This window comes from Roseiflexus sp. (assembly GCF_057785375.1).
In genome coordinates this window covers 1-115,343 of the sequence record NZ_JBYNRX010000058.1, presented here as the reverse complement: position 1 = coordinate 115,343, position 115,343 = coordinate 1, and the positions used below count along the sequence as shown (strand labels likewise).

The following is a 115,343-nucleotide window of genomic DNA, read 5'->3' as shown; positions in this document are numbered from 1 at the left end:
CTGCGAATTCCGCCGGGTAATCGCCTTGAGACTCTGAAAGGTGATCGACAGGGACAATATAGCATTCGTATCAATGAACAATATCGGATATGCTTCATCTGGACCGAAGCGGGTCCAGAGCAAGTGGAAATCGTCGATGATCACTGAACGGATGAGGTAACGCAACATGGTACGAGTTCCGACCAACCGAGAACCAACCCATCCAGGAACGATTCTGCGGGACGAATTCTTGCTGCCGATGGGCATCACGCAACGCGAGCTGGCAGCCAGCATCCACGTTCCTTATCAGCCTATTAACGAACTGATCAATGGCAAACGGGGCGTCACGCCGGGTACGGCGCTGCGGCTGGCGAAGTATTTCGGGACAACGCCGGGATTCTGGATGAATTTGCAGTTGCGTTGGGATCTGTATCAGGTGCAGCAGAAGGAAGCCGACGAATTGGAGAAGATCGAACCGCGATCGGTTTCCGTGTGAGTTGCCAGGAAGAACGCCGATGACCATCAAAGTGACGCTCGATCTGCCGCCCGATGTGGAAATAGAACCGAGGAAGAGCATCGCTCAGGGTGATAGCGACCGCGTGCGGCAATTGCTGGCGCACGCACTGACGCCAACGGTTGAAGCGCTCTTTCGACAGGCGGCTGGCACTGAACTTGATCCTGGTGAACGAGAACAGATCGCAGAACGCCTGATCGGTACGTTTACGGCAGCGCTGCCGTCAGCGGAAACTGACTGTTAGTTCAACGTCGCGGGCGTACAGGTGCATGATGCTCGCCTGGTTGGATCATGCGCGTTTACGCTCTAACACACATTCTCACATTACAATACCGATGATTTTGCTCGTTATTCAAGTATTGGCATCATAGCGATTTCTCCAGTCAACATATAAGTCGGACTACCACAGAGGAGATGAATATTCAGGAAGGCATGCGATGCAGCGCGTGAATGTGGAAGAAGTCACCAGGCGCCTACCCGACTTGATCGATGCTGCGCTGCGAGGCGAAGTCATCCTGATTGCCGCCAACGACTCATAACCATGCCGAAGATTGATAGCTCATGATAAAATACAACATCATCATCCTGCCAGGCGCCGATATCGATCTGACGCATTTTCGCGCGCACGAGCGGCGGATTATTTTGAACGGGATTGCCGCACATTTGACCTATGACGCTACTACAGAAAACAAGCGTCGCAAGCAACTCCGCGCCAATCCGATTGCTCCATGGGAATTGCGCATTGATCACTATCGCATATTCTACAAAATAGAACACGATGCCGTAATCAAGGTAGTGGCAGTAGGTTACAAAGTGCATAACGATCTCTACATTCGTGGAAAAAAGGTGGATCTATGATAACCGTTGATCTGCGAGTCCAACACTTCACCGTAGACGAACTCTTCGAAGCGGCCGCATCAGAAGCCGTGCGCGTCATTGCGAAAGATGGAACGATCTATATACTGGAAGCCGCAGACGACTTTGAGCGCGAGGTCGCGCAACTCGGTCAAAGCGAGCGATTCATGGCGTTTCTGGCGGAACGGGCGCAGGAGACAGGCGGCATCTCGCTTGAAGAAGCAATCAAGCGTCTCGATACTGAAGAGCAGCAAGCCGCCAGTGAAGGATAGTACGAGAGGGATACACCAGGACTTCTCTGCGATGCGCACGCAGCAGGACATCTGCATGGACGGGATGTCCTGCTGCGAGTGGTGAACTCCCCAAGGGTCGGTATGTGCGGCTATGACAGTCCTGCGGAGCCGCTCTACCGAAACGCGACGCCCCAACACCACAACCCGCAGGTCATGGTACAATCCTGCGTGTATCGATCATCACGAGGGGTTATGACGCAACCAACGATCCTTGCCACCGACCTGGAGGGGGTGCTGGTTCCCGAGATCTGGATCGCGGTCGCCGAGCGCACCGGCATCGAGCGGCTGCGGCTGACGACGCGCGATATTCCCGATTATGACGAACTGATGCGCGGGCGGCTGGCGTTGCTGCGCGAGCATCGCCTGACCCTGGCGGATATTCAGCGCGTCATCGGCGCCATCGACCCGCTGCCCGGCGCGGTCGAAGCGCTGGCGCGACTGCGGGCGCAGGTGCAGGTGATCATTCTGTCCGATACGTACTACGAGTTCGCAATGCCGTTGATGGCAAAACTCGGCTGGCCCACGCTCTTCTGCCATTCGCTCGAAGTCGATGCGCAGGGAGTGATCACCAATTACCGCCTGCGTCTGCCTGACAGTAAGACGGCTGCGGTGCGCGCGCTGCGCGAACTCGGCTTCCGGGCGCTTGCAGTCGGCGATTCGTACAATGATGTGGGGATGCTCGCCGCTGCGGACGCTGGCGCGCTGTTCGATCCGCCGCAGAATGTCGTCGCCGATTTCCCGCACTTCCCGGTGCTGCGCGGCTATGACGACCTGCTGGCGTTCGTCGAGAGGGAAATGCAGCAGTGATAGGGCCGGCTTACAAATAGGACATCTTGACGCAAAGATGCAAAGGCGCAACACGTTTCAGAACAGAGGGATGTGTATTGCTCCATCGACGGGTACAACAGAGCAGGCGTTGCTCAACATTCAACCTTCAACCTGCAACTTTCTAACCTTCAACAGCCATGACTGCTGAGACGCTCTCCATTCTCGCTACTGAAGCAGACTCCGACACCCCGCACCGCTGGCCCTTCAGCATCAGCGTCGTCATTCCGGCGTTCAATGAAGGACCGCGGGTGGGGAGCGTGGTGCGCGCAGTGCGGGCGCAGATTCCTGATGCCGAAATCATCGTCGTTGACGACGCATCGACCGATGACACGGCGGATCAGGCGGCTGCCGCCGGGGCGTGCGTCATCCGTCGTCCGCACAATGTGGGAAATGGCGCCGGGGTGCGCACCGGGATCCGCGCCGCCAGCGGCGATGTTGTGATTGTGATCGACGCCGATGGGCAGCATAACCCTGCCGACATTCCGCGCCTGTTGCAGCATCTCGACCGATACGACATGGTGATCGCCACACGCCCGGATCGCGACAGCCACGAGAACCTGGTGCGCTGGTTCGGCAACAGCGTGCTGAATGCGCTGGGAACGTACCTGTCCGGCTTCCCGATGAGAGACCTGACGTCGGGATTCCGCGCGTTTCGGCGCGATGTGATGCTCGAGTTTCTGCATCTGCTGCCGAATACCTTTGGCTGGCCCATGACAAGCGCTATGGCATTCGCAAAAGCGGGCTACCACATCCGGTTCGAGCCGGTGGCGATGAACAAGCGCCAGGGCGGGCGCAGCACTCAGAAATTGTTCAAGAACGGCGTGCGCAACATTCTCATCATGCTGCGCATGGTCTCGATGTTTGCGCCGCTGCGCGTCTATTTTCCGGTGGCAGCGGCAATGTTCTTGCTGAGCCTGCTGTCGTTCGCTATCAGTTACTTCATTACCGATGTCGGGCGTTTTCGTGTGCCAAACTCGTCGGTGGGCCTGTTCGTCGGCGCAATTGTTGTATTCATGTTCGGTCTGCTGGCTGAGCAGATTGCCGGACTGCGTTTTCAACGGCGCGATCTGTGAAACCTCTTCTCCGCTGGTTGTTGCGTCTGATCGGTCCTGCGCTGCTCGTTTTTTTTCTCTGGCGTAGCGACCTGAACGCCCTCGGTGCGGCGCTCGCCGGCATCGATCTCGCTCCCGCACTCCTCTCGCTGGCGCTGATGCCGGTGTTTGTCTGGGTGAAATCATGGCGCTGGAGCATCATTGTGCGTGAGCAGGGATACACGCCGCCTTCGCTGAACTATCTGGCGGCGCTGTACGCGATCGGGCTGTACGCCGGCGGCATCACCCCTGGTCAATCGGGCGACTTCATCAAAGCCTGGTATCTGCGCGAGCGCGGAGTGCCGCTGGCGCCCGGTCTGCTGAGCATTCTGCTCGACCGCCTGTTCGATTTTGTCATCTGGGCGGTAATGGCGGTGCTGAGTCTGGCGGCATTCATCGATGTGTTCCCTGCCGAAACGCGCGGCGTGGTGCAACTGGCGACCATCGGCTTTGCAGCGGCGGTGCTGATCGCCACACCTGGGTTGATGGCGCGCACGCCGCGGGAATGGGCACTGGGGCTGGTGCTGCCGCTGTTGCGCGGGCGCCTGCGCGCGGCGATCGAACGCCTGCGCGACCAGTTCGCACCGCTCAGCCTGCGCTTCACCCCGCTGGCGCTGCTGCTGATCAGCACCCTCGGTTCGGCGACCTCGACGTTTGTGCGCATCTACCTGATGTATCTGGCGCTGCGACTGGGCGATATTCCGGTGCTCGAAATCCTGGCAGCCACCGGCTTGATCGCCATTCTCCAGGCGCTGCCGATCAGTTTCGCCGGCGTCGGAGTGCGCGATGCCGTGTTGATCGCCATGCTGCAACGCCACGGACATCCTGCCGAGATTGCGCTGAGCCTGTCGGCGCTGTTCCTGCTCATCAATATTCAGCATATTCTGATCGGGTTTCTGGTTTCGTTGCGCTACCCGCCGGGCGAAGCGCCCCCGGCGACAATCGCGGAGATGCAGCGGAGAACTGAGAACTGAGAACTGAGAACTGAGAACTGAGAACTGAGAACGAAGAACTCTGCGCCTTTGTGTGAGTCTATTCGTCAAGGTCAGGAGAGCGTGTTTAAGAACTTCGCCCAATGGCGCGCGCTGGTACGAATACTGCCGCTTGTCATTGCCGGCATGATTGTCGGTGCGTGCAGCGCAACGCCAACTGTCGTCGAGGAACGAGTTGTTGATGGTCTGACAGTTGCCCTCGAACGACCGGCGCAGCCGGTGGCGCTGCACGACTATTCGTTCACGGCGACGATTACCGACGCTGCCGATCAGCCGGTCGATGCAGCGCTGGTGTATTTCGACTTTACCATGCCGCAGATGGAAATGGGCGTGCATCAGCCGATCGCCGACCGGCTTGGTCCCGGTAAATATGGGGTTCGCACGATTTATTCAATGGAGGGCGACTGGCGCATTACCATCGTTGCAACGATTGACGGGCGCGAGGTGCGCGCCTGGTTCGACCACCCGGTTCTTCCGCCATAGCATGTGAGCACAAAGGACGTCATATGACTGGCTCACCCATTCGTTGGGGCATTCTCAGCACCGGGCGCATTGCCGGCGTTTTCGCCGAAGCATTGCAATCGCTCGATGACGCACGCCTGATCGCCGTTGGATCACGCAGCGCCGATGCCGCCGCCGCGTTTGGCGACCGCTTCAACGTACCACGCCGCTATGCTTCGTATGAGGAACTCGCCGCCGATCCCGATGTTGACATCATCTACGTCGCAACGCCGCACGCGCTGCACGCTGAGAACTGCCTGCTCTGTCTGCATCACGGGAAAGCGGTGCTCTGCGAGAAGCCGTTTACGATCAACGCGCGCCAGGCGGCGGAGGTCATCGCCGTTGCCCGTGAACGCGGCCTGTTTCTGATGGAAGCGATGTGGACGCGCTTCCTCCCGGCGATTGTGCGCTTGCGCGAACTACTGGCAACCGGCGCGATTGGCGAAGTGCGCATGATCGCCTCCGATTTTGGTTTTCGCACCGGCGTCGATCCGCGCAGTCGCCTGTTCGATCCGGCGCTCGGCGGCGGCAGCCTGCTTGATGTAGGCGTCTACCCGGTGTCACTCGCCTCGATGATCTTCGGCGGCGAACCGGAGCGGATTGCGACCCTGGCGCATCTTGGCGCAACCGGCGTCGATGAGGAGGCAGCGATGATCCTCGGCTACAGCGGCGGGCGGATGGCAGTGCTGTGGAGCGCCATTCGCACCGAGACGCCACACGAGACGACGATCATGGGCACGGACGGCATGATCCGCGTCCACCCGCAGTGGTGGCGCGCCACAACGCTGACGCTGATCCGCAGCGGACATGCCGATGATGTGATTGAAGCGCCGTACAGCGGCAATGGCTACCAGTACGAAGCGATCGAAGCCATGCGCTGCCTGCGCGCCGGCCTCACCGAAAGCCTGGTCATGCCGCTCGATGAGACGCTCGGCATTATGCGCACGCTGGACGCCATTCGGTCGCAGTGGGGGCTAACCTATCCAATGGAATGAGGAGCACGACCATGCAGTATGGTCACGTCGCCGGAATCGACAAACCAGTCTCGCGCCTGGTCCAGGGATCGGTGATGATCTCGACGCGCAATCTGGCAGAAAGTTTTCGCCTGCTCGATGCGATTTTCGCTATGGGATGCAACACGTTCGATACCGCGCATGTGTATGGGCAGGGGGATAATGAGCGTGCGATGGGGCGCTGGGTGAACGAACGCGGCATCCGTGATCAGGTGGTGATCATCGGCAAAGGCGCGCATCATAACGCCGACCGCAAACGTGTCACACCTTTCGACATTACTGCCGATCTGTTCGACTCACTGGCGCGATTCCAGTTCGACTCCATCGATCTCTACCTGCTCCATCGTGATGATCCATCGGTTCCGGTCGGTCCAATCGTCGAGGTGCTGAATGAACATCTTGCCGCCGGGCGTATCCGTGCATTCGGCGGGTCGAACTGGAGCCATCGACGGATCGCCGAAGCCAATGAGTATGCCGCCGCTCACGGATTGACACCGTTTGTGGCAAGCAGCCCGAACTTCAGCCTGGCAGAGCAGTACCGTGAACCATGGGAAGGGTGCATCAGCATCAGTGGACCGCAGAATGAAGAGGCGCGCGCATGGTATGCCGCACAGCGCATGCCGCTCTTCACCTGGTCGAGTCTGGCAGGCGGCTTCTTCTCGGGACGGCTGCGGCGCGACAATCTCGATACGTTCGAGGACTATCTCGATAAACTGGCGGTCTATTCCTATGCCGGTGAAGCGAACTTTCGTCGCCTGGAGCGTGTGCAGCAACTGGCGGAAGAAAAAGGGATGAGCATCCCGCAGATCGCGCTGGCATACGTGATGAGTCAGCCGCTCGACATCTATGCCCTGGTTGGATGCCGCACGCCGGAAGAGTTTGCCGCGAACCTGGCAGCGCTGGATGTGCGCCTGACGCCGGAGGAGTGCGCCTGGCTCGACCTGCGGAGCGATGAGCGGTAAAGGTAACCGTTGTTGCTAGAGCCTGTTATGCACTTCAGAGATACACGTGGTATGATTTCAGTATGACACGTAAACCCTATCCAAACGATGTGAGCGACGAGGAGCGGGCCTTCGTCGCTCCCTCCCTGACCTTAATGACCGAAGACGCCCCGCAGCGCGACCACTCGCTGCGCGAGGTCTTTAACGGATTGCGCTGGATCGTCCGCACGGGAGCGCCCTGGCGTATGATGCCCAACGCTCCACCGCCGTGCGCCGTGGGGCGCCGTCTATCAGCAAACCCAGCGCTGGCTGAAGGCCGGGGTCTTTGCGACGCTCGTCCATGATCGGCGCGCGCGGTGATCTTTGACGCGCGCACGATGCAATCGCCCTCCCCGGCCCCCCCCCCCCCGCGGGGGGGGGGGGCGCAGCGCGCGCCGGCGATGACGGGCATCAACGTCCCCCCCTTTCCCCCCCGCATGCGGGTGGGGGAAAGGGGGGGCGGCAAGGTCCACGTGGCTGAAGCGGTTCATTACCGTTATGCTCGAAAGTACATAACAGGCTCTAGAGCGGCATCCCCGGCGCTGAAAGAAAATGCGCTTCATGGTATTCCCCTTCGTGCGCTTCGTGTCCTTGGTGGTGAAGCCTTCCATGACTTCACGGCAACAAGCAACCACGAAGGTCACAAAGAGACACAAAGGAAATGCGCTTCATGGTATTCCCCTTCGTGCGCTTCGTGTCCTTGGTGGTGAAGCCTTTTTGCAATGGACTCTGAAGATGGTATGACCACGCATCATCATCAGCAGCCCCGGCGGGGCTTTCACTTGCGGTGAGCGCAGTCGAACCGCGTGCAGTGAGCATGGTCGAACTGCGTCCTCAGCGCGGGCGTTCGCCCGCAGCGCCCCGGCGTCCCGCTGCGCCGCGCCACGGCAGTATGGTACGAATGACCGCGCATTCGTATTAGCGACGCTTCTCCGCGCCGCCCAACCGTCATCCCCGTTCTCCAGGTGTGGTATCATATCCTCCTGGTTTACTCGAAATCGTCCATATCGGTCAACTGCCACACGAGGAGTTTCATGACGCGAAAGTGTGCTCTCATTACCGGCATTACCGGGCAGGATGGCTCGTATCTGGCGGAATTTCTGCTCGAACAGGGGTACGAAGTCATCGGGATGATCCGGCGTTCCAGCACCGTCAATTTCGAGCGCATTCGTCACATTCAGGATCGCATTACCCTGACCCCCGGCGACCTGCTCGATGAAGTCTCGCTCATCCATATGCTGCGCGAGTATCGGCCAGCCGAGGTCTACAACCTGGCGGCGCAGAGTTTCGTACAGACCTCGTTCTCGCAACCGGTGTTCACCGGCGAAGTGACAGCGCTCGGTGTCACGCGCCTGCTCGACGCCATTCGGATTGTCGATCCAGAGATCCGGTTCTACCAGGCCAGTTCGTCCGAGATGTTCGGCAAGGTCGTTGAAGTGCCGCAGCGCGAAACCACTCCCTTCTACCCGCGCTCGCCATACGGCGTCGCCAAGGTCTACGGGCACTGGATCACCGTCAACTACCGCGAAAGTTACGGCATGCACGCGAGCAGCGGCATTCTCTTCAATCACGAATCGCCGCGTCGCGGGCTGGAGTTTGTCACGCGCAAAATCTCACACGGCGCAGCGCGAATTGCACTCGGTCTCGACAATGAACTGCGCCTGGGCAACCTCGAAGCGCAGCGCGACTGGGGATTCGCCGGCGATTATGTTCGCGCTATGTGGCTCATGCTCCAGCAGGACCAGCCTGGCGATTATGTCGTCGCCACCGGGCAGACGCACTCGGTGCGACGGTTCTGCGAACTTGCATTCGGGTACGTTGGGCTGGACTATCAAAAGTATGTCGTGGTCGATGAGCGGTTCTTCCGTCCAGCCGAAGTCGATTTGCTGGTCGGCGATCCTGCGCGCGCGCGCGAGACGCTGGGGTGGAAGCCAGAAGTGTCGTTCGAGCAACTCGTCGAGATGATGGTCGAAAGCGACCTCCGCATGCTGCGCGGATGACGGTTATTTCTTCTGCTTCAACTGATCGGCATAGATCCGGTCGAGGCGGTTCATCTCGCGGACAGCGATGGTCTCGATAAAGCGTGGCATGTCGCGCACCGGCAACACCGCCTTATACCCGACGCGCAGGAAGCGGTGGATATCGCTCATGCCGAGCATCTCCGCCAGACCTTTCGAGCTATCCAGAGCAATACCCATCAGCGGGTTGCGCGTCAGGCGCGCGACATTATAGAGCGACTGGCGCACCAGTTCGATCTGGCGCACCCGGTCGGCGTAATTATCCGCCAGCCGATAAGCGCGTTCATACGTTGCCATATCGAAGTCGAGCGGCGCACCAATTGCAATCAACTGCTCGACAACCTCATCATCCAGGCGATTCGTCAGGTCGAGCAGGTCGAGCACCTGCTCGACATCACGGATCATTACCCCTGGGAAACTCTGGACGAGCAGGTGCAGACGGCGCGCTTGCGTATCACGCGCAGTAAAGTCGCGTGGACCGTACAGTTCGGTAAAGAAGAACTCGCCAACCAACCGATACTGTGGTTCGGCGGCGAGGTCCGCATAATCGCGGCGAAGGCGATCGGATTGCAGCGCCTGGAGCGCAACCCGATACGGCGCACGGTGTGGCATGGCAACAGGTGATCGCGGAGCATACGCTCCACGCCTTGCTAGGACGCCAGCGCCTCCTCGAAGATGCGCACAGCGTCGTGAATCTGGTCTTCTTCGACAATCAAGGGCGGAATGAAGCGAATCACATTATCATATGGGCCACAGGTCAGCAGAAGCAGGCCACGGTTGCGACATCCGGCGACGACACGTTTCGCCAGCGCGGCATCGGGCATTCCATCCACCGTCATCAGTTCGACGCCGATCATCAACCCCAATCCGCGCACATCGCCGATCGACGGGAACTGCGCTTTGATGCGCAGGAGTTCCGCCTTCAGCAACCTGCCCTGACGCGCTGCGTTTTCGACCATGCGTTCCTCGCGCATTGCCCGGATCGTAGCGACGGCAGCAGCGCACGCGACAGCGTTGCCGCCATAGGTGCCGCCATGGGACCCGGGTTGCCAGCGTTCCATAATTGCACGCCGTGCAATAATACCAGAAAGCGGCAATCCTGATGCAATGCCTTTGGCGACGGTCATAATGTCGGGCACGACGCCAAAATGTTCGATGGCAAAAAAGCGTCCGGTGCGCCCAAAGCCACTCTGCACTTCGTCGGCGATCAGCAGGATGCCATACTGATCGCAGATCTGGCGCAATCCTCGCAGAAATAACGCCGGCGGGACGATGTACCCACCCTCGCCGAGCACCGGTTCGACCAGGATCGCCGCGACATTCTCCGGGGTTGTTTGCGTATGGAGGATATGCTCAAGCTGCCGCAGCGGATGGCCGCAGCATCCGGCATCATCAGGAGCAGCCGCAGAGATAGCCGCTGGATCGGCGCCCGCCGCGCGCGCGACAGCGCAGTGAAAACATGCCGCATACGGTGCAAAGTGAACACCCGCCGGCAAAGGCGCAACGGCGTAACGATACTTCCCCTTGCTGCTGGTGAGCGCCAGCGCACCTGCCGTGCGCCCGTGAAACCCGCCCTCGAAGGCAATGACGTCACTCCGCCCGGTTGCCTGACGCGCCAGTTTGATCGCGCCCTCAACCGCCTCGGCGCCGCTGTTGCTGAAGAAGAAGCAATCAAGTTCGGGCGGAACGATGGTGCGCAGTTCGGCGACCAGTTCCAGCATCGGACGGTGATAGACGATGTTCGCCTGACCGTGAAGCAGCAATCCAGCCTGCTCGCGGATCGCCTCCACCACGTGCGGATGGCAGTGACCGGTATTCGTCACGCCGATGCCGCAGGTGAAATCCAGGTAGCGCCGTCCTTCGACATCGTAGAGATAGACCCCTTCGCCGCGCTCAACCAGAATATCACTGTAGCGCGCCCAGACCGGCGACAGATATGCTGCCTGCTCACGCAGCTCCGTTGCTGATAATGTCATCATTGTCCATTCCCTGTGTCTAGCGATCGCTCAGGCGCGCCAGCGCTGCACGCGCCTCGCTTGCCCAGAGTGCGTCATCACTCTGATTGGCGACCGTCTCAAACGATTGCATTGCCGCGTTCAGATTTCCAATCTGTTCTTCTGCACGTCCCTGATAATACCGCGCTTCGGGGTAATTGCCGTTGCGCCGATTAACAGCCTCGCGAAAACGGTTGATGGCAGCCTGAAAGTTCTGCTGCGCAAAATAGACCCGTCCCAACCAATAATGCGCCTCGGCAAAGTTGGGCTCCAGGCGCGTGGCGATTTCGAGATCATCACGCGCCTCGCCCAACCGGTCAACGCGGATCAGGAGCAGCGCTCGACGATAATGCGGTTCAGCCAGCCGCGGATTGACATCGATAGCCCGTTTATAGGCTTCGAGCGCACGCGTACTGAAACCCTGCCGTTCATAGATTTTCCCCAACAGCAAGAATGCCTCAGCATACCGCGGACGTTGTTCCAGTGCAACACTAACCTCGTGCAACGCCTCTTCCGCCAGCCCCTTGCCAAACTGCGCCTGCGCCAGTCCGAAGTGCGCCTCTGGGAACTCAGAGCGCAGTTGCAGCGCCTGCCGATACGCACTGATGGCGCCATCAACATCACCGAGTCGCACCCGCGCCTCACCCAACCAAAGCCAGGCATCAGCAGACTGTGAGTCGCCCTGAATGGCATTCAAAAAGTGCCCGGCGGCAATCGACCAGTCGCCGCCTGCCGCAGCCACGCGCCCAAGCCCGATATGCGCCGCTGCCAGGACCGGATTCTGCTGAAGCGCTGCGCGATACTGTTGCCCGGCTTCGGCCAGATTGCCCCGTTGGAGCGCAATATCCCCCAGCACGATCAGCGCTTCCGGGTAGATCGGCTGCCGCTCCAGCGCCCGCCGCGCCGACACATCGGCAGCGTCGAGTCGTCCAGTCCCCAGATATGCCAGCGCCGCCTGATAACGGAATGGCGCGTGGTCTGGTTGCAGCGCGATTGCACGCTCATACGCGGTCACTGCGGCATCATATTCGCGCAGTTCAAGCAGTGTGGCGCCAATCTGTTCGAGCATGGCCGGGTCGCTCGCGCCGGCGTCGAGCGCATCTGCGTAGCGTCGCGCTGCAGCGCGGTCACTTCCGGCGCGTCGCTCCAGGTGCGCCAGCATCAGATGGGAAGGAACATGCCGGGGATTCGCATTGATTGCCGTCTCAAACTGACGCTCGGCGCGGTTTATCTCCCCCTGATCGATCAACACCAGCCCAAGTTCGTAGGCGAGGTCAGCAAATGCTCGTGTGCTACGGGCAGTGTTCTGCTGTCCGCGTTCCAGCACGTTCCGCGCCGCATCGAGCCGACCGGCAAGGCGGTAGAGTCGGCTCATCTCGATAATCGCAGCGGCATGGTTGCGATCCACCAGCGGCATCAGCAACTGTTCCGCTTCCGCATACCCCTCTGATCCGCTCAGACGAAGGGTGCGCGCCAGCGCCAGCGTTTCACCGACGCCAGCGCGATATTCAGCGAGCCAGCGCCGTTGCACAAGCGCATCCTGCCAGCGCTGTTCTTCCTCTGCCAGTTCAGCCAGGCGAATACGCGCCGGGAAGTAGGATGGATCGCGCTGCAACGCCGCTTCGAGCAACTGCCGCGCCTGATCGCGATTCTGTGATAACGCTAGCATTGCCTGATGAAACAGCGGCTCTGGACGCTCCGACGCCAGCCGCGCCGCCGTCTCGAAGGCGGTGCGTGCGTCGTTCACCTGGTTGTTCACCAGGAACGCCCGACCGCGCAGGATTGCCAGGTCCACATTGCCCGACTGGACCTTCTCCAGCGTCTCAATCTGACGTAACGCATCGGTTGCAGGCGACAATGCGCCCGTCAGTCCGACCCACACCGCCGCCAGACCGGTTGGCGCGCGCATATCGCGCAGGCGCGCAAGTTCCACCTCAACCACAGCCAGCCAGAAACGGGAGCGACGGATGGTCAGTTCGGCGCGGCGCATCTGATGCATGGCGACGCTTCCATCGATCAGACGCTGCTCGGCATCGGCGGCGGCGGCGCGCTTGTTCCACTCCTGATTGAGCGTTGTGGCTTCGCGGAGCGCCAGCGAAACATCGCCGAGAATCTGATCCAGATCCGCCTCATAACGTGATCGTTCCGCTTCCAGGGGCTGCGGTGCGCTGTCCAGCTCCCAGAGCAATGGACCACGTGCATCAAGCAAGCGCGTCATGCGCAACAATGCTCGCTCGTTCTGCACGCTTGCCCGCAGACGGGCATTCATCAGCGAACGGAGATCGAATGGCACGATACGGTCATCGGCGCTAATCTGGCGGGTAGCAGCGTTGAGCGTCTCCGACGCTGCATCGAGTTGCCCGCTAAGACGATACGCCTCGGCGAGCGTCACGAGCAGCGGCGTCGATGGCGGCAACAACCGCCGCGCCTGTTCGAGCGATACAGCAGCGGCTGCCGGATCACCCGACCGCAATTCTTCGAGTGCCAGATTGTAGCGTAGTTCGCCAAGGTCCTGCCCCTGGAGGAGTGCAATCGCCTGATTGAACGAATCACGCGCCGCCGGGTCGCCCATATCGTGCTGAACAGCGCCCAGCGAGACGTAGAGGCGCGCCAATTCGTCAGGCGGCGCATCGGGCATGGCAGCAATCGCGCGGCGAAATTCAGCCGCCGCTTGCTCATAGTTGCCGCGCGCCCACCAGGTCATTGCGCGCAGCGTGCGCAGCAAGCCGGGACGCAACGCCGGTTGTTCTCGCTCAAGATCATCGAACGCTGCAACCGCAGCGCTGTACTGCCCGTTGTTATAATCCGCCAGCGCACGCACCAGGCGCGTGAGCACAACGCGACCGTTGACCGGCTGCGTGGCAAGAGGGTAGACCGCTGGCAACGCAAAGCGCCCGGCAAAGCCATCGAGACTGACAAACGCCTGGATTCCACCCGGCGCATAGACAAGAACCGGCGTCAACGTTGCTGCATCGAGCATCCCGCCAGGCGCTATCTCACCCACAATGATGGCATCGGCACGATTCGCTTGCAGCAGCGCCAGCGCCGCCTGCCGGTCCGCAGGCGCTGTATCGATCAATCGAACAGTCACCCCCGCTCCAACCGTTGCCGCCAGTGCGTCCGTCAATTCCTGCGCCGCCGCTCGGCCTGTGGCGCCAGGAACACCGCCTGGCTCGGAGAATGGCGCAACCAGCACGATCAATTCATCAGCGCGCGCGCTGGGAAGCAGGCGCGGCAATCCCACAAGGATGAGCGCAACAACGAGTACGCCGGCAAGAACCGTTTGCGGACGCACACCGGTCCATCGCACGCGGAAGCGTTCGGTCCAGGGCGAGCCGGCGCGCACCGCATCAGGCACAACGATCTCCTCACCGGAACTGCTGATGACCGTTGCGCTGCGCACCAGTCTGGCGCGCCGCAATATCGCCGCATGGACTGTTTGCACCCAAATTCGCATTTGGGCGCGCAGCGGCGCCAACAGCGCCAGCGCAGCGACCACAATCACGAGCAATGCCAGACTGACGATCAATGCCTGCATGGTCTTACGAGATCTCTTGCGAAGCGCCACGCACCTCGACGATTCGCGCGCACAACTGGTTGTTATCGAAGGGTAACGGCAGGATGCACCTGACAGCGCCCGGCGCAATCAATCCAGAAGCCTGCTGATCGGCAAGCGCAATCACCGGCAGATCCGGCTGATGTTGCGCCAGACTCTTACAAAAATCGCGCACCTGATTGCCCACACGCGCATCGACGATCACCAGCGCCGTCTCGGGATGGTACGCAAGCAACCGTTCGGCATCGAGCACAGTCGGCGCATCGAGCGCGCGCAGATCCATCTCGTTGAGCAAGGGCACGATAATATCGCGCAGGGATGCATCGGCAGACACGATCAGCACCGGCGGCGGAGCGGAGCCGCGGCGATCCCGCTCGACAGCCTGTTCACTGATGCCGCGAATATCCACGGCGTAGGTGCTGCCGGGCAATTGCTTGGCATACTGCTTCATCTCCGCTGCAATCCGGCTGACTTCCTCATAATCGGCAAAGCGACGGCGTCGATTGGTGACCACCCCAATCGAGATGGTGGTGATTGGAAAGTTCCGTGGCACCCCCTGGCGATCCACGCCGCGCAGATAGCCGCGCACCAGGTCTTCCGGGTCGTAGAGATCGCGCACCCGCTTATCGAACAGCGCAATGATCCCCTGGCAGATCGCATCCAGATGATCCGGCATCGTCAACACTGCGAAGTCGTCTCCGCCGATATGCCCGATGAAATCGCTGGCAGCGCCGTGCTGTTGAACGACCGCCGACAGCACCTCGGCAACCAGTTTGATCAACCGGTCGCCACGCGCCGGACCATAGGTGTCGTTGAACGCTTTGAAATTATCGAGGTCTACGTACAACAGCGCAAAAGGGGTATTGTTGCGCAGGCGATACTTCAACTCCTCGGTCAGGAGCACATTCCCTGCCAGACCGGTCAACGGATTATGGACCGGCGTCTGCGCTGCACGACGAAGATGCGCTCGAATGCGCGCGAGCAGCTCAGGGATATTGAAGGGCTTGGTCACATAATCATCGGCGCCGGTATCGAAGCCGGTCACAACATCTTCAGCCGTCGAACGCGCGGTAAGAATGAGCATTGGCACATGGGCGGTGCGGGTGTCGTTCCGCAGCTGGCGAATCGCTTCATAGCCATCCATTTGCGGCATCATCAAATCGACGATGACCAGATCCGGAATCCACTCCTGCGCAGTGCGCACGAGTTGGTCGCCGTTCTGGGTTACGAACACATCATATCCCTGCGACCGCAACACCAATTCGAGCAGTTGACGCACTGCCGGTTCATCATCTGCAATCAGGATACGTTTGGTCATAGAATATGCCGCAAACCACAGGATGCGCAGGCCCTCGGTGCACAGGACGCCTGTTCAACTGCCAGAAACCCGAGAACACAGATACTTGCTTCAAATAACGAGCTGCGCATACAGGATTTCCAGTGTCAGGTCCTGGCGCACCGTATCGGGCGACTCGAGCGTCAGCGTGGCTGCGCTCACTCCCAGGCGCACCGCTTCGTCAATCGGAATATCGTGGAGCAAGGCATAGACCACTGTTGCAGTCAGCGCATCACCTGCGCCGGTTGGATCGACGATTTCGACATTGATTGCCGGGATGTGCCCGCTCGACGATGGCGTTGCGTACACCAGCCCCTGTTCCGCCAGTGTGACAATGGCAATCTCGACCCCTTCAGCAGTCAGGCGGCGCGCCGCCAGGATCGCCTGCGCCACATCCGTCACGTGCATGCCGGTCAACGCTTCGGCTTCAATGGCATTTGGCGCCACGAGTGAGAACGAACCAATGAATGGCCGATACCGCAGCGCCGGAGCATACGCCACCGGATCGAGCGCCACCGGCACACCCGCAGCAGCACAAATATCGAGTAATGTCTTCGCGCTTTCAACTGACACATTCGCGTCCATAACCACCATTGGAGCGTGCTGAAACAACGCGCGATGCCCGGTGATTACCGCTGGCGTGAGCGCGGCAACCGCCTCGGTATCATCCACACCGGTGATTAACCGGCCTTCGGGCGAGAGCAGAGCGACATAGGCAGGAGAGTGATAGTCGCTCACCCTGATCACGTGGTCGGTGTTCACCCCGGCGCGCGCCGTCTGCTGCACAATCGCCTGCCCGAAATCATCATCACACACCACGGCGACCAGCGTCGTCGGGTAACCGAGGCGCGCCAGGTTCTCGGCGACATTCCGGGCGCATCCGCCAACACTGATGCGCACATCCGCCGAATTCGAAGTGCTGGCGAGTACATCGCCGCGCAGGCGACACTTCACGTCCAGGCATGCCGCCCCCACGACGACCACCGGTTCGTATGCATGGTCATTGTTTGGTTGCATTGCCGGGCTTCGCTCCTCTATTCCCTGGACTGTCGCTCGAGGGCTTTGACGCAGGGGGTGGCAACAGTGGCTCGATCTCGCCTGTCCACTCAGGGATCAACAGCGCCCCGATGATTTCGGGCGCGATCTCGATGCCTTCCTCCCGCAACACACGCACGATATGACGAATGCGTTCGGCTTCCGCCTGCGCTTCGGCTTTGCTCGTCTCCAGGATGCGTTTGACTTCCTGTTTGACCGGACCATCCGGATCGGGGGAGCGAAACCGATCTTCCGGCACGCTGAAATAATCAATATCGACCCGGCTGACGATGACGCCCCAACGTTGGGTAAGTTCGTTCAACCGGCGAAAGACTTCTCGTGAAATGTGCAGTCGTTTCTGGTAGGCATCAGTCGCACTTTTCGTCTCGGCAAAGATCACCTCGCGGACGATATCATCAACTTCGTGGGTAAGCTGGCGCGCCAGCAATTTTTCCCAGAATGCCACATCGAGACGCGCTTGTTCGAGGTCACGCCCCATCTCGCGCGCCACCTCATTCTGAATCTGCCCTCGGTTGGGAATATTGGCCAGGGCAAACTCCGGGTTCTTCACGCGATAGCGCAAATGAACCTCTACTTCGTCAATACTGTGCGACCCGCCCGTATTAATTTTTGCGACCTTCACATCGTGGCTCAATTCGTAGAGCGGTATGGTCGCAACCCGCCTTTCCAGCAGCGGAATGAGCGGCGGCGCCAGCGGCGGTTGGAGGCGATAGAGCGAACCGCTGTAGAACCGCGCAACCATAATTGCGTGATCTTCGGGCACTACGACGGTGTGGCGCGAAATCCAGCGAAAAATATAGAGCAGCACTCCAATCCACAGCAGCGGAAACAGAATGCTGCCGGTGTCGCCGAGCACATCGCGCCCCAAAAAGTAGGATGCCATCAGCGAGGTTAACGCTGCAAACGCCGCCATCATGCCGATCTCGTTCCAGGTGCCGTTCAGCGTAATAAGCAGGCTCACCGCCATGATGATCACGCAGAGCAGCGTGACGGTATCGTTCTGGGGCACGGACAGGTAGATGACCACCAGTGACACGAACATCAACCCCAACGCAAGAGAAGCCGCAGCATACCGCGCCGATTGATCGTTTCGCCCAAATATGCCCTTCGATGCCATCTACACCTCCAGCAACACTTTCAATCGACCCGCTGCGGCGGCAAAAGCCCGCAAGCCGTCCTGGAGCGGAAAGCGCGCTGCAATGAGCGGCGCCGTTGTGATCAATCCGCCATCCAGCGCGCGCAGCGCTGCCTCGAATGGACCGCACCGCGACCCGATCAGGCGAATCTCATCAACGACCAGCATGGTCAGATTACATTCCGACTCGGCGGCAAATGTGCTTTTCATCACCAGGCATCCGCGCGGTCGCACCAGCTGACGCGCCACACGAAACCCGTGCGGATGCCCGGTGCAATCGATCACTACATCGAACCGCGCCTGATAGGCGCCATCAAGTTCATCACCATGCACGGCGTGAATCGCCATGCCTTCCAGAAACTCCCAGCGCTCCGGATGCCGCCCAACCAGCGTGACGTCGCAACCGGGAAGACGCACCGCCTGGACGCAGAGCAAACCGAGTTTGCCATCACCGACCACCGCCACCTGATCCGTCGGACGCACATGGATCTGCTGCAAAATCTCGAACGCCGCTGCCACAGGTTCGGTGAACACTGCCACCGAGTCCGGCATTCGGTCCGGCACACGGTGAAGGCAGGCTATTGGGAGGCTGAACAATTCCGCCATGGTGCCGTCCCGCCGATCAATGCCGAGCGTCGTGCGGTTGGGGCAATGGCTCTCGTCGCCGCGCCGGCATACCTCGCAGGCGCGACATGCCGCATTGATTTCACCAACGACGCGCTGACCAATCCACGCCGCGTCTTCGCACGCGACGACCACGCCGACGAATTCGTGCCCCAGGACGCCGCGAAAATGCATGTAGCCGCGCGTGATTTCGATATCGGTGTTGCAGATGCCAACCAGAGTGGGGCGAATGAGCGCTTCGCCAGCACGCAGAACTGGCCGAGGATAATCGTCGACCTGACGCAGTTTGCCGTCATACACAAGTGCATGCATGGGCGACTTGCACCCTCTTGGTGTGCGGTGCACGCCTTTCTGACCAGAATATTTGCACCGCGCCAGCGTCACTCCGATGTATTATACTACACGCTTCATGGGCTGTGCAATACGAGTGCTGCTCAATAAATTGTACGACCAGGCACGATCCGAGGTGCACATATGCCATTACGAGTCATCTTTCTTGGCAGTCCAGCCTTTGCCATTCTCCCGCTTGAACGCCTGGTCGCCGATCCCAGGTATCAGGTGGCAGGCGTCGTGACGCAACCGGATCGTCCGGCCGGTCGGGGGAAGATGCTGGTGGCGACGCCGATCAAACAGGCGGCGCTCCGCCTGGGCTTGCCGGTGCTGACCCCCGAGACATTACGCGATCCTGCCGCCGTTGCAGCCCTGGCAGAACTGCGCCCCGATGTCGGGGTCGTCGCCGCATATGGTGAGATCCTGCGCCGTGATGTGCTCGCCATTCCACCGCTGGGATACGTCAATATCCATCCCTCGCTCCTGCCGCTCTACCGCGGTCCCTCCCCCGTCGCCGGCGCGATCCTCAACGGCGACGCCGAAACCGGCGTGACGATTATGCTGATTGACGCAAAAATGGACGCCGGTCCCATCCTGGCGCAGCGTGCCGTGCCACTCCCCCCTGATGCACGCACCGGTTCCCTGACGCATGAACTGTTCGCAATCGGCGCAGACATGCTGGTCGAGACGCTGGATGCATACGCGGCTGGCGCTATTACGCCCCAACCGCAGGATCATACCCGCGCCACGTTCACGAAATTGCTCTCCCGCGAGGATGGAATCATCGACTGGTCGCAACCCGCTGCCGTTATCGAACGAATGACGCGCGCCTACGATCCGTGGCCCGGCGCCACGACGACCTGGCGCGGCGCGCCGCTCAAGATCATTGCCGCGCGCGTCATCACCGACCGGCGCGGCGATGCGCCCCCTGGCACGCTCCTGGATACGGCGGAAGGTCCCGCAGTGACAACCGGCGAAGGGTTGATCCTGCTGGAGACAGTCCAACCGGCAGGCAAGCGCCCAATCCCCGCCGCCGACTGGCGCCGCGGTTTGCGCTTGACCAGCAGTGAACGGTTGGGAGAGTCATCGGAGCATTAATTGCAGCAGCAGACGTTGCAATGTTCAACGTTCCAACACCCACCGCGCTTCACGTTCCACTACCAACGCGAAACGACTGTCGCGCGGGAGATTCTGCCATTCATCGAGGGTGTACACCAGCAGATCAACAGGAACGGGAATCTGGCTTGTGTCCCACACGGCGGCACGCTGCTCGAAGGGAAGGTCAGACTGCGCAACGATCAGCACCACGTCCACGTCGCTGCCGACTCCCCAATCGCCCCTGGCGTAGGAACCAATGTACCCGACGCGCACCACACTCGAATGTTGTTCAGCCAGCGCCTGCGCCCATGCTCGCAGTGCGCGCTCAACCGTCTGCGCGTCAGGCCATTTCATGACGGACGAATTCAACGATCTCGCGCGCATACGCGATTGCCTGTTCACTCTGAAGAACGCCGTAATGCTCATAGGGCGCACCTGCCGGATGTCCATTGGGATAACGGGTCGGGATGTAGAAATTGTCCAGCACGCGCCCTTTGTCAATCAGATCGGGCGGAACATTCAGCGGCAGATCGGCGAGCAAACGGGCCACGACGTGTCCCCAGGCTTCCTGCCGGTGCGCGAGATGCAGCGCTTTGACGGCTTTTTCCGCCGACTGATGCGCAGCGAAACACGCCCATTCGTGACGTCCGGCGCGCTGTGAATCAATCGCCTGCTCCAGGTCGCGTTCCGCCTGTTTGAACCAGTCCTGTGAGCGATCCGGCATGGCGTGCGCCTTATTGCTGCACGTATTCGCGCTCGAAGACCCAGTGCACCTGTGATTGCGCCTCCGTATCAGAGGAGCGATGCGTCCACTCGTCAAAAGTGTAGACTGAGAGGCGCGCAGGAAGCGGCAGCGGATGTGCGCCCCACGCAGCGGCGCGCTGATCGACGGAGAAGTCAGACTGCGCGACAATGAGCAGCACATCGATCTTGCCGCCTGCCTGTGTCGGGTCATCAACATATCCGACGCGCGCTATGTCGGGGTGCTGTTCCGCCAGCGCCAGCGCCCATTCCCGCAGTGCAGGCTCAACCATGCGGTCACCAGCGGTTCCCACACCCGACGAGGCGCCACGCGCGCGCCGACCGTTCAGAAGAAGGTGGAGCGGCGGCAACGGTCGCACGGCAAAGATGACGGCGCCCTCTTCCGGCACCGGGTCGTACCCGCCCTGCGCCCACGGGTGGCACCGCAGAATGCGACGAATGCCCAGATAGGTCCCTTTGAGCGCACCATGCCGTGCAATCGCCTGGTAGGTGTATTTCGAGCAGCTCGGCTCATAAATGCAACTCGGCGGCAGCGCCGGTGAGATGAAAATCTGATAGAAACGGATGAGTTTGAGCAGTATCCAGCGAATCACAGCAGTTCCTCGAACGCTCTAGGCGTTCAGCGTATGGTTTCCCACACCAGATGCGCCAGTTCCGGCAGGATGAGCTTTTCCATCCCCAGGCGCACAGCGGCGGGCGAACCGGGCAGACAGAAGATCAGCGACCGTTGAAAGACGCCAGCCGTGGCGCGCGAGAGCATCGCCGCGGGCCCGATATCCTGGTACGACAGCATGCGAAAGATCTCGCCGAAGCCGGGCATGCGTTTTTCGAGCAACGCATCGATCGCCTCGAACGTGCTATCGCGCCGGGCGATGCCGGTGCCGCCGCTCGTGATGATCACCTGGCATCCGGCAGCGGCGAAATCGCGCACGTGCGCGACAATCTGCGCCGGCTCATCCTTAACGACGATATAGCGCAACACGGTATGCCCTGCGCCTTCGAGACCGGCGCGGATGAGCGCGCCGCCTGTATCGGTCTCCGGCGCGCGTGTGTCGCTGATGGTAATAATGCCGCAGTTCACCGACGAAACGGCGGATCGGGCGATCTTTTCGTGTTCCGAATGGCTCATAAGCGCAACATATTGGCAACATCGGATCTGATGACATTATACCATTCCTGCACTATCGTGCGCCTCAGCGCTCTGGCGCGCTCGCATTCACCATACGCCGACCGCTCTGCGCCTGCCGCAGGATGATGATCACCCATCCAATCACAACGACACTGATAATTGCATTGGCGGTCCCCTCCGCCACGGGCGAGGCGCTGACGAAGTCGAACGTCCCATGCCACAGGGCGACCATCAGAATGCTGTTCCCGCTCCCGCGATAGATCCACGCCAGCAGGATCGACCCCATCACGATGCTGATCAGATAACCCACGAAACCGCCCATGCCGAGAGCGATGAAATTGTCCTTGTAGAAGAAGTATGGCAGATGCCATGCTCCCCACAGCACGCCAATGATCACAGCCGCGCGAACCCACCCGCCGGATTGCAGCCGGTGCAGTGCAAACCCGCGCCACCCAATCTCTTCGCCAAACCCATAGGTTGCGATCCACAACCCCAACGCCGCCAGCACGCCAATGTTTCCCAGATAGTCCACCTCGCCAAACAGCGCGATATCCGGCAGCGCGCCCTGCTCAATCGCATAGACCACGGCTGCGACGATGCCGAGAGCAAGCGGCGTTCCAACCGCGACGAGCCGCCAGCGCAGACCGACATCGGCACGAATGACGCGCCGCCACAATTCCGCCAGACCTGCGCGCCCATCGAGCGCAGCGGTGACGGCAATCGCCGCAATCATCGGACCGAATGCGCTCACATAGTGCAGCCACGCTGGCGCCATCACAAAGCCGTGATAACTGGCAATCAACACGCCGCCGATCAGCCACGAAAAGGCATAGGCGACCAGGAAATATGCACCGACCGGGTTGGTGTGGATCAGCCCCCGCTTCGACGAATGGTCCCGGGCTAAAGCAGGCACGACGATTTCTCCCTTCCTACACGCGGCGATCACATCGGTTAGACGCATCGTATACCCTTGATAGTTGCCCCATCATCGGGTCCGTTTCCGCACGATTCAGGCGGCAATCTCCTGCCCAACGAAGGGCACGGCAGCGCCTTCGGTAACGACCATTCTTGCCCCTGCCTTGAATTTTCGCTATAATGGCAACTCGTGGAAAGAAGACCATCGAAGCGCATTGAGCGAGCGAGCGCCAGAGCAGTGAGTAACCGATGACCGACACGATCACATTGCATGTGCCAGAAGAAGCGCACACCGCGCATTCGCGCGACACAACGCCGCGTGAGCACCGCTACTATGTCTGGACGGTCGGCTGCCAGATGAACATGTCCGACTCCGAACGCCTGGAAGCGGCGTTGCAAGGGGTCGGGTACGCCCCCGCCGAGCGTCCGGAGGAGGCGAGTTTCATTGTGCTCAACTCGTGCAGCGTGCGCGCGTCCGCCGAGGAGCGCATTCTGGGCAAACTGAGCGATGTGCAGCGCATCAAGCGCACCCATCCCGAGACGAAGATCGTTCTCTGGGGATGCATGGTCGGTCCGGGCAACCAGTCGATCTTTCAGAACCGCCTGCCGATGGTGGACCATTTTGTCTCGCCTTCGGCAGTTGATGAAGTGTTGGCGCTGGCGCCCAATCCGATCTATCAACTCGATGAGCCGGCGCTGCCGGTGGCGCGCTGGGATCACCCGCCGGTTTCGGTGCATGTGCCGATCCAGTACGGTTGCAACATGGCATGCTCGTTCTGCGTCATCCCGCTGCGGCGCGGGCGCGAACGCAGCCGTCCGCTCGAGGAAATCGTCGAAGAATGCCGCCGGATTGTGGCGCGCGGCGCAAAAGAGATTACGCTGCTTGGGCAGATTGTCGACTCGTGGGGGCACGATCTCCCTGGACGACCCGACCTGGCAGACCTGCTGCGTGCGGTTCATGCAATCCCCGGCTTGTTGCGGCTGCGCTTCCTGACATCGCATCCGGCGTGGATGACCGATCGCCTGATTGCGGCGGTAGCGGAACTACCGCGCTGTATGCCGGATATCAACCTGCCGGTGCAGGCGGGTGACGATGCGCTGCTCAAAATCATGCGGCGCGGCTACACCGTGCAACGCTACCGCGAACTGATAGCGAAGATCCGCGATGTCATCCCGCGTGTGTCGCTGACGACCGATGTCATCGTCGGGCATCCGGGTGAAACGCGCGAACGGTTCGAGGGCACAAAGCGACTGCTTGAAGAGATCCGGTTCGACAAAGTGCACATCGCGGCATTCTCGTCGCGCCCCGGCACACGCGCCGCCGAAATGGAACTCGACCCGACCCTGGCAGTGCCCGAGGGCGAAAAACAACTGCGGCGCATCGAACTCGAGCGCCTTCAGGAACAGATCGCAACCGAACGCAATGCACACTTCCTGCATCAGACCGTCGAAGTGCTGGTCGAAGGCGAACACAAAGGCAAATGGCGGGGGCGCACGCCGGGCAACAAACTGGTCTTCTTCAGCGACCCGCACGACTGGACGGGACAGTTGGCGCGGGTGCGCATTACGCACACCGGTCCCTGGTCGTTGCAGGGTGTTCTGGCACAGCCCGCAGAAACGCTGCTGGCGCTCAACGGCGCTTCTGAAACACGGGATGCCGTCTCACCAATGCATGGAGCAGTCGCCTGATGAATACGCTCGATGCACCAGCGCCGCATTTGCCGCTGCGTGTGACGCCGCGCGCTGCAATTGGCGCACTGGTGGCGGATCTGCTGATTGCAATCGGCGCGGCGCTGTTCCTCAGCGTGGCGGTCGTTGGCATGCTCCTGGCGCTGCGCGCTGCACAATCCGGGATCGAACTCGGCGCCATTGGTCAACTGAATACACAGGAGATCACCCGGCTGATCGGCGCCGATGGCATGGTAGCGCTGCTGCTGCTGCAAAACCTGGTCTTTATCGGCGTCGCCGTTGTGCGAGTGCGGGTGCTGCGCCGCGAGCCGCTCTCGGTGCTGGGATTCAGCGCCTCACGCCCCTTACGTCTGGTGCTGATCGGTATCGGGTTGGGATTGCTGGCGCTCCTTTTGAACAGCATCGCCGGCATTCTGTTCGTCAGTTCCGGCATTCGCCAGAACCAGGCGGCGCTCTACCCGCTGTTTCCGGGAGATTACGCAGGGCAGGCGCTCTTCTTCCTCGGAGCGGCGGTGCTGGCGCCGATCGGCGAAGAAGTGCTGTTCCGCGGCTATCTCTTCGGCTCGCTGCGACGGCTCGCAGGCGACTCGCGCACCGGCATCGCCATTGCCTACGGCGTTAGCGCCCTGGTGTTCGCCCTGTCGCACTCGCTGGCTGCCACTGAGGGCCTCGTCGGGCTGCTTGTACCATCGTTCCTGATCGGTCTGGTGTTTGCCTGGGGGTTCGATCGCAGCGGCAGCCTGATCCCGGCGATTGTGGCGCACGCCATCAACAATGGCATCGCACTGGCTGCACTGCTGACGTGCGTCAATAATCCGGGCATATGCCCGCAAATGTAACAAGGAGATGGCATTGACAAAGCAGGATGAAAAATTTCGGTTGCAACGCCGTCTGCAGAACCAGGCGGTCGAACTGGCAGCGAACAGCCGCTGGGAAGAGGCGGTGCAGGTCAACGAAAAACTGATCGGCCTGGCGGAAACGACCGAAACCTACAATCGTTTAGGCAAGGCGTACTTCGAGCTGGGCCGTCTCACGGAAGCGCGTGACGCCTATCGCAATGCGCTGCGCCTCACGCCGAACAACCGCATTGCGCGGCGCAACCTCGAACGTATCGAGGAACTGCTGGCGCGCTCGGCATCCCTTTCTTCCGTTTCGCTGAAAGCCGGGCGGCAGCTCGTCGATCTGCGGCTGTTCGTCACCGAAGTCGGGAAAACCGCGCTGACATCCCTGATCGACGTTCAGCGCGGGCCCGCGCTGGCGGCGATTGTCACCGGCGAGAAGGTGGAATTGCGTCCCGAAGGGCGCGGCGTGGCGGTCTATGACACATCCGGCGCGCTGATCGGGCGCATCGAGCCGAAACTGGCGCAGCGCCTGAACGAATTGATGGCGGGCGGCAACCGGTATATCGCCGCAGTAGCGCACATCGACGGGCGCCAGGTGCGCATTATTATTCGTGAAACCTACCAGGCGCCATCGCAACGCGGGCGTGTGTCCTTCCCCGGCAAACTGAGCGAGAGCGCGCTCCGCGGCGCGTTCGTCAGCGGCGCGCAGTTCGACGAATTTGGCGAGGAGTTGCTCGAAGAAGAGGAAGGGGTCGAGGTGCGCGAGGATGTGGACGAGGAGTCCTTCGGCGGCGAAGACGAAGAACTCGGACTGGAGGAGATCGAACCGGATATCGGCGACGACGAGGATTTGATCGAAGAATAGGCACAATGCCTATTGGCATGTAGCGCTGCCGTACTATTGCCATCCAGCCCGGTTGTCATCTATACTGAAACCAGACGTGCATCATGGCGTCTGGTTTTCTGTTTGTCGACGACATGTTGCCCGCCTCTCGCCCGCCGCCTGATGGAGAGCAAGCGCTATGGAAGTACGGATCGACGAAAAAGGCAAGTTCTTCACACCACGGATCACCAAAGACGCCGTGACCGCCTTCGTGTGCACGCCGGGGAAAATTATCATCGGATCAGTCTACGTCCGACCAGGCAATCGCCTGACCGACGAGATGAACAGCGATCCGTCCGCTTTCCTGCCCATAACCGATGCGCGCGTCTACCGGGCGGATGACGAAAGTTTTCTGCTTCAGACATCATTCCTGCTCGCTGCGTACCGCGAAATTCTCCTGATCGGCGAACTCGACGCGCTGGCGACGATCCGCGATGTTCCCTGGAGCAATCAGGCTGCCGAACCCACACCGCTGATTCGGGACGATGAGGATCTGGGGGTGCACGTGAATGAACGCGGCAAGTATTTCACGGTGCGCACTCCGAAGGATGCGGTGTTGTGCGCGGTGCGCGGCAGCGACCTGGCAGTGCTCGGCTACCTGTACATTCGTCACGACCGGCGGCTGAAAGACGAGTTGAACGACGAACAGGCGCGCTACCTGCCGATGACCGATGCCCGCGTCTTCCGCGTCAGCGATAATATGCTGCTCTACCACGCCAGTTTCCTGCTTATCGGTCGTCAGGCGATCGATCTGGTCGCACCCATCGATTCCGTCGTTAGCGCCCGCGATGTTCCGTGGCTGCCAGTTCGTTCGACGGAGGAGTCGGTATGAGCTTCTTCTCGCAACAGTTCGCAGACAAACACCGCCCTACGGCTTCTCCGACCGGCGCCGGCAGCGTTGCCATCCCGCCCGAACCGACGTCGGTCGAAGAAACCGGTCTCAGCATGGGGTTCTTGAACGACTTGGTGTTGAAAGTCGTCTACTTTCACGGCAATATCACCGGGCAACAGATCGCCGAGGTGACGAAACTGCCGTTCTTCGGCGTGCTCGATAAAGTGCTCGAGTTCCTCAAACTCGAAGAGTATGTCGATATCGTCGGCGCACAGGGCGGCTTCAACGAACGATCGTTCCAGTATGTTATCGCCACCAAAGGACGCTTGAAAGTCCACGAGGTGCTGGATCGTTCGCAGTACGCCGGACCGGCGCCTGTTCCGCTTGATCAGTACATCGCAATGGTCAATCGCCAGTCGGTTGGCGACATGGTGGTGGATGCCAAAACCGTGCGGCAGGCGTTCGCGCACCTCGTCGTGAGCGACCGCATGCTCGACCGCATCGGTCCCGCCGCCAACTCGGCGCGCTCGCTGTTCCTCTACGGGCCTCCCGGCAATGGCAAAACGACGATTGCCGAAGGAATCGCCAACATGCTCGGCGGCAATGTGCTGATCCCGTATGCTGTCGAGGTGGACGGGCAGATTATCAAACTCTTCGATCCGCTCAACCATCAGGTGGTCGAGCAACCGACCGCCGTACCCGCACGTGAGCCGGCGGTCTCGTTCGAGGGGCGTCCAATCGCGGATTCGCCGTTGCCCGACCGACGCTGGCTGGTCTGCAAACGACCGCGCGTGATGGTCGGCGGCGAGTTGATCCTCGAACAACTCGAACTGATCTTCGACCCGATTGCGAAAGTGTACGAAGCGCCCTACCAGATGAAAGCCAATGGCGGGTTGTTCCTGATCGACGACTTTGGCCGGCAAAAGTGTCGCCCGCAAGACCTGCTCAACCGCTGGATCGTGCCGCTGGAGAAGAAGGTCGATTTTCTCGCCCTTCAGACCGGCAAAAAGATTCAGGTGCCCTTCGATGTGCTGATCGTTTTCTCGACCAACCTCTCACCGCAGGACCTGGTAGACGACGCCTTCCTGCGCCGCATCCGGCACAAGATCGAAGTGCCCAATCCGTCAGCCGAGGAATTTCGCGCCATCTTTCAGCGGGTTGCGAAAGCGAAGAACATCCCGTACAGCGACGAAGGGCTGCGCTATCTGATCCTCGAGCGGTACAAACGCGATGGGCGCGACCTGCGCTCCTGTCACCCGCGCGACCTGTGCGACCAGATCCTCGATGAAGCCAAATATCGTGGCATACCGCCGTCGATGTCGCGCGAACTGCTTGATCGCGCATACGATGCGTACTTCGTGAAACTCTCATAGCGCTGGAGCAGAACCATGTCGTTACTGAAGCGAATTGGCGGGTCTCAACCGCAACCAACATCCGACACCGCTGCACCGGTCAGCGCCCCCGCGCCATCGAGCGCAGCCGACCATACGCCAGTGCCGCGGACAGGACAATCGACGATCACCGCCGGCAGCGAGATGTCGCAGCAGCGGATGCTGGAATTGTCGCTTTGGATCGTTGATCGTATTCTGAGTTCGCTCGGCAATCAGCAGGAACTCAAGCGCTCCCCCGAAATGGAGCGTCAACTACAGGAAAAGTTCACCCTTGCCTACCGCCAGAGCGGCGTCAATCTTACCGATGATCAGACCAAACAGCTCTACGACATGGTGATGGACGAGTTGTTTGGGTTCGGTCCGATCGAGCCGCTGCTCCGTGACGATAGCATCACCGAGGTGATGGTCAACGGCCCGCGCGCGGTTTATGTCGAGCAAAAAGGCAAGATTACCCTGACGCAGGTGCGATTTGCCAATGATGAGCATGTGCTGAAAGTCATTGATCGCATCATTCGCCCGCTAGGGCGACGCATCGACCGCAAATGGCCCATGGTCGACGCGCGTCTGCCCGATGGTTCGCGCGTCAATGCGATTATCCCGCCATGCGCCATTGACGGGCCATCGATCACCATCCGCAAGTTTGCCAAGAAAAAACTGACGGTCGAAGACCTGATTCGCTTCGGTTCGATGACGCCCGAAATGGCGGAGTTTCTGCGCGCGTGCGTCGTCAGTCGCCTGAATATCATCGTTTCGGGCGGCACCGGCTCCGGTAAAACGACGCTGCTCAATGTGCTCTCGAACTTCATTCCGCCTGATGAGCGTATTGTGACCATCGAAGACAGCGCCGAACTGAAACTCGGACAGGAACACGTGGTTCGCCTGGAGTCGAAGCCGCCAGAGATCGACGGCACCGGGCGCGTAACGATCAACGACCTGGTAATCAACTCACTGCGTATGCGCCCGGAACGGATCGTCATTGGCGAGTGCCGCGGCGGCGAAACCATGGCAATGCTCCAGGCAATGAACACCGGTCACGATGGTTCGCTTTCGACCCTCCACGCCAACTCGCCGCGCGACGCCATCGCGCGTATGGAGACGATGGCCATGATGGCGGGCATGGACATGCCGCTGCGGGTGATCCGCGAGCAGATTGCGTCCGCTGTTGACCTGATCGTCCAGCAGACGCGCCTGGAAGACGGCAGCCGCAAAATCGCCTATATTACCGAAGTGCAGGGAATGGAAGGCGATGTGGTGGTGTTGCAGGATATTTTCCTGCTGCATATTCTCGGCAAGACGCCCGAGGGCAAGATTATTAGCGAATTACGCCCCACCGGCACACGCCCGCGTTTCACAACGCGCCTCGAAGCGCATGGCTTTAAGCTGCCGCCATCGATCTTTGGCGCAACGGCGCCCGGACAGAAACGGCAGTGGTGATGAGGAGGCACGAGGTGCGAGGCGCGAGGTGCGAGGCGCGAGGTGCGAGGCACGAGGTGCGAGGCAAGAGGCGTGAGGCGCGAGGCAAGAGGCAAGAGGCGTGAGGCGCGAGGCACGAGGTGCGAGGTGCAAGGCGTAAGACGGAAGGTTAAGGGTAGTAACTTGAACATTGCCAGCAGGACTCTCCACCTGTGAGCCGCATGACCGGACCCTGTCGCTCATGCGCAGGTTCAGGTCAAGGTTGTTCGTGCAGCTTCGTGTGCGTTCGTGTCCTTCGTGGATCACAAGCCAGTCGTTGTCAGCGGTGAGACAAGGGCGTCCGCCCCCGGCTACGCGCCAGCGCCAGCGCATACACCGCGCGCGCGCCGCCGGCGCGCAATGCTGCTGCGCAGGCATTGACCGTTGCTCCGGTTGTCAGCACATCATCGACCAGCACGACGCGCGCTGGCGGCGCAGGACCTGTCCACGCAAATGCATCCGCCACATTCTCGATACGCCCCGCCACGTCCAGCAGTGCCTGTTGATGGGTCGCTTTGACCCTCACCAATGGTCCCACAATCAGCGGAACGCCGGTCGCTGCTGCGACTTCGCGCGCCAGCAATTCCGCTTGATTGAAGCCACGCTCCTTCAGACGCTTCGGATGGAGCGGCACAGGAATGAGGGCATCGCACGGCAACGGATGGGATTGCAGGTGTGCCGCCATTAATCCGCCAAGCGGACGCGCTACACGCCGCCGTCGATGGTATTTGAGCTGGTGCAGCGCATGGCGCAGCGAACCTTCAAACACATATGCGATGCGCACATCGGTCAACTGATCGGCAACTCGTGGCAGATCGCCATCATACACGACGAGCCTGTGACGGCACTCATCGCACAGCAATGTCCCCAACCGGCCGCATCCGGCGCAACGGTCGGGGAAGAGCAGACTCAGAAGGGTGTCGATGAACCTGGCGAATGGCATGGCTTCCTCGGCGCGACGTATCCTGTGGACAGGATACGCCACTACGCCGCGCCACGCCATCACCCGCAGGTCTGTGTTGCGCCAGACGTTCTGCTGGCGATGAAGCAGTCCAAAAGCAACAGCGGATCGCCGAATCTGTGACAGTAGACGGGTGCAATCATGGTCTGTCGGGAACCGCGGCGCTTCGTCTGCCGCGCCTCGCCGCCGAATCCCGACCGGCGGCCGCGCGGACGTAAACGCCCGCGCTCCCGGCGCAGCCAACCCCCGCGTGCGCGCGGCTGACCGTCGGCAGGCGAGACGCCCGCGCTCCCGGCGCAGCCAACCCCCGCGTGTGCGCGGCTGACCGTCGGCGGGCGAGACGCCGCGCTCCCGGCGCAACCAGCCCCCGTATGCGCGCGGCTGACCGTCGGCAGGCGAGACGCCGCGCTCCCGGCGCAGCCAACCCCCGCGTGCGCGCGGCTGACCGTCGGCGGGCGAGACGCCCGCGCTCCCGGCGCAGCCAACCCCCGTATGCGCGCGGCTGACCGTCGGCGGGCGAGACGCCCGCGCTCCCGGCGCAGCCAACCCCCGCGTGCGTGGGGCTGACCGTCGGCGGGCGAGACGCCGCGCTCCCGGCGCAGCCAACCCCCGCGTGCGTGGGGCTGACCGTCGGCGGGCGAGACGCCGCGCTCCCGGCGCAGCCAACCCCCGCGTGTGCGCGATTGACGCGCGATGCCCACCTATGCCGGAGCAAGGGCATGAGCGCCCCTCGTGCCGCCAGGCGACGGTTTAGCGCGGGTTGCGCAGCGCGCTGCCGCCTGACAATTCATGCCCGGACCCACAGTTAGAGAGTTTGTACAGAACGACCGATGTGAAGCCGAACATCGGGGGCGCGCCTGGGGATACAGAGACTACGCCGCCTCCATCTTTTTGCGCCAGTAGCGCACCAAGCCATGCCAGCTCATCTCGACAGCGCCCGCCTGCGCATACTGCTGACGCGCCGTTTCGTCCACATCCCCGAGTTCTGCGTCCGCCAGGGCCACAAGACGCGCTTCCGCAGCAGACTCGTCCTCGCCACGTTCGAGACTGGCGCGCACGGTATCAGCCCAGCGCAGCACGTGGTCCCACATTTCGGCAATATGTCGCTCAGGGTCGTGCGCCGGACCAAAATGCGTGAGCAAAAGGATGCGCGGCTTAAGGCTCAAAAGCGTATCCAGCGTGTGACGCCATGCTTCCAGGTCAATATCCGGCGGCGGCGTCGCGGGACGGACGTAGATGTGCCCGGGCATCCGTAGACCGGTAGTGTCTCCCACCCATGCTGCGCCGGTCGACTCATCGAGGTAGATCAGGTGATGCGAGGCGTGACCGGGGGCATCAAAAATCCGCAGCGTGCGCCCGCCGACACGAATCGTTTCGCCGCCGCCGAGGGTTACAATGTTATCTGCCGGCACCGGCAGGAACTCGCCCCACAAATAATCCATCTGACCACCATAAATGCGCGTGGCGCTGCGCAACAACTTATCGGGTGAAATCATATGGGGAGCGCCGCGATGATGGACATACACCTTCAGATGGGGGAAATAGCGCACCAGCGATCCTGTCGCGCCGGCGTGATCCAGGTGAATGTGCGACAACACAATACCGTGCAGGTCGCCAAACGACAGACCAATCCGCTTCAAACCGGCTTCGAGATTGGGCAGCACGCTGGCAGGACCCGGATCAACGATGACCGGATCATCGCCCAACATCACATATGTTCCCACAACCTGCGAACGACCGAGGTGCAGATCATCGACCAGTGCAATAGTTTCCGGCAAGCCATAATGGGGATCGGCCATACAGTCACATCTCCGTGGTTTCAGTGAGGCGTCTGAATATCAGGCTTCTATGATACCGGCAGCGGTTACGTCTGTCGAACACCGGTTGATGCGGGTATTAAGGCATTTCTTGTCCGGCTGCCGGGGAAGCCTGCCGCAGATTCAGAGCCTGCGGCAGGGCTGGCTACCAGAGGAGACTGACATTTCTCTCAGCCCTGAATAAAAAGATATGCCCCTCACGGGTTCAGTTCCACCATACGCGCATGAACCAGATAGACCACCCGTTCACCGATGTTGGTTGCGCGATCAGCGACCCGCTCGAGATAGTGCGCTACAAACAGCAACCCGGCAACCCACGGCGCCGTCTCATTATCGATCATCTGGGCGGTCAGTGCGGTTTCTACCCCGGTGTAAAGCGCATCGACCGCATCATCGTCGGCAGCCAGCATTTCAGCTGCGGCGCTATCGCGGTTGATGAACGCATCGAGCGCCTTCTGGAGCATTGCAATTGCCAGATGCGCCATCCGCTCCATTTCGCCGGGGAGAGCAGGCGGCGGCACAGGTGCATCGCGCAGCGCCATCCGCGCAATACCCTTGGCGTAATCCGCAATTCGCTCGAGTTCGCCGGCGACTTCGATAGCGACGATTAACCGGCGCATATCGGATGCAACCGGTTGCTGCGTGGCGATCAGACGCAGCGCGTGCGCTTCGATGTCGCGCTCGGCCTGATTGATATCCCTGTCGTGCTCGACGACATGCCGTGCGCGGTCAGCGTCACGCTCGCGCAAAGATCGAAACGCTTCCTGGACTGCCTGAACGACCATCTTGCCGAGGTGTTGCACTTCTCCGGTCAGACCGGACAGATTGTCATCGAAATGGAATCGCGTTCGCATCACTCACCTCCTGAGCGCGCGGGGAAATGTGCCGTGCTGCACCCCTCTTTGTTTCTCGCATGTCACATCATACACCTGTAAGCATCGTTTGCCCGAAAACGCTTCGCTACACCTCGGAAACATCCGTTGACCAGGCGCCGCAGCCTTTCTGCCTCATCAGCATCCACAATTTACCCCTAACCCTTATAGAGCGATCAACTAAAACCCGGACAATCAAGGACGCGAAGCGGCGGACGTTGGCTGCGACAGGCTCAGCCAACGTCCGCCGCAAGACGGTCAATACGAGCAATGATTGTGCGAACATCTGGTTGATCGCTCTATGAGCCTCCCCCGCGGTTGTGAAACTGATCACTTTTCGTCATTAAACCGAACGTCCACAGTAGCGCCTTTTTGCTACACTCTGTTTGTGCGATTGCGAATAAGTCTGCCAGCGTCGGCATACCATGCAATGAGGCAACCACTGTTATGGACACCAACAATCTTCGCGCATTTCAGTCACATCCCGAACTGCGCGTTCTTCTCGAAGAGCGCGCCCGCGCATTAGCAGCACAGGACGCCAGCGACATCGCCGCCGGCGGCGATCTTATGATCCGCTTCCGCCTTGGCGACGAGCGGTTTGCACTTCCGGCGCGCTCCGCCCGCGAAATTCAGCCGCTCAGAGCGTATACGCCACTGTTCAGTGTGCCGCCATGGATCGTCGGTCTGATTAATATGCACGGTCGATTGCTGACGTGCATCGATCTGCGTCCGCTGCTCGACCTTCCGGTCAGCCCTCCCGCTCCGGGATCGTTTTTGATCCCGGTTCAGGAGGGAGGGAATGAACTCGTGTTGCTGGCGGACAGCATTCTGGGGATGACAACCGATGCGCTTGAACTCAGCCCATCGCCAGTCGTGGTGTCAAACTCCCCCACGACATGGATCCGCGGAGTGGACCGAGACCTGTCCCTCGTGATCGATCCGGCTGCATTGTTTGCCGATCCGCGTCTGATCGTTGAATACCGAGCCGTCGCCTGAGCAGCGACAGATGTGCCGTCCTGCCGCCCTGTTATGCGGTGCATAACGGGGATTCAATGCATGAACTCATGTGCTGAGCGAGGATGCTATGAAACTCTCGATCCGTCTCAAACTCCTCGGCGCTTCTGGTCTGACCCTGCTGCTGATGATTATTCTGGGCATTATTGCGCTGTATCAAATGGAACATATGAACGGTCGCGCCCATCATTTGAGCAATAACATTGTTCCCGCAACCCGCACAAGCAGCGATATGCGCCGCATCGTCACCCGTCATCGCAGCCTGGCGGCAGTGCGCATCGCCGATCCGCGTCCCGAACAGTTGACGCGCACCAACGCCGAGCGCCGCGAACTCGAATCCGAAATGGACATACTGGTACGAAAATATGAACCCTTTATCGTCACCGATATCGAGCGTGATCTCTATGCGCGCATCCGTGAGAACTGGACCGCCTATGTAGAGGAGATGAGCAAAGGCGTTTTCGCCGTCGATGATCCGCAATCTGCGCTGGCATCGTTTAATAGTCTCAAGCCGCTCTTTGATCAGTTGAGCCAGGATACGACCGCGCTCGAACAGGAAAACAATCGCCAGGCGCTCGAGGCGACGGGCGCAGTCCAGGAAGCCTATCGCAATGCGCGCACGACGATTACCAGCCTGCTTCTTTTTACGCTGGCGATTTCCGGGATAACCGGCTTTGCCCTCTCAACGATGATTGCACGCAGCCTCGAACGACTGACCGAGGCGACGAACGCCGTCGCCCGCGGCGATCTGTCGCGCAACGTCGAAGTGACATCAGGCGATGAGATCGCCATGCTCGCCGTCGCATACAACCAGATGGTCGCCAGCCTGCGCGCCAGCCGCGCCGCAGAGGCAGAGGCGCGCGAAGCCGAAGCAAAACTGCGTCAGGCGGAAATCGAAAACCGCCGGATGCTGGAAGAAACGGTCGCCGAGTACCTGGCGTTTACCCGGCGTATTGCCGATGGCGATCTCTCGCAACGCCTGGAAGTCCGTCAGAATGGGGCGCTTGGTCAATTGGGCGAAGGGTTGAATGCTATGGTCGCCAGTTTGCACGCCATGACCCGCCAGATCCAGCAGGCAAACGCCGCTATCGCCTCGGCGGCCGCCGAAATCCTCGCCGCCACCACGCAACAGGCAGCATCGGCTACAGAACAATCGGCCGCCATTACCCAGACGTCAACCACCATCGAAGAAGTCAAGGCGATTGCGCTCCAGACAGCCCGCCAGGCAGCGCAGGTGGCGCAGGACAGTCAGACGGCGCTCCAGCTGGCGCGTCAGGGCGCCAAATCGGTGGAAGAGACGATCAACGGGATGGGGCAGATTCGTGGGCGCGTTGAAAGCATTGCGCAGACAATCCTTTCACTGGCGGAACAAACACAGGCGATTGGCGCGATTACCACAACCGTCGCTGAACTGGCGGATCAGTCCAATCTGCTGGCGCTGAACGCCGCTATCGAGGCGGCACGCGCTGGCGAACAGGGCAAAAGTTTCGCCGTCGTCGCCCAACACGTGCGTGATCTGGCGGAACGCTCGAAAGCGGCGACCGTTCAGGTGCGCGAGATCCTGAGCGAGATTCAGCGCGCCACCAACGCAGCGGTGATGGTGACGGAAGAAGGGACGAAAGGGGTCGAGCAGGGTGTGACCCTGGCGACCCGCGCCGGGCAGGTGATCCATCAGATGTCCGGCGAAGTTGAAAGCGGGGCGCAGGCGAATGTGCAGATGGCCGCCGCTGCCCAACAACAAACGGCAGGGATGGATCAGATTGCGCAGGCGATGACCGCGATCCAGCAGGCGACAACCCAGGCATTGGCAAGCACCCGACAGGCGGAGCGCGCAGCGCAAGACTTGCATACGCTCGCGCAGTCGCTTCAGCAGACGATTGCCCGGTATCGGCTGTAGCAGGCAGGTGCGGCGATATGGAAACCGACGATGACATCATGGCGCAGGTGTTCGCCGCTTTTTGCGAAGAACAGGCAGAGCACTGCGCTGCCATCGCATCGTTGCTGCTCGAATTGGAGCAGCATCCCGATCATTCCGACGCCCGTGAGATGATCGACCGGCTCTTCCGCGCGGCGCATAGCCTGAAAGGCGGCGCGCGCGCCGCCGGCTTGCCCGACATCGAGCGGATCGCTCACGCGATTGAGGACGTGTTCGCCGCTGTTCGTCAACAGCAGGCGCATATCACGCCTGCACTCTGCGATCCGATCTACGCGGCGCTGGAGATGATCAGGCAGCTGGTCGATCAGGCAACCGCCGGTCAATCTTCCGATGCCACATCGGTGGAGGCGACGGTGCGCCAGTTGCGCGCCGCGCTGTCGCTCTCACCGACAGACGACGAGCAGCCGGAACACAGCGATGCCCACGACCCATCGCCCTCTTCGCCGGACGCCCCCGCATCGGCAGTATCGTCGCGGAGTGCAGCAGGCGATGGTGCGCCGCCATCGGGCAGCGGAGATATGACGACGATTCGGCTGTCCATTGATGTGCTGGACACGCTGCTCAACGATGTCGGCGAATTGATGACCGGGACCATGCGCATTCGTGATCGACTGCGCCAGGCGCAGGAGATCGCCAGTCTATCGGCGCGCTGGAAGCGTCTCTGGCGTCAGGTTCGTCCGCTTGCGATTCGCGCTCAGGAACGGAGCAACGGATCAATGGCGCCTCACATCAAAGCGCCGCTCGCTCCGCGCTCAACGCCGGCGACGCTGAATGGACAGGAAGCGCGCGCGCTCACCGATGCGCTGATGCAGGCGGCGGAACTGATCGACGACCTTGAGCAGCGCATGACAGCATTCGTGCGTGACCTGAATGGCGATCAGGCGATGCTCAGCGCTGTAACCGATCGCCTGCACACCCGGGTCCGGCGCACCCGCATGCTGCCGCTGCACACCATCTTTCAGTCGTTGCGCCTGGTTGCGCGCGATGTCAGCCGGAGCGCCGGCAAACCGGTCGACCTGCTGCTCGATGACGGCAACGCCGAAGCCGATCGGCAGGTGCTCGAGATACTGCGTGATGTGTTGACCCATCTCCTCCGCAATGCCATTGATCATGGCATTGAGGCGCCGGACACGCGTCGCCGCTCCGGCAAACCGGAACGCGGGCAGGTGCGCCTGACGGCAACCGTCGCGGGAGACTGGCTAACCGTCGAGATTGCGGACGATGGCGCCGGACTGGACGATGCGGCAATTCGGCGCCGCGCCCTGGAGCTGGGACTGCTGACCGCGACTGATCTGGAGCGCATGAATCCGGCTGATATTCATCATCTGATCTTTCTGCCCGGTTTTTCGACGCGCACCAGTATCAGCCATCTTTCGGGGCGCGGCGTCGGACTGGATATTGTGCATTCGCATATCGAGCGCATGCAGGGGCGCATTCAAGTGCAAAGCACACCCGGCAAAGGATGCCGTTTCACCCTGAACATACCGGTGTCGCTGACCAGTTCGCATGGCTTGCTGATCCGCCTGGGAAGCCAGACCTGTGCGATACCGCTGGAGTCGATCCAGCGTATCATTTCGGTTGCACCCGGTGATGTGCATATCCTGGAAGGGCGCGCGGTCGTTTTCGTCGATGAGCGACCCATCATGCTGGTGCATCTGGCAGACCTGCTCGGCGCCGATGGTGGGACCGCGCTGTTCACCGAGGGCATGATGCGGCGCCAGGCGCTGGTGCTGGGCAGTGGCGCGGAGCGCCTGATAGCGTGCGTCGTGGACACAGTGACGGGCGAACAGGAGTTGGTGATCCATCGTCTGCCTTTCCCGTTGAAGCGTGTGCAGTTTGTCGCGGCTGCGGCAATCCTTCCCGACGGGACCGTGGCGCCGATCCTGGATACTGTGGACATCGCGCGGGCAGCGTCTGGCGCGCAGCGCGCTGTGATCGCCGCATTGCCGGAGAACAGTGCGCAGCAACGCACACCGCAGATCGTCGTGGTTGATGATTCCCTGACAACCCGGATGCTGGAAAAAAACATCCTCGAAGCAGCGGGATATCGAGTGCATCTGGCAACCGACGGCATGGAGGCGCTGGACCTGATGCAGCGTCTGGCCGCAAATGGCGGGTGCGATCTTGTGATCAGCGACGTTGATATGCCGCGACTGAACGGGTTTGAATTGACCGAGAAACTGCGCATGAGTGAGCGTTTCAAACATCTGCCGGTCATCCTGGTCACATCACTCGACGCGCCAGAGCATCGTGAACGCGGGGTTGCCGTCGGTGCAGACGCCTACATTGTCAAGCGTTCATTCGATCAGCAGACCCTGCTCGATACCATCGCTCGTTTGATCTGAGGAGGCTCAAGGTATGGCGCCATATGTCTTGCTGGTGGAAGATAGTCGGACACAGGCGTTGCGCTTCCGCCTCGAACTGCAACGCTGTGGTGTGCGCGTCGATGTCGCACACGATGGTATTGAAGGTCTGGAGCGCGCGCGTGCGCGCACCCCGCACGCGATTGTGCTCGATGTGGACCTGCCCGGCATAGACGGGTATACGCTCTGTCAGCGTTTGAAGCAGGAGGGTGACACCGCCGCCGTGCCGGTGATCATGCTGACGCACCGCGATGATGTTCGCAGCACGCAGACCGGTCTCGAATCCGGCGCCGATGATTACATTCCCAAAGACGAGTTTGCCGAACAGAATCTGATCGAGTCGCTGCGCGCCCTCGGCGTGTTGCAGCAAACGTGAGGGCGCTATGATACACTCGACGCTTTCTGATGCACGAAATGTGCCTGTGGTATCGGGATATGATGTGGTGCTCGTTCGTCAGCATGTGCGGCAGATGATGCGCCAGGCCGGTTTCTGCCTGACGTCACAGGCGCGCATGACGGCCATCGTCAGCGAGATCGCCCGCGCAGCGGTCGAACGTCACTGGAACGCCAATTTTCTGTTTCGTCTGATTCCGCACCACCACGGACGATATGAAATCGAAGTAATCTGCTGTTCCGATCACTTACAGCGCGACGCAGAATATCTCGCGCAGTTCAAACGCGGGGTGCAGGAACTGACAGGCAATGCCGGGTTGACCGTACAGCAGCAGTCAGGTCAGTTAATCCTGCGTTTCCATCTGTAGTTGACGGCTATGAATCACGTGCCATCCTCCGCGCATGTCTGGCAAACGCTGGTCATCTGCCGCATTGGCGCGCAGGATTATGCGTTGCCGCTCGATGCAACACTGCGCGTGGTGCGTCTGCCGGCGCTCACCATCCTGCCCGACAGCAAACCAGAGGTGTGCGGGTTGCTCAATCTCAATGGACGTCACCTGCCAGTGATTGACGGACGGCGACTGGTCGGTGAAATGCCGCACTATGATCTCAGCAATCAGATCGTGATTGTCAACGCCGGCGCCGATGCTGTTGACGTTCCCGTGCTGGGGCTGCTGGTTGATGAAGTGTACGGACTGGCGTTCGCCGATATTCATGCGCTGGCCAACCCGTCTACCGGCAGGCTCTTTACCGGCGTCGTCTCGCTGGACAAACGTTCATGCCCGATCTTCGACGTTGCTGAACTGCGAAGGATGGCGGCGTGAGCAGTGCTGCGTCGCCGATCCGTGTGCTGCTGGTCGAAGACTCGCTCAGCCAGCGCGAGTTGCTGGTGCGGCTGCTCAACGCAAGCGGCGCTTTTGTGGTAGTTGGCGTTGCAAGCAACGGGCGGCAGGCGATCCAGGAAACCCTGCGCCTGCGACCGGACGTCATTGCGATGGACATCCATCTTCCTGTGATGGACGGCTACGAAGCGACGCGCGAAATTATGCGCCGCTGCCCGACTCCTATTGTGCTGATCAGCGCCAGCGCAAGTGAGAAGAAGTCGATTGATGCGCTGGCAGCCGGTGCGCTGACCGTCATCCGCAAACCCGGCGGGCGACATACCGACCCTGCCGACAGCGAGGCTTTTCTTAAGACCCTGCGGATCATGGCAGGCGTGCGGGTAGTCACCCGTTTCGCGCCGCGTCTCCGCCCTGTGTCGCCGCCCAACCAGGCGCCCCCGGCGCCGCCGACATTCACGCCCGGCAGTGCGCAGGTGCTGGCGATTGCGGCATCGACCGGCGGACCGGCAGCCGTTCAGACAATCCTCAGTGGATTGGGAGCGCAGTTCCCGCTGCCGGTGTTGCTGGCACAGCATATCGCACGCGATTTTACGCCTGCGCTGCAGGATTGGCTTCAGCGAACAACGCCGCTCTCCATACGGATCGCCACTCACGGCGAGCGAGCGGCGCCCGGCCATGTGTATCTGCCGCCAGACGGCTTTCATCTGCTGGCGGGCAGGAATGGCATTGTTGCATCGCGCCCGGCGCACCCCGACGACCGGTATTGCCCCTCAGCCGATCTCCTGTTTCAGTCGGTGGCGCATGCATACGGCGCACGCGCCATTGGCGTCATTCTGACGGGCATGGGTGATGATGGAGCGCGTGGTTTACGGGAACTGCGCGATTGTGGCGCAGTAACGATTGCGCAGGACGAGGCAAGTTGCGTGGTGTACGGCATGCCGCGCAGTGCTGTCGAGGCTGGCGCTGCGGCGCAGGTTGCGGCGCTCGATCAGATTGCGCAGCATATCCTGGCATTGGTAAGCGCATGAAGACGCCATTGAGCGACGATCTCTTTCGGCGATTTCGCGATCTGCTGTTGGCGCGCAGCGGGATCTACTTCCCTGACCATCGGCAGGGTGACCTCTACCACAACCTGTCCATGATTCTGCCCGCCACCGGGTACGCCTCGTTCGAAACACTCTACGCCGCTGCCAGCGTTGATGAACGGGTACTGCATACCGTTATTGAAGGCGTAACGGTTGGTGAAACGTATTTTTTTCGCAATGCATCACAGTTCGCCGCCTTGCGGGATGGCATTCTTCCTGACCTGATCGCCCGACGCGCTGCGATTCGGTCGTTGCGCTTCTGGAGCGCCGCTTGCGCCACGGGCGAAGAACCGTATTCGTTGGCGATCCTGCTCCGCGACGTTCTTCCCGATCCTTCTTCCTGGCAGATTACCATTCTGGCGACTGACATCAATACAACGTTTCTGGAACGGGCGCGCGCCGGCGTGTATGGCGCGTGGTCGTTCCGTGAGACAGACCCAGCGGTGCGGGATCGCCACTTTGAGCGTGTCGAAGGTGAACGCTGGCGAATCCGCTCTGATCTCCGCCATCAGGTGCTGTTCACCCGCTTGAATCTGGTCGACGATGCGTACCCCGCAGTAACGAACGGCACCACGATGCAGGACCTCATTCTCTGTCGCAATGTGCTGATCTATTTCAATGACGACACGATCCGCGCAGTTGTGCGCCGATTGTATCGCGCCCTTACTCCTGGCGGCTGGCTGATCGTCGGGCATGCCGAAGCGCGTTCCGATTTCTTCGCCGGCTTTGAGGTCGTCAATTTCCCTGGAACGGTGGCCTACCGCAAGCCATTGAACGCACCGCTCTTCGATGAGACGGACGCGCTTCCGCAGGCGCCTGCGCAGCGGCGGGAAGGCAGTACGCCACGCTCCGGCGCTGTGAGCGCTCCGGCTGACGCACCTCTCCTGTTGCCACCCGCTCCCGCCGCACCATCGTCAGCCTGTCCCCCTGAGGCTGCGGTGAGCGCGACGATTGCTGGCGACGACGCGCCGGACACCTGCACAGCAGCGCGTCGGGCTGCCGATCATGGCGATCTGGAAACGGCGCTGCGCCTGTGCACAACGGTGATCGAACAGCAACCGCTGCACACCGAAGCGCATCTGCTCACCGGGCAAATCCTGGAACAACAGGGACACCTCGAGGAAGCGCTTGCCGCCTACCGACGCGCCCTCTACCTCGATCACACCCTCCACCTCGCTTCTCTGGCGATAGCCGGCATCCTGCATCGCACCGGTCATAGCGCCGATGCCCGTCGCGTCTACCGGCGGCTGCTGCGCGCTCTGGCAGCGCTTCCGCCCCATGCGCCCGTTCCTTCACTCGAAGATGCGACTGCGGCAGAACTTCAGGCGTTCATTCAGCGTCAGATGGCGGCGCTGAACGCCCTGACGCCTGATGCTGACGGATGCTGAATCTGTGCTCCCCTGCACGGCGAGATGGTGAAGAAGAAGAGCGTGTCTGAAAAAGTCAATCGGGTAGGCGAAGGCAATGCCTTCGCCTACCCGACGAGCTTTTCCCCGGATAGGCTCTTCGTATGAAAAAGTCGATCGGGCGGGCGCAGGCGGCAGTGCCTGCGCCCGCCCAGCGCTGAGCGCCCGACAATGCACGGCTGAAAGGCTGAATAGCACTGCGCAGGTTCTCGTGTACAATAGTGCCTGGACACATGATGTCGTATCCGCTTCTGTGGTAAGAGGTTCCAATGCTTTCCTATCACATGCGGCTCCCCGGTCCCTGGGAATTTCGTTTCGACGATCAATCCGACTGGCGCTCGATAGCGGTTCCTGGATGCTGGGAAGACGCTGGTTTTCCGAAGGATTGCGCTGGTCCGGCATGGTATCGCACATCCTTCGTTATTCCTCACGAACTGGAAGGACGACGCCTCTTTCTGCGCTTCGGCGCGGTCAGTTATCACTGTGAAGCGTTCATCGCGCGTGATTCGGGCGATATGCAGCGTATCGGCGCGCATACCGGCATGTGGGATGCGTTCGATCTCGAGATCGGCGATACCGCAGCGCCAGGTGAGCACGTGACACTACTGGTGCGGGTCGAGAAACCAGCAAGCCTGACCGGCGGACCGGACTCGGCATCGCTGCGAGGGCGCTTCCCATTGCGCGAAACGCTCGCCGGGTTTCTTCCCTACGTCTGGGGGCATAGCCACGGCGGGATCTGGCAGGATGTCGCCCTGATCGCCAGCGGCGTAACCCGGTTTCTCGATGCCTGGGTGCACGGCACGCCCGATGGTCACGTGTTCGTCGAGGCGGAACTTGATGGTCCGGCGCGAGTGACGCTGGAACTCTACCGTCCAGATGGGAATTTCATTCTTTCCGCAGAAGAAGACGCCGTGCGCGTGGAAACAGCGACCGGCATTCGCTACCGGTTGCACATGGATGGCCCAACCCCCGACCCGCACCCCTGGTCGCCGACCGACCCGGCGCTCTACCGCGCCGTGCTGCGCGCCGGTTACGATGATCAGGTTGAACGCCGCTTTGGGCTGCGCACATTCGAGGCGGATGGCGCAACGCTGCGGCTCAATGGCGCACCAATCTACCCGCGCATGATCCTGTCGTGGGGCTGGCGCTGGGAGACCTTCACTCCCAATCCGGGACCGGATCGTGTCCGCACCGATTTCGAGCGCCTGAAACGCCTGGGGTACAACGGCGTCAAGTGTTGCCTGTGGTTCCCGCCACAGTACTATTTCGACCTGGCGGATGAGATGGGCATGTTGCTCTGGATCGAACTGCCCATGTGGTTGCCCCGCGTCACCGACCACTTTCGCCATCAAACGCCGCTCGAATACGAGCGCCTGGTGCGCCAGGCGCGGCGGCATCCGTCGGTGGTCATCTACAGCCTGGGATGCGAACTGGGAAAGGATGTCGGCGCCGACATCCTTGGCTCGCTGTACGCAATGACCCGCAGTATGTGCGGCGACGCCCTAGTGCGCGACAATAGCGGCTCTGGAGAAGCCTACGGCGGGCTGCTCAACGAATTCGCGCAGTACTATGATTACCACTTCTATGCCGACCTGCACTTCTTCCGCGGTCTGCTCGACACCTTCTCACCGCGCTGGCGCCCGGTGCAACCCTGGTTGTTCGGCGAATACTGCGACTACGACACATTTCGTGATCTGCGCCGCTATCGCCTGGCGGACGGGTCGCGCCCCTGGTGGTTGAGCGCCGATCCCGCCGTCAATCCCACCGGCACGCGCTGGGCGAACGAAGCGCCCTTGCTCGAAGAGCGGCTGCGCGCCCGGGGGCTATGGGAACGCAGCGCCGAACTTGAAGCGTTCTCGTATGCGCATGGTTTACTCCACCGCAAATGGACTATTGAGACAACCCGCACCTATGGCGAAGTGTCGGGCTATGTCATCACCGGCGAGGCGGACACGCCGATCACCAGCGCCGGCATGTGGGATGCCACCGGCGCCCTCAAGTACGACCCCGCTGAGTTCCGGCGCTTCAACAACGATCTGGTCGCGCTCATCGGCTGGGACCGACGGCGCGACTGGGTGCGCGGCGGCGACCGCCCGGCGTTCTGGGATGTCTGGAGTTACAACGCCGGGACGCTCGTTCGCGCACACGTGCTCGTATCGCACTATGGGGAGCAGAGCGGTCCGGCGCACGCTGCCTGGAGCGTCGCCTTCGATGACGAAGCGCCGTTTGCGTCCGGAGAAATCGTGACCAGCCGTGATGTCGCGCCTGGCGATGTGCGCGAAGTCGGAGTTGCAGAATTCATCGCGCCCAATGTCAGCGCGCCGCTCCACGCAACGCTGCGAGTATCGCTCGGCGTGGGAACACAGAAGACGGAGAATGCGTGGCCACTCTGGTTCTTCCCTGCAAGTCCATGGGCAACCGTGCGCAACATCGCAATCTACGACCCGCTGGGGCGACTGCGCGACCTTGCCCGGCTGGCGCCGCAGGCAGTCGAGGTGACGCACGCCGATCTGCGGGGTGAAGCCGGGGCGCGCGTCGATCTGCACGCAGCGCCGTTCGTTGTGGTTGCCAGCGCCTGGACGCGCCCGTTATCGGCGTACACCCGCAGCGGCGGACGGGTGGCGCTGATCCAGGATGGCGATGGTCCGCCGGGACCAGTTGCGACGGCGGCTATGCCATTCTGGCGCGAGGCGCTGCGGATCTGCGAGCCACATCCGGCGTGGGGCGATTTTCCGCACGACGGATGGGCAGGTCTCCAATTCTTCGGCTGCGCCACCGACTACGCACTCGACACACAGCCATTTGGCGCGCTGGCGCGCCCCATTCTTCGCCGGATCGACACGCGCACAGCGCACGTGCACGACTATGCCGCCGAGATGACATGGGGCGAAGGACGATTGATCGTTAGTACCCTGCGCATCTATGGCGGCGCTGGCGAACAGCCTTCCGGGATCGGACGCAATACCGCCGCAGCGTATTTGCTGCTGTGCTGGGTGAAGTACCTGGCGAGCGAGAGGGGTGAGGGGTGAGGCGTGAGGCGTGAGGGGTGAGGGGTGAGGGGTGAGGCGTGAGGCGTGAGGCGAGAGGGGTGAGGCGTGAGGCGTGAGGCGTGAGGCGTGAGGCGTGAGGCGTGAGGCGAGAGGGGTGAGGGGTGAGGCGTGAGGCGAGAGGGGTGAGGCGTGAGGCGTGAGGCGAGAGGGGTGAGGCGTGAGGCGTGAGGCGTGAGGGGTGAGGCGTGAGGGGTGAGGTGTGAGGTGTGAGGCGTGAGGCGTGTGGCGAGAGGGGTGAGGCGCGAGGGGTGAGGCGTGAGGCGTGAGGCGCGAGGGGTGAGGCGAGAGGGATGAGGGGTGAGGCGTGAGGCGCGAGGGGTGAGACCTGCGACAGACCTATCTTTTTCGTGCTTTGATGAGACCACCCAACATCTTCCCGATCTCTTCGCATTCTTTGTCAAGGTATGCCCATTGATCGTCTGTGAGCAGATCAGCATGATACGCAATATCAAGTTGCGTTCGCAGTTCGGCGAGCGAACCCTTAGCGATATAAAAGTACTGTACTGCTTCACGGTCGGTCTGGCGTTCATCTCCTTCGGCGATATTGCCTGGAACACTAACAGCAGAGCGATGGATTTGTTCGATCAAGCCGTTGGCAGAGCGCCGATGCTGGTACGGGAATAGGCGATATAACTTGATCGCCAGATCTCGAGAGCGTTGCCATACAATTAATGAGCGAAATCCTTCTTGTCCCATAACAGTGCTCCCCGCGATTTTCTCTATAAACCGCGTGATCTGACAAACAGATACGATGAGTAGCAAGGTCTGTTTGTCCTGTATGTCATCCGCCCCTTCTGTCACCTCCCACCTCTCCCCTATCGCCTCTCCCCTATCGCCTCTCCCCTCCCGCCTCTCCCCTCTCCCCTCCCGCCTCCCTCCTCTCGCCTCTCCCCTCCCCCCTCTCGCCTCTCCCCTTTTCTATGCTATAATGCCTCGTCGAAGGAAACGAGCGCAACACAAGGGACGAGAGCGATGCGGTGCCCCTACTGCCAGCACCCCGACAGCGACGTTATCGATACACGCAAACTCCACAATGGCGAAACAATCCGCCGGCGGCGCAAGTGTGAGGCGTGTGGACGGCGCTTCACCACCTACGAGCGTGTCGAGACCGTCAGCATTACTGTCGTCAAGAAGAATGGCGAGCGGGAACCGTATGATCGGGAGAAGGTGATGCGCGGTGTGCGCACCGCATGCTATCGCCGTCCTGTGCCAGCGCAGGCGCTCGAAGCCCTGGCGAACGATATCGAGGCGGAATTGATGGCGCTCGACGAGCCAGAAGTGCCATCGTCGCTCATCGGCGATATGGTCATGCGACGGCTGCGTGCCATCGATGACGTTGCCTACATTCGTTTCGCTTCGGTCTATCGATCATTTGCTGACATTGGCAAGCTACGCGAGGCGGTCGACGAACTGCTGGAGCAGGGGCGCTGAAAGAGACAACGATAGATGAGCATCGACGTGTCCGATCAACCAAAGACGACAGCGCAAGAAGAGCGCCGGGCCAGTCCGGTTGCGCGCTTTTTTGGCGAGATACGCACAGGGTTACGCGAGATTCGCTGGATCATCGTCCTGCTGTACGCCGTCGCCGGTGGTCTATTAATGCCGCTCTCACTGACGGCGGGCGGCATCGCCGGATTTATGGCCGGCATTGTGCCGGTCGGCGTCGGGCTGCTGCTGGCGCGCAATGTGTCAGGTCACTACGCCTTGCACGGATTTCTGACCGGCACGCTGGCATCGGTGGTGGCCGCGGGCATGCTGTGGTACTTTATCTTCCAGACGCAGTTCGGCGTGAGTGGCGCAGGCATGGTCGAACCCGGCACGCCGCCGTGGGACGCCTGGATGGTGCTCAGCGGATTCTTCGGGTTTTCATTGATCGTTTTCTGCACCTTTGGCGCCAGCACTGCCGGACGCATAGAAGAGCGCAATCGTGCGCTTCGTGAAGAGATCAAGCAGCGCGGCGGCGCCCTCGAGCGCCCTGGCGCTATCCGTGAGCCGGACGATATTCGCGGGCTGTCGTTGCCGCAACTCGGCCACTACGTCAACAACCTGTTCAAAAAGCACGGGTTCACCTTCAAGGATTACCGTTTCCTGCACAAGGACAAGTACCTGGATATCTGGCTCGAATACAAGGACGAACCGTGGCATTTGCGCCTGTCGGTCGCCGACAAAGTCGCCCCCGGCGTGATTGAGAGCCTGCTTCAGGACATGAAGCGCGAGGGATGCACCAAGGGCGTGGTCATCACCTCGACGGAGTTTACTCCTGCCGCGATTAAGGCGGCGAAAGATCGGCCCGTGGCGCTGATTGACGGCACAACGCTGTATCAGATAGCCGAGAAGTGACAGGTTGACCGGAGCATATCCATGCAGATTGCGCTCAAAGACAAAATTGCGGTCGTCACCGGAGGATCGCGCGGGATTGGACGGGCCATTTCGATGACCCTGGCCGCCGCCGGGGCAACGGTTGTCGTCAATTATCAGCGGAATGCTGCTGCTGCTGAAGAAACGGTCGCTGCGATCATCGCCGCCGATGGCGCTGCAATCGGCATGCAGGCGGATGTGAGCCTTGCCGAGGATGTCGAGCGCATGTTCAAAACCGTGATCGAACGGTATGGCACGGTCGATATTCTGGTCAACAATGCCGGCATCACCCGTGATACGCTGCTGCTGCGCATGAAAGAAGACGACTTCGATGCCGTCATCGACACCAACCTGCGCGGGGTCTACCTGTGCACCAAGGCGGCGTTGCGCCCCATGACAAAGGCGCGCAGCGGACGCATTATCAACATCACGTCGGTGGTGGGACTGATCGGCAATGCGGGGCAGAGCAACTACGCTGCGGCAAAAGCCGGAATCATCGGCTTTACCCGCGCCGTCGCCCGCGAGATGGCATCACGCAACATTACGGTCAATGCCGTGGCGCCGGGCTATATTGAGACTGAGTTGACCGCCGGGCTTGGCGATCAGGTGCGCGCCGCCATCCTCGAAGCCATCCCGCTCGGGCGCCTCGGCACGCCGCAGGATGTGGCCAACCTGGTCTGCTTCCTGGCATCCGATGCAGCCGCGTATATCACCGGGCAAACCCTGACCGTCGATGGCGGCATGGTTATGATCTAGCGCCTTGACGCTGAACGTGAAAGACAGTAGAATACCACGTCGAAGCGCGAGCATCTGGAGGGTCACGCAATTGTGTCGCAACCGTCGGGGCATGTAACGGTCGCTCCTCCCGTCCTGCTTGCACTGGTGCGCGCTGCTCTCCGCGAAACGCCTGGTGTTGTGCGCCTGACCGATGTTCCATCCGTTCAGGGAGAAGCGCCGGTGATCGCCGGTCCTGGAGCAGCAGTGACGATCGGCGCAACAGGCGTGCATGTCACCTGCGCGATTGTCGCGGCGCAGAGCGTGCGCCTGGCGCAAGTTGCGGCGACGGCGCAGGCGGCAGTTGCAACTGCGCTGCGTGAACTTGCTGGTGTGGACATTGCCACAGTCGACGTCTCGATTGTAGATGTGGCTACGACAGAAAAGACGCGCGACCATGGCTAGTCTCCGGCGCCGAGTGCGTACAATCGCGCTCCAAATTTTGTTTGAACTCGACGCAACTGACCATCCGCCGGATCAGGTGGTGGGGCGGCGGCTCGAGGAAGAACGCCTACCGCCAGAAGGCGAGCGTTTTCTGCGGCATCTGGTCTTCGGCGCATGGGAACATGCGTCGTATCTCGACCGGATCATCGAAGAGGCTGCGCCAAACTGGCCCGTCAGTCAGATGCCGGGAGTGGATAAAGCGATTCTGCGGATCGCCCTCTTCGAGGTCCTGATTGATGAAGAGGAAAAAACGCCGCTGAAGGCGATCATCAACGAAGCGGTGGAGCTTGCCAAGCAGTATGGCAGCGACAACTCGAGCCGCTTTGTTAATGGCGTTCTCGGCACGGTCGTCAGTCGCTACCGCGAGCGACGCAAGGCGTAGCTCGCGTTCGTCAGGCATTCGCTCATCAAGGCTGTCGAAAGGAGTACGTGCATGCCCTCGCCTGAAATGGAGGCTCGGCTCAAACAGATCGTTGCAGAGCAACTTGGAGTCGACGAAAGCAAGATCGTGCCAAATGCACGGTTTACCGAAGATCTCAATGCCGACTCGCTCGATCTGGTCGAAATGATCATGGAACTCGAGGAGGCGTTTGGCGTCGAGATTCCCGACGAGGATGCCGAGAAAATCATTACAGTGCAGGACGCGCTGAACTATATCGAGCAAAAGTTGCAGGCGGCCTGAGGAATGATGGCTGTATGCCGCGCCACAGCGGGCCGCCCTTCGTTCAGTCCAGTGATCTGGTCTGGCAACCAGTGGTCTGCTGTGGCGCGTTTGTGTGTCTGAGGCAGCACAAGAGGCGAGAAATCAGACAATGGAACTGTTAGGAGTCGGACCGGGCGAAATCCTGCTGATCCTGGTGATCATGCTACTGGCTTTCGGTCCGGAACGTCTGCCTGAATTCGCACGCCAGGCCGGGCGCTTCATCGTGCGGGTGCGCGACTGGATTCAGCACTCACCCGATGCGGCGATGGTGCTGCGCGCACGTGCGGAACTCGAGAGTGAATTACAGGCGATTCGCGCCGAACTGACGCGCGAGGTCGAAAGCGTTCGCCAGGACTTGCAAAATGTGCGATCCGACCTGGCGGACGCCGGAAAATTGATCGAGCAGTCGGCGCAGGAGGCTGCCAGCGCCTCGACAATCGAACTGCCTGAGGTGACGAGCGAAGAAACGCCCTCCATCCATCCGCCTGCATCTGCAACGGCTGATCAGTCGCCTGTGCCAGCGCTTCAGAGCGCTGACGGCGCCGCTATGCCAGCGACTCAGGGGGCAGACGGTATTGCCGCCCAGGCGGTTCAACGTGCGGATGGCGTGGCAGCGCCAGTCGTTCAGGCGGCGGATAGCGCCGCAATGCCGGAGTTCGAGGTCGATCCAGGTCCAATCGGCGCGCGCCGCGCGCGGATTGCTGAGGTCTCGGCAGCACGAACATCTGCTGCGCCTTCGCCAACACCCACCATCGCTGGCGGCGAAACGGTTGCGCGCGGCGCGCGCAGCGCACCAGCATCACCGCCATCACCGCCAGTGCGCACCGACGCCGATGACTCGCCATTTGCTGCCGATATGGCGCGGATCGATGCCCTTAGCCGTCAGATCTCGTCCATCGCGGAAGAACTTGCCCGCCTGCGTGTGACCCTGCTGCAACGCATGGCGGAAGAAAAACGGCGTCAGAATCATGGCGACTCCGCCGCAATCAATGAGTCGGCATCGCGCAACGGGGCAGTCGACGCTGACGACTCGCTGCATAATAACCCTGCATCGCCTGCCGACGAACCGGCGCTCGCCGACGACACCCCGGCGACGTTGCACCGTGTCGATTCATCATCCTGAGAGTGTGAACCGATGGAGTTTACATCGACACAACTGATTATCGTCATCAGCGTTCTCACCGTCCTCATTCTGCTGCCTCTGGTCGTCATTTTGCTGGTGCGCCTTTTCATCAAAGATGAAGCGCCTTCTGAAGGCGAAGAGGTTGTGTCGAACCTGACCGAGTTCAACAATATTGGTGATGTCTGGCGCGCTTTCGTGCCCCATCTGGTCGAACTGCGCAATCGCATGGTCAAGGCGCTGATCGCAGTTGCCATCGGTACGATGATCGGGTTTTGGATCGTCAACAGTCCGATGCTTCTGGGTGATCCGCTGCCCGTTTTTCTGGTGCGTCACCTGGCGCCGCCTGGCACACAGTTGCAGGGCATCGATACCGGCGAGGTGTTCTTTGCCTATATGCGCATGGCGCTGGTGGTCGGCATCACCCTGGCGATGCCGTTCGTGCTCTATCAGATCGTGGCGTTCTTCCTGCCGGGGTTGTTGCCGCACGAGAAACGGGTGCTGTTCATCGCACTGCCGTTCGTCGCCGAACTGTTCATCGCCGGCGTGGCGTTCGGGTGGTTCTTTACCGTCCCTGCTGCGCTCGGCTTCTTGCTGGGGTTCGGCGTCGATGGAACGACGATCATCACACAGCCGCGCGTTGATAGTTTCATCGGCACGGTTGCAACCCTGCTGCTCTGGAATGGTCTGATCTTTCAATTGCCTGCGATCGTGTACGTCCTGGCGCGGCTTGGCGTCGTCACGGCAGCGCGCCTGGCGGCGACCCGCCGGTATGCGATTGTGGTTATCTTCATTATCGCTGCGTTCATTACACCCACCGGCGACCCCTACAATCTCCTGTTGCTCGCGCTTCCGATGTATCTGCTGTACGAACTGGGGATCATTCTGGCGCGTTTCGTTCCCAAACGCCATACCGATGGGGAACAGGCGACGGCGGCGCCGACGGGGTAGGCTGGGCGCAGGGGACGGTCACCCGTGGCGGATGAGGCGTGTATGGGCAAACGCTGATGCCACTGGCGATTTCCCGATTGCTGCGCCAGCCGCGCAGGGGACCGTCACCGGGGGAGGCGGGCGTTCCCAGGGTGCTGCGCCAGCCGCGCAGGGGACCGTCACCGGAGGATGCGGGCGGTTTTCCAGATTGCTGCGCTAGCCGCGCAGGGGACCGTTGGCGCAGGTGACGGTCACCCGTGGCGGATGAGGCGTGTATGGGCGAACGCTGATGCCACTGGCGATTTCCCGATTGCTGCGCCAGCCGCGCAGGGGACCGTCACCGGGGGAGGCGGATGCTTCCCAGGGTGCTGCGTCGACCGCGCAGGGGACCGTCACCGGAGGATGCGGGCGGTTTTCCAGATTGCTGCGCCAGCCGCGCAGGGGACCGTTGGCGCAGGGGACGGTCACCCGTGGCGGATGAGGCGTGTATGGGCGAACGCTGATGCCACTGGCGATTTCCCGATTGCTGCGCCAGCCGCGCAGGGGACCGTCACCGGGGGAGGCGGATGCTTCCCAGGGTGCTGCGTCGACCGCGCAGGTGCTGCGGCGCAGGTGATGGTCACCCATGGCGGGTAAGGCGTTCACGGGCGAACGCCGGTGATGCTTGAGGTTTCCGAGGCGTCGCTTCAGCCGCGCAGGTGACCGTCACCGGGGGAGGCGGGCGTTCCCAGGGTGCTGCGTCCGCTGCGCAGACGCCCGTCACCGGAGAATGCATGGCCGCCAACGCCGAACCCAACCCAGTAGAGCCCGCAGCATCCACCGAATCCCGGCAGATCGATGAGATCGTCGCTGCTGTGCTGGCGGCGCCAAAGTACCGCGCCATCGATCCGTCGCTGGTGCGCACGCTTGCAGCGCGCGAACTCGCCGCGCACAGGAGCGTCAAGGCATCGATTAAGGCGACCAAGAACAAACTGCATCAGATTACCGGCGCTTATGTCGAGCAACGGATCGATGTCGCCGGCTGGATGCAACGATTGCAGGCGCACGATGTTCCCCGCCTCGCGACAGCATCGGAGGAAGCGCTGATTCAGGCAGCGCTGGCAAACCCGCATGGCGCTCATCTTGGAGCGTCGTTCATCAGAGCCTCTCTCGATCTGATGGTGCGCCATGCCTCCACCCGTGAACGTTTGCCAATTGTGCAGCGTTTTTATGCCGAAATCTTCGCTACTCTCCCTCCTATCCGGTCTGTCCTCGACGTTGGGTGCGGGCTGAACCCGCTCGCCATTCCCTGGATGCCGCTCGCGCCCGATGTCGTCTATCACGCCAGCGATATCGACAGCACCATTGTCGAATTCGTCGCCCAGTATCTGGCACTGGTCGGCATTCCCGGCAACGTCGAGGTGCGCGACCAGGCAGGCAATCCGGGTGGTCCGCCGGTCGATCTGGCGCTGGCGCTGAAACTGCTGCCGGTGCTGGAGCAGATCGAGCGCGGCGCGGCAGTGCGGTTGCTCGATGCCCTCGATGCGCCTTACGTGCTGGTTTCATATCCCGTTCACACGCTTGGCGGGCGTCGAAAGGGGATGGGCGCCGCCTACGAACGGCAATTGGAAACGATCATCGTCGGTCGGCAATGGGAAATGCGGCGGTTTGCCTTTCCCGGCGAACTTGCCTTCTTGATCAGGAAAGGAAGCAGGCAATCATGGAAATCATCGGCGTCATCCTGCTGATTGTTGCGGGCATCTGCCTGTGGGTCCGGCGTCGGCGGCAGGCAATGCTCACCACCATTGGATCGACCGAGACGTATACCGCTGCATTGCTGGAAGACATCTACCGGCGGGTTGCAACGGCGGTCGGCGCCGATGCGCTGGCACAGCGCTGCGAGGTCAGCGGCATTGTCGAAATGGATGCACCGCTTCTGGGCAAAGTCAGTAGTGCCATGTGCGCCGCCTATCGCTTCACCATCAGCCGCGAGTACGAAGAGACCGTCAGCGAAACCGATCCGCAGGGGAAGACCCAAACGAAGGTGCAGCGCGGCAGTGAGGTGATCGAAAGCGGTGATGTGCGTACGCCGTTCTATGTGCGCGATGAGACCAGGCGAATCCTGATCGATCCCGAAGGAGCGGATATTGATTGGCAGAATACGGCGTCGATATTCGAGCCGGCGAATGATCCGGGATTCGCGCGCCGCCAGATGCTGGGGGTGCGGCGCACCGAACAGGCGCTGCCGATTGGCGAGCGAGTGTTCGTGCTGGGGCACACCGTGGATCGTGGTGGACGACCGGCGCTGGCGCGCGGACCAAAAGGCGAAAAGATGATCATCAGTCGCAAGAACGAGCGCCAGTTGATCACAAAGATAGAACGTAGTGCGCGCAACCTGTTGATCGTTGCTGTGATCTGCGGTGCCGTGGGTGTTGTGTTGCTCGTGTGGAGATTGCTCACGTGAAACCGAGCGGGATGGTTGCTGGGTGCGGGAAGGTTCCCGCCGGAGAAGCGGGTATTCCTACCCTGTCGCATGATCGTGGATTGCGGTACCATGCGAATGCGGAAAGAATGACACCATCCGAGGGAGGACGCCTGTATGGGTAAGAATGTGATAAAGTTGTTTGCGTTGATGGCGGCGTTGACCGCTCTGTTTCTTGTGATCGGCAACGCGCTGGGCGGAACATTCGGTCTGATCATTGCCGTCGTGCTTGCAGCGGTTATGAACCTGGGGGCGTACTGGTTCTCCGACAGCATCGTGCTGCGTATGGCCGGTGCGCGTGAGGTGAGCCGTGAGGAAGCGCCGTGGTTCTATCAGATCGTCGAGCAGCAGATTGTACGCGCCGGGCTGCCGATGCCAAAGCTGTACATCATCGATGAAGATATTCCGAATGCCTTCGCCACCGGTCGCAGTCCAAGCAAAGGGGTGGTGGCGGTCACCACCGGCATCAGCCGCCTGTTGACGAAAGAAGAGCTGGCGGGGGTCATCGCGCACGAACTGGCGCACATCAAGAACCGCGATACGCTGATCTCGGCGGTAACGGCGACCATTGCCGGCGCTATCGCGGCCATCGCCGACATGTGGATGTGGAGTCAGATTTTCAGCATGTTCACCGGCGGCGATAACGAGGAAGGCGGCAATCCGATCGGCGAACTACTGCTGGTCATTGTCGCACCGATTGCAGCAACGTTGATCCAGCTTGGCATCTCCCGTGCGCGCGAGTTCCAGGCGGACGAACTCGGCGCGCGTATTCTGGGTGACCCGCTGCCCCTGGCGAGTGCGCTGGAGAAGATCGAGTGGGCGGCAAAGCGTGGTTTCATGCAGATGAATCCGGCGACTGCCTCGCTCTACATCGTAAACCCGCTGAGCGGCGCGGGCGGCATGATGCGCTGGTTCAGCACCCACCCGCCAACCGAGGAGCGTATCGCGCGCTTGCGTGCAATGGCGCGTCAGGGCAGCGGACGTGGCGCGCTGGCGGCGTAGATGGCTCAGGACGATATTTCGTGGAGCGCAGGCGGCCCGCCGGTCGCCTGCGTCTTTTTGCGCTAGAATAGGGGTCAGGGGTTGAGGGCTAAGGGTCAGGGGTTGCACAATGATGGCGGAGACCGAGGTGGAGCATCGCGCTAGCGAGACGCCCAAGATGTACTGGCAGGTGTTGTTGCGTCTACGCTGGTTGCTTGGCGGCACGATTGGGCTGGCATTCGCGGTTGGGCGCATGATCGAAGCGCTGTGGTTCGATCCCAATGTTCCGACCATGCGCGTCCTGGGTTATGTGGCAGCCTGGGGATTGCTTGGCGGGCTGGCGGTCTGGTTGACGCTGACGTGGGTCAGTCGCCAGGAGCAGCGCTACCAGGCCGGGCTGGAGCAGGCATTGCGCGACCAGCAGCGCGCCTACAGTCAACTGGCGCTGCTCAGCGAGGTCAACCGGCGGATCGTCGACTCGGCGACCCTTGACGAAATTCTCGATGCGGCGCTCACCTTCCCGCGACGACTGGTTCCGGCGCGCGCCACTGCAGTACTGTTACTCGACACAACGGGAATCGTCGAGACGCGGGCGCACGGTGCGCCGACGGATGAGCTGACCCGTCTGCGCAAGACGTTACGTATTGCCGATCAAATGGCGAGCAGTCGCCACCCGCAGATGCTCGCAAGCGCCGATGGCGCCGATGTCTGTCTGGCGCTGCCGCTCCACGATGGTATGGCGCTGCTTGGGTGGATCGAATTGCACCTCGAGCGACCGATGACCATCGCACAGGACGAACTGGCGTTGCTGGAAACGATCACCAATGAGATCGCCGAGGCAATTGCAAGCGCGCGGCGCCGTTCGCGCGAAGAGCGGGCCATCTATCAACTGGAACGCGCCATCGCCGAGGAGCGCGCCCGCATTGCGCGTGATATTCACGATGGAATCGCCCAGAGCCTGGCATTTATGCGCATGCGCATCGATCTCTGGAATGAATGGATCGAGAGCGATCCGCAGCGCTTGCGCGCCGAATTGATGGAATTGAAAACGACGCTGCGCGAGCAGATCCGCGAGTTGCGCCGAGCGATTTTCGCACTGCGCCCGGTGCAATTCGACGAACTCGGTTTCGTTGGCGGGTTGCGCCGCTATATCGTCGAGTTCGCCGGTCAGCATAGTTGGGATATTCATGTCGATCTGTCGGGGACGCCATCGACGACGTCGCCGGAAGTCGAAGCGGTGGCGTTCCGTGTTGTGCAAGAGGCGCTGACGAATGTCGCTAAACATGCAGCGGCGACGCGGGTCGAGGTGTTGATTGGTCAGGCGGACGAAGGGCTGCAACTGATCGTCCGTGATGATGGTCAGGGGTTCGATCCAGGAGCACTTCCCGAAGCGCCAGGTCATGTTGGTCTGCGCCAGATGCGCGAACGCCTGGCGGCACTGCGAGGGCAATTGATTATCTTATCGCGTCCGGGCGCCGGCACGGAATTGCGCGCGTGGATACCGCTGCTGTCTATTGAACGTTGAACGTTGAACGTTCAACGTTGAACGTCAGACGCCGAAGGATGTAACCACAGAGACACAGAGGACACAGAAGTTGAAGGATGAAGAAGATTAAGCGTCGAGATTTTTGTTTCCTCGCCTTCGTTATTCGATGATTCACTATTGAGGACATGTATGAGTGACGATCTTATTCGTATTCTGCTTGCCGACGATCATCGCATGTTTCGCCAGGGGTTGCGCGAACTGCTGGAGCGCAAAGGCGGGTTCGTCATTGTCGGCGAGGCGTCGACCGGGCGTGAGGTGCTGACGCAGGTGGCAGCGCTGCAACCGGACATCGTGCTGCTCGACATTCAAATGCCGGAGATCGACGGCGTTGCGGTTGCACGGCAACTGGCGCAGGCGCATCCGGATGTCAAGGTCATCATGCTGACGATGTATCGCCAGGATCAGCATCTCTTCGAGGCGATCAAAGCCGGCGCTCGCGCATATCTGCTGAAGGATGCCGATGCTGATGAGTTGATCGATGTCATTGATCGGGTGCATCGTGGCGAAGCGGCGCTCGACCCCACTGTTACACTGCGGGTATTCGATGAATTTCGCCGCCTGAGCGTCGATCAGGACGCTGAACAATTGACGGAGCGCGAGCGCGATATCCTGACGCTCCTGGCTGAAGGGCACGACAATCGCACGATTGCGCAGCGTCTGTTTCTGTCAGAGAAGACCGTCGGCAACCGCCTGAGCGAAATCTTCCAGAAACTTGGCGTCAGCAACCGCACGCAGGCGGCGCTGGTGGCAGTGCAGCGCGGGCTGATCGCCCCGCCGAAAACGGACACGATGGAGCAATAGCCTACCGGAAAATCGCTACGCAGTATGCGGCTGGGGAGGCGAAGGCGCTGTCTGCGTCTACCTGACAAGCCTTTTCGGATAGGCTTTTACGGAGCGATCAACCAAAACCTAGACCATCAAGGACGTAAAGTGGCGGACGTTGGCTTCGACAGGCTCAGCCAACGTCCGCTGCAAGACGGTCAGCGAGGGCTTTCGCCCGTAGCGCCCCGGCGTCTCGCTGCGCGCCCTGGCAGTATGGTACGAATGACCGCGCATGAGCATTAGATGCCGTAGATGGCGCGCGTTATCGCAAAGTAGATCGGCAATCCCAGCGTCAGGTTGAACGGAAACGTAATCACCAGCGCGGCGGTCAGGTAGTAGCCGGGGTTGGCTTGCGGCAGCGCGATACGTACTGCGGCAGGCGCCGCAATGTACGATGCGCTGGCTGCCAGCACTCCAAGCACCATGCCGCCTCCCGGCGACAGGCCTACGAGATTGCCGAGCAGAATGCCGATGGCGCCATGCAGGATCGGCATGACAATGCCAAACCCGATCAGGAATCGTCCAGCTTTTGCCACGTCGCGAAACTGACGTGCAGCAACCATGCCCATCTCGAGCAAGAAGAACGTCAATGCGCCTTTGAACGGATCGACGAACAGCGGCGCCACCTGCGCAAATCCTTCCTTGCCCGCCGCTGCACCGATCACCAGGCCGCCGAACAGCAACAGGATGCTCTTGCCGGTCAATACTTCATGCAGCACACTGCGCCATGATCCGACCTGTCCAATTCGCATCCGCGCAATAACCAGTGCGACAATAATGCCCGGGATTTCCATCACAGCCACCAGCGCCGGCACAAACCCTTCATACAGCATTGGAATGCTTTCCAGAAACGTCAGACTGGCGCTGAACGTGACGGCTGATACCGAGCCGTAGTGCGCGGCAATGGCGGCTGAGTCGGCGACGTCGAATTTCCCCAGTTTGCGCAGGATGGCATAGCACCAGACCGGAATGGCAGCGCCGAAGAGGAGCGTCACCAGGATCGGCGCCCATAACTGCGCCAGTGGTGTGGCGGAGAGTTCTGCGCCGCCTTTCAACCCGATCGCCAGCAGCAAGTAGATCGAGAGAGCCGTGTACAATGCGTCGGGAAAGTGGAGATCGCTTCGCACCAGGGTCGCAACGATGCCGAGCAGGAATGCCAGCGCCATCGGCGAGAGCAAGTTGAGACGTATCAGTTCGAGAAAGTCCATAGCAGCGTTTCCTGTCGAAGAGCCTGTATCATCGGCGATCCGTCGTGCACGATGTGACAGGCTCAGGCGTCGTTCCTCATTATAGCGATGGCGTATACGCAATCAGTTCATTATGCACGATGTTACCGGATTACACGAACCGCTGATACCGGTTCTTACCGCCGTCCTGGCTACCCTTCCGCATCCTGATGGTCCTCTGCTTGATGTGGGATGCGGCACGGGCGCCAAAGCATCATTACTGCGCACGACGCTCGATTTAGAGTCTAGCCGGAAAAGTTCGCCGGGCAGGCGAAGGCAGTGCCTTCGCCTGCCCGGTCGCACTTCAGTCAGCGATTGTTCGGATAGGCTCTTAGCGGCGCCGCTCATCGGTCTGGATTGTGATGCAGCGGCATTGCGGGAAGCGGTGACGCGCGGTGAATTGCTGGCTATCGCCGCTGATGCGCACGCGCTGCCGCTGCGCTCGGCGTGCTGCGGCGCGGCTGTGTGCATCGCCACGCTGGGGTTACTGCGCGATCAGCGCGCGGCGCTGCGCGAACTGCGGCGTGTGGTGCGCCGTGGAGGATGGGCGCTAGTCGTAACGGCGACAACCGCCTGGGTTCCGTGGTCGGCTGATATGCGCAATTGGATGGCACGGCAGTGTGACCCGCCCGGATCATTGCTGTTGACAAATCCGGAAATGGCTGCCGATCTCGGTGCGCTGTTGCAGGAGAGCGGCTGGAACGAGGCGCGTACCGGAGCATTCGTGCTCGAAGCGAACGACGACTCCGGTCAACCGGTGTTGCCGCTGCTGACGCACGAGGCGGTGCAGCGCCATCTGACGCCCGCAAAAGGGCGCGAGTACGATGAACTCGTCGCACAAGCGGATCTTGAGATTCTCCCGTTGATACTGGCGGCAGTAGGCGTGTAATACTAATGCGCGGGCATTCGTACCATACCGCCGGGCCGCTGCGGGCGAAAGCCCGCGCTGAGCACGCGGTTCGACCATGCTCACCGCAAGTGGAAGCCCCGCCGGGGCTGCTGATGCCAGCGCGCAGTCTGCGTTCCACGGCATGCCTGCCGGTGTGCGTTGACCGTTGCGCCCTGCCCAACACGCGCGAATATCTTGTCTGACGGACCGTAAGTTAGTATGAGCATGCCGCTTCACACACAAAGGCGCGGAGACGGCAAACATTGGCCCTTTGCGCCTTCGTGTGCGGGTTTGCTCGGCATACAACGGCGCAGAGGCGCGACAAGCGGGGGACGTTTCTCTTTGAACCTGTGCGCCCTGGCGCAAGATGCCCATCCAGGCAGCCGCTTACCGGTGCTGACCTGTGGCATGTTCCGTCTTTCCATTGCTGCGGGACGGCAAAGCCGGCAGGGTTGAGGCAGCCTGGCGCCACGCCTGGATGCCCCAGATGACCAGCGCGGTCGCCGCTGCCTCGTCGAGGTTGCCGACAACCGGCAGAGCATCGGGAATCAGCTCAAGGACGCCAGCAGTCGGATTGATAAGGTAGATGACGCCAAGCGCCACGGCGCCAAACGCTATCAGACGACGCTGCCAGGGACGATTCATCGGAGACCTCTTCCTGATAGAAGCTGATTTTTACTGTCAAAATGACGTTGAGGGGGTACGAAAAGTTGCACGCTGAGCGCGTTCCTGTGATCGTTGTTGGGTAGGCGAAGGCAATGCCTTCGCCTACCCGGTCGCACTTCAGTCAGCGATGTTTCGGATAGGCTCTCTGTGCAGGAAGACCGCAGTGCTTCACTCACACTGACACCTGCCATTCACACACCCATGGTATACTGCCGCGTATGCCCGCACTTCCTGATACATTAGCCACCCGTCACGGGATCGTACCACTGCCCGCCTTTCTGCCGGATGCCACCTTCGGCACGGTGCGCGCCGCCGATGCCGGCGATGTGCGCACTGCCGGGATACGTGCGCTGGTAATGAATACGTTCCACCTCATGCAGAAACCGGGTTCGTCGACCATTCAGGCGCTCGGCGGGCTGCACGCAATGACCGGCTGGAACGGTCCGATCATGACCGATTCGGGCGGGTTTCAGGCGTACTCGATGATCCGCCAGAACCCGAAACAGGGGCGCATCACCGACCAGGGGATCGTGTTTCAGCCGGAAGGCGCCGGGCGCAAGTTTCAGTTGACGCCGGAGAAGTGTATTCAACTGCAACTGGCGTATGGCGCCGATATTGTGGTCTGCCTCGACGATTGTACCCACGTTGATGACTCGCCGATCGAGCAACGCGCCTCGGTGCGGCGGACTATCCGTTGGGCGTTGCGGTGCAAACAGGAGTTCGAGCGCCAAATGGCAATGCGCCGTCTTGGCGACCAACGACCGCTGCTCTTCGCCGTGGTGCAAGGGGGCGGCATTCCTGAACTGCGACGCGAATGCGCCGAGGCGCTGCTTGAGATCGGGTTCGACGGATACGGCTACGGCGGGTGGCCCCTCGACGCACAGGGGCGCCTGCTGACCGATATGCTGGCGCTCACCCGTGAACTTATCCCGTTGCATCTTCCGCTCCACGCGCTCGGCATCGGTCACCCGGAGTATGTGGCGACGTGCGCGCGCATGGGGTACCGCCTCTTCGACAGCGCTCTGCCGACACGCGACGCGCGCAACGGGCGACTCTACGCCTTCACCACCGATCCGCACGATCCGGGGTTTCGCCTGGATGACCGCTGGTTTCACTACGTGTATGTGGAAGACGACCGGTATATCAAAACCGATACGCCGGTTTCGCCCGGCTGCGATTGTTATACCTGCACCCGCTATTCCCTCGGCTATCTGCATCATCTGCAAGCCATCGGCGAGACCCTCTTCTATCGCCTGGCGACGATTCACAATCTCCGGTTTATGAGCATGCTGATGGGGCTGCTCCATAACAGACCGTCATCTGCGTCTGCGGAGCGCGAATGACACGATGCCGGCGATCACTCCTGCCAGGAAGAATGCACCCCCCAGCAAAAAGATGGCATTGGCGATTGACGAGTGGAACGCATAGCGCGCTGCCAGTTCCGGCGGCGGGTCCTGATAGGGAATCCCGGCGAAGATGACATTGTATACGCCACTTATCACGATCAGGACGACTCCAGTGCCGATCAGCAGCAGATGCCAGTATGATTTCATGGCACAACCTCGCTTGTGAGCATGATTCCTTGACCGTGATATAGAACAGTACACAAAGAAGAACGTCCAAAGGATGGACTCTTGCAGTCTTGCGTCCTCGACGCTGCTCCCGGCGAGCGAGCAAGCCGTTCGTGGCAGTTTTCGAGACTTCGACTCGCACCGCCTGCGCAGTCCTCATTGCGCCGCAACACCCCCCTGAAATGCCAGCAGCGCTCCACGGTATTTTCTTCTCTGTTCCTGCCTCTGTTGATATGCACGTCGCCAGAACACGCCCATGTTCACCCGTAACATTTTGCCGATTTCTGTGTTTCTGGATCGAATATCAGCGACACAACACCTGTAAGCAGAGGAGGAGTATCAATGATTTTCGTCGAGGTGATTGGTCACGCAGCAGCAGCACTTGCGTTTGCTTTCCTGACAGGGTTCGTCATTATGCGCCGTCGAAAACTGGCGCGAACACTGTCCCGGAATGCGACCATCGCCTATCGGGCGATTCTTATCGTAAGCAGCACCGTGGCGCTCATCCACGCATACTATGCCGTTGACAGCGCCTTGTTCGGCAATGCCCTCTCTCCGTCCGATCCGTTGTATGTCGCGCTCCATTCGCCTGCGCTGATTGCGTTGAGTGTTGTTTTGCTGTTTCTGGTCAGCGTCAAACTGGCTGCCGAACGCAGTCCGCGTCCGCGCCGCATTCTGGCAATCGGCGCCCATCCCGATGACCTGGAGATCGCCTGTGGCGCGACGCTGGCAAAGATGCGCGATGCCGGTCACGATGTCTATGCGGTGGTACTGACATGCGGCGAGGCAGGCGGCGATCCGGCGACGCGCCTGTACGAAGCGCATCACGGCGCCTCCTTTCTCGATGTCAATGAAGTGGAAGTGCTCAATTTCAACGATACCGCACTGGCGGAACAGGTCAATGAAATTACGCGCGCCATCGAATCGCGCATTCGAGATTATAAACCTGACGTCATTCTGACCCACTCGGCGCACGACCAGCATCAGGATCACCTCGCCGTTCATCAGGCGACGCTTCGCGCTGCGCGGAATCACAGCGCCATCCTGTGCTACGAAAGCCCGTCGGTCACGCGCGATTTCCAGCCGACGTTCTTCGTCGATGTCGATGGGTATCTTGATGTGAAGATCGAGAGTATTCGCACCCACGCCGATCAGCGCGGCAAGCCGTATGTCAGCCCGGAACGGGTGCGTGGGATTGCCGTGTTCCGTGGCGGACAAGCCAAAACGCGCTACGCTGAAGGGTTCGAGGTCGTTCGAGCGCTTGCGTCGGCACTGGGAGATATATGATGATAACCATACTGGTCACGGGTGTTGGCGGTCCTGCCGGGCAAAGCCTGGCGCGCCAGTTGATCGAGCGCGGCTATCGGGTCGCTGGCACAGATATGCGGTCCATCGACCTACCCGGTGTGATGGTGTATCGCGTGCCAGCCGCCAGTGATCCGGCATTCGTCGCAACTTTGCGCGCGGTAACGATGGAAAGCGGCGCTGCACTGGTCATCCCGACGGTCAGCGAGGAATTGCCCATCCTGGCGCGCGAAAAGGATTGGCCCGCCCCGATGGCGCTGGCGCCGTGTGAGGGGGTGATGCTGGCGAACGATAAATGGCTGACCTGGCAGCGTCTCGCCGAGTGCGGGATTGCCGTCCCCCGCGCCATGTTGCCAGCGCACATCCAGAGCGCCGAACACGTCGCGCAGACGATTGGCTGGCCCTGCCTCGCCAAACCGCGTGTTGGACGCGGCGGACGCAATGTACTCTTGTATCAAGAGACCGACTTCGATGCGCTGCGTGCGCTCGATGGTCACGTCATCCTTCAGGAGTTCATTCCGGGGGCGGAGTATGCACCAAATGTGTACATCCGTCGCAGCGGTCCCGACATTGTTGTGCCGTTGCGCAAGACTGCGCTCAAGCAGGGTGTGGTCGGCAATGCGGTGAGCGTCGTTCATGAAGACGCACCTGATGTAGCAGCGCTCGCATGTGCTGCGGCTCGTGCGCTGGGTCTCTTCGGCGCGCTCGACATCGATATTCGCCGTCGCGACGATGGCACGCCTGTGGTGCTGGAGATCAATGCACGTTTTGGCGCCAATAGCGCGTATGCGCCAGAAGTCCTGAGCGCATTGCTCGAGGAGATCGGTTTACCGCAAGGAAGAGCGTGACTCTGCCCGCCTTTCCCTGACGCCAGGGGGCAGGGTTCTCTCAAGGGGAGATTGTTCTGGCACGCCCGTTTGTTGCATCGCTCACTTTCGGCATTGGGACGCCGGTGCAGGCGCGGTTCGGCAGGCTCACCGCAAGGGGCGCCGCCTTGCCCGAAAATCCCCTCTCCCGCAGTGCGAGAGAGCGGCAGGGGAAAGGGCGAAGCAGGGCGTGGGGATGAGGAGTACGATGATAGACATTCTGAGTCTGGTGTTCATTATCCTGAGCATCCCGCTTTTGTGGAGTGGGCTGCTGAATCTATGCTACATTCCGCTCTCGCTGGTGTTCGAACTGCGGCGGTTGCGCCGGCGGCCGCAACCGGACGAAACGACGCCGATGGTTTCGATTGTTGTGCCCGCTTACAACGAAGGGCGTGTCATCGTTGCCTGCGTCGAGTCCATCCTGGCTTGCTCTTACCCAAACAAAGAGATCATTCTGGTGAATGATGGTTCCACCGATGATACGCTTTCACATATGCGGCGTTTCAGCAATCGGAAGAATGTCATCATTGTGGACAAGCCCAACGGCGGCAAGGCTTCGGCGCTGAACGCCGGTCTTGCGCACGCGCGTGGCGAGTTTGTCTTCTGCGTTGATGCCGATGGCATCTTTACCGAAGATACCATTCCTGCGATGCTGCGCGCGTTTGACAGCCCCTACGTCGGCGCGGTATGCGGCAGCGACGCACCGGTTAATCTGGATCGTCCGCAAACGCATCTGGCAGCCATTCAAACCCATGTCGGCACCGGCTTTGTGCGTCGGGCGTTGGCGCTCATTGGGTGTCTGCCGATTGTATCGGGCAACATCGGCGCATTCCGTCGCAGCGCACTCGTGAGAACCGGCGGGTTTCGCCATGGGTTGCTTGGCGAAGACCTCGAACTGACCTGGCGAATGCATCGCGCCGGATACGATGTGCAGTTTGCGCCAGATGCGCTGGTGCTGGCAGAAGTTCCCTCCACGATACGCGGTTTGTGGAAGCAGCGTGTGCGTTGGGCGCGCGGCTTTGTGCAAACGGCCTGGCTACACCGTGATATGATCGGCAACCCGCGTTTTGGTCCGATCGGTCCGTTTCTGGCGCTCAATTTCTTCAATATGGTCGTGGTTCCCACTCTTCAGTTGAGTGCGCTGGCATCGCTGCTTGCGCTCCTGCTGAGCGGCGCTGCTCCGGTCGGATGGACGCCGCTCGGCATCCTGGTCTGGGTCGGGTTGTTCCAGACATTCGCCATCGCTTTGTTTGCGCTCGTGCTCGACCGCGCCTGGCATCACGCGCACTACCTGTACGCGGTCATTTTCTGGTTGCCCTATTCGTTCCTGCTCAGCCTCGCCATGATGCGCGCGATCTATCTCGAACTGCGCCGCGCCGAGCAGCGCTGGAACAAACTTGAGCGCGTCGGCATCGGCAGACCAATCGCTGCTGCACCCGGCGGCAGGATGACGCAACGTCTCGAACCGCTGTCGGGAGCACACACAATGGCGCTTCGATCAATGAGACTGGAGGTTTGGATGGCATATGCCCGGCATCTGGCGCTGCATGGTTCGTCGCAGGCGAGCAAAGCGCTGAGCATGGTTATCGAGAGGGTGCGACGCTACCGGAGCAGGATATGAGATCTCTTTTGATTGCACTGGTCCTGACAACCATGCCGCTCGCATCCTGCCTGCCAGAGGCATTAGCATGTTCCGACACGACTGAACCATCGCCGGTTACGGTCTCGTTGCCCGCATCGGCGACATCGCCGATCCGTGCCATCAGTCTCGATCTCTCCGATCTGGCGCAATCATCAGCAGAACTGAACCGACTCGAACGGCGGATGCAGCATGCTGGCGTCAATATGGTCGGTCTCAGCGCCGGGCGCATCGATTGGACCGGCTTTCGCTGGAGCGGCAGAGAGGAACGCTGGTCTGCCGGGGTGCGTGAGCGTGAACGCGATTTGCTGGCGGATGCGACACTGCGCTTTGGTCGCTGGGCGCACATTTCGGCGATTGTCGATGTCTTTGCGCCGCGTTATCTGCAAGCACGGCCTTCGCAACGCGCGCTCGACGCCGCCGGTCGCCCTGTTCCATACCAGGCAAGCACGCACGCCCTCGTCAATGGCGCCTTCGGTAACGAGCTGATTGCCATGATCGACTATATTGCCCGTCACTACGACGTGGATTCCATCTCGCTGACCGAGTTGTTCTACTATCAGGAGGGGTATGGCGCCGACGATCTGGCGTTGTACCGGGCGCACAGCGGTTGGCGCGACTGGCCCCGCACCTCGCGTGGTTTGATCGACGTCGACCACCCCACCATTGGTGCGTGGCGTTCGGCAATGGTTGCCCGCTTCGTCGAACGCGCGGCGCGCGTTGCGCATACCCACGGGAAGCAACTCTTCGTCGATGTGCGGATTGATTGGGATGCGCCACAGAACGAGGGACAGCGCAGCGGACACGATTATGCACTGCTTTTGCAGCACGCCGATCGTCTGGTGCTCTGGAATTACTTCGGTCTGAATGGGGCATCGCCGGAGTACACCCGCGACATTGCGCGGTATGTCCAGCGCTATGGCGCAAACCGGATCATCATTTCATACGGCTTGTGGGCCGATCGCGGCGTCGCAGTGCGCGCGACAGACCTGCAACGCGCCATGATCGCCGGGCAGGAGGGCAACCTGCCGCATGCCTGGATTACTCCGGTCCGGCTGATGAACGACGATCACTGGCAAGCGATCACGTCGGTATGGCAGAATGCAGCGCAGCGCCCGCCACCGGCTACACCACCACGATAAGCGCCAGATCATTGACGTTGGTCTGCGTGGGACCCGGTCGCAGGAGATCATCCAGCGCCGCGAAGAACGGATAACTGTCATTGCGCGCCAGCGCTGCGGTTGCATCGATTCCCAGCGCCGCCGCGCGCGGGATCGTCGCATCGCTGACCACCGCGCCGGCGGCGTCGGTTGGTCCATCGCCGCCGTCGGTCGCCAGTGCGACGAGGAGCGCGCCCGGCGCACCGGCAAGGTCGGCGGCTGCGGCGAGCGCCAGTTCCTGATTGCGCCCGCCACGACCGTCGCCCCGTAGCGTGACGGTTGTTTCACCGCCAGCGATCACGCATGCCGGGCGTGGGATTGGCTGATTGCTGACCGCAATCTCGCGGGCGATGGCAGCCAGCACACGCCCGACGACTCGCGCTTCGCCCTGCAGGAAGGTGGTCAACAGCAGGGTGTTGAACCCTTCGTTGCGCGCGGTTGTCAGCGCCGCTTCGACTGCCAGGCGGTTGCTGCCGATGATCAGGTTGTGGACCCGCGCCAGCGCCGGATCGCCCGGCTTTGGCGTTTCGGCGATCTCGCCGCGCGCACCGCGCTGCAATCGATCCAGAATGGCAGCCGGCGCCTGATCGGTTACACCGTACCGTCCGAGCACGCCAAGTGCATCAGCGAACGTGGTCGGATCGGCGACGGTGGGACCGGAAGCGATCACGTCGAGCGGATCGCCGACAACATCGGATAGAATGAGGGTGGCGACGGGGGACGGCGCTGCCAGGTGTGCAAGCCCGCCGCCTTTCAGGATGTCGAGATGGCGGCGCAGCGTGTTGATCTCATTGATCGATGCGCCGCATGCCAGCAACAATGTGGTCAGGCGTCGCAGGTCATCGAGCGTGATCCCCGGTGCAGGGCGCGTGAGCAGCGCCGATCCGCCGCCGGAAATCAGCGCCAGCACCAGGTCGCGTTCGCCGGTGTGATGCAGCAGATCGGCAATCTGTTCGCCGGCGGCGACCCCGCGCGCGTCGGGAATTGGATGCCCGGCTTCGAGCACCTCGACGCGCGGACGTAATGCCGCCATGTGTTCGGCGGCGATATGGCCTTCCTTGACGACGACCACGCCGCCGGTCAGTCGCTCGCCAAGGATGTCGGCGACAGCGGCAGCCATTGGCGCACCTGCTTTGCCCGCCCCAACGATCCAGATGCGGTCGAACGTGCGAAGATCGTACACCGCATCGCCGATGTGGAGGCATTCGCCAGTGCGCCGCAAGCAGCGACGCACGGCGGCGCCCGGCTCGACGGCGGCGACGGCAGCGGCGAGGATGCGCGTCACAGCGGCGCCGTGCGGCAGAGCGCGAAGCGTGCCGGTCAGGAATGATTCCGGGTTCATGCCGCGTCCACCAGCGCCTCGAAGCGGTCAATATCGTTCCGGATAACTTCGAGGCTAGCGCGCCAGAACGCCGGCGCGCGCAGATCGAACCCCAACTGCGCCGCCAGTTCGATGGGGCTTGCCAGCCCGGTCGAAGCCAGCAGGTCGTCGTAACGCGCCTGAAACGCTGCGGGGGCGCGCTGGTACTCGGCATACAACCCCAAACCAAACAGCAGTCCGAACATGTAGGGATAATTGTAGTAGGAAAACCCGCTGCTGTAGTAGTGTCCCTTGACCGCCCACATGAAGGGGTGCAGCGTCTGCTCGTCGATCACGTCGCCATACGTCTGTTTTTGCGCATCGGTCATCAAGGCGCACAGTTCCGACACCGAAAGATCGCGTGCTGCGCGCTGCTCGAAGAGCGCCGTTTCAAACAAGAAGCGCGACGTGATATCAACAACCACCTGACAGGCGCCGCTGAGAAACGCCTCGAGAATTTCGAGCGTCTCATCGCGGCTTGCGTCCTGCAGGGCTGCATTGCGCACAATCGTCTCGCAAAAGATGCTCGCCGTTTCCGCCAGCGTCATCGGCGTGTCGCGATTGAGCATTGGATGCTGCGCCAGGTTCAGGTTGTGGTAGCCGTGCCCGAGTTCGTGCGCCAGCGTGAACATGCTATCCGCCGTGGCGTCGTGGTTCACCAGGATGCGTGACTCATCGCGCCGCAGCGACATGCAGAAGGCGCCGCCAACCTTTCCGGCGCGTGGTTCGGCGTCGATCCAGTGTTCGCGGAACGCTCGTGCGGCAAACGCACCCAGGCGCGGTGAGTAGCGCGCAAATTGGGTGACGATAAATGCCTCGGCGTCGCTGAACTGCCAGCTTCGCCCACTGCTGCCAACCGGCGCGAAGAGATCATACCAGGCGAGACGTTCAACGCCGAGCAACCGCGCTTTAGCGCGCAGATACCGCTGAAAATCGGGGAAGAACTCGCGCGCGGCGGTCATCATCGCATCGAGCGTGGCGCGGTCGATGCCATTGTCGAACAGTGAGGCGTCCAGGGGGGATGCCCAGCGCCGGCGATGACCAAGCGCCAGGACCTGCCCTTTGATGCTGTTGAGCGCCGTTGCAATCGGCAGGGCTGCGCGTTCCCAGGCGGCAAGTTCGGCTTCGTGCGCGCGTCGCCGCACCTCGCGATCCGGGTCGCGCGCCAGATTGCGCACCTGGCTCATCGGCAGTTCGATCACCTGCCCATCACGCTCAATCGGGACCATAATTTGCGACGTCAGATTCTGGTACAGGCGCGCCCAGGCAATCCCGCCCGACAGATCGAGTTCTGCTGCAAGTTCTTCTTCCGCCGGCGACATCAGGTGACGGGCTTCTTCGGCGGCACGTCGCACCATGTAGGCATGGTCGCGTGCAACGGTCGAACGCCGGATCAGTGTCTCGATATTCAGTCCGCCAATCCATGCCGTTAATCGTTTCAACAGTTTTGTCAGTTTGACATTGTCCTGCATCAACAGGCTGAGCGTCGCCTGCGCCTGCTCGTTGCGCGAGTCAGTCGCAACAAAACCGTAGACATAGGCATGCAGCGTAGCAAAGCGTTCCAGCAGATCATTCAACGATGTGATAACGGTATCGAACGCTGCAATAGCAGCGTCATCCGTCGCCTGGTCGTCACGGCGATCAATGCCCAGGCGATCAAACAGCGCGGCGACATCGTCGAACCCCTGGCGTACCGCGGTCAGATCGCGGTTGAACTCCGGTGAGTCGAGCGAAGGGTAGACAACGGTCATATCCCAGTGGGGAAGGGTTTCACTTACAGACGTGGTCATCGGTCATTCCTCTGGCATTCAACGACATGTCCAGCAGCGGAAGATGATAAAGAACATGGTACCGCATCATCGGCAAAATATCGAATCGCTGTCATCTAGGGATCGGGGAGCAGGAAGTAGGGAGTAGCGTTCCAGGGGATCATTCATAACGCCTGCGCTCCCAGGCGATGTGGACGCCGACTGTTTCACACGCGGTTCAGCAAACGACGGATGCGCCGCAGGCGTGTTCCAGATACCGCAGGCGGCGGAAGGTTTGGAAAACCGCGAGGCTCCGACTCACCATCGCATCGGATGGCGCGGACTGCAAGGCTGCAACGATCTGCTGCGTCGCCTGGTTCAGACAGGCGTCCAGTTGATCGGCAGGCGCGCCGTGCGCGCGCAGGCGGCGAAATTCGGGTTCCCACGGCACACTGCACACATTGCGCGCGACGACCCCAATAATATCGGGGACGATGGCATTATGACGCAACCAGTCCAGCCCGAGGCAGAAAGTGACCGATGCACACGGCGCTCGTTCGATTGCCAGTTTCAACATTTCTGCTTCGTGACCAATTGCAAGGGTCAGCAGCGCACTATCATCCGGTTGCAGCGCATCGGCGCAACGCACCGGAACCTGCAACAATCCTGCCAGCACACGCGCCAGCGGTTCAGCCAGGCGATCAATCGGAACAACGCAGGTCAGGCGCCAGTGTTGCAATCGGGCAAGGTGCATGAGGCGATGAAGGCTCATGGCAATGTCGGGGTAGGTGAAGTGGAAGTCGGAGAACTCCTCGGGCCTGTTTCCGTCGTCGTGGGTCGATCCAAGATAGGCAGCGCCTTGTTCGGCGTAGAAACGCTCTCTGAACGAATGGACGACGCCGATTTCACGGTGGCGCTCGACCGCCTCAACGTACATCTGGATGCGAAGCCGGTCGATGTCGTGCGTGGCGTGAAGCAGAGCAATATGCAATGCCGTCTCCGCGTCGTCGTATGCGCCGAGGCGCAAGTGGCAGCGACCAATCAGCAGATGGAGGTTACTATCGTTTGGATAGCGCTGGCGGGTGATCTGAAGATGGTAGAGCGCCGCGTAGTCATCACCGTGCAGGAAATGCGCCAGCCCGAGTTGATAGTGCACCGCAGGGTCTTCGGCATCGAAGATCAGGCACTGCAGAAGCGCGTTGATGGCTTCGTCATATCTGCCGAGTTCGATAAGGATGCTGCCGATGTTGAAATACGCCAGAAATCCGCCTTCCAGGTTTGCGACGATACGAAACTCTTCCGCTGCCTTTGCCAGCAGACCGTGCCGATGGTAGTAATTACCAAGCGCATCGTGCGCCTCTGCGAGATGCGGGTTATGCTCCAATGCACGCCGATATTCTTCCACCGCCTCTTCAACGCGGTTCGCCTGTTCGAGCACCAGGCCGCGCTGAAAATGCACAATCGCCTCGTCGTAGTGCGGCTCGCCGAGCATAGCCGGTTCTCCTTCAATGTGGGCCGCGCAGGGATGGATGGCTTCTCATCAACTTCTCAGAATTATAGCATATGGGAACCGGCTTGCGGGAATTGAGAACCGAGAACCAAGAACCAAGAACCGAGAACCGAGAACCAAGAACCGAGAACCAAGAACCAAGAACCAAGAACCAAGAACCGAGAACCGAGAACCAAGAACCGAGAACCGAGAACCAAGAACTAAGAACTATGTCGCTCGTTGCAGAACTTTGTTATACTTGACAGGCATGATGCCTTTGTCCTGTGCAGGGCGTCTCGAACGGCAACAGGAAAATATCCGGCATCGTCCATAAGCGATGCTTGTGCGCATCCGTTGCACAACAGAAGCGGAATCGATCATCGCGCCGGTTTCCGGTATCGACGAGACCTGGCGGAACGTGTAGCGACCACCTGGCGGGTCGTCAAAGGAGTAGTCTATGGCGGGCGAGGTTACTATTCGCGCGTCGCTGGCGCGCCCGTATCTGGCAGCAGCGGCAACGCCGCAGGTTGCATATCTGCTGCTTGAAGTCATGCCTGGTCAGGTGATGACGCAGGTGCGAGCGCCGGTGAATGTCTGCTTTGTTATCGACCGAAGCGGCTCCATGAAAGGCGAAAAGATTGACCGGGTGCGGCGGGCGACGATTCGCGCCATCGAAATGCTCGATGCGCAGGATGTCGTCTCAGTCGTTATCTTCGATCATCGCACCGAAGTCCTGATCCCTGCCACGCCGGTCACGCAACATGCTGAACTGGTTGACCGCATCAACCGTGTGCGCGATAGCGGCGGCACCCGGATCGCGCCCGCTGTCGAGGCGGGGCTGCGTGAGATCGATAAAGGACCGCCACAAACGGTGCGCCGTCTCATTTTGCTGACCGACGGCCAGACCGAGAACGAGTCGGACTGCCTGCGACGCGCTGAGGATGCCGGGCGGCGCAATGTGCCGATCACGGCGCTTGGCGTCGGCAAGGACTGGAACGAGGATCTGTTGATCGAGATGGCAAACCGCTCAGGCGGCGCCGCCGACTACATTGATCGACCGGAAAAGATCGTTGATTACTTCCAGAGCACCATCCAGCGCGCACAGGCGACGACGGTGCAAAACGCAAACCTGACGCTCCGGTTTGTGCAGGGGGTGTTACCGCGCGCTGTGTGGCAGGTCTATCCGCTTATTACCAACCTCGGTTACCGCCCGATCTCCGACCGCGATGTGAGTGTGCCGCTTGGTGAACTGGAAACCGGCAGCGGACGCACGCTGCTCGTCGAAGTGCTGATCGAACCGCGACCAGCCGGGGAGTATCGTATCGCCCAGGCAGAGGTGAGCTACGACATTCCGCTGCTGAGTCTGTCCGGTGAGAAGAGTCGTACTGACATCATGCTCACCTTTACGACGGACGCCGGGCTTGCCGCTCAGGTGAATGCCACCGTGATGAACATCGTTGAAAAAGTCAGCGCCTTCAAACTGCAAACGCGTGCATTGCAGGACCTCGCCGCCGGTGACGTCGCGGGAGCGACCCAAAAACTGCAAAGCGCCGTGACCCGGCTGCTCAACCAGGGCGAAGTCGATCTGGCGCAAACGATGCAGCGTGAGATTCAGCACTTGCAACAGACCGGCAAACTCTCCAGCGAGGGGCAGAAGACGATCAAGTTCGGCGTGCAAAAGACCGTGCGACTGAGTGACATCAAACAGGAAGAGTAGAGGTCAGGGGTTGCAGATCAGTTCAGTGGATGCGTGGCGTCACGCCGGTTCACCCATCCCGCAGCATTGGCCATAGCACCGATTCCGGGCGTCCTGTGGTACAATTGGCGCAGGAATGCGGTTCCCCCTGCAAGGAGCGCATGTACAGCGCCATATGTCTGATCTGCTCGCACCGGAAACGATTATCCACGGCGCTCATGCCGAATATCGCATCATCTCACTGATAGGTCGCGGCGGGATGGGGGCGGTTTACCGCGCGCTGCGCCTGGCGGACTCGACGATCTGGGCGTTGAAGGAGATGCGTCCGGCGGAAGACCTGCCGACCGCAGAACTCGAAGAGAATCGCCGACTCTTTCTGCAGGAAGCCGAACTCCTCAGCAAACTCAGCCATCCGGGGTTGCCGGTCGTCGCGGAACTCTTCGAGTATCAGGGGCGCCCGGTGATGATCATGGAGTTCGTTGCGGGGCAGACGCTCGAGCACCGCATCCGCGACGCCAATGCGCCACTGCTCGAACAACAGGTGGTCGGCTACGGTATTCAACTGGCGCGCATTCTGCATTACCTCCATACGCGCACGCCGCCGATCATCTACCGCGACTTGAAGCCGTCAAACGTCATGCTGACTCCAGAAGGGGTGCTGAAACTGATCGATTTCGGTGTTGCACGCACGTACAAAGTGCGCAAGGCGAAGGATACGATTGCGATGGGGTCGGCGGGCTACGCGCCACCGGAACAGTATGGCAAAGGGCAAACCGATGCACGCTCCGATGTGTACGCGCTTGGCGCCACATTGCTCCACCTGCTGACCAATCTGCCGCCGATTCCGCTGCAAACGCCCGCCAAGGGGAGCATTCGCAAACTCAATCCATCTGTTGATGCGCGCACCGAAGAGACGATCATCAAAGCGATGAACCTCGAACCATCAAAGCGGTTCAGCAGCGCGCTGGAATTCGAGCAGGCGCTCCATCGCTGCCTCGACACGCCGTTTGTCGATCCCGTCCCGCGCGCCACCCCGCCGCCGCCGATCATTCCGCCGGTCGTCGCGCGCCCACCGGTCGAGACGATCTTGCAGGCGCCCATCGCGCCGGTCGCCCCTCCCATCCCGCCCCCCACGGCGCCGGTCGGCGCCATGCCCGAGGGCCATACATGCGCACGATGCGGGCGGATCAACAAGCCCAGTGCGCGCTTCTGCGCCGGTTGCGGCGCGCCGCTCAGCGCCGCTCTGGCTGTACCGCGTCTGATCGTCGCCTCGCCGCGCAGCACCTTCGAGCAAAAGATCGAACGCACACCGCTGCGGATCGGCCGCCGTGACCCGCGCCAGCATCACTATCCAGAACTCGACCTGGCCGAGCACGACCGCGGCATCGCGTCGCGCCATCACGCGATGATCGAACGCAATGGCGATTACTACACCTTGACCGACCTGGGTTCGACCAATGGCACGCTTGTGAATGGGACGCCGTTGCCGCCGCACCAGAAACATCGCCTGCGTTCCGGCGACCGGATCAAGATCGGCGAAGTGGAAATCGAGTTTCGTTGGGGATAGATTATGGGAAAGACACCACGCTTCGACACGCTCAGCGCACCGCGTGTGCTCATTCTGCGCGCCGCCGGCATCAACCGCGACAATGATGCTGCGCTGGCAATCGAACTTGCGGGCGGGCGCCCGGAGATAATCCATATCAACCGGCTCATTGCCGGTGAGCGACGCCTCATGGACTATGCGATGCTGGTTATTCCTGGGGGATTTTCGTATGGCGATCACCTGGGCGCAGGAAAACTTCTGGCGATCGATCTGACCCATTGCCTCGGCGATCAGATGATGCGCTTCATCGCTGACGGTCGCCCGGTGATCGGCATCTGCAACGGCTTTCAGGCGCTGGTGAAGGCCGGCATTCTTCCCGGCGCGCGGCTCGATAAGGTAACGCTCACCGATAACGCCTCCGGTCGCTTCGAGTGCCGTTGGGTGCATCTGGCTGCCGACCCAACCAGCGTGTGCGTTTTCACCCGGGGCATCGAGCGCCCGATTGAGGTGCCGGTCGCGCATGGCGAAGGGCGCTTCGTGGCGCGCAATGCAGCCACTCTCGCCGCGCTGCGCACCGCCGGTCTGGTGGCGCTGCGCTACGTCGCCGCCGATGGCGGGCTGCCTGCGTACCCGGAGAATCCGAACGGCTCGATGGATCACATCGCCGGAATCTGCAACCCCGGCGGCAATGTGCTGGGCTTGATGCCCCACCCGGAGAACGCGGCGCTGCCCTACCAGCATCCGCGCTGGACGCGCGAGCCGCTGCGAAACGAAGGAGACGGGTTGATCATCTTTCGGAACGCGATCCGGTATGCGCAAGGGATGTGATCGCGGGAAGGCGCGAGGCGCGAGGCGCGAGGCGAGGGGCAAGAGGCGAGGGGCAAGGGGCAAGAGGCGAGGGGCGAGGGGCAAGAGGCGAGGGGCGAGGGGCGAGGGGCAAGAGGCAAGAGCTCAGAGGGTCGAGCGGAGAGATGATATCTGTCCAGTCTTATGCCGCTAGCGCTGGCTCGTAGTGGAGTACAATTGTTCCGTACGGAGCGCAAGCATAGCATAGGTTCGCCCGTGACCATCACTGAATTCCACCTCAAAGACCCCAGGCGCCAGTTCTTCAACGATGGTTCCGACCTGCCCCCGGCGCAGCCTGCGATCTGGAAGGTCTTCGAGCAGCGCCACGACATCAAGCACATGCGGGGTATCATGCGTCATCTTTTTTTCTCCTTCGCATTGCCCGTCTCGAGTTTATGACAGCACTCACCGAAACCACTTCCGCTGCGCTTCCTCGAAGAATCCCTCGGCGCGCAGGGCGTCGAGCGCCTGATTGACGGCGTCGTGCAGGCGATATGCTTCCGGCGCAACCGCGATCACATACGGCTCGAAGGTCAGCGCCTGCGCGATACGCACCTCCGGCGCGCGCGCCATAGCTATCAACGCCGCCGGATGATCGACGATCACAGCGTCTACTTCGCCGCGCTGCAACGCCATCAGCGCCTCGTCGGGAGCGTCGTACTCGGAGCGCAGCGTAAACGTCGCGCCCTCCATCAGGCGACGCCGCGCCAGCGTATCGGCGTCGGAACCGAGCGCTACACCCACGACGCGACCGGCGAGGTCCGCTTCCGAGGCAATGGATGCATCCGAGCGGACCACCAGCATCTGTCCGGCATTGAAGTAGAACTGCGAGAAACGCGCACGCCAGCCGAGTTCCGGCGCGTAAGGCAGTGCAGAGATCGCCACATCAGCGCGCCGCGCCGCCAAATCGTCGTAGATCGAATCGAGACCGCTGGGGACGAATTCCACCTGAACACCAAGGTGCGATGCAATCCCATGCGCCAGATCGATGTCGTATCCGGCAGGTTGCCCATCCTCAATCCAGGTGAATGGGTAAAAGCCAAGATCGACTGCAACCCGCAAGGTACGGCGCTGCTGCACCCCCGCCCACACCGGGTCGAGTCCCTGCCCGGCGACGCTCAACCCCATTTGTGCACTTGCCGCCAGCGCGGCATACCCGATGATAATCAGCAATGCCGCCACATCGAGCCAGCGCCTTCCGGCTTGCTGCCGCCATCGCATCCGCAGCGCCTCTCTCATCGTATCTTCATACAGATGGCTTGATCACCAGTCTATATTCAAGTATACTTTAATCAATCTCGATAGCAACCCTTCATGCCTGCGGTTTTTTCTCCCGGCAACTCTACCTAATTCATGCATCATACAGATCGACGACATCGACTATTGGATGAGTGTCAGTTTCAGTGAATGTGGTGATACCTATGCAGGACCCGCGTCATATGTCGCAACCCCCGGTTCAGCAAACAATACCTCCGCCGCCATACCCTGTCCAGTCGCCGTATCCATACTACACGCCTCCGCCACGGGTTGGCGCTGCCGGTCGTTTTGCCCGGTTAATGCGCCTGCTCCTGCGACGTGTGCTGTACAACCTGGTGCTGCTGGGGCGCGCCATGCGACCCTTTGCCTTGACGCTGGCGGTCGCCTTTGTGCTGTTGGGTGTCATCGGCTGGATGGGCTGGCAACTGTGGGGACCAAAGCCGGACGGGCCGACCTTCACCCGCGCCGACTCCATTCCCCCGGCGCCGGCTGTGCTCAACTATCTACAAGGGCGCAAGACCTTCGACGCCGATATGATGTGGGACTCGTTCAGTGCCGAGTATCAGACATCGCGCCTCAACGCCGGCGCCTCGAAAGCAACCCTGCAATCGCAAGCCAATATCGAGAAGAACATGGGTCTGACGTATAACCGCTACGATTACATCGGCGGCATCCCGCTCGATGATGGCGGCGCGATGTATTTCTACGCAGTACAGGTGTCGCTCCAGAGCCAGAGCGCCAAAGTGCCGATGGTCATCACTGCCAACCCGGATGGCAAGATTATCAATATCATCTCGCCGCTTGATCGGCTGTCGCAGAATAACTGATCCGCCTTCACGTCTGGTGTGAGTGGCGCACACGCGCCCAAGATGAGGAGTTGAAGCATGGCTCTCGAACCATACCGCCCCAGCGTCGACCCGCGCTATCGCGATGAACTTGATCGTGAACTCGATCAGAAGATTGATCAGGCGTTCCATCGCTGGCCCTGGAAGGTGCGACGCTTCATCTGGCGCGTGTTGATTGCTGTCGCCGCCGTCTGGCTGGTGGTCAATCTGGCGCCGCGCGCCTTCGAGTTCGTGATGACAAACGATATGGGGGCCGCAATCATTCAAGTGTTGCTGATCGGCGCCTATCTGTTCTTCTTCATCGGCTTCCAGTTCTTCCTGATGTTCTACTTCATGGGGCGAACCCGTATCTACTGGCTCAAGCCGGGTGAAACGGGCATTGGCTTCAAGGATTACAAAGGCAACCCGGAAGTCCTGGAAGCGGCGCGCCGGATTGTGACCCTGCTCAAGGGAGCGAAAGAATTCAAGGAAATGGGCGGCGAAGTCACCCGTGGCGTGCTCCTGATCGGACCGCCAGGAACCGGGAAAAGCTATATGGCGCAGGCAGTGGCGACTGAAGCAGGCGTCCCGTTTGGCTACCTGAGCGCTCCATCGCTGACATCCGCCTGGATGGGTATGGGCAACATGAAGGTCATGCTGCTCTACCGCAAAGCGCGCAAATTGGCGCGTGAGTATGGCGCCTGCATTCTCTTCATCGATGAAATCGACGCGATCGGCATGGCGCGCAGCTCCAACCTTGCCGGTCAGGGCGCGATGGGGATGTCTCCTGACCCGAACCATGGCGGGCGCGCCAATGTGGTGATGGGCATGGGCATGGGCATGGGCGCTGGAAGCGGTCTGCTCAATGAGTTGCTCATCCAGATGGACCCGCCGCCCCACGAGCAGTCGCTGAGCGGAAAAATCCTGCGCTTCTTCGGTCTGCGCCGCAAGAAGGCGGAAATGCCGCCGGTGCTGACGATGGCGGCGACCAACCTGGCGGAAACGCTTGACGCCGCGCTGCTGCGACCGGGGCGCTTCGACCGCAAAATTGCGGTTGACCTGCCCGACGCTGATGGGCGTAAGGAAATCATCGAGTACTACCTGGCAAAGGTCAAGCACGAGCCGATGCCGATTGATCGCATGGTCTCCGACACGATCGGCTACTCGCCGGTGGCGATCAAGTTCGTGATCAACGAAGCGGTCATCCACGCACACTTCGACGGACGCTCGGCGATCAACTACTGGGACTTCACCCGCGCGCGCGAGACGCACGAGTGGGGCCTGCGTCAGCCGATCCGTAATATGTCGTATGAAGAGCGCCGCCGCCTGGCGTACCACGAGGCGGGCCACGCCTACGCCGCCGTCAAACTGCTGCGCAAGGAGCGCCTGACAAAGGTGACAATCGTGCGCCACGGCTCGGCGCTTGGGTTCGCCGCCTGGAAGCCGGAAGAGGAAATCCATACCCGCACGAAAGACGAATTGCTCGACCGGATCAAGATCGCGCTCGCCAGCCGCGCCGCTGAAGAGGTCTTCCTCGACATCCAGATGAGCGGCGTCACCGGCGACCTGCAGAGCGCCACCGGTCTGGCGACGTTTATGGTCGGCGCGTATGGCATGGACAACACCCTCTACTCGCACCTGACCTTCGGCATGCAGGGGCTGGCAAGCCCGGACATCAAGATGCGCGTCGAGGCGATCCTGAACGAGCAGTATCGCCAGGTGAAGACGCTGATCGAAAGCAACAAAGAGGCAGTTATCGCCATTGCCGAGGCGCTGATCCTGCGCAACGAACTGACCGACATCGACGTGAACGAAATCCTGGCGCGCGTCGAAGCGGAGCATCCGTTCACCGACCCGCGCACCGTGCAGCGCCAGCAGTTCGGTTTTGTCACCAGCCGCGCGCTGCCGGAACCGGTCAGCGTGAGCCGCCGCTACACCAGTACACGCCGCCCCGCCGATGTAGTGAATGTCCCTGCTGCCACCCAGCCGACTTCTTCCCAGCAACCGCAGGCGTCGGCTGAACCGGGCGACGAGCAGGCGTAGTCGATGGCATTCAACGCAAGACCCCGCGAGTTGCAGAAGCTCGCGGGGTTTTTGGTGTTGGGAATGAGGGGCGCCGAGAACTAATGCTCATACGAGGTCATTTAGAAAATAATGGTTTTTGAGAAAACAATCCGTTATCGCCCGGTGAAGCCTGCGCAGGCGGACTTTGCACCCGTAGCCCCCGGCTTCAGCCGCCAGGCGGACTGCGAACGCGCGTTGTGGTTCGTTGCGCCGTGAGCATCGGGCGCTCGACCATCCTGTCTGACTGACCGCGAGTTAGTATGAGAACCAGGAACCGCCTCCCCCCACTCCTCAAGTCGGGCAGTGCCGAAACCGGTTGTACACGCCGCGATATGTTTTTCGAACCAGGAACCGCCCCCACCCCCCTGCCCTACCCCTGCCCTCCCCCCAGCGGGGGAAGGGCGAGGGAGGCGCATAAAACATTTCCGCCCTTTTTGCAATGAGTCAATCCTGCCCTCCCACAGCGGGGAGAGGGCGTGGGAGGGGGGAGGGGAGCCATGTTCCCTCTCTTGTCCCTCGGTAGAAGAAGGGGGGATGAGGGGAAAAAGAAGGGCATCGAGACGGCACAGGCGAGGCAGCGCCTCCCCGCCCCACGGTACGGGCAAGGCGGCGCCTCGCTCCAACACGGCGCCGACGCAGTGCTGCTGCGCTCGGCGCGCGAGACCTTACAACGGCGTCATCCCCGGATGACAGGATTGCTATCCGCCCATCTTGCAGGATAGTGCGCCTTCCGCTATAGTAGCGTCAGAAGAAGCCATCGATCAGGGCATCTACTTTACACCATGCGCGCATTGATTACCGGTATCAATGGATTTGTTGGCGGGCACCTGGCAGAACATCTGCTCACAACCGACACGTGGGAGGTCACCGGCCTTGCACGTCAACCTGCACTTACGCTCGAAACGCTGGACGGACGGGTACACTACATCGCTGCCGACCTCAACGACCGCGATCAGACGCTCAGAGCGCTTGCCAGCGTCCGGCCCGACGTTATCTTCCATCTCGCCGGCCAATCGAACGTACCACGCGCCTTTGCCGACCCGCACACAACGGTGCAGACCAATGTCGGCGCGCAGATCAACCTGTTTCTCGGTGTGCTGCAATTGCGGATCGATCCGCTGATCATCATCGCCAGCAGCAATGAAATCTACGGCATGGTGCGCCCGGAAGAATTGCCGATCACCGAACAGACGCCACTGCGCCCGGTCAATCCGTATGCAGTGAGCAAAGCGGCGCAAGACCTCTTCGCCTACCAGTACCACATCAGTCACCACTTGCGCACCATCCGGCTGCGACCATTCAATCATATCGGTCCACGTCAGACAGAGGCGTTCGTCGTGCCAGCCTTCGCGGCACAGATCGCGCGAATCGAAGCCGGGCTGCAACCGCCAGTGCTGCGCGTCGGCAACCTGACGGCGGAACGCGACTTCAGCGATGTGCGCGACATCGCGCGCGCGTATGAACTCGCCGCGCTTCACGGCGAGGTTGGCGCGGCGTATAATGTCGGCAGCGGTCGAGCGGTCAGTGTGCGACGCATCCTGGACATCCTGCTGACCTTCAGCACGCACGATATTCAGATCGAACCAGATCCGTCGCGTATGCGCCCATCCGATGTGCCGTGCGTGGTGTGCGACGCGGCGCGCTTCCGCACCGATACCGGATGGATGCCGCATATCCCGCTCGAGCAGACCCTGTTCGACACACTTGAATACTGGCGTTCCCAGGTACAGGAGCAACTATGAAGGCAGTCATTCTGGTCGGCGGGCTTGGCACCCGTCTGCGACCACTCACATGCAACACGCCGAAACCGATGATTCCGCTGGTCAACCAGCCGTTCATCGTCCACATGCTCGAAAATCTGCGCAATCAGGGGATCGAGGAGGTCATTCTGTGCGTTCAGTACCTGGCCGACCGGTTTCGTGAGGCGCTTGGCGATGGTTCGGCGTTAGGGTTGAAAATCCGCGTCATCGAAGAGCCGGAACCGCTTGGCACCGCCGGCGCAGTGAAAAATGTCGAGCATCTGCTCGACGGCTCAACGTTCGTCTTCAACGGCGATGTGTTGACCGACCTCGACCTGCGGGCAATGCTGGCATTCCACCGGGAGCGCGGCAGCAAATTGACCATTGCGCTGACCCCGGTCGAAGACCCGACTGCGTATGGGCTGGTTGAAATGGACGAGACCGGTCATATCCGCCGCTTCATGGAAAAACCGCGCGTCGATGAGATCACCTCAAACCTGATCAATGCCGGCGCCTACATCATCGAACCGGAACTGTTCCGCTATGTCCCGCCCAAACAGCATTACATGTTCGAGCGCGGGCTGTTTCCAGTGGTGCTGCAAACGCGCGACCCAATGTATGGATACCCGTCACCCGCGTACTGGACCGACATCGGCACGCCGTCGGCATACCTGGAGGTGCACCACGACATCCTGGTAGGCAAGGTGCGCTACCGTTTCCACGGCGAAGAGATCGGCAACCGCGTCTGGCTGGTCGGCGATGCCGACATCCACCCCCGCGCTCAGGTGATCGGTCCGGTCGTCATTGGTCCAGGAGTGAAAATCGGGGCTGGCGCACAGATCATTGGTCCGACGGTCATCGGCGCAGGATGCGTCATCGGCGCGCAGGCGCGGATCGAAGGCGCCGTTCTCTGGAACGGCAACCAGATCGCCGAGGGAGTGGCGTTGCGCTCGTGCGTCGTGGGCAGCCGCAATCAGATCGGCGCGCGCACCCACATCACCGACGGCGCCGTCATCGGCGATGCATGCATTATCGAAGCAGACAATCGCCTGGAGCGCGGCATCCGCATCTGGCCCGAAACCCATCTGAAAGAGCGTTCGATCTCCTTCTGACAAGTGGCTGCACGAGGCGTGCTATAATGACGCGGCGCGCTCCACATGACGGAGCGCACCAGCAAGACTGCAGAAGGAGCACGATGATGGCACGTGTCGCAATCAACGGCTTCGGTCGGATCGGTCGTCAGAGCTTCAAAGCAATGCTCGAACAGTACCCCGACGACCTGGAGATCGTCGCAATAAATGATCTGACCGATAACGAAACGCTAGCGCACCTGCTGCGCCACGACTCGACGTATGGCGCGTTCGACGGCGATGTCACCGTCACAAACGACCGGATCAGCGTCACGTTCTACGGCGAGGACGGCGACGAACGCCAGATCGACATTGTGGCGCTTGAGGAGCGTGAACCGGCAAAATTGCCGTGGCGCGACCTGGGCATCGACATTGTGATCGAGTCAACCGGGCGTTTTACCGATGCCGAGAAGGCGCGCGCGCACCTGCAGGCTGGTGCTCGCAAGGTCATTATCACAGCGCCCGCCAAAGGCGAAGACATCACCATCTGCCTTGGCGTCAACGAGGATCGCTACGACAACGCCGTGCACCATATTATCTCGAATGCCTCGTGCACCACAAACTGCCTGGCGCCAGTCGCCAAGGTGCTCAACGACCGCTTTGGCATTCGCCGCGGGCTGATGACCACTATCCATTCCTATACCATGGACCAGAACTTGCAGGACAACGTCCACAAGGACCTGCGGCGCGCACGGGCGGCAGCGATGAATATCGTACCGACCACCACCGGCGCAGCGCGTGCCGTGGCGCTGGTCATCCCCGAACTCAAAGGAAAGTTCGACGGGTTCGCCGTGCGCGTGCCAACGCCCACCGTTTCGATGATCGACTTTGTGGTCGAACTCGAGCAGAGCGCCTCGGTCGATGAAATCAATGAGACCTTCCGTGAAGCGGCGCAGAGCAAGGAACTGGAAGGCATTCTGGAAGTGACCGAAGAGGAACTGGTGTCAACCGACTTCATCGGTTCGACTGCATCGGCGATTGTCGATCTGCCGCTCACCATGTCGCTGGGGGGCAACCTGGTCAAGGTCATTGCCTGGTACGACAACGAGTGGGGCTACGCAACGCGCGTCGCCGACCTGACGGCGTTCATCGCTGATGAGATTGAGGAGTAAAAAATCCCTCGGTGGAGCCGTCGCAATGCGACGGCTCCACCGAGGGCGGTCAGGCGACACCACCTACGATGCCAACACCTCTGCCATGCGGCGCAACTCACGGTTGCGGCTCAGGCGCCCCAGAATGTTGCGCTTGACGTTGTAGACCTCGGTGACGCTGTCGAAGAGATCGCGACGCATTTCGTAGATCTCCCCCGGCTTGCGCCCCATCACGAATGAATGATAGATCACACAGCGCTCGACATCCCCTGCCAAAAGGGCATTGATCGAATGCCAGAACTCCTCGCGCGACACTCGATCAATAGCCTCTTCGTCCGGGGCATCGATGATGAAATCGAACCCCTGCGTCAGCGCTTCGGGAATGACTTCCGCCCACGACTGCGACCGCGCACAGTCGATGACCACGCAACTGGCGCACATCTGGAGATAGTGCAACAGCGATCCAAGCGTTGGGAATGCAGCAAATCGTTCTGGCATGATCGCCTGCCAGAAGCGGGTAAAGACCGAACCGACGAAGTATTCGCTGCTCTCCCCTGTACTGCTGAAGGCGCTGCTCCGCCGCACCCAACTCTCGACCAGCGCACGATACTGATAGAACAGGATTTCCCATGCCGCTTCACAACGCTCAACCAGCGCCCGCCGGAACAATTCGTAGGCAAAGCGCGTATCGTGCGGCTGCCCGCGAAAGAACCGATCACTCTCGATCTGACAATACCGTTGCAACACCGATAAATCCATGCTTGCGATCGTCTGCCGGTCGATATCCGCATGCTCGTATGGAGCGTTCCGTCTACGAATACTGCCAACCGATGCCTCCGATGGAACGCGAGGCATTGCTTGCGTGGACATACTGCTCTGCTGCATCAATGTCTCCTCGTCGATCGCTTGCCTGCATATGCCGTTTGTGTTCCCTGCACTTCTTCTCACATTGTAGTGATCGAGTGCGTATACGAGAATGTTATCAGGATGAAAACCAGATGATAAAAATACGATGATCAATGGTAACAGCCGATTACAATCGAGAAATCATTAATTTCGGTGTAATGAGTTTTAACTTTTTTGACGGACAGATGAAGCCAGGGCGTGGCACATCCCTCTCCAACGTCAGTCGGCAAAGATGCCCCGTTCCGCGTTGAGGAGAGCAACCAGTTCCGCCAGGGTGAGCGCCGGACCGATATTCTCGGTCGAGTCGCTCCAGCATCCCCAATACCCATCGCGATCAACACGCCAGAACGCGCGCCCCAGGTAGTGTCCGGTGCGCGGGTCGTGGACGGGGACGCTATTGCGAACGGCAGAGAGCGGAGCGCGGGGCGGACCCCAGACGACCAGCGTATCGGGGCGCGCCTGACGCGGATGGCGTTCGGGGCGGATGTGGGCAGTCAGATGCGGATACCAGAAATCGCGCGGGCGGGTCACGAGCGGCAGAGGGCGCTCCAGTGCATCGAAGAACCACAGCGGTTCACCGGCATTCAACCGGATGATCGACAAACCGGCAAAATCCGAGTCGATCGTGATGCGCGCGTAGATCGTGAACGCGCGCAGCGGCTGGGCAAGGCGCAACACATCAGCGATGAGCGACCGCTGCGCATCGGGCATGCGCCACATGAGGTCCTGAGCAGTTGGGGCATAGATCAGCGCTTCCATAGATGTCTTACTATCTGTCTACTGAGGTATACTTGGTGATTGATCTGAGGCTAACCAAAGACGTGTGCAAGATGCGCGCCCCTGCACGTATCATAGCGCCGATCATCCCCGAATGCAGTAGGAGAAGAGTCCCTTTTTTTATGGTTAAATGTGTCCTGCGCCTCTCCTTTTTCTCCACCCTCCTTCTCCCACACAGGGAGCAGGTGGAGGTTTTTCCCCTCACCCCCCTGCCCCCCTCTCCCACATAGGAAGCAGGGGGGATGTTGCCCAGCCAGCGCCGAAGCCCGCCGCCCCTCGCACCCTGCCCCCTTCTCCCACCAGGGGAGCAGGTCGAAACCATTGCAGCGCGCCCGCGCCAATGACCCTTCCCCTGTGCCCACCAGGAGAACAGGGGGCATCGGGGCGCGGCGCCGCCTCGCCCGTACCGTGGGACGGGGAAGCGCTGCGCCCATCGGCGTCCTGACACCCAAGATGGGTGCGCAAGAAGGGGAAACGACCAGAAACAACCGTAGACGACAGAGGGGCGGTCGTGATACGTCAGGAAGCACAATGTCTCATCTGCTGCTCCACGCATTGCACTGCTGATCGAGACGGCGGCGCCAGCACAGACGGCACGTCGCCCCCCTGACGCAGGGCTGCACGAGGCAGAGGACACGACAGCGCCTTGTGTGCCATCAATCCAACGACTCAGCCATTTGACAGGAGAACGCCAAGCCTATCGAGACGCCGAGCGCCGCATTCAGGCAAAGGAACGAGCGGCGCCGGGCAATGCAGCCTGGAGCCTGCGATGAAAGGCACAACGACGCCTGCCGCAGGCGCCTTCACGCCGACGGGGCGTTGCGTCGGGCAAGCGCCAGTTCAATGGCGCGCAGCACGGTGACGCGATTGCGATGCGCCTGTTCGTACTCCCTGAGCGCAACGAGCGTCGCTTCATCCAGATTGTCAACGAGTGCAGCCGCCTGTTTCGCGTTCAGAGCATCGTAACCGGAAACCGGCGCTGCCTCGCCAGACTCTGCTGAAACCGCAGGCGCGTCGCTCTCTTCCGCCGTTGTGGGCGTGAACGGCGCAGCAACGGCGCTCTCCGCCGCCGCTTCAGCCACGACCGTCTCACCCTCGCCTCCTGCCGCCGGCTCAACCGGCGCAGCGACGGCGCTCTCCGCCGCCGCTTCAGTAACGACCGTCTCGCCCTCGCCTCCCGCTGCCGGCTCAACCGGCGCAGCGACGGCGCTCTCCGCTGCTGCTTCAGCAACGACCGTCTCGCCCTCGCCTCCCGCTGCCGGCTCAACCGGCGCAGCGACGGCGCTCTCCGCTGCTGCTTCGGAAGCGCTGACCGTCATCGACTCAGCGACAGGCGCATGTCCATCGCCGGTTGGCGTGGCAAGGGGAGCGCGCACCGCGAGAATCTGATCGAGCGCTCTGCTGATCTGATCGACCCGCTCGTGAAGAAGATTGATCGAATCGCGTGTCGGCAGGTCAAGGGCGGCGGCAAACATCCTCCCGCGACGTTCGATTTCTTCCTGGAGCGTCTGCTGGAGCACGCGCCCCTCATGCCCAACCTCGCGGGTCACACTCTGATCCCCGATCAACCGGTTGCGGACCGCCTCGACGTGGCTGAGCCGATCACGAGCAACCTGTTCGCCACGCGCCGCCAGACGATCCAGCAGTTGCTCCAGTTCATCGTCTGCCAGCGTAATGGCGCCGAGCATCGCCAGCAGACTCTTGCGCACGACATCGCGGGTTGTATCGAGCACCATAATCGATGCCTCCTCTATACTTTTCCTGCGCACGAGCCGCAGGTATAACGCAGTGCGTTATACCTTTAGTATACCACAGATCGTCAAGCAAGGCAGGGAGGGCTTCAGAACTTCCGTGAGCCACGGAAGCGACCGGTGAGCGCCTGCGGGGGCGCCCCTCCTTCCACCAAGACCCTTGACAGGAAGATCAACCGGATATGAGACCATCTCGTGACCGGCGTTGGCCTGGTCGGCGACCAGAACAAGTCCATCCTCCCCCACGCAACCGGATATGAGACCATCTCGTGACCGGCGTTGGCTGAGCCTGTCGAAGCCAACGCCAACCGCTTCACAGGTGCAAGCGTGTTTGTCCGGATGTAGATTGATCTTCCTATGAGATCTGACAGGCATATCCGGCACAGGGTTCATTCCGATGGTCAGATGCCGTACCGGGACAGGTTCACGGCGGAGACCTCAAGGATCGGGGATGTCCTCGCCACGCCCACGGGCAACGTTCACCATTCCACGTCCCACCTTCAACCGGCGCCCTTTCACGAACCTGATATAATGCTACTATATTGCAGCGGAAAGGAGCAACCCCATGCTCAGCGAGAGCATTCAGCAGGCGATCAACAAACAGATCACCTACGAGTTTTCGGCATCCCACGCATACATGGCGATGGCAGCATACTTCGAGTCACTGTCGCTGACCGGCTTTGCCCACTGGTTCCGGTTGCAGAGCGAGGAGGAACGCGAGCACGCGCTGCGCTTCTTCGATTATGTCAACGATCGCGACGGGCGCGTGACCCTCGGCGCAATCGACGAGCCGCAGAACGAGTTTGCCTCGCCGCTCGACGCCTTCGAGCACGCGCTGGCGCACGAGCAGCGGGTCACTGCCGCCATTCACGCGATCTACGCCCTCGCCGCGCAGGAGAACGACTATGCCACGATGAGCATGCTCCAATGGTTCATCGATGAGCAGGTCGAAGAGGAGAAGAGCGCGCAGGAGATCATTCAGCACCTGAAGCTGATCAACGGCGATGGAACCGGGTTGCTGTTGCTCGACCGGCGGCTGGCGGAGCGAGAGGGGGAAGAGGAAGAGTAGGGGCGGACGCGCGGGCGTCAACTCTACGCCCGGCGGCTGATGGTTTTTGCACCATCATTCCGCTATCCGCCAACCCGCCCGGCGGTTGATGAAATACCCTGGCTGGCGGTTGAAACCGCGCCTTGGGGCGCGTGCGCGCCGGGCGTCGGCCTGCGCCGACGCTGTCCCGCCCGGCGGCTGAGGGGATTTGAATAATTATTCCGCAGGTGCGAAGCCCGCCTGCGCGGGCTGTGCCGGGTGCCGAGCTGCTGCGGTCTGAAGCCCTTGCTGAGGACGTGCCAACCCCGACGGGGCTGCGCGGTTGCGATGCGCGGTCGCCAAGGCGCGCACCGCTGCGGGCGGAAGCCCGCGCTGCCGACGGGAATGCCCCTCCGGGGCTGGCCCGCGCTCCGGAGGCGCGGCTGCGGGCGGAAGCCCGCGCTGCCGACGGGAACGCTCCGTCGGGACTTCCGTTCCAATTGGTGACCGGTCTACGAAATATGCAGACGCTTGATCTGCCGGTCGAACTGGCAACGCGCATCAGTACCACTCGCTTTGAACGATACACCACTCATCACTTGTCTCCCAATCTCTTGAAAGAGTGACACGCAATATGCGAATGTTGAATTGTTGCTCCGATCGCACAAGACATATCGCTTGCTCGTCCAGTTCGTTAGCGTTCGTGACCAAGACTCCCTCAAAAGAGTTGGCATGAATCTGACCTCTGTTCTTCTGAGATTCATACTGTTGTGCGGCGATGACTTTACGGCGTAATTGTTGTACCTCTCTTACATCGATTGATCTGCCTTCATTACCACAACGACGTAACTTACACTCGCCAACAACAACAATTTTTGCATCATCATCCGCAGTTCGATAACCGTAGATGTCAATCTGCTCGTTCCCGATCTCCCCTTTTTTGGGTGGAGTAATACAACGAAGAGAAGTGTCTTGACTTTGTAGATAAAGAGCTGCTTTTGACTCGAATGCATCAGCTTTTGCACGTATCACACGATCGCTTTCCCTAGAGCTATCACTTTCGGGGATCGTAATTTCTGGCTTCCCAATCCATTTGATATCCAGCCAAGGTATAATGTTACGAACATGCCAGCGAATACTGTCATCGTGAAGTTCTCGCGGACGGGTATGATCGGTATCATAACCAATCATACCTAACACTAGGCCGATATTACGTGCATTTGCCATCATTCCCAGTAACTCTGGTTCTACCGGTTGTGAGCAGCCAAGAACCAAAAACTGATACCGATGGTTTTCCGAACAGTGGTGTGAGATACGGTCTTTAGGGTTTCCATCCTCAAGCAAGATATGTTCGAGTAGCCGGATCGATGGGTGCTCGAGGTTATTCTTAAAATATTCGTTGAATATTTGGCGATACTCTTTTTCTAAAGTTTCTTGTTCGTCACGAAAGAATCGGTGGGATTTAAAATCAAGACCAATTGTATTTACTCCAACTATACATTGAAAGTCGTGAAATGATGCCTTGAAAACATCGGGATCAATAACAATATTCATTGCCATCCCTCAATGTTTTTGCATGCCTAAAATTGCCTGATTCAATGAAGCCAACTCTTGAAGATCATCCGCGAAGAAACCACGAAATCCTTCAGGAGTGCTCATCTTCCCCTGCTGGTCAATGGCGACAGGTTCAACGCTGCTACCATTCACATGTCTATCAACGAAGTAGACTCGTAGTTTATCAGCCGTCATTTGTGTCGGTTCACTGTCAGTTATCATTCCAGCAGTCGTTTCAGCAATACGACGCCTCAATCTGAGCAGCAAATGTTCACTGTGCGTCTCAATCATGAAACGCAATCCGCGTTGGGACACAGCAATGAACAAATCTGTTAGCTGAGCCTGCGCCCTCGGATGCAGGTGCAGTTCTGGTTGCTCGATAATTAACATGTCACCTGGTTGCGCCAAAACTGCTTGAGTGATGATGGGCAGCGTTTGTGTGATACCGAAACCAACCTCGCTAATGTTGGCAGAGAAATGTTGCCCCTGCTCCTCAGATAATTCTCTGAGGCGAAGTTCGTACAACCTTTTGCGGTCGTCGAGAGGTTGCAGCTCCAGATGATACATCATTCCCGCAGATGTTAGCCAAGTGTTGATAGACTCCATCGTCTCAGCATTTGCCTGCACGAGGTTGCGCACGAAATTCCTGCCGCGTTCCGGCGATACAGCACGTTGACCGGCGACATAGTAAAATCTTCGGGGAGAAGCGCGCAAAGGTCCAATGTAGTCGATCTTCTCCAAGAACGAAGAGAGCAATATCCGTATCCCTCTCAGGATATTCCAGATATGATGAAAATCTTTACCGAAAACTTCCTCAGGAACATCCGTATCCTCCTGATCTTTCTCGATTTGGAGATACTCACTTTCTTGTATCCTGATATGAGGAAGGAAACCCTGTCGACTGAATATTTCAATGTATGTCCAAGGATTAAACGACCACTCCTCATTACTCTCGTCGAACAGATCAGCCACGATAGTCCAAGTGGTTGTGTCGCTATCTCTAGGCTTATCCGCTCGGAGGACGATTTTTCCATCTTGGGCAAGAATATCCACTCCGCGTAGCTCGGTTATGCCGACAGTATTTCTCCCAATGATGAGCCTGACTGTCAATATTTGGACATCTGGTTGCTCGCTAATCGGCACTTCTCTGGAGATGACAAGATTATTGATAGACTCTAAGGCCCTATTCAGATACACATCCTTGCCCTGTGCGTCGCTCCGTCGCTGAAACTCGATTTTGAACCAGAACGATATATCTTTCGTCACATCGTGGTCTTTGACAATTTCAGAGTAGTCGCCGAAATCGTATCCTTCGTCTTTGACAAAGAGCAATGTATCACCGCCCTGCTCACTTTCTAAAATCTAGCGCAGGAGCAGGAGCGCGCGGATAAGCGCGCTCTTGCCGCTCGAGTTGCGGCCGAACAAGAGCGTGATCGGTTTCAACTCGATCCAGCCGCTGTCTTCAAATCCCATGAAGTTCTGCACCCGAAAGGCAGTGACGGTCATCTTATGGCCTCCTCATGGTAAGTTGTAAGCGTCCCTGCCTGCTGCGACCAAACACCCACGCCCGAATGGTCTTGCCTACTGGAAAACGTTCCTGCATGTCGGCGATGTCGCGTGCAGGAGGATCAAGACGCTCGCGACTGAGCGATGCTTCGTGACCGAGGATATCAACAACCACCCGGTCGCGTTCAACACGCACTACCTTTCCTTCCAAGTACATGCCCTCGCGCACATCCTGAATAGACACTGGACGACTAATCTCGATTGAGTCCTCTGCTGACGAGCGAGGAGCGGAGGACGTTGTACGTTGACCAGCGGGACAAACCTGTAGCGGATCAGGTAAAACGGGCCGATCCTTGTATTCGTTAATCTTGCCGCGTTTGATCTTAGGGTCTTGGCGCTCGATCTCCATATAGCGGGTCAATTCTTTGTCGGGACCCGGCCATTCGAGCATGCAAAGCAGCATTTGAATCCGTTCGACATTGGCAAGGCTTGAAACATTGGCAGCGTCGATCTGTTCGCAAATCAGGCGATCAAAGCAGGAGATGAACATCGGGATGCGATCATCCGCCTTGACAGCGCCGATGCGCCAGTCATCGCCTTCAAACAGGGTCGCATAGCGTTGCTGACGATCGTCTAACATCAAACTAGCCTCAATCTTGATTGCCCCCATACCGAACGGCTTGCCCATACCGATGCTGTGACGATACGCTCTGTCGGGTTCGCCAGGCAACGTCAAAGCCCACAACAACGCGCCAAGTTCTACGTCAGAGAGGTTCTCGAAGGCGATACGCCAGCAAAAACGAACTCCGGGAGCGACCGGTCGCATCTGAGTATGTTGTGTGTCGTTTTCTTTCTCGTGTCCTTGTGCGTCACGCAACCGATCCGGCGCTTCCTGAAGATCAGCTGCTGTGACCGTTCCCTTATGCCAGTAGAGCTTGTACCCGCGAATAACGCTCTTGCCGTGATCGGCATAGTCGGTCAGTTCTTTCACATACTTCGGGTTGCCGCTACGATCGCGTCCCTTCTCCTGAGGATCGGGTGTTGGTTGCGTCAGGTAGTGTTGAAAAGTGGTTGGTTTGGGACTGCCCAAGATTTTGGGCACGATTGGTTCTCTACTCAGCCAGATGTCGACTTGGTTGGGTTCCAACAGCGCATCGCCAACGAAGACGCGGCTGGCGTAAGCACGCGCCTTGCCCTCACCGGTTGACTTTGTGTAGCCAAAGATCGCTTCTGCCAGATCGAGATCGCTTTCGCGGCGCAACGCCTCTGGCACGAAGTCGAGCGGCGTGCGATGATATGGCAGCCGCATCATCATCGTATGACCGAAGAACACTAGCTTGCCGTCCTCCATCAGGTAAAAGACCGGTTGTTTATCGCGTAGAACGCCATTTTTTCCTAACAAATGTTCCTGTTCCTGGCTCACTTGATCTTTATAGGCAGCTACGAGTTCATCAGGGATCTGGATCAGTTTCGCATCTTCGTCAGGCGGATAAATCACCGCTTCACTACGTTTCGACGCCATTAGTCCGCTGCGTACCAGAGCACCCTTTCTCAAATCTTGCGCTTGTTGCGCCGATGCACGGTCCACTTTCGCATGCTTGATGCGCAGGAACCCGCCACGCACGTTCTGATAATCATATTGGCCCGGTTGAAACCAGATTTCAGACGCATTCTTGCACGCGCCCCACGGTTTCAGCCCGCTAGGAAGAGTATCACTGCGAATCCGAGCAAAGGTTGTTCCCCCAATATCCTTTGCCGGACGAATAAAGTACTCGCCGCGATCCTCAACGATGTAGCCGGCTTTAACCAGCGGCGTGTAGTGCCACGCCAGCTTCCCGCTGCGATTGGAACGCTGACCATCATTCTTCATAATACGATTGCGATATTTTTCACCATGACTGGTCGGGTCACCAACAGCACGGTAGACGAGCGGTTGTTCGGAGACCCACTGCACCTTGCTGTAGCTAATGATCTCCACGAGCTGGCGTAGCATGCCACGCAGACTGCTGCCGGGAATACGAGGGGTTTTTGCCGGATCGGTGAAAAAGAAGTCTGGTTTGTTGCGCACCTGTTGACGCCAAGGGATATTGTCGTCCTTCCCGGTTTCTTGGCACTCGAACTCTTCCGGCGTCAACGGCGCACGCACGAATATCGGTGTCTCGGTTGTGATCATGCACTCAATGTATCCGGTTTTTCGATCCGGATGATACCGATCCTGATCGGGAAGTGTCTGAGGATCAATTGTTACGATCTGATCCGGCAATGGGACAAAGTTGTACGGTGCAACGGCTCTTTCTTTCGTAGGATTCACGTGTTTCGGTAATGTCACGGTGTTCCTCCTCAGACACTTTCCGGCAAGACTTGGACTAAGCGGCTCAGCGCAATGCGAGCTTCACCATCGTCGTTTTCTGTAATGTAGTGGCGCACACGCAGGCGTAGTTCATGGTGTTTGAGTTGGGCAGGTGTGACGATCACGGGTACAGCATGACGCATACCTTGAGACCCCTCTCGCACCAACGTGAAACCATTGTGTGTAGATTCGACTGTATCACCCCACAGAATCTGGTCTTCGTCAATAACATCGTCCGAGTTTCCGTCAACATCAGTGACAAACCGCGCACTCCATCCATTATCAATGCGCCATACCAGCAACTCGCCCTTTGGCCCGAACAAGCGAGCCTGTTGCAAGGTGACCGCACGCAATGGCGGCGACGTTGGAGTGATGCCGTGAGACGTGTGCAGATTGGCGCCATCAATGCGTCCCCAAATGACTCCATCATCGGCATGGACGAGTAGATAGCATAACCCGTGTTGCTGCGCTTGGGTGACGAACCATTGTGCTGGATCGGACGCAAAGCTGCTATCCACCTCCACAGGAGTAAGGATATAGGGGTCCTTCATCTGGTCACCTCTGCGGTTTCAACATACCTGTGCAACGCTTTGACGTAGTTTTCCAGCGCATCACCGTTATGGACAGTCAACTTTCCATTTTGAGCGGTTTCGATAGTGAGAGGCGTCGCTTTATGCTGAGACGTTGTGACAGTTGCCCTCACCCCCCTTAATCGCCCGCGCCCGATGCTTACTTCGCCACCCAGCGGCAGATCGCCGGTCCAGAGGTCTTTGAGCACAAGGAGCAGCAAGCCAATTTCCGCGTCGGTCGGATTGCGTAGCGTCAGATCAACTGTTATGAGCGTATCGTCCTTTCCAAAAACCGGTTGCTCGTTGAATAACCCGGTTCCGTGAACACTGCCGGTAAAGCGGTCGATTCGAATCCGGTTTTGCACCAGATTAACCGGATTTTCAATAACCGTCTCTTTGACAATCAATCGGCTGGCCCTAGCTGGCTGTTTGCCATGAGTGATGTCAGCCGGGCCAAACATCTCGTCGATCATTGATGGCGTGCGACTACTATTCGCAATCGTGCGCATAATCCGCTCAGCACGATGGCGCAGCGCGCCGGCCAGACTGGTACCGGAGAGCACCGGTCGTCGTGTACCATTGGCTTGCTTGCTGTGCAGGTGAACGGTGTCCGGGCCGCGATCCTGTTCGCCGAAACCTGCCCGAATCAGGAGCGATCCGTTCAAAGCAAACGTAGCTTGAATCACGCATACACTGCGCTTATCCTCAACCCTTGCGAGGGAAACGCCGAGTAACTCCGCAATGTCGTTTCCTGTTTTCAGAGGTTGGGTAGGCTTATATCCCCAATTAGGATACTCTGATGCAAGCCAAGCAAGGAGATCGGAAGGCTGTTTCAGGTCATACTGCCGGATCCGCCAAGTCGCAACCCTGCACTCGCCAAATCCGCGACGCTTGCGCATTCCAATGGCAATCTCGTCTGTTGCCAAACCGTGAAGCGCAAGGGCAAGCAGTTGTCGAACCTCTTGTGAGTCGGTATTTTGACTAATCAATAGTTCTATGCGCAATGGGAATGTTGTGCCCGCTTCCAGAAGCTGAAGATCATATTTGTACCCACGCGGTTTACCATTCTCAAAGTCGATCTTGGCAGTCTGCGTTACCGGATCAATGCGCACGCCGTCGCGCAATTCAACTTTCGGTGTTTCTCCGACTGCATCATCGATGACCAACGCACTCTGAACACCGTCGTCATTCCCCTTTTCAGCACCAAAGAGCGACTCGATAGCATTATCGAAGATGCGCCTGCCGTCTCGATTCAAACGCACACCAAATCCATGCCGTCGCTCATACACATAGTTACGCAGTGCTCCGGCCAGCGACGTGCCGGGCAGCAACACCTTGCCTGTCGCCTCATCCAGCAACAGCGGCATATCGACAATGCCATCACTATCACCATTCCCAAGATGGGTGGGAGTCTGTAACACCAAGTCACCTTCGATCAACCAGCGCTCGCAGATTTGCCGCGATTTGGTCAGAGGATGGGCGCTCATCATTCACCGCCTTCCCTGCGACGTTCTTTTGCTAGTCGCGCTAGTATGCCATCGATCAGGCGAATGGTATAATCACGCGCTAGGGCTTCATTTCCTTGTGTACTTACACGAACATTTGCTCCAATACCCTTCGACAGGTTCTGCGCACCGATTTTGTCCCAGACCGACTCGGGCTGCTTCAGGCGATCCTCTAGCCAGCGAGACAGTCGCTCACTCCCGATGCGCGTGCGCTCAAACTGATCGCGCACCGAGCGGCGTGTTTTGATATTGTCTTCCAGATAACGCTGTAGACGAACAATATCGCCATTCGACAATGCCTCGCGCACAATAATGCGCATCCGCGAGATCTGGGCATTGGAAAGAGGTATTCGGTTATCCAGTCGGATGCCGTAGATCGCTTTACGAAGCTGACTATCCAGATCGCGACGGATCATCCGACGAACGATCTGCTCTGCCATTTCTCGCGCGGGTCCTTCTAATGTCGGAAGAGTACGCATTTGCTTTGGTTTTTCAGGCGCCCTGATAACGTTCAGTTTCGATTCGCGTTGCCAGTCGAAAACCAGTCGTCCAAAGCCTTCGCTCCGACGTTCACCAATCCCTTGCCACTCGGCGGCAGCAATCGTGTTGGCGCTGATCGGGGATTCTGCACGAAGCACAAAGACACTGCCGGCAGCAATGGCATGCGCCTGCGGCAATGGCAATCCCCACGCGCGATTGAACCCGCCTACCTCTTCCATCCGCCAGACGCTGCGGCGTTCTTCGTCTGCTTCTGGTTGAACATATTCAACAGCAACACCGAGCAATGCCCGCAACGCAAGGCGCACATCCCACGTGTCCTGCCCGGTCGCCGGATCGCGGATCAGCGCATCGCTCAGAAGCGTCACGATGAACGGTTGTCCGGCGGCAATGCCCTGAACCTGTCCTTGCGTTTCACGCCATGGCTCGAGAAGATCGCCGACTTCGACAAACACACGTCCATACCCACTGTTGCTCGATCCACCGAGGCGTTGAACATCCTGCAAAAGCGACTTCAACATCTCGACATCGCTATCGTCATCTGCCAGCACCCACCCGGCTAAGGTTTGTCCTTCTTCCAGTGCATCGTACTGAAAAACAGCGCCGCTCGCTTCTGTCGCCCGTCCCATCAGACGATCTCGACTGGTGTGAACGTTGATACGGCGCTGTGGAGCGATGAAGTACATCTCATCGTCATCGATCCAGCAGAACGGCTGAGACTCCCTAGCAGCAGCGACGAATTGCGCCTTTTTGTTATTCACTTCGTGAATAACCTCGTGGGCAAAGTCGTACAAACGCGTTTCATCATCCTTGACAGCAAACAGTGATCGCGGTACAGGCAGGGTTCTACGACCCCTAGCATCAACCGGGTAAGCGTGCAGATACCGTGTGCGAGCGTCGAAGAAGAGACGCCGTACTTCCTCCGACCCGGCGTCGATGGTCCCAATACTCTTCTTTCGCATATATGCAGATACAACTGCTCCACGCACAGTACTGCCGGGCACATAGGGATAGGACACGGCGCTATTCGGATCGCCTGCAATGCGGGTTGCCAGCAAGGGTTCCAGCAGGGTTATGCGGTAGGGAATGACCTTCATTGCGCCACCTCTCCGGCAAACACGCGAAAGAAATGCTCAGTGATGTCTGCGCCATCACTATTGAGCAAGTGCGCCTGTAACCGGCCACGGCCACGGTTCCGCCCGGTTCCGGCGCGTCGCCATGCGAGTACACAGGCCGCGACCAAAGCAAGCGTTTGATCGTCAGGCGTCTCAGCAAACTCGAGTCTAGACTCGAAAATCGTTCCCGGCAGGATAATGCGCATAGAACGCAGACTGCCCTTTTCTGGCGCACCGTGCTCGTTGATCGATGTCTGGCGGCGTACAGCGGTCAGCGACTCAAACACTTCATCAGCAGACAGATCCGCAGTATCGATCATCACTCTGATGGCATCTCGCAGCGGCTTGGGAAGACGGGCGTCCCCGACGCGCAGCGTGCCTGTGTCCTTCGAGGTGCTCCCCGGATAACCAAAGACACGATATGCCCTGTCGGGCCACTGCCCCGCTTTCCCCTGTAATGTGAGCGCATACAACAGGTTGGCGCACTCTTCCGCTAGGAGTCCTTTCAATGTGCGTCCACGCAGAAACGGCATACCATCGGCATCGCGCTCCACCTCTTCGTCGAGAAGGCCTGCCACACCATCGCCGCGTCCGAAGGTAGCGCCGCTCTGCAACGTGAACCGGAGCATATACGTTGTCATATTCAGCCTCATACACTACCTGCCGTCACGGAATTAGACACGATCCTCTGCACGTCGGTGAACAAGTCCATCATTTCAATTGCATCGAAATAGATGCACCGATCTCTTGCCCAGCCAGTTTTCTCGTAGCCAGCCACATTGATGGTTCCGACCTTCGGCAATGCATCAAGTTGATAGGTGCTCAGAAAGTCTTTTACGGCATCTGGACCCTGGCGCAGAGCTTCACGTAGCGCCTTGACCTTGTTACGCCGGTCGAACCATTCACTATCTTCCCTGATAAACTCATCGAGCAACGTTTTGAAGACCGTCCAAGTGCGCCAAGGGACCTCCGAGTCGCGGAGCAGCAGCGGTCGCATATGGAGCAAACCCTGCTTGACGGAATACTCACGTTGCCTGATCGCCTCTAGCGAACCCGTAATACCACTCATTGCAACGTGCCAGTCCATGGCGGAACCTTCATTTTTCTTTTGTTTTAGCATCTGCTTTGCCGAGCGGCAGAGTTGCTCACTGAGACGATAGGCGCGAGCAAACGGATAGTGGGTCTTGACGATTGCAATGCCGGCACATGCATATGCGGGTTTGCCACCGAATGCGGGTTCGTTTTGAGTCGCTTCTTCAAATGCCTCCAGATAACGCACCGCCAGCGACAAACCATACCTCGCGTGGCAGACGAACGTCACATCGTCACCGCCAAAGACAATCGGACGCAGCGGAAACTTCTGGCGGTGATGACCGGCGAGTTCAGGATCGGCAATCAAGGCCTTAGCCATCAGATCGACGACGCTTCTTAAAGCAGTGGTAGCGGCGCGCTCTAGGCTTTGCGAAAAATTGCGGATTGCTTCGATGTACTCACGGTTCTGGCGTGGCTCGCTGTAGCAGCTTGCAATGGCTTCCACACGCTTGCCGATCCCGTTGCCATCGGCATGCACGACAGCAATGTAGCTTTCCTCCCCTTTGATGCGCCCCAGATCATCAAAATCTCGCGGAACCTCCCAATTGTCCTGCTGTATTTTCGGCAATTTTGCCTTCAAGCGAGCCAGACTCCGGTCCTGGACGCTTTTACTGCTTTTTGCTCGAATCTCCAGAGAGACCGGCTTTTTCTCGACAATTTGGGAGGCAACCAACCCCGTTGAAGCACACGGAACCGTGACTCCCAACCCTAACAATGGCGTTGAGAAAGCCCGGTTCTGCTTTTTGCGCGCCAGATCAACACTGAGCGTTGTGCTGACGACCTGCGCCAACGAATCCTGCGCCCAATCAAATCGGCGATGAGCGATGACCAGTTCCAAGCCGGGAGCGTCTTTCAGCACCCGTCGCGTCAACTGGCTTGCAAAGGTACGTGCCAGATCGAATGTCTTGAACAGGATAACGGTATTACCGCCGCCTGTGTAGAGCACTTCAGCATTCAGGGTGTCAATCGTGCGATTGCTGTCCAGTGTACCCGTTGCTACATCTACATTATTGTTAGATGGCAACGCATCATACACCCACTGATGCGTCGCCATCTCTACCAGCTCAGAGCCGCCAATATTCTCGGCAAGCCTGTTGCTGCCGAAGATATAGTCCTGAATCCGGGTTGTGTCAATGGCGGTCAGGACATATTCGGTCATTATCGCCTCCCTTATGATGAAACGACACTGTTAAACCAATCTTTCAAGTGCGTGGATAGCTTCTCGAGATGTGAGCGCCCGAATACCCGCACTTTCCCGGCAGCATCCCACGAACGTCCAATATGGCGCTCGATTTTCTCAGGATTGTCTGCCATACACACTAAAGCGACGTATGCTTCGTCACCGGCCATATTGCGCGCTCGCAGATACGCCTCGAAGAGCTTGAGCTTGCACATGCCGGGATCGGCATCTGTCGTGCATGAAATGGCGTAGAGTCGATACCCTTGCATAACGCCAATATCAACATCGTACTCCGGTCTATCCTTGTCACTCTGGGGACGAATGCCCATTCCAACATCATGTATGTTACAGTGGCTTTTAATCTGGGAAATGCAATCAAAGACATAATGTTCGAGCCATTTTCCATCGAACCACTCGCAGAGGTGCTTTACTTTTTGAAAACCAGCCTTCTGGCTAGCACTACCCAAAGATAGGGTGTTCTCTTGTTCAGATAGGCTAAACCTCTGGCGCATCGTATCAATCACCTGACTCAACAATGCATCATTGGGCAAGGGGAGAGATACCCCCTTTAACTCACTCTCGTTGTCCCATTCGTTGGATTTCTTCGTTCGTGTATGTTTGCGCAAAACATCATCGCACCATTTTCGCCACGACTTACCGGCTTCTGGAGATCCATGCGCATTTGCTAGAACTTTTGCAAGATTGGGAAGCATCGCCTGAGTTTCGACAGGTGAGACTAACTCGAAGGCGTGCAATTTAACAATATCTTGCAGACTTGGCTTCACTTCGTACAGTACTGAATCGGATTTGAATAGCGTATTACTTCCGTGCTCGATATACATCTTGTTGGAACGCGCATCTAGGTAGCTCAGGGTTACATCGCAATGCCGAGATGCTTGATAATCCAACAAAGTTCTACAGGAATGAACAGACATGGTCTTCGTGCCGCCTGTATAATTCAACCCAACATGACCGCTTTGAATATTTTGCAACGCATAATCGATTTTTTGCCGAATATCAGTCCCATCGGCTTCATCTACACAAACATACTGTGGCTGGCTCTGCTTTTCCACCTCTATCCAATATCGCGCTAGACGTTCCGCAACCGGCTGGGTAGCCAATGAATGCACTAGATACAACTGTCCTCCCGGCTTAAGGAGCAGCTTTGCTGCAACTAGATTAGGCAACGGATTGGCGCCGACAAGCAGAAAGAGGTGATCAGATACATAGTTTTGAGGAATAACAGGTTGATTTGTCATTTATTTACCTCTCCTTCGTGTTGTGTACAAAACTAAGGCAGTACAGTGTTATCCTAGTTGAATGATCGGTTCGAGCAGTGGATGGTAAGAGTATGGCTGCTCAAAAGTTAATTGCAAGAGTTTTTAGCTGACGCATTGTTATTGTCCTCCGCTTCTTCTCTCGATGGACCGAAATGCATCGTACAGATTGATTTACGCATCAGCCCAATACTACCACACCCCCCTCCCCCTCTCCCTCCCCACCTCTACTGATTATTTCTCAGCACTCCTGCTGATCCGGCGACGCGGGCAGGCTGCTATACTTGCTCGATGAATGCGGCAAAATGCTCGCGGATGAAGCGGTAATCGCGCGGCTCGTCGTCCGCAAGTTCCCACGCAACACGGCACTCGGCAAGGATGGCGGTTTTGTGCGTATTGACAGTGCTCAACGAAATCGACAACGCATCGGCGACCTGATCAGGGCGCGATCCGCGGGCAAAGGCGCGCAGTACGTCGCGCTGGCGCTGGCTGAGCCGCTCCCACACCAAGCGGCAGCGCGGATCATCCACCGCGGCGATGCGGCGTACCTGCTCCTGCACGGCGTGTATTGGCATCTGCGCCAGCGACCGCAGCGCTGGAAAATAGGCGCCCCACGGCGCCAGTGGCGCCTGGATCAACTGCACGCCATCAGCAGGGGGCACATGCATCTGCGCGCCGTCTTTGACCCGCTGCAACGTCGCTTCTGGCGTGTACATGTGCCAGATGCGGTCTTGATGGTCGCAGAGCAGTGCGGCTGCCGACATCGCCAGCAGCGCGATCATGCGCCGTCCGCCGCTGAGACAGAGGTGCAGTCGCCGCCCTTCACGCTTGAGATCGGCGATCAGGTCGCGCATGCACTGCCATGTCGCTTCGGCGTTGGCAGCCGTGCGGATGTCGGTCAGTTCCACGCCATTAGCGCGGATAGGGGCGCGGCGCAGCCGACAGCGCCGACCGGCATACATGTCGAATTCCTGTTGCAGAAGGTGCAACGCCTGCTGCGTGCGCGGGTTGGCAAGCGACAGATGCACGAGGTATACGTCGCTGATTGGCTCACCCTGCGCCAGCAAGGCGTCGAGGGCAAAGGTAACGATCTGCGGCTGCCCTCCCAGCGTCGCCACCAGCGTGGCGCAAGTGTCGTCGGTCTGGTGCATGGCCGGTATCTCTCATCTCTCCTAAACCCCACCTCCCGCTGCGGCAGAAGAGGAGGTGGGGCGCTTGAAGCGCAACATTCGTTCGTGTCCCATTCAAAGGAGTCGCATATGAACCCATTCCCCGCGATTGTCATCGGCGGTCCGCCACATAGCGGCAAGTCGGTGTTGACCTATCTGCTCACCCGGCAACTGCGCGAGTGGCGTGTCGAACACTATGTGCTGCGCGCCTGCCCCGATGGCGAAGGCGACTGGAGCCAGGAAACGCCGCCGGAACGGGTGCGACTGCTGCGACAGAAGGGCGCGTTCAGCAACGATTTCGTCGATCTGGTCTGCTGCGACCTGGCGCGCCGTCACCTGCCGTTGCTCGTCGATGTCGGCGGGAAACCCACGCCCGACCAGGAGCGCATCCTTGACTACTGCACCCATGCCGTCCTCATTTCCGCAACGTCGGAAGGACTGACAGAGTGGCGCGAGCGCGCCAGACGCCACGGGTTGCCGGTGATCGCCGAGTTGCGCTCCGTGCTCGACGGCGACGACCACATTGACGCTGAGACGCCGGTGTTGCGCGGGCAGATCAGCAGGCTCGAACGTTACACCGGCGCCGCCGGACCAATGGCGCTGGCGCTGGCGCAACGGCTGAAACAGATTCTGATCTACACCGAATCCGAACTGAAAGCCTACCATCTGTCGCACGCCCCTACCGAACTGGCTATCGATATCGATCACCTGGCGCGCCGGATCGGATTGCCGCAGGGCGAACGGCGCTGGCAGCCGGAGCATTTGCCGCTTGCTCTCGGCGATACGCCGGCGGCGCCGCTCTCCATCTATGGACGCGGGTCGAACGGGCTGTATGCCGCATTAGCGCTCCACGCCGCACCGCACTCTGTGTACCTCTTCGATCCTCGCCTTGGCTGGATTAAGCCGGTGACGCTGAACTGCACCCCATCGGCGACGCCTGCTGCAATTTCGTGGAAGATCGAAACCCATTCGGCATACACCTGGATCGAAGTGCAGCCGGGAACGCCGTACCTCGATTACGACGACGTCGACAATGCGACGCTGCCGGCGCTTGACCCGCAGCGCGGCGTCGTGTTGAGCGGCAAACTCCCACACTGGCTGACCGTCGGCGCGGCAATCGCCTGTTGCCGCCATCCGTGGCTGGCGGTCGTCCAGGCGCAGCACTACGATCACGGCATTATTGTCACGAGCAGGGTGGAGGCGCATCGTCCAGGATCGCTGGTTGCGTTACGGGGCAACCCATAACCAGAGCGCTGGCTGAAAGGTGAGACCCAGAATACTCTGGCGAGCGGCGCAATTATATATGAGGTTGGCGAATGCAACAAGGTGTGAAACGTGGCAAGAGCGTAGTCATTGAGTGAATATCTAAACTCTCCGATGAGCACTATGCATAAGAGGACACGGATTCACGCGGATCGGGACGGATGCGCACGGATTGATCGCCAGCATCAACAGACCCGTGCGAATCTGTCGCATCCGTGCGAATCGGTGTTCTATTCTGACAACTGCGTCGCGTTTGTGACGGCAACCTGTGCTATCCTTACCACAAGGCGTTTTTGAGCGCCCGGCATCCAGCACCCACACCAGCAACAAGGGCGATAACCGATGTCTTCCAAACTCAACCGCATCGTTCAGATGGATATGATCATCCGCACGGGGGTGTACCCGGGCGTGGCGGACTTCAAGGAGCGCTTCGAGATCAGCGAACGCACGGTGTATGACGACATTGAGTACTTTCGCAGCACCCTGCGCGCACCGCTGAAGTACAGCCGCAGCCGCCGAGGATACTACTACAGCGACCCGACGTGGGCGTTGCCGGCAGTCATGGCGACCGAAGGCGAACTGCTGGCGTTCTTCCTGAGCGCCGAACTCGTCCGCCGCTATCTGGGCACCGCATTTGAAGAACCGTTGCGCAACGTCATCGAGAAACTGGCGGCGAACCTGCCGCAGCGCACGCGGATCGATCTGAGCGACCTCACCCGGCACTACACCTTCCAGCCCGGTGCGACGGTCAGCGCCGATCCGCTGCTGCTGACCGCGCTGAGCGAGGCGATTGTCGAACGCTGGCGTGTGGCGATCACCTACTACACCGCCAGCCGCGGCGAACGCAACGAACGGGTCATCGAACCCTACCACCTCTACAACGTGCGCGGCGACTGGCAGGTGATCGCGTTCGATCATCTGCGCAACCAGTTTCGCAACTTCGCGGTGAGCAACATCGAGCAGTGGGAGGTGCGCTGCAATGAGCGCTTTGTCCGCGACGCCGACTTTTCGCCGGACGACTACCTGGCGCAGGGATTCCTCGCCGAGCATGGCGGACCGCCGCGCGAGATCGTCATCCGCTTCGACGAATACCAGGCGCGCTACATTCTCCGCCGGACGTGGCACCCGACGCAGAGCATCGAGCAGCACGACGACGGCGGCACGACGCTGCGCTTCCACACCGGCGCGCTGGACGAAGTGCGCCGCTGGGTGCTGGGGTACGGACCGCACGCCATCGTCCTGGCGCCGCCGGACCTGCGCGCCGCCGTTATCGCCGACCTGCGCGCCGCCCTGGCAGCCTACGAAAGCGACGAGTCGCCCGAATCCTTGCCAGACGCATGTTAACTGCGGATATAGTGCAGGGTAGGGTGGTAAGGTTTAAGGTGGGAGAAGGTGGGAAGGTTGAAGGTTGAAGGTGCACGTTGAATGTTCCACGTTGAACGTTGTGGGCGGTGGTCCGTAGGGGCGTTGCGGTGCAACGCCCAGGATTGCAGGCGGCAGGTGTTGCACACTGCACGTCGCACGATGAGACGAACACTGAACACGGGCAGCGGATGCGTCGGGGGCGCCCCATCGTTGGCGTCCACCACGAGGATACAGGCGGAAACCCACCCCGACCCTTGAGGTCTGTCGCCAGGGATCGACCTTTCGCCGTGGAACCGAGCTGGCGGAACGATTCCTGGCGCCCGGTCGGTGTCCCGCCCGACCTCAAGGGTCTTGGGGGAAGAACGCGGGTGGCGGAACGTAGGGGCGCCCCCCCGTGGACGCCCATGAGGGCGGGGCGCGTTGACCATGCGCTCCCCACAGAGACGTTGCATTGCAACGTCTCTGTGGGGGATGGATGAAATCGTGACGCCGGAGAGGTCTTATCTTCCAAAAGAAGAGGAGATATTGTCTATGCCACACCAGGTCACCTACACCGGTCATCCCTTCATTGATGTCGGCTTTGCGACCATGGCCGCATTTGCTAGAAAGCATCGCTTCGCCGAACTGACGGCGGACGATTTCCAGCAGATCGCCGATTATATTGAGAAGAACTATGTGCTTCTGCCGTTGCGCAGCTTTCTGACGGTGGCTTTTACCAGCAATGCATGGTTCGCTCAGTCGGCGTTTAACCCGGATCGGTTTGATAACCCTGAAAAGAAGGACGAAGCGCAGCAGAAACGCAAGTATTGGGCAGATCGGCATCTGCGGCAATGGGCGCAGGCTGCTAGGTCGCCCGAGACATGCCTCTTTACCGGTCTTCCGGCGGCTGCACTCGAACTGTCAGGAAAATTGCAACCGGGACGGATCGGGCGGGCACAGATGCCGCTGTTGCAGGGTGATGATTCGATCAACTTTTTCGTCAATGGTGATCCCGGGCTGCCGATGGCGCCGGAAGCGATCCTGGCGCTCCAATGCATGCCGCTGGGCTGCGCCAAGGTAGGAGGCGGGCTGCTGGCGGTACACTGTGATGATGAAGCGTTGACGATTGAGTTTGCCAAGCAGTTTTTGCAGCGTAATCGCGCCGATGTCGCCAAAGCGCAAGCGGCTAGCGAAGAGAAGCTGCCTGGTTCGCCGCGCAGCCCCAAGACGCTGCTTGTCAAGACACTTAACACCATTCAGAACCGGCAGGCGCAGGAGGAGTGGCGACGGCAACACCGTCCCGCCATCACGGCATACTATTTCAACAACGGTCAATCGCCATCGCTTGAAATCTACTATCTGCCGTTGCAGATCACCGGTTTCCTGAGCACCGTTCACACTCCGAAGTACCGCGCGATCTGGAACAAGTTGGTCGCGCGCAGCTGGCAGCGTCCGGCGGCGCCGGGCAAACGGGGAAAGGCGGCTGAACCGGCCAAGCCGCGCTTCAACTATTTGTTTGAGGACCTGTTCACCCTACCAGCGCAGGCGGCGCGCTTCGTACGCACCTATTTTCTGCGCATTCCCGATCTGCGCCGACCGGCGGATGACCCGCGCCGCGATTATTCGCCGCGCCGTGAAGCCAACCTCGTTTCATGGCCCATCGTCGAACTCTTTGTACAGGAGGTAATGCTTATGACCGATGACCGGGTGGCAAAACTGAAGGAACTGGGCGATAAGCTGGCCGACTACACCCGCTCTCAGGGCAGAAAAAGCTTCTTTCGCCAGTTTTTTACCGTGCAGCGCACTGATCACTTCCTGTCGCTGCTCAACAAGACCAACATCGACTATACCCGCTACAAGCGCGGCGCGGAGACGCTGTTCGATCTCGATAGCTTTCTCACCCTCTTTATGGAAGGTGAAGAGGTCCTGCGATCCGACTGGCGATTGATCCGCGATCTGGTGCTCATCCGCATGGTCGAGCAATTGCGCGACTGGATCGCTAACAACGCGGATGCTGTACCTTCCGAGGAGGAAGTTACAATTGCCGAACCAGCCTGACGTTTGCACTCGACCAACCCATCGTCTGCTGACGTGACCCTTCGGTTGCCGAACCAGCCCGACATTTCAACATAAGGAGAACACTGCCATGGCTTTCGTTACCGGTCTGCTCTTGATCGACGCGCCAGCGTCGGCGCTCAACAATCTCGGCAATATTCCCGGCGAGCGTGAGGAGAACACCGTCGGGGTCAAGGTCATCACGACCAAAACGGGCGCCTTCCCGTATGTCTCGGCGCAGGCTTTCCGCTACTGGCTGCGCACCACGCTCGAACGGCGCGTGCCGGAATGGAAAGCGTCGCCAATGTTCCGTGAAGAGAAGATTGCGTACACCGATGCAAACCCAATTCTCTATTGGGATGATGACATCTTTGGTTACATGCGCGCGCCCTCGAAGGCGGACACGGCAAAGAAGAGCCGTGAGGAGTCGGGGTTGCTGGCGGATGCCACGCCAGTCAAGGATACGGTCGCCCGCGCCTCCCCCTTCCGCGTCAGCACGCTGGTCTCGATTGCACCGGTCAACCCGACGAGCGACTTCGGCGTGATGTCGCGCCACGAAGGCTATCCTGTGCCGCACGAGCATCAGTTCTACCGCACCACGCTGAAAGGACTGTTTTCGCTCGACTTGTGGGGATGCGGTACATTCTCGTATCGCAACCGCACCGGGTTTCGCAATCTCGATGATGAGCGCGTCCGGCTGATCGGCGACGTTCCCGGCGTCGAGCATCTGAAGAATGAGCAGTCATATCGTTTGCCAAAAGAGGATCGACTGGCGCGCGTGAAGGCGCTCTTCAGCGGCATGGCGCAACTCGAGGGCGGCGCCAAACAGACGTTGCACTACACCGATGTCAGCCCGGCGTTCGTGATCTTCGCCGTGACCGCCGGCGGCAATCACATCTTCCATCATACCGTCGGCGCCAACCGCACCGGTCTGCCCGACGTGAAAATCGACGCCCTGCGCGACGCGCTGCGCGTCTTTGCCGATAGCATCCTCTCGCCAGTGTACGTTGGATGGGTGAAGGGCTACCTCGACGAAGCGCGATCTGCGTTTGAACAGTTCATCGACGAGCATAACGCAACCGCCGCCGACGCAGGACTGCCGCTTATCCATCTGAGCCATCCACGCGAGGCGTTTCTTGCCTTTGTCACGGCATGTGATGCGCATCCAGAATGGTTGGATTAGAAGTAACGCAAGGACGCAGAGGCGCGAAGGGTCGGCCAGGAGAGGCGCAAGCGTGGATGAGGAGCAACAACTAACATCTTTGCGTCTTCGCGCCTTTGCGTTGATCACCCTTCGCGTCTTTACCGTAGTGATTGGAACCAGCAATGCAAGTTCTCAAAATCGTGCTCGAAGGAGTGACGACCTCCTTCCGCTACCCGCACTTCATGCTAGGGACGCAGCCGACGTTTCCGCTGCCGCCGCCAGCAACGATCTACGGGCACGTGTGCAGCGCGCTGGGCGAATGGATCGAGCCGGACGGGGTGGCGTTCGCGTACCATTTTACGGCGGCTGGCGAGGGCGATGACCTTGAGCACATCCATGTGCTCTCGGCGTCGTCGGGCAAATTGCCTGGCGGCGAGCGCAAGGCGCTGGAGGGGAATATCAACCCCTTCCGGCGCCACATCCTGCTCTTTCCGCGGTTGACGCTCTATCTCAACCGACCCGACTGGATCGGCGCCTTTCGCAAACCGCGCTACCCGGTGATCCTGGGTCGCTCGCAGGACCTTGCCAGTTACACCTGGATTGAGGTGGTGGAGTTGAAACAGACGGAGCAGGCGTACTTTGAGCACACCATCCTGCCGTACTCAATGGCGACACAGGTTTCTGCCGGCGTGGTGGCGCTCATGCCGCGCTGGATCGACTACCGCAACCGCCGCCGACCGGTGTCTGCCCGCTATCTGCTCTTGCAGCAACGGGTGACAACCGATCGGATGTCGCGCTTTAGCGACCAGACGCCGCAGTACTGGAGCGACCCGACTGCACCTCTGGCGAATGGGTTGCCGTTGGGATTGTGGTTTCACACGTTTGTGGGAGCAAATGATGAAGCCCTCGCCATGGCCTGACTGGATGGATCATATGCTCGCGAAGAGTCAGCGGTACGGCGGCGAGACCCTGGCGGAACACACGTGGGATGTGCTGGTCAAACTGTCCGATCTGTATCGGCTGCGTCCGCACCTCCACAATGGAACGCGCCTCTGGCATTGCCTCTACTGGGCGGCGTTCCTGCACGACTTCGGCAAAGCAGCGCGCGGTTTCCAGCAGCGGCTGCGCGGCGGGCCCGCGTGGTCCCATCGCCACGAAGTCCTTTCTCTCGCATTCGTGGATGCGATCGCCCATGGTTTCACAGCGGCGGAACAACGCTGGCTTGCGGCAGCCATCGTCTCCCATCACCGTGACGAACCGGAGATCGCGCAGACCTACCAGCCGGGTCTGCGCCCGGATCCGCTGGTCGATCTGTGTTGCGAACTCGACCCGCCGGTGGTTGACCATCTTCAGCGCTGGCTGGCGGAGTGCGCCAATCCGTGGCGTGAGCAACTCGGATTGAGCGCAGTCGTCGATGCTATCCAACCGCAGCCCTGTCAGGTTGACGCGCAACGCATCCGGCATTGGCTGGACGTGTACCACCGCTGGGTACACGAACTGGCGGACGCGCCAGAAGCCGCGCGCGTGCCTGGCATTCTGCTGCGTGGACTGATCACCAGCGCCGATCATATGGCTTCCGCCCATCTGCGCCGGATGCCGCCGCCGATCCGGGGATCCTGGCGGACGCTGGCTGCGCGTGTGTTACGCCCCGGTCAGCAGCCCTACGCTCATCAGGAACAGAGCGCCTCGGTCGGTCCGCAATCGGCGCTCCTGATGGCGCCGACCGGCAGCGGCAAGACCGAAGCGGCGCTCTATTGGGCGCTCGGCAATGGCGATGCGACGCCGGCGCGCATCTTTTACACCCTGCCCTATCAGGCCAGTATGAACGCTATGTACAACCGCCTGCGTCTCACTTTTGGCAATGATGCCGTGGGATTGCAGCATGGGCGCGCCGTCCAGGCGCTGTACGCCCGTTTTCATGAAGGCGAGGAGTGGTCGGCAAGCGCTGTTCGACAAGCGCAATGGGAGCAAAACATCAACCTGCTGCATGCCCGCCCGCTCAAGGTGCTCAGTCCGTACCAGGTGCTGAAGGCGCTCTTCCAACTGCGCGGCTTTGAGGCAATGCTGTCCGACTACGCCGGGGCAGCGTTTATTTTCGACGAGATTCATGCCTATGAACCGGAACGATTGGCGCTGATCACCGGCATGATGCGCTACCTGCGCGAGCGCTTCGCCGCACGATTCTTTGTGATGTCGGCGACCTTCCCGCGCCTCGTTCGAAACTGTCTGCATACGGCATTGGGTGATGCGCCGATCATCAGCGCGGAACCGGCGCTGTTCGAGCGCTTCCGCCGTCACCGGCTGCACCTGCGCAACGGCGAATTGACCGACCCGGCGACGGTCACCGAGATCGTAGACGCTGTGCGCGGCGGCAGGCAAGTGCTGGTGTGCGCCAACACTGTCGCGCGCGCCCAGGAGATGCACGACCGCCTGGCACAGGCCGGACTGAACGACGATCACCTCATGCTGATTCACAGCCGCTTCACTTACGGCGACCGTAATCGGCTCGAACAGAACATTCGCACACGCTGCGGCAGCAATGTCCAACAACGACCGCCGCTGGCGCTGGTAGCCACTCAGGTTGTCGAAGTCAGTCTGGACATCGATCTCGACACGATCTACACCGATCCCGCGCCGCTTGAGGCGCTCCTGCAACGCTTCGGACGGGTCAACCGCAAAGGTGCGAAAGGCATCTGCCCGGTCTACGTCTTCCGCCAACCCGCCGATGGGCAGGGGGTCTATGGGCGCGACCGCAACCCGAAACAATCGGGACACATCGTGCGGGTCACGCTTGCCGAACTGGAGCAGCACAACGGCCAAATCATCAACGAAGCGGCGATCAGCCAGTGGCTTGACCGTATCTACGCCGACCCGACGCTCCACCAGCAATGGACTGAAGCCTATAAGCGGATGACGCAACATGTTGACCCGATCATCAACGGTCTCCGACCTTTCCTGAGCGACGAACAGAGCGAAGATGAGTTTGAGCGCATGTTTGACGGTGTAGACGTGATACCCCAATGCTTTGAGAGCGACTATGTCAATCTGCTTGTCAATGAGCGCTTTGTCGAGGCGAACAACTATCTGGTCAGCATCAGCAAACAACGTTTTGCCATCCTACGCAATAAGGGCAAAATCAGACCGGCGGCCGGGCAGCGACGGGTATGGATCGCTTCCCTGCCCTACGACTCGCGCAATGGTCTGTCATTTGGCGATATTATATCCGACTCAGACTGGAGCTGAAGAGCAATGCTGATCCATCACTTTCTTCTGACCTTCACCGCCGTCACCCCCCTCGAACTCGACGACAACGCCGGGGCTGCAGTGCGCGGCGCGATCGTCAATGCGCTGCTGGGGCGCTTCTGCGCCAACAAAGAGGCGCCGACCTGCGCCGACTGCCCGCTGCTCAATGTCTGCCCGGTAGCGGCGCTCGTCGCTCCCATGCGCGACGCCGGCGAAACCGGCGGCGAGCAACGCCCCCGCCCGTATGTCACCCGCCCGCCGCAGCCGCGCCGCTATGCGCCGGGAGAGACCCTGACCTTCGGGCTGGGGTTGTTCGGGCGCGCCGCTGAACTCTTTCCCTACCTGGTCATGGCAGCGCAGAGGATCGAACTCCAGGGATTGGGACGGCGCCTCCAGGAAAACAACGGTCGGCGCGGCGGAGTGCGCCTTCAGGCGATCGACGCTATCAACCCGCTGACCGGCGCAAAGCAGCTGCTCTTCCGCGCCGGGCAGCGCCAGGTCCACGCGCCCGGCATGCCCATCGGTCTGGCGGAGGTCGCGGCGTTCGCCGCCACCCTCCCCGACGAATGCCTGACCATCCGGTTCCTGTCGCCAATGCGCTTGATCGACGACAAACGCCTGGTCAAGCGTCCGGCGCTGCGCCCGCTCATCCAGCGGCTCGGCATCCGCCTGACCGACCTCTCCGCCGCGTATGGCGACGGTCCGCTGCCAGCAGCCGACGCGCGCGCCCTCCTGCCGCTGGCGGAGAGCGCCGTTCTGGAACACGACAAAACCCGCTGGCTCGACGTGACCAGCTACTCACGACGCAGCCGCCAAAGCACCCCGATCGGCGGCATGATCGGCGAGGCCATCTTCACCGGCAATCTCGGACCCCTGCGCGAACTCCTGGTCTGGGGCAGCCTGGTCCACGTCGGCAAAAACGCCGTCAAAGGCGACGGATGGTACACCGTTGAAGGTGGGAAGGTTGAAGGTTGAAGGTGAGAGTCCCCGCCCCTTGAGGTCTGCGCCATGGACCGAGACTGGGAACGGCATCTCGCTGGCACAAGCGAAAGGCGCAAAGGTTTCGGTTGAACAGGCAAACCCTAAAGGCTTGTGGAGTGCGCCTCTCCGTGCTCTCTGTGTCTCTGTGGTGTACACACGGTTGCAGGTGTCAAGGTGAAACATGAAAAAGAGAAGCGTAGCGCAACGCTCTGTGCTCTCTGTGTCTTTGTGGTTCAAATACAGCTGCAGGCGTTACGGTGGAAGGTGAAAAAGGTCAGGAAGGCTAACCCTCTGACCTCCAGTTCTCGCTTCCGGGTTCCTGGTCCTCGATCCTCGGTTCTTGGTTCTCAGTTCTCAGTTCTCACAAAGGAGACACGTTCATGCACCTCATCGTCGAGCAATTCGGCGTCTTCATCTCGAAGCACCAGGGTCGCATTCGCGTCATGAAAGAGAAAGAACGCCTGGCGGAAGTGCCGATCATGCACCTGGAGCAGATCCTCATTTGCAGCGACGGTGTCGGTCTGAGCAGCGACGTGGTGCGCGCCTGCGCCGAGGAGGGCATTCCCATCCATTTTCTCAACGGCGATCACGGGGGCGACTACGGCGCCTTCATGCATAGCGGCATCACCGGCATGGCGCTCACCCGCCGTGCGCAGTTGCGCGCCGGCGACGACGAACGCGGACTGCTCCTGGCGCAGGCATTCGCCGCCGGCAAAATCCAGAGCCAGGCGAACCTGCTCCGCTACGCCGCCAAGAATCGCAAAGAGAACGACCCAGACCTGTACAACAATCTGATGCGCACCGCTACCGAAATCCTCGACGCCCTCCCGCCGCTGCGCGCCGTGCGCGGCGTCCTCACCGACGAGACCCGCGCCGCGCTGATGGGCTTCGAGGGCATGGCAGGCGCGCGCTACTGGGCAGCCGTGGCGCGCATCATCCCCGACGACCTCGGCTGGCCCGGACGCGAAACGCGCGGCGCGCGCGACCGCTTCAATCAGGCGCTCAACTACGGTTACGGCGTGCTCCAGTCGCAAGTGCGCACTGCCCTCATCCTCGCCGGGCTGGACCCGAACGCCGGGTTCCTCCACGCCGACCGGCCCGGCAAACCAAGCCTGACCCTCGACCTGATCGAAGAGTTTCGCCAGGCAGTCGTCGACCGCACCCTGATCGGGTTGGTCAACCGCCAATTCGAGATCGGGCAGCGCGACGACGGCTTGCTCGACGACGCCACCCGCAAACGGATCGTCGAGCGCATCCTCGAGCGTCTCAACAGCACCGAGCCATACGAAGGCAAACGGCAGCCGCTGCGCCACATTCTCCAGTGCCAGGCGCGCCATATCGCCACCTTCGTGCGCAGCGAACGCCCAACCTACGAGCCATTTGTCATGGGATGGTGACGCCATGCGCTGCCTGCTGATCTACGACATCCCCGACGACCGCGCGCGGCAAAAGATCGCCGACGCCTGCCTCGACTACGGTCTGCAACGCATTCAGTACAGCGCCTTCAGCGGCAACCTCAGTCGCACCCACCAGCGCGAACTGATGACCGAAGTCAAGCGGCGGCTCGGCAAAAACGCCGGTAACATCCAGCTCTTTACCTTTCCAGACGACATCTGGAACGCGCGGCGCGTCATTACCCAGGGAGAAAGCCATGATTGACGAGACTTTCGAAGTGACCGACCTGCGACAGTGGGCATACTGCCCGCGCGTCGTCTACTACCAGTACTGCATGCCCGACATTCGTCCCATGACGAATCTCATGATCGCCGGAATGGAAGAACATCGGGCGGAGAGCGGGCGCGAAGAGCGACGTTCGTTGCGCGCCTACGGGCTAAAACAGGGCGAACGCTTCTTCGACGTACCCCTGCGCTCCGAAACGCTCGGACTGCGCGGGCGCGTCGATCTGGTCATCGCCATTCCCGACCGGCAACACGCCACGGAGGTGGTTGTTGTAGAATACAAAAGCACCGAAGACAAAGCCGCGCCGCATGTCAAACTCCAACTCACCGCCTACGCGCTTATGATCGAAGAAGCGTGGGGCATCCCGGTCAAACGCGGCTTCATCTACCACATGCCGGAGCGCAAAGCCGAGGCGGTGACGATCAGCGCCGCGCTGCGCGAACGAGTGCGCGCGGCAGTCGCCGACATCCGCGCAACCGTCGACCACGAACGCATGCCGGCGCCGCCTGCATCACGCCGGCAATGCGCCGTCTGCGAGTTTCGTCGGTTCTGCAATGATGTTGTATGAAGGGAGAGGCTAGGGGCTAGGGGTTACAGGGCGCCGACGCCGCTCCGGTCCCGCACGGCGCATACGATCAGGTGTGAAAGGGGAGGTTAGGGGCTAGGGGTTACAGGGCATAGAGTCTTGGCGCCGTTCCGCTCCACCGGGCAAGCCGGTCATGGGCGTCGCGCACTTCGTCGAGTTACAGGGCATAGAGTCTTGGCGCCGTTCCGCTCCACTGCGTCCTTGATTGCCTTTATGAGGTTAGGGGCTAGGGGTTACAGGGCATAGAGTCTTGGCGCCTCTGCGCCTTTGTGTGAGTTCATCGCCTTTGTGTGAGTTCATCCGAAAGGTGGCGCTGAGGTGAGAAAGGCGAGCAAGAGGCGCTCTCACCACCGACGATAGCGAGCAGCACAAACCAGGCGATTTCGCACATGCGTTCGCAACTCACCGGTTGCACGCCCAAAACGCCGCCTTCCAAAACCGGCGTGTCAAGAGTTTTTAGCGACATTCTGCGCTTCAGAAAGGGATAGCACATGCTTCGCAACTTGACGCAATTTTCGCGCAAAAAGCGAGTTGCGGAATCAGCGTATCCATGCTATGCTCCCGGTAGTACTGTGACACAGCAGGAAGGCTCAGGAGCGGCGAAGTGTCAGTGTTGCGAAGGATTACACGGACACGACCAGTTGCGGAGGTGGCAATTTCCGAATTTTCGACTCGCAGAAGAGTACTGAAACA

Annotated in this window: 104 protein-coding genes and 2 pseudogenes (1 of these 106 running past the window's edge); 67 read left to right on the top strand and 39 right to left on the bottom strand. The window is 60.1% G+C overall.

The annotated features are described in order from the left end of the window. The 13 genes and pseudogenes from AC3EA7_RS10440 to gmd all read left to right on the top strand — a co-directional run. Positions 1-147 carry the 3' portion of a type II toxin-antitoxin system RelE/ParE family toxin gene (locus AC3EA7_RS10440; protein WP_488613992.1) on the top strand. It extends 96 nt beyond the left edge of the window, so only the last 147 of its 243 coding nucleotides appear in the window; its start codon lies off the left edge, out of view; its stop codon occupies positions 145-147. A gap of 19 nt (positions 148-166) precedes the next feature. Further along, positions 167-475 carry a HigA family addiction module antitoxin gene (locus AC3EA7_RS10435; RefSeq protein ID WP_488613991.1) on the top strand — a complete coding sequence of 103 codons (309 nt, stop codon included), beginning with the start codon at positions 167-169 and terminating at the stop codon, positions 473-475. A 19-nt stretch (positions 476-494) separates the two neighbouring features. Next, positions 495-737 (top strand): hypothetical protein, encoded by a 243-nt coding sequence (locus tag AC3EA7_RS10430; protein WP_488613990.1) that lies wholly within the window; start codon positions 495-497, stop codon positions 735-737. A 317-nt stretch (positions 738-1,054) separates the two neighbouring features. Next, positions 1,055-1,351 (top strand): type II toxin-antitoxin system RelE family toxin, encoded by a 297-nt coding sequence (locus AC3EA7_RS10425; RefSeq protein WP_488613989.1) that lies wholly within the window; start codon positions 1,055-1,057, stop codon positions 1,349-1,351. Then, positions 1,348-1,620, top strand: coding sequence for a hypothetical protein (locus AC3EA7_RS10420; RefSeq protein ID WP_488613988.1), 273 nt, complete (start codon positions 1,348-1,350; stop codon positions 1,618-1,620). The genes AC3EA7_RS10425 and AC3EA7_RS10420 overlap by 4 nt, the downstream gene beginning before the upstream one ends. 213 nt (positions 1,621-1,833) lie before the next feature. Next, positions 1,834-2,448: a bifunctional phosphoserine phosphatase/homoserine phosphotransferase ThrH gene (gene thrH / locus AC3EA7_RS10415; protein ID WP_488613987.1), complete on the top strand. Its 615-nt coding sequence runs from the start codon at positions 1,834-1,836 to the stop codon at positions 2,446-2,448. A 158-nt stretch (positions 2,449-2,606) separates the two neighbouring features. Beyond that, a complete protein-coding gene (locus tag AC3EA7_RS10410) occupies positions 2,607-3,542 on the top strand; it encodes a glycosyltransferase family 2 protein (protein ID WP_488613986.1) in 936 nt (311 codons plus the stop codon). Next, positions 3,539-4,534, top strand: a complete 996-nt coding sequence (locus AC3EA7_RS10405) for a lysylphosphatidylglycerol synthase transmembrane domain-containing protein (protein ID WP_488613985.1) — start codon at positions 3,539-3,541, stop codon at positions 4,532-4,534. The genes AC3EA7_RS10410 and AC3EA7_RS10405 overlap by 4 nt, the downstream gene beginning before the upstream one ends. Positions 4,535-4,615: 81 nt before the next feature. Then, a complete protein-coding gene (locus AC3EA7_RS10400) occupies positions 4,616-5,035 on the top strand; it encodes a FixH family protein (RefSeq protein WP_488613984.1) in 420 nt (139 codons plus the stop codon). A gap of 23 nt (positions 5,036-5,058) precedes the next feature. After that, complete coding sequence (locus tag AC3EA7_RS10395) at positions 5,059-6,048, top strand: Gfo/Idh/MocA family protein (protein ID WP_488613983.1); 990 nt, start codon at positions 5,059-5,061, stop codon at positions 6,046-6,048. An 11-nt stretch (positions 6,049-6,059) separates the two neighbouring features. Continuing rightward, positions 6,060-7,028, top strand: coding sequence for an aldo/keto reductase (locus AC3EA7_RS10390; protein ID WP_488613982.1), 969 nt, complete (start codon positions 6,060-6,062; stop codon positions 7,026-7,028). 62 nt (positions 7,029-7,090) lie between these two features. After that, a pseudogene (locus AC3EA7_RS10385) lies at positions 7,091-7,361 on the top strand (transposase); the annotation flags it as partial. A gap of 719 nt (positions 7,362-8,080) precedes the next feature. Beyond that, positions 8,081-9,046, top strand: coding sequence for a GDP-mannose 4,6-dehydratase (gene gmd, locus AC3EA7_RS10380; RefSeq protein ID WP_488613981.1), 966 nt, complete (start codon positions 8,081-8,083; stop codon positions 9,044-9,046). Positions 9,047-9,049: 3 nt separating this feature from the next. Here gmd and AC3EA7_RS10375 read toward each other — a convergent pair whose 3' ends face one another. From AC3EA7_RS10375 to AC3EA7_RS10345, 7 genes are all read right to left on the bottom strand, one after another. Next, positions 9,050-9,676 carry an FFLEELY motif protein gene (locus AC3EA7_RS10375; protein ID WP_488613980.1) on the bottom strand — a complete coding sequence of 209 codons (627 nt, stop codon included), beginning with the start codon at positions 9,674-9,676 and terminating at the stop codon, positions 9,050-9,052. Between the two features lie 38 nt (positions 9,677-9,714). Then, positions 9,715-11,043, bottom strand: coding sequence for an aspartate aminotransferase family protein (locus tag AC3EA7_RS10370; RefSeq protein WP_488613979.1), 1,329 nt, complete (start codon positions 11,041-11,043; stop codon positions 9,715-9,717). Between the two features lie 16 nt (positions 11,044-11,059). Beyond that, a complete protein-coding gene (locus AC3EA7_RS10365; protein WP_488613978.1) occupies positions 11,060-14,596 on the bottom strand; it encodes a tetratricopeptide repeat protein in 3,537 nt (1,178 codons plus the stop codon). A gap of 4 nt (positions 14,597-14,600) precedes the next feature. Further along, the gene (locus tag AC3EA7_RS10360) at positions 14,601-15,932 is read right to left on the bottom strand and encodes a GGDEF domain-containing response regulator (RefSeq protein WP_488613977.1); all 1,332 of its coding nucleotides are present in this window, start codon (positions 15,930-15,932) and stop codon (positions 14,601-14,603) included. A gap of 90 nt (positions 15,933-16,022) precedes the next feature. After that, the gene (locus AC3EA7_RS10355; RefSeq protein WP_488613976.1) at positions 16,023-16,967 is read right to left on the bottom strand and encodes a carbohydrate kinase family protein; all 945 of its coding nucleotides are present in this window, start codon (positions 16,965-16,967) and stop codon (positions 16,023-16,025) included. After that, positions 16,951-18,123, bottom strand: coding sequence for an SPFH domain-containing protein (locus tag AC3EA7_RS10350; protein WP_488613975.1), 1,173 nt, complete (start codon positions 18,121-18,123; stop codon positions 16,951-16,953). The genes AC3EA7_RS10355 and AC3EA7_RS10350 overlap by 17 nt, the downstream gene beginning before the upstream one ends. Next, positions 18,124-19,077, bottom strand: coding sequence for an MDR/zinc-dependent alcohol dehydrogenase-like family protein (locus tag AC3EA7_RS10345; RefSeq protein ID WP_488613974.1), 954 nt, complete (start codon positions 19,075-19,077; stop codon positions 18,124-18,126). A gap of 162 nt (positions 19,078-19,239) precedes the next feature. Between AC3EA7_RS10345 and fmt the strand changes: the two genes are divergently transcribed. After that, positions 19,240-20,193, top strand: a complete 954-nt coding sequence (gene fmt / locus AC3EA7_RS10340; RefSeq protein WP_488613973.1) for a methionyl-tRNA formyltransferase — start codon at positions 19,240-19,242, stop codon at positions 20,191-20,193. Positions 20,194-20,217: 24 nt separating this feature from the next. Here fmt and AC3EA7_RS10335 read toward each other — a convergent pair whose 3' ends face one another. From AC3EA7_RS10335 to AC3EA7_RS10315, 5 genes and pseudogenes are all read right to left on the bottom strand, one after another. After that, positions 20,218-20,547 carry a nucleotidyltransferase domain-containing protein gene (locus tag AC3EA7_RS10335; protein ID WP_488613972.1) on the bottom strand — a complete coding sequence of 110 codons (330 nt, stop codon included), beginning with the start codon at positions 20,545-20,547 and terminating at the stop codon, positions 20,218-20,220. Next, complete coding sequence (locus AC3EA7_RS10330; protein WP_488613971.1) at positions 20,534-20,917, bottom strand: HEPN domain-containing protein; 384 nt, start codon at positions 20,915-20,917, stop codon at positions 20,534-20,536. The genes AC3EA7_RS10335 and AC3EA7_RS10330 overlap by 14 nt, the downstream gene beginning before the upstream one ends. Before the next feature lie 421 nt (positions 20,918-21,338). Then, positions 21,339-21,548 (bottom strand): annotated as a pseudogene (gene yidD, locus AC3EA7_RS10325) (membrane protein insertion efficiency factor YidD); the annotation flags it as partial. A gap of 26 nt (positions 21,549-21,574) precedes the next feature. Next, complete coding sequence (locus AC3EA7_RS10320; protein ID WP_488613970.1) at positions 21,575-22,084, bottom strand: MogA/MoaB family molybdenum cofactor biosynthesis protein; 510 nt, start codon at positions 22,082-22,084, stop codon at positions 21,575-21,577. Positions 22,085-22,148: 64 nt separating this feature from the next. Beyond that, complete coding sequence (locus AC3EA7_RS10315) at positions 22,149-22,997, bottom strand: CPBP family intramembrane glutamic endopeptidase (RefSeq protein WP_488613969.1); 849 nt, start codon at positions 22,995-22,997, stop codon at positions 22,149-22,151. Between the two features lie 251 nt (positions 22,998-23,248). Here AC3EA7_RS10315 and AC3EA7_RS10310 point away from each other — a divergent pair, with 251 nt between their 5' ends. From AC3EA7_RS10310 to AC3EA7_RS10285, 6 genes are all read left to right on the top strand, one after another. Next, entirely contained in the window at positions 23,249-24,688 is a 1,440-nt protein-coding gene (locus AC3EA7_RS10310; protein ID WP_488613968.1) for a MiaB/RimO family radical SAM methylthiotransferase, read from the top strand. Next, positions 24,688-25,527, top strand: a complete 840-nt coding sequence (locus AC3EA7_RS10305) for a CPBP family intramembrane glutamic endopeptidase (protein ID WP_488613967.1) — start codon at positions 24,688-24,690, stop codon at positions 25,525-25,527. Before AC3EA7_RS10310 ends, AC3EA7_RS10305 begins: the two co-directional genes overlap by 1 nt. A gap of 7 nt (positions 25,528-25,534) precedes the next feature. Next, the gene (locus AC3EA7_RS10300) at positions 25,535-26,395 is read left to right on the top strand and encodes a tetratricopeptide repeat protein (protein ID WP_488613966.1); all 861 of its coding nucleotides are present in this window, start codon (positions 25,535-25,537) and stop codon (positions 26,393-26,395) included. A gap of 157 nt (positions 26,396-26,552) precedes the next feature. Beyond that, positions 26,553-27,245 carry a DUF6812 domain-containing protein gene (locus AC3EA7_RS10295; protein WP_488613965.1) on the top strand — a complete coding sequence of 231 codons (693 nt, stop codon included), beginning with the start codon at positions 26,553-26,555 and terminating at the stop codon, positions 27,243-27,245. Beyond that, positions 27,242-28,618, top strand: a complete 1,377-nt coding sequence (locus AC3EA7_RS10290) for an AAA family ATPase (protein WP_488613964.1) — start codon at positions 27,242-27,244, stop codon at positions 28,616-28,618. The genes AC3EA7_RS10295 and AC3EA7_RS10290 overlap by 4 nt, the downstream gene beginning before the upstream one ends. Before the next feature lie 15 nt (positions 28,619-28,633). Continuing rightward, on the top strand, positions 28,634-30,070 hold the full coding sequence (locus AC3EA7_RS10285; protein ID WP_488613963.1) for a TadA family conjugal transfer-associated ATPase: 1,437 nt from the start codon (positions 28,634-28,636) through the stop codon (positions 30,068-30,070). Positions 30,071-30,368: 298 nt separating this feature from the next. Here the strand turns inward: AC3EA7_RS10285 and AC3EA7_RS10280 are convergent, their stop codons facing one another. The 3 genes from AC3EA7_RS10280 to phoU form a co-directional block, all read right to left on the bottom strand. After that, a complete protein-coding gene (locus tag AC3EA7_RS10280; RefSeq protein ID WP_488613962.1) occupies positions 30,369-31,595 on the bottom strand; it encodes a ComF family protein in 1,227 nt (408 codons plus the stop codon). Positions 31,596-31,921: 326 nt separating this feature from the next. Then, positions 31,922-32,848, bottom strand: a complete 927-nt coding sequence (locus AC3EA7_RS10275) for an MBL fold metallo-hydrolase (protein ID WP_488613961.1) — start codon at positions 32,846-32,848, stop codon at positions 31,922-31,924. Between the two features lie 215 nt (positions 32,849-33,063). Next, complete coding sequence (gene phoU, locus AC3EA7_RS10270; protein WP_488613960.1) at positions 33,064-33,720, bottom strand: phosphate signaling complex protein PhoU; 657 nt, start codon at positions 33,718-33,720, stop codon at positions 33,064-33,066. 465 nt (positions 33,721-34,185) lie between these two features. Here phoU and AC3EA7_RS10265 point away from each other — a divergent pair, with 465 nt between their 5' ends. The 9 genes from AC3EA7_RS10265 (at position 34,186) to AC3EA7_RS10225 (ending at position 45,806) form a co-directional block, all read left to right on the top strand. After that, the gene (locus AC3EA7_RS10265; protein ID WP_488613959.1) at positions 34,186-34,734 is read left to right on the top strand and encodes a chemotaxis protein CheW; all 549 of its coding nucleotides are present in this window, start codon (positions 34,186-34,188) and stop codon (positions 34,732-34,734) included. Between the two features lie 88 nt (positions 34,735-34,822). After that, positions 34,823-36,649 (top strand): HAMP domain-containing methyl-accepting chemotaxis protein, encoded by a 1,827-nt coding sequence (locus tag AC3EA7_RS10260; RefSeq protein ID WP_488613958.1) that lies wholly within the window; start codon positions 34,823-34,825, stop codon positions 36,647-36,649. Positions 36,650-36,666: 17 nt separating this feature from the next. Next, the gene (locus AC3EA7_RS10255; protein WP_488613957.1) at positions 36,667-39,033 is read left to right on the top strand and encodes a hybrid sensor histidine kinase/response regulator; all 2,367 of its coding nucleotides are present in this window, start codon (positions 36,667-36,669) and stop codon (positions 39,031-39,033) included. Positions 39,034-39,046: 13 nt separating this feature from the next. Beyond that, positions 39,047-39,427, top strand: a complete 381-nt coding sequence (locus tag AC3EA7_RS10250; protein ID WP_488613956.1) for a response regulator transcription factor — start codon at positions 39,047-39,049, stop codon at positions 39,425-39,427. 7 nt (positions 39,428-39,434) lie between these two features. Continuing rightward, a complete protein-coding gene (locus AC3EA7_RS10245) occupies positions 39,435-39,812 on the top strand; it encodes an anti-sigma regulatory factor (protein WP_488613955.1) in 378 nt (125 codons plus the stop codon). A gap of 9 nt (positions 39,813-39,821) precedes the next feature. Beyond that, complete coding sequence (locus AC3EA7_RS10240) at positions 39,822-40,268, top strand: chemotaxis protein CheW (RefSeq protein WP_488613954.1); 447 nt, start codon at positions 39,822-39,824, stop codon at positions 40,266-40,268. Then, positions 40,265-41,314: a chemotaxis-specific protein-glutamate methyltransferase CheB gene (cheB, locus tag AC3EA7_RS10235; RefSeq protein WP_488613953.1), complete on the top strand. Its 1,050-nt coding sequence runs from the start codon at positions 40,265-40,267 to the stop codon at positions 41,312-41,314. The genes AC3EA7_RS10240 and cheB overlap by 4 nt, the downstream gene beginning before the upstream one ends. After that, the gene (locus AC3EA7_RS10230; RefSeq protein WP_488613952.1) at positions 41,311-42,759 is read left to right on the top strand and encodes a CheR family methyltransferase; all 1,449 of its coding nucleotides are present in this window, start codon (positions 41,311-41,313) and stop codon (positions 42,757-42,759) included. The genes cheB and AC3EA7_RS10230 overlap by 4 nt, the downstream gene beginning before the upstream one ends. Positions 42,760-43,046: 287 nt before the next feature. Beyond that, positions 43,047-45,806, top strand: coding sequence for a glycoside hydrolase family 2 protein (locus AC3EA7_RS10225; protein ID WP_488613951.1), 2,760 nt, complete (start codon positions 43,047-43,049; stop codon positions 45,804-45,806). Between the two features lie 357 nt (positions 45,807-46,163). Here the strand turns inward: AC3EA7_RS10225 and AC3EA7_RS10220 are convergent, their stop codons facing one another. Further along, positions 46,164-46,523, bottom strand: coding sequence for a four helix bundle protein (locus AC3EA7_RS10220; protein ID WP_488613950.1), 360 nt, complete (start codon positions 46,521-46,523; stop codon positions 46,164-46,166). A 276-nt stretch (positions 46,524-46,799) separates the two neighbouring features. On the opposite strand from AC3EA7_RS10220, the gene nrdR reads away from it, so the two are divergent. The 8 genes from nrdR to tatC all read left to right on the top strand — a co-directional run bounded on the left by nrdR (position 46,800) and on the right by tatC (position 52,177). Then, positions 46,800-47,258 (top strand): transcriptional regulator NrdR, encoded by a 459-nt coding sequence (nrdR, locus tag AC3EA7_RS10215; protein ID WP_488613949.1) that lies wholly within the window; start codon positions 46,800-46,802, stop codon positions 47,256-47,258. Between the two features lie 15 nt (positions 47,259-47,273). After that, positions 47,274-48,167 (top strand): restriction endonuclease, encoded by an 894-nt coding sequence (locus AC3EA7_RS10210; RefSeq protein ID WP_488613948.1) that lies wholly within the window; start codon positions 47,274-47,276, stop codon positions 48,165-48,167. Positions 48,168-48,188: 21 nt separating this feature from the next. Continuing rightward, positions 48,189-48,941 (top strand): 3-oxoacyl-[acyl-carrier-protein] reductase, encoded by a 753-nt coding sequence (gene fabG, locus AC3EA7_RS10205; RefSeq protein ID WP_488613947.1) that lies wholly within the window; start codon positions 48,189-48,191, stop codon positions 48,939-48,941. Between the two features lie 72 nt (positions 48,942-49,013). Continuing rightward, complete coding sequence (locus AC3EA7_RS10200) at positions 49,014-49,364, top strand: Asp23/Gls24 family envelope stress response protein (RefSeq protein WP_488613946.1); 351 nt, start codon at positions 49,014-49,016, stop codon at positions 49,362-49,364. Next, positions 49,357-49,785, top strand: coding sequence for a transcription antitermination factor NusB (gene nusB / locus AC3EA7_RS10195; protein ID WP_488613945.1), 429 nt, complete (start codon positions 49,357-49,359; stop codon positions 49,783-49,785). The genes AC3EA7_RS10200 and nusB overlap by 8 nt, the downstream gene beginning before the upstream one ends. Before the next feature lie 51 nt (positions 49,786-49,836). After that, complete coding sequence (acpP, locus tag AC3EA7_RS10190) at positions 49,837-50,085, top strand: acyl carrier protein (protein ID WP_488613944.1); 249 nt, start codon at positions 49,837-49,839, stop codon at positions 50,083-50,085. A 130-nt stretch (positions 50,086-50,215) separates the two neighbouring features. Continuing rightward, a complete protein-coding gene (locus tag AC3EA7_RS10185; RefSeq protein ID WP_488613943.1) occupies positions 50,216-51,229 on the top strand; it encodes a twin-arginine translocase TatA/TatE family subunit in 1,014 nt (337 codons plus the stop codon). Positions 51,230-51,241: 12 nt separating this feature from the next. Then, complete coding sequence (gene tatC / locus AC3EA7_RS10180; protein WP_488613942.1) at positions 51,242-52,177, top strand: twin-arginine translocase subunit TatC; 936 nt, start codon at positions 51,242-51,244, stop codon at positions 52,175-52,177. Positions 52,178-52,372: 195 nt separating this feature from the next. Here the strand turns inward: tatC and AC3EA7_RS10175 are convergent, their stop codons facing one another. Then, a complete protein-coding gene (locus AC3EA7_RS10175) occupies positions 52,373-52,801 on the bottom strand; it encodes a hypothetical protein (protein WP_488613941.1) in 429 nt (142 codons plus the stop codon). 128 nt (positions 52,802-52,929) lie between these two features. On the opposite strand from AC3EA7_RS10175, the gene AC3EA7_RS10170 reads away from it, so the two are divergent. From AC3EA7_RS10170 to AC3EA7_RS10150, 5 genes are all read left to right on the top strand, one after another. Then, positions 52,930-53,883: a class I SAM-dependent methyltransferase gene (locus tag AC3EA7_RS10170; RefSeq protein ID WP_488613940.1), complete on the top strand. Its 954-nt coding sequence runs from the start codon at positions 52,930-52,932 to the stop codon at positions 53,881-53,883. Then, a complete protein-coding gene (locus AC3EA7_RS10165; protein WP_488613939.1) occupies positions 53,856-54,599 on the top strand; it encodes a GIDE domain-containing protein in 744 nt (247 codons plus the stop codon). The genes AC3EA7_RS10170 and AC3EA7_RS10165 overlap by 28 nt, the downstream gene beginning before the upstream one ends. Positions 54,600-54,734: 135 nt before the next feature. After that, on the top strand, positions 54,735-55,619 hold the full coding sequence (locus AC3EA7_RS10160) for a zinc metalloprotease HtpX (protein WP_488613938.1): 885 nt from the start codon (positions 54,735-54,737) through the stop codon (positions 55,617-55,619). Between the two features lie 109 nt (positions 55,620-55,728). Then, positions 55,729-57,123: a sensor histidine kinase gene (locus AC3EA7_RS10155; RefSeq protein WP_488613937.1), complete on the top strand. Its 1,395-nt coding sequence runs from the start codon at positions 55,729-55,731 to the stop codon at positions 57,121-57,123. Positions 57,124-57,273: 150 nt separating this feature from the next. Further along, positions 57,274-57,945: a response regulator gene (locus AC3EA7_RS10150; RefSeq protein ID WP_488613936.1), complete on the top strand. Its 672-nt coding sequence runs from the start codon at positions 57,274-57,276 to the stop codon at positions 57,943-57,945. 260 nt (positions 57,946-58,205) lie between these two features. Here AC3EA7_RS10150 and AC3EA7_RS10145 read toward each other — a convergent pair whose 3' ends face one another. Continuing rightward, the gene (locus tag AC3EA7_RS10145; RefSeq protein WP_488613935.1) at positions 58,206-59,174 is read right to left on the bottom strand and encodes a sodium-dependent bicarbonate transport family permease; all 969 of its coding nucleotides are present in this window, start codon (positions 59,172-59,174) and stop codon (positions 58,206-58,208) included. Positions 59,175-59,286: 112 nt separating this feature from the next. On the opposite strand from AC3EA7_RS10145, the gene AC3EA7_RS10140 reads away from it, so the two are divergent. Beyond that, positions 59,287-60,081, top strand: a complete 795-nt coding sequence (locus tag AC3EA7_RS10140) for a methyltransferase domain-containing protein (protein WP_488613934.1) — start codon at positions 59,287-59,289, stop codon at positions 60,079-60,081. A gap of 387 nt (positions 60,082-60,468) precedes the next feature. On the opposite strand, the gene AC3EA7_RS10135 is transcribed toward AC3EA7_RS10140, so the two are convergent. Further along, positions 60,469-60,726, bottom strand: coding sequence for a YkvA family protein (locus AC3EA7_RS10135; protein ID WP_488613933.1), 258 nt, complete (start codon positions 60,724-60,726; stop codon positions 60,469-60,471). 239 nt (positions 60,727-60,965) lie between these two features. Here AC3EA7_RS10135 and AC3EA7_RS10130 point away from each other — a divergent pair, with 239 nt between their 5' ends. Further along, a complete protein-coding gene (locus AC3EA7_RS10130) occupies positions 60,966-62,090 on the top strand; it encodes a tRNA-ribosyltransferase family protein (protein WP_488613932.1) in 1,125 nt (374 codons plus the stop codon). Here the strand turns inward: AC3EA7_RS10130 and AC3EA7_RS10125 are convergent. Beyond that, entirely contained in the window at positions 62,064-62,300 is a 237-nt protein-coding gene (locus tag AC3EA7_RS10125) for a hypothetical protein (RefSeq protein ID WP_488613931.1), read from the bottom strand. The genes AC3EA7_RS10130 and AC3EA7_RS10125 overlap by 27 nt on opposite strands. Positions 62,301-62,660: 360 nt before the next feature. Between AC3EA7_RS10125 and AC3EA7_RS10120 the strand changes: the two genes are divergently transcribed. From AC3EA7_RS10120 to AC3EA7_RS10105, 4 genes are all read left to right on the top strand, one after another. Beyond that, positions 62,661-63,605 carry a PIG-L deacetylase family protein gene (locus tag AC3EA7_RS10120; protein ID WP_488613930.1) on the top strand — a complete coding sequence of 315 codons (945 nt, stop codon included), beginning with the start codon at positions 62,661-62,663 and terminating at the stop codon, positions 63,603-63,605. Continuing rightward, positions 63,602-64,471, top strand: coding sequence for an ATP-grasp domain-containing protein (locus AC3EA7_RS10115; RefSeq protein WP_488613929.1), 870 nt, complete (start codon positions 63,602-63,604; stop codon positions 64,469-64,471). The genes AC3EA7_RS10120 and AC3EA7_RS10115 overlap by 4 nt, the downstream gene beginning before the upstream one ends. 226 nt (positions 64,472-64,697) lie before the next feature. Next, a complete protein-coding gene (locus tag AC3EA7_RS10110; protein ID WP_488613928.1) occupies positions 64,698-66,110 on the top strand; it encodes a glycosyltransferase family 2 protein in 1,413 nt (470 codons plus the stop codon). Continuing rightward, positions 66,107-67,270, top strand: a complete 1,164-nt coding sequence (locus AC3EA7_RS10105) for a glycoside hydrolase family protein (protein WP_488613927.1) — start codon at positions 66,107-66,109, stop codon at positions 67,268-67,270. Before AC3EA7_RS10110 ends, AC3EA7_RS10105 begins: the two co-directional genes overlap by 4 nt. On the opposite strand, the gene AC3EA7_RS10100 is transcribed toward AC3EA7_RS10105, so the two are convergent. The 3 genes from AC3EA7_RS10100 to AC3EA7_RS10090 form a co-directional block, all read right to left on the bottom strand. Further along, positions 67,254-68,630: a glycerate kinase type-2 family protein gene (locus AC3EA7_RS10100; RefSeq protein ID WP_488613926.1), complete on the bottom strand. Its 1,377-nt coding sequence runs from the start codon at positions 68,628-68,630 to the stop codon at positions 67,254-67,256. The genes AC3EA7_RS10105 and AC3EA7_RS10100 overlap by 17 nt on opposite strands. Further along, complete coding sequence (locus AC3EA7_RS10095; protein ID WP_488613925.1) at positions 68,627-70,438, bottom strand: M3 family oligoendopeptidase; 1,812 nt, start codon at positions 70,436-70,438, stop codon at positions 68,627-68,629. The genes AC3EA7_RS10100 and AC3EA7_RS10095 overlap by 4 nt, the downstream gene beginning before the upstream one ends. A 196-nt stretch (positions 70,439-70,634) precedes the next feature. Continuing rightward, positions 70,635-71,888, bottom strand: coding sequence for a tetratricopeptide repeat protein (locus AC3EA7_RS10090; RefSeq protein WP_488613924.1), 1,254 nt, complete (start codon positions 71,886-71,888; stop codon positions 70,635-70,637). Between the two features lie 454 nt (positions 71,889-72,342). Between AC3EA7_RS10090 and AC3EA7_RS10085 the strand changes: the two genes are divergently transcribed. The 3 genes from AC3EA7_RS10085 (at position 72,343) to purQ (ending at position 75,955) form a co-directional block, all read left to right on the top strand. Continuing rightward, positions 72,343-73,602: a vWA domain-containing protein gene (locus tag AC3EA7_RS10085; RefSeq protein ID WP_488613923.1), complete on the top strand. Its 1,260-nt coding sequence runs from the start codon at positions 72,343-72,345 to the stop codon at positions 73,600-73,602. A gap of 154 nt (positions 73,603-73,756) precedes the next feature. Then, a complete protein-coding gene (locus tag AC3EA7_RS10080) occupies positions 73,757-75,148 on the top strand; it encodes a protein kinase domain-containing protein (protein ID WP_488613922.1) in 1,392 nt (463 codons plus the stop codon). Positions 75,149-75,151: 3 nt separating this feature from the next. After that, entirely contained in the window at positions 75,152-75,955 is an 804-nt protein-coding gene (gene purQ, locus AC3EA7_RS10075; protein WP_488613921.1) for a phosphoribosylformylglycinamidine synthase I, read from the top strand. A gap of 168 nt (positions 75,956-76,123) precedes the next feature. On the opposite strand, the gene AC3EA7_RS10070 is transcribed toward purQ, so the two are convergent. Together AC3EA7_RS10070 and AC3EA7_RS10065 are read right to left on the bottom strand one after the other, a co-directional pair. After that, entirely contained in the window at positions 76,124-76,333 is a 210-nt protein-coding gene (locus tag AC3EA7_RS10070; RefSeq protein WP_488613920.1) for a DUF4926 domain-containing protein, read from the bottom strand. A gap of 45 nt (positions 76,334-76,378) precedes the next feature. Next, positions 76,379-77,194: an ABC transporter substrate-binding protein gene (locus tag AC3EA7_RS10065; protein ID WP_488613919.1), complete on the bottom strand. Its 816-nt coding sequence runs from the start codon at positions 77,192-77,194 to the stop codon at positions 76,379-76,381. A gap of 218 nt (positions 77,195-77,412) precedes the next feature. Here AC3EA7_RS10065 and AC3EA7_RS10060 point away from each other — a divergent pair, with 218 nt between their 5' ends. From AC3EA7_RS10060 to gap, 5 genes are all read left to right on the top strand, one after another. Then, entirely contained in the window at positions 77,413-78,057 is a 645-nt protein-coding gene (locus tag AC3EA7_RS10060; protein WP_488613918.1) for a hypothetical protein, read from the top strand. A gap of 57 nt (positions 78,058-78,114) precedes the next feature. Next, positions 78,115-80,097, top strand: a complete 1,983-nt coding sequence (locus AC3EA7_RS10055; protein ID WP_488613917.1) for an AAA family ATPase — start codon at positions 78,115-78,117, stop codon at positions 80,095-80,097. 803 nt (positions 80,098-80,900) lie between these two features. Beyond that, complete coding sequence (locus tag AC3EA7_RS10050; protein ID WP_488613916.1) at positions 80,901-81,860, top strand: GDP-mannose 4,6-dehydratase; 960 nt, start codon at positions 80,901-80,903, stop codon at positions 81,858-81,860. Next, complete coding sequence (locus tag AC3EA7_RS10045; protein ID WP_488613915.1) at positions 81,857-82,969, top strand: sugar phosphate nucleotidyltransferase; 1,113 nt, start codon at positions 81,857-81,859, stop codon at positions 82,967-82,969. The genes AC3EA7_RS10050 and AC3EA7_RS10045 overlap by 4 nt, the downstream gene beginning before the upstream one ends. Positions 82,970-83,052: 83 nt before the next feature. Beyond that, entirely contained in the window at positions 83,053-84,099 is a 1,047-nt protein-coding gene (gene gap, locus AC3EA7_RS10040) for a type I glyceraldehyde-3-phosphate dehydrogenase (protein ID WP_488613914.1), read from the top strand. Between the two features lie 63 nt (positions 84,100-84,162). Here the strand turns inward: gap and AC3EA7_RS10035 are convergent, their stop codons facing one another. From AC3EA7_RS10035 to AC3EA7_RS10025, 3 genes are all read right to left on the bottom strand, one after another. Then, positions 84,163-84,837 (bottom strand): RNA polymerase sigma factor, encoded by a 675-nt coding sequence (locus tag AC3EA7_RS10035; RefSeq protein WP_488613913.1) that lies wholly within the window; start codon positions 84,835-84,837, stop codon positions 84,163-84,165. A gap of 366 nt (positions 84,838-85,203) precedes the next feature. Beyond that, on the bottom strand, positions 85,204-85,743 hold the full coding sequence (locus tag AC3EA7_RS10030) for a hypothetical protein (RefSeq protein WP_488613912.1): 540 nt from the start codon (positions 85,741-85,743) through the stop codon (positions 85,204-85,206). An 821-nt stretch (positions 85,744-86,564) separates the two neighbouring features. Next, a complete protein-coding gene (locus AC3EA7_RS10025) occupies positions 86,565-87,497 on the bottom strand; it encodes a phasin family protein (RefSeq protein WP_488613911.1) in 933 nt (310 codons plus the stop codon). Positions 87,498-88,077: 580 nt separating this feature from the next. Between AC3EA7_RS10025 and AC3EA7_RS10020 the strand changes: the two genes are divergently transcribed. Next, complete coding sequence (locus tag AC3EA7_RS10020) at positions 88,078-88,581, top strand: ferritin (RefSeq protein WP_488613910.1); 504 nt, start codon at positions 88,078-88,080, stop codon at positions 88,579-88,581. Between the two features lie 519 nt (positions 88,582-89,100). Here AC3EA7_RS10020 and AC3EA7_RS10015 read toward each other — a convergent pair. From AC3EA7_RS10015 to AC3EA7_RS09965, 11 genes are all read right to left on the bottom strand, one after another. Next, entirely contained in the window at positions 89,101-90,093 is a 993-nt protein-coding gene (locus AC3EA7_RS10015) for a hypothetical protein (RefSeq protein ID WP_488613909.1), read from the bottom strand. Between the two features lie 9 nt (positions 90,094-90,102). After that, complete coding sequence (locus AC3EA7_RS10010; protein WP_488613908.1) at positions 90,103-91,425, bottom strand: AAA family ATPase; 1,323 nt, start codon at positions 91,423-91,425, stop codon at positions 90,103-90,105. A gap of 30 nt (positions 91,426-91,455) precedes the next feature. After that, on the bottom strand, positions 91,456-91,599 hold the full coding sequence (locus AC3EA7_RS10005; protein ID WP_488613907.1) for an AAA family ATPase: 144 nt from the start codon (positions 91,597-91,599) through the stop codon (positions 91,456-91,458). Between the two features lies 1 nt (position 91,600). Further along, positions 91,601-93,928 carry a TIGR03986 family type III CRISPR-associated RAMP protein gene (locus AC3EA7_RS10000; RefSeq protein WP_488613906.1) on the bottom strand — a complete coding sequence of 776 codons (2,328 nt, stop codon included), beginning with the start codon at positions 93,926-93,928 and terminating at the stop codon, positions 91,601-91,603. 11 nt (positions 93,929-93,939) lie between these two features. Beyond that, entirely contained in the window at positions 93,940-94,500 is a 561-nt protein-coding gene (gene csx19 / locus AC3EA7_RS09995; RefSeq protein ID WP_488613905.1) for a type III-D CRISPR-associated protein Csx19, read from the bottom strand. Next, positions 94,497-96,005: an RAMP superfamily CRISPR-associated protein gene (locus AC3EA7_RS09990; protein WP_488613904.1), complete on the bottom strand. Its 1,509-nt coding sequence runs from the start codon at positions 96,003-96,005 to the stop codon at positions 94,497-94,499. Before AC3EA7_RS09990 ends, csx19 begins: the two co-directional genes overlap by 4 nt. Further along, positions 96,005-97,618 (bottom strand): type III-D CRISPR-associated RAMP protein Csx10, encoded by a 1,614-nt coding sequence (gene csx10, locus AC3EA7_RS09985; RefSeq protein ID WP_488613903.1) that lies wholly within the window; start codon positions 97,616-97,618, stop codon positions 96,005-96,007. Before csx10 ends, AC3EA7_RS09990 begins: the two co-directional genes overlap by 1 nt. Beyond that, complete coding sequence (locus AC3EA7_RS09980; RefSeq protein ID WP_488613902.1) at positions 97,615-98,277, bottom strand: RAMP superfamily CRISPR-associated protein; 663 nt, start codon at positions 98,275-98,277, stop codon at positions 97,615-97,617. The genes csx10 and AC3EA7_RS09980 overlap by 4 nt, the downstream gene beginning before the upstream one ends. 8 nt (positions 98,278-98,285) lie before the next feature. Beyond that, positions 98,286-99,887, bottom strand: coding sequence for a Cas10/Cmr2 second palm domain-containing protein (locus AC3EA7_RS09975; RefSeq protein WP_488613901.1), 1,602 nt, complete (start codon positions 99,885-99,887; stop codon positions 98,286-98,288). An 11-nt stretch (positions 99,888-99,898) separates the two neighbouring features. Beyond that, complete coding sequence (locus tag AC3EA7_RS09970; RefSeq protein ID WP_488613900.1) at positions 99,899-101,167, bottom strand: PDDEXK family nuclease; 1,269 nt, start codon at positions 101,165-101,167, stop codon at positions 99,899-99,901. Positions 101,168-101,463: 296 nt separating this feature from the next. Further along, the gene (locus tag AC3EA7_RS09965) at positions 101,464-102,336 is read right to left on the bottom strand and encodes a CRISPR-associated ring nuclease (RefSeq protein ID WP_488613899.1); all 873 of its coding nucleotides are present in this window, start codon (positions 102,334-102,336) and stop codon (positions 101,464-101,466) included. A gap of 108 nt (positions 102,337-102,444) precedes the next feature. Here AC3EA7_RS09965 and AC3EA7_RS09960 point away from each other — a divergent pair, with 108 nt between their 5' ends. The 10 genes from AC3EA7_RS09960 (at position 102,445) to cas4 (ending at position 114,632) form a co-directional block, all read left to right on the top strand. Further along, a complete protein-coding gene (locus AC3EA7_RS09960) occupies positions 102,445-103,599 on the top strand; it encodes a CRISPR-associated protein Csx3 (protein WP_488613898.1) in 1,155 nt (384 codons plus the stop codon). A gap of 360 nt (positions 103,600-103,959) precedes the next feature. After that, the gene (locus tag AC3EA7_RS09955; protein WP_488613897.1) at positions 103,960-104,961 is read left to right on the top strand and encodes a helix-turn-helix transcriptional regulator; all 1,002 of its coding nucleotides are present in this window, start codon (positions 103,960-103,962) and stop codon (positions 104,959-104,961) included. A gap of 552 nt (positions 104,962-105,513) precedes the next feature. Beyond that, a complete protein-coding gene (gene cas8a1 / locus AC3EA7_RS09950) occupies positions 105,514-107,019 on the top strand; it encodes a type I-B CRISPR-associated protein Cas8b1/Cst1 (RefSeq protein WP_488613896.1) in 1,506 nt (501 codons plus the stop codon). Positions 107,020-107,107: 88 nt separating this feature from the next. Beyond that, positions 107,108-108,199 carry a type I-B CRISPR-associated protein Cas7/Cst2/DevR gene (gene cas7i, locus AC3EA7_RS09945; RefSeq protein ID WP_488613895.1) on the top strand — a complete coding sequence of 364 codons (1,092 nt, stop codon included), beginning with the start codon at positions 107,108-107,110 and terminating at the stop codon, positions 108,197-108,199. 143 nt (positions 108,200-108,342) lie between these two features. Beyond that, the gene (gene cas5b / locus AC3EA7_RS09940) at positions 108,343-109,080 is read left to right on the top strand and encodes a type I-B CRISPR-associated protein Cas5b (RefSeq protein ID WP_488613894.1); all 738 of its coding nucleotides are present in this window, start codon (positions 108,343-108,345) and stop codon (positions 109,078-109,080) included. Between the two features lie 13 nt (positions 109,081-109,093). Continuing rightward, positions 109,094-111,403: a CRISPR-associated helicase Cas3' gene (gene cas3 / locus AC3EA7_RS09935; protein ID WP_488613893.1), complete on the top strand. Its 2,310-nt coding sequence runs from the start codon at positions 109,094-109,096 to the stop codon at positions 111,401-111,403. Positions 111,404-111,409: 6 nt separating this feature from the next. Beyond that, positions 111,410-112,378, top strand: coding sequence for a CRISPR system precrRNA processing endoribonuclease RAMP protein Cas6 (gene cas6 / locus AC3EA7_RS09930; RefSeq protein ID WP_488613892.1), 969 nt, complete (start codon positions 111,410-111,412; stop codon positions 112,376-112,378). A 386-nt stretch (positions 112,379-112,764) separates the two neighbouring features. Further along, the gene (cas1, locus tag AC3EA7_RS09925) at positions 112,765-113,781 is read left to right on the top strand and encodes a CRISPR-associated endonuclease Cas1 (protein ID WP_488613891.1); all 1,017 of its coding nucleotides are present in this window, start codon (positions 112,765-112,767) and stop codon (positions 113,779-113,781) included. A gap of 4 nt (positions 113,782-113,785) precedes the next feature. After that, positions 113,786-114,043 (top strand): CRISPR-associated endonuclease Cas2, encoded by a 258-nt coding sequence (gene cas2 / locus AC3EA7_RS09920; RefSeq protein ID WP_488613890.1) that lies wholly within the window; start codon positions 113,786-113,788, stop codon positions 114,041-114,043. Next, the gene (gene cas4, locus AC3EA7_RS09915; RefSeq protein ID WP_488613889.1) at positions 114,036-114,632 is read left to right on the top strand and encodes a CRISPR-associated protein Cas4; all 597 of its coding nucleotides are present in this window, start codon (positions 114,036-114,038) and stop codon (positions 114,630-114,632) included. Before cas2 ends, cas4 begins: the two co-directional genes overlap by 8 nt. The last annotated feature ends 711 nt before the right edge of the window (positions 114,633-115,343 follow it).

Bases quoted from the DNA above. Each gene is read 5' to 3' on its own strand.
- AC3EA7_RS10430 (WP_488613990.1), top strand. From the start codon at position 495: ATGACCATCAAAGTGACGCTCGATCTGCCGCCCGATGTGGAAATAGAA.
- AC3EA7_RS10130 (WP_488613932.1), top strand. From the start codon at position 60,966: ATGCCCGCACTTCCTGATACATTAGCCACCCGTCACGGGATCGTACCA.
- AC3EA7_RS10410 (WP_488613986.1), top strand. From the start codon at position 2,607: ATGACTGCTGAGACGCTCTCCATTCTCGCTACTGAAGCAGACTCCGAC.
- phoU (WP_488613960.1), bottom strand. From the start codon at position 33,720: ATGCGAACGCGATTCCATTTCGATGACAATCTGTCCGGTCTGACCGGA.
- thrH (WP_488613987.1), top strand. From the start codon at position 1,834: ATGACGCAACCAACGATCCTTGCCACCGACCTGGAGGGGGTGCTGGTT.
- AC3EA7_RS10170 (WP_488613940.1), top strand. From the start codon at position 52,930: ATGGCCGCCAACGCCGAACCCAACCCAGTAGAGCCCGCAGCATCCACC.
- AC3EA7_RS10350 (WP_488613975.1), bottom strand. From the start codon at position 18,123: ATGGCATCGAAGGGCATATTTGGGCGAAACGATCAATCGGCGCGGTAT.
- AC3EA7_RS09980 (WP_488613902.1), bottom strand. From the start codon at position 98,277: ATGACAACGTATATGCTCCGGTTCACGTTGCAGAGCGGCGCTACCTTC.
- AC3EA7_RS09965 (WP_488613899.1), bottom strand. From the start codon at position 102,336: ATGCACCAGACCGACGACACTTGCGCCACGCTGGTGGCGACGCTGGGA.
- AC3EA7_RS10160 (WP_488613938.1), top strand. From the start codon at position 54,735: ATGGGTAAGAATGTGATAAAGTTGTTTGCGTTGATGGCGGCGTTGACC.
- AC3EA7_RS10060 (WP_488613918.1), top strand. From the start codon at position 77,413: ATGTCGCAACCCCCGGTTCAGCAAACAATACCTCCGCCGCCATACCCT.
- AC3EA7_RS10260 (WP_488613958.1), top strand. From the start codon at position 34,823: ATGAAACTCTCGATCCGTCTCAAACTCCTCGGCGCTTCTGGTCTGACC.
- AC3EA7_RS10220 (WP_488613950.1), bottom strand. From the start codon at position 46,523: ATGGGACAAGAAGGATTTCGCTCATTAATTGTATGGCAACGCTCTCGA.
- AC3EA7_RS10005 (WP_488613907.1), bottom strand. From the start codon at position 91,599: ATGACCGTCACTGCCTTTCGGGTGCAGAACTTCATGGGATTTGAAGAC.
- AC3EA7_RS10100 (WP_488613926.1), bottom strand. From the start codon at position 68,630: ATGAACCCGGAATCATTCCTGACCGGCACGCTTCGCGCTCTGCCGCAC.
- AC3EA7_RS10155 (WP_488613937.1), top strand. From the start codon at position 55,729: ATGATGGCGGAGACCGAGGTGGAGCATCGCGCTAGCGAGACGCCCAAG.
- AC3EA7_RS10050 (WP_488613916.1), top strand. From the start codon at position 80,901: ATGCGCGCATTGATTACCGGTATCAATGGATTTGTTGGCGGGCACCTG.
- AC3EA7_RS10090 (WP_488613924.1), bottom strand. From the start codon at position 71,888: ATGCTCGGCGAGCCGCACTACGACGAGGCGATTGTGCATTTTCAGCGC.
- acpP (WP_488613944.1), top strand. From the start codon at position 49,837: ATGCCCTCGCCTGAAATGGAGGCTCGGCTCAAACAGATCGTTGCAGAG.
- AC3EA7_RS10165 (WP_488613939.1), top strand. From the start codon at position 53,856: ATGGAAATCATCGGCGTCATCCTGCTGATTGTTGCGGGCATCTGCCTG.
- AC3EA7_RS10255 (WP_488613957.1), top strand. From the start codon at position 36,667: ATGGAAACCGACGATGACATCATGGCGCAGGTGTTCGCCGCTTTTTGC.
- tatC (WP_488613942.1), top strand. From the start codon at position 51,242: ATGGAGTTTACATCGACACAACTGATTATCGTCATCAGCGTTCTCACC.
- AC3EA7_RS10065 (WP_488613919.1), bottom strand. From the start codon at position 77,194: ATGCGATGGCGGCAGCAAGCCGGAAGGCGCTGGCTCGATGTGGCGGCA.
- fmt (WP_488613973.1), top strand. From the start codon at position 19,240: ATGCCATTACGAGTCATCTTTCTTGGCAGTCCAGCCTTTGCCATTCTC.
- fabG (WP_488613947.1), top strand. From the start codon at position 48,189: ATGCAGATTGCGCTCAAAGACAAAATTGCGGTCGTCACCGGAGGATCG.
- AC3EA7_RS10045 (WP_488613915.1), top strand. From the start codon at position 81,857: ATGAAGGCAGTCATTCTGGTCGGCGGGCTTGGCACCCGTCTGCGACCA.
- AC3EA7_RS10310 (WP_488613968.1), top strand. From the start codon at position 23,249: ATGACCGACACGATCACATTGCATGTGCCAGAAGAAGCGCACACCGCG.
- purQ (WP_488613921.1), top strand. From the start codon at position 75,152: ATGGGAAAGACACCACGCTTCGACACGCTCAGCGCACCGCGTGTGCTC.
- AC3EA7_RS10135 (WP_488613933.1), bottom strand. From the start codon at position 60,726: ATGAATCGTCCCTGGCAGCGTCGTCTGATAGCGTTTGGCGCCGTGGCG.
- AC3EA7_RS10150 (WP_488613936.1), top strand. From the start codon at position 57,274: ATGAGTGACGATCTTATTCGTATTCTGCTTGCCGACGATCATCGCATG.
- AC3EA7_RS10390 (WP_488613982.1), top strand. From the start codon at position 6,060: ATGCAGTATGGTCACGTCGCCGGAATCGACAAACCAGTCTCGCGCCTG.
- AC3EA7_RS09990 (WP_488613904.1), bottom strand. From the start codon at position 96,005: ATGAGCGCCCATCCTCTGACCAAATCGCGGCAAATCTGCGAGCGCTGG.
- AC3EA7_RS10085 (WP_488613923.1), top strand. From the start codon at position 72,343: ATGGCGGGCGAGGTTACTATTCGCGCGTCGCTGGCGCGCCCGTATCTG.
- nrdR (WP_488613949.1), top strand. From the start codon at position 46,800: ATGCGGTGCCCCTACTGCCAGCACCCCGACAGCGACGTTATCGATACA.
- AC3EA7_RS10290 (WP_488613964.1), top strand. From the start codon at position 27,242: ATGAGCTTCTTCTCGCAACAGTTCGCAGACAAACACCGCCCTACGGCT.
- AC3EA7_RS10230 (WP_488613952.1), top strand. From the start codon at position 41,311: ATGAAGACGCCATTGAGCGACGATCTCTTTCGGCGATTTCGCGATCTG.
- AC3EA7_RS10265 (WP_488613959.1), top strand. From the start codon at position 34,186: ATGGACACCAACAATCTTCGCGCATTTCAGTCACATCCCGAACTGCGC.
- AC3EA7_RS10240 (WP_488613954.1), top strand. From the start codon at position 39,822: ATGAATCACGTGCCATCCTCCGCGCATGTCTGGCAAACGCTGGTCATC.
- AC3EA7_RS10120 (WP_488613930.1), top strand. From the start codon at position 62,661: ATGATTTTCGTCGAGGTGATTGGTCACGCAGCAGCAGCACTTGCGTTT.
- AC3EA7_RS09960 (WP_488613898.1), top strand. From the start codon at position 102,445: ATGAACCCATTCCCCGCGATTGTCATCGGCGGTCCGCCACATAGCGGC.
- cas3 (WP_488613893.1), top strand. From the start codon at position 109,094: ATGCTCGCGAAGAGTCAGCGGTACGGCGGCGAGACCCTGGCGGAACAC.
- AC3EA7_RS10110 (WP_488613928.1), top strand. From the start codon at position 64,698: ATGATAGACATTCTGAGTCTGGTGTTCATTATCCTGAGCATCCCGCTT.
- gmd (WP_488613981.1), top strand. From the start codon at position 8,081: ATGACGCGAAAGTGTGCTCTCATTACCGGCATTACCGGGCAGGATGGC.
- AC3EA7_RS10425 (WP_488613989.1), top strand. From the start codon at position 1,055: ATGATAAAATACAACATCATCATCCTGCCAGGCGCCGATATCGATCTG.
- cas6 (WP_488613892.1), top strand. From the start codon at position 111,410: ATGCTGATCCATCACTTTCTTCTGACCTTCACCGCCGTCACCCCCCTC.
- AC3EA7_RS10105 (WP_488613927.1), top strand. From the start codon at position 66,107: ATGAGATCTCTTTTGATTGCACTGGTCCTGACAACCATGCCGCTCGCA.
- AC3EA7_RS10145 (WP_488613935.1), bottom strand. From the start codon at position 59,174: ATGGACTTTCTCGAACTGATACGTCTCAACTTGCTCTCGCCGATGGCG.
- AC3EA7_RS10015 (WP_488613909.1), bottom strand. From the start codon at position 90,093: ATGAATATTGTTATTGATCCCGATGTTTTCAAGGCATCATTTCACGAC.
- AC3EA7_RS10375 (WP_488613980.1), bottom strand. From the start codon at position 9,676: ATGCCACACCGTGCGCCGTATCGGGTTGCGCTCCAGGCGCTGCAATCC.
- AC3EA7_RS10020 (WP_488613910.1), top strand. From the start codon at position 88,078: ATGCTCAGCGAGAGCATTCAGCAGGCGATCAACAAACAGATCACCTAC.
- AC3EA7_RS10300 (WP_488613966.1), top strand. From the start codon at position 25,535: ATGGCATTGACAAAGCAGGATGAAAAATTTCGGTTGCAACGCCGTCTG.
- cas4 (WP_488613889.1), top strand. From the start codon at position 114,036: ATGATTGACGAGACTTTCGAAGTGACCGACCTGCGACAGTGGGCATAC.
- cas2 (WP_488613890.1), top strand. From the start codon at position 113,786: ATGCGCTGCCTGCTGATCTACGACATCCCCGACGACCGCGCGCGGCAA.
- AC3EA7_RS10435 (WP_488613991.1), top strand. From the start codon at position 167: ATGGTACGAGTTCCGACCAACCGAGAACCAACCCATCCAGGAACGATT.
- AC3EA7_RS10030 (WP_488613912.1), bottom strand. From the start codon at position 85,743: ATGGAAGCGCTGATCTATGCCCCAACTGCTCAGGACCTCATGTGGCGC.
- gap (WP_488613914.1), top strand. From the start codon at position 83,053: ATGATGGCACGTGTCGCAATCAACGGCTTCGGTCGGATCGGTCGTCAG.
- AC3EA7_RS10285 (WP_488613963.1), top strand. From the start codon at position 28,634: ATGTCGTTACTGAAGCGAATTGGCGGGTCTCAACCGCAACCAACATCC.
- AC3EA7_RS10360 (WP_488613977.1), bottom strand. From the start codon at position 15,932: ATGACCAAACGTATCCTGATTGCAGATGATGAACCGGCAGTGCGTCAA.
- AC3EA7_RS10250 (WP_488613956.1), top strand. From the start codon at position 39,047: ATGGCGCCATATGTCTTGCTGGTGGAAGATAGTCGGACACAGGCGTTG.
- AC3EA7_RS10125 (WP_488613931.1), bottom strand. From the start codon at position 62,300: ATGAAATCATACTGGCATCTGCTGCTGATCGGCACTGGAGTCGTCCTG.
- AC3EA7_RS10185 (WP_488613943.1), top strand. From the start codon at position 50,216: ATGGAACTGTTAGGAGTCGGACCGGGCGAAATCCTGCTGATCCTGGTG.
- AC3EA7_RS10355 (WP_488613976.1), bottom strand. From the start codon at position 16,967: ATGCAACCAAACAATGACCATGCATACGAACCGGTGGTCGTCGTGGGG.
- AC3EA7_RS09955 (WP_488613897.1), top strand. From the start codon at position 103,960: ATGTCTTCCAAACTCAACCGCATCGTTCAGATGGATATGATCATCCGC.
- AC3EA7_RS09975 (WP_488613901.1), bottom strand. From the start codon at position 99,887: ATGACCGAATATGTCCTGACCGCCATTGACACAACCCGGATTCAGGAC.
- AC3EA7_RS10330 (WP_488613971.1), bottom strand. From the start codon at position 20,917: ATGCCGGATCGCTCACAGGACTGGTTCAAACAGGCGGAACGCGACCTG.
- cas7i (WP_488613895.1), top strand. From the start codon at position 107,108: ATGGCTTTCGTTACCGGTCTGCTCTTGATCGACGCGCCAGCGTCGGCG.
- AC3EA7_RS10295 (WP_488613965.1), top strand. From the start codon at position 26,553: ATGGAAGTACGGATCGACGAAAAAGGCAAGTTCTTCACACCACGGATC.
- csx19 (WP_488613905.1), bottom strand. From the start codon at position 94,500: ATGAAGGACCCCTATATCCTTACTCCTGTGGAGGTGGATAGCAGCTTT.
- AC3EA7_RS10080 (WP_488613922.1), top strand. From the start codon at position 73,757: ATGTCTGATCTGCTCGCACCGGAAACGATTATCCACGGCGCTCATGCC.
- cas8a1 (WP_488613896.1), top strand. From the start codon at position 105,514: ATGCCACACCAGGTCACCTACACCGGTCATCCCTTCATTGATGTCGGC.
- AC3EA7_RS10245 (WP_488613955.1), top strand. From the start codon at position 39,435: ATGATACACTCGACGCTTTCTGATGCACGAAATGTGCCTGTGGTATCG.
- AC3EA7_RS10335 (WP_488613972.1), bottom strand. From the start codon at position 20,547: ATGAAATGGCCTGACGCGCAGACGGTTGAGCGCGCACTGCGAGCATGG.
- AC3EA7_RS10035 (WP_488613913.1), bottom strand. From the start codon at position 84,837: ATGGATTTATCGGTGTTGCAACGGTATTGTCAGATCGAGAGTGATCGG.
- AC3EA7_RS10305 (WP_488613967.1), top strand. From the start codon at position 24,688: ATGAATACGCTCGATGCACCAGCGCCGCATTTGCCGCTGCGTGTGACG.
- nusB (WP_488613945.1), top strand. From the start codon at position 49,357: ATGGCTAGTCTCCGGCGCCGAGTGCGTACAATCGCGCTCCAAATTTTG.
- AC3EA7_RS10395 (WP_488613983.1), top strand. From the start codon at position 5,059: ATGACTGGCTCACCCATTCGTTGGGGCATTCTCAGCACCGGGCGCATT.
- AC3EA7_RS10140 (WP_488613934.1), top strand. From the start codon at position 59,287: ATGCACGATGTTACCGGATTACACGAACCGCTGATACCGGTTCTTACC.
- AC3EA7_RS10225 (WP_488613951.1), top strand. From the start codon at position 43,047: ATGCTTTCCTATCACATGCGGCTCCCCGGTCCCTGGGAATTTCGTTTC.
- AC3EA7_RS10320 (WP_488613970.1), bottom strand. From the start codon at position 22,084: ATGAGCCATTCGGAACACGAAAAGATCGCCCGATCCGCCGTTTCGTCG.
- AC3EA7_RS10055 (WP_488613917.1), top strand. From the start codon at position 78,115: ATGGCTCTCGAACCATACCGCCCCAGCGTCGACCCGCGCTATCGCGAT.
- AC3EA7_RS10095 (WP_488613925.1), bottom strand. From the start codon at position 70,438: ATGACCACGTCTGTAAGTGAAACCCTTCCCCACTGGGATATGACCGTT.
- AC3EA7_RS10025 (WP_488613911.1), bottom strand. From the start codon at position 87,497: ATGGTGCTCGATACAACCCGCGATGTCGTGCGCAAGAGTCTGCTGGCG.
- AC3EA7_RS10115 (WP_488613929.1), top strand. From the start codon at position 63,602: ATGATGATAACCATACTGGTCACGGGTGTTGGCGGTCCTGCCGGGCAA.
- AC3EA7_RS10420 (WP_488613988.1), top strand. From the start codon at position 1,348: ATGATAACCGTTGATCTGCGAGTCCAACACTTCACCGTAGACGAACTC.
- AC3EA7_RS09970 (WP_488613900.1), bottom strand. From the start codon at position 101,167: ATGACAAATCAACCTGTTATTCCTCAAAACTATGTATCTGATCACCTC.
- cas5b (WP_488613894.1), top strand. From the start codon at position 108,343: ATGCAAGTTCTCAAAATCGTGCTCGAAGGAGTGACGACCTCCTTCCGC.
- AC3EA7_RS10070 (WP_488613920.1), bottom strand. From the start codon at position 76,333: ATGACGCATGATACCCCGCATGTGCTTGATGTCGTGGCGCTGCTCGAA.
- csx10 (WP_488613903.1), bottom strand. From the start codon at position 97,618: ATGAAGGTCATTCCCTACCGCATAACCCTGCTGGAACCCTTGCTGGCA.
- AC3EA7_RS10370 (WP_488613979.1), bottom strand. From the start codon at position 11,043: ATGATGACATTATCAGCAACGGAGCTGCGTGAGCAGGCAGCATATCTG.
- AC3EA7_RS10365 (WP_488613978.1), bottom strand. From the start codon at position 14,596: ATGCAGGCATTGATCGTCAGTCTGGCATTGCTCGTGATTGTGGTCGCT.
- AC3EA7_RS10275 (WP_488613961.1), bottom strand. From the start codon at position 32,848: ATGGCCGATCCCCATTATGGCTTGCCGGAAACTATTGCACTGGTCGAT.
- cas1 (WP_488613891.1), top strand. From the start codon at position 112,765: ATGCACCTCATCGTCGAGCAATTCGGCGTCTTCATCTCGAAGCACCAG.
- AC3EA7_RS10345 (WP_488613974.1), bottom strand. From the start codon at position 19,077: ATGCATGCACTTGTGTATGACGGCAAACTGCGTCAGGTCGACGATTAT.
- AC3EA7_RS10210 (WP_488613948.1), top strand. From the start codon at position 47,274: ATGAGCATCGACGTGTCCGATCAACCAAAGACGACAGCGCAAGAAGAG.